This is a genomic window from Methylobacterium sp. CM6246, from assembly GCF_054818005.1.
This window is the reverse complement of the sequence record NZ_JBTXKY010000001.1, coordinates 5,906,380-6,015,659: the sequence shown is the minus strand read 5'-3', so window position 1 is coordinate 6,015,659 and position 109,280 is coordinate 5,906,380. Positions and strand designations below refer to the sequence as shown.

Below are 109,280 nucleotides of genomic sequence, written 5' to 3'. Positions count from 1 at the left end.
TCACCTCGCACTGGTAGACGAGCACGCCGGCCTCGCGCGCGGCGAGCCGGGACAGGGTCGTCATCGCGACTGTCTTCCCCATGCCGGGGCGGCCCGCGAGCAGCCAGAGCTGGCCGCGCTGAAAGCCGCCGTTCGTGACCCGGTCGAGCTCGTGCAGTCCCGTAGAGATCGCGGTGGATTCCATCATGCCGGTCCTCAGCTGGTTGATGCGGTCGAGCATCCAGCGGCTTGCCTCGGGCGCGGACTGGCCGGCGAGGTGCGCCTGCGGGACGATGGCGCGGACATTGAGAAGCGCCTGCTCGGTCTCATCGATGATCGACTGGGCGGCCGTGCCGGGCAGCGATGTGCGGACCATCTCGGTCAGCTTCTCGGCCACCGCGAGCAGCGAGCGCTTCGAGGCCAGGTCCCGCACGATCGCCGCGTAGCCCGTGGCGTCCAGACCCATCGTGTCGCCGGCACAGGCGGCGAGGTAGGCCAGCGCCGGGCGGTCGCCGATTTGCGGCCGCTGCAGGTAGCCCTTCACCGCGATGGGGCTGGGCGGGCAGCCGGCGGCCACCAGCGACTCGATGCAGGCGAACACCTCCTGGTGGTCGGCGAAGTAGAAGTGCTCCGGGCGCACGATCTGCGCGATCGCCGGCACCACCTCGGGCCGCATCATCGCCAGGCCGAGCAGCGCCTGCTCGACCTCGATGTTGTGCGGTGGCGCGACCTGGTCGGTCGGCTGGCGGAACACCACGACGTTGTCGGGATCTCGGCTCATGCTGCGCGTCTCCGGAGCCGGGCCGGCAGCATCTCCTCCGGCAAGATCACGGCGTTCTGCATCAGTCGCGGCGGGATCGCGGCGCTGTCGTCGTAGAAGCCGCGGCCGGGCACCGGGCCCCGCACTTCCGGCACGACGTGGCACACGAGTCGGTAGCGCTCGGCGACGGTCAGTACGTCTTCGCGGCTGCCGCGGTAGATGACCGTTCCGGATCGGGCGAGAACCCAGCGCATGAGCGTCACTCCGCTGCCATGGGGACGGACGCGGGCTGGTCGAACTTGCCGATCTCGTGGCCCCACGCATCCCAGCCGGGGCGGGCCTCGCGCGAGAACAGGTCGGCCCGGCGCAGCGCACCCGGCAGCAGTGCCTCGGCCGCGGCGTAGGCCTCGTCGGGTTTCCGGCTGTGCTCGCGAGCTGGCGCCATGATCACGCTGCGCACGGACCGGCCGGCGCGCGGCCGGCCGAACTTGCCGATCAGGAAGGGCTCCGAGGCACAGCGCAGCACGTAGCCGGTGCCGAACGCGAGCTTGCCGCCTGACGTGGTCTTCACCCAGGTGCCGGCGGTGGTGAACGTGAAGCCCCATGCGGCCATCACCTCGAGCGCCTGGGGCAGCATCGGGTTGGTGGCCCAGAGCCATAGGAAAGCGTCGCCCCGGGCGAGCTGCGCGACCGGCAGGGCCTTGATCGCGTTGAGTGGCATGCAGGCGTACTGCGCCTGCGGGCTCTTCGCTTCGCCCTTCTCGGAGCGGAGCGCGAAGGCCCACGGCGGATCGACCATCAGCATGTCGAAGCCGAACGGGGGCAGGTTGCCGAAGGGCCAGGTCATGCCGGCCGCCGCTTCAGCAGCAGTGGGTGGACCGGCGGGGTCTCGTTCGGAGCCCAGAGATTGCAGCCGTACCACCACAGCGCACCGGCATCAGCCGCATCGAGGCTCGTCGGGTCCCAGCCGAGGGCGCGGCAAACCTTGCGGGCTTCTCGCTTGGCGGCCTCGCCCGGCATGTCACCGCGGCCAAGGAAAGCCTTGCGGACGCGGGAGACGGCGACGCGATGGACCATCACGCCACGCGCTCGAGCAAACCCCGTGACGGAAGCCCAAAGGCCCTTGGTGATCAGCAGAGAGTCGGCGTTCGTCTTGCCGCACATCCCGGTCATGATCGGGGCCTCGACGATGATGCGGAGATCACCGGCTGCCACGGCATCGCGCTCGGCGTAGAGCCGATCCGCGATCCAGCCGCAGGCGCGGCCCCACGTGTCCTCGTAGTCGTCGCCCTCCTTGCGGAGCGGGACGTCATAAAGGCGCGGGGTCTGCCCAGGGTGGCCCTCACCGACGCCAGAATTGCTGGCGAGGTCGAGGCCAATGACGATGCCGGTGTAGGCCACGATCAATCCGATCAGTTCAGCTTGCTGAGGCCGGCGGCCAGCTTCTCAGCGCCGTTCCCAGTCGCGACGGCATCGAGCGCTGCGTCGCGTTCCTTTCGCGTCTGGCGGGTGCCCTTGCCGCCCTTGTCGGCATCAGAGTCCGAGATCGCGGCGGCGCCGAGTGGGGTATCGGCCAGATCGCCGAGTGCGTGACGGATCTGATCGAAGCTCTCGCGGTCGACCAGGTCGAGGTCGTCGCGCATCTCTTCGAGCTTTCGCTCGGTCGAACGCGCCTTGATAACCGTCCTCAGCGCCTTCTTCGGGATGTGCCAAGCAGTCTTGGCCTCCTCGTACACATCGCCGATGTCTTCGTTGATAACCGCACACTCGGACATGTACGTCATGTGCAGGGACTGCTTCTTCGAGACGAGCGCCTCGATGCGATCGACGCATTCCTTGGTACGCTTGGGATCGAAGCCGTTGCCTTGCTGTGCTGCTGCCATCACGCTCTCCATTTGCCCGGTCACGCCCCGGATCGGCGCCCGGCCCAGTCGCGGGCCGGGATCAGGTCAGGATTGAATCAGACGACCGCGGCGAGCGGCCCGCGGGCGGCCTGGCCGCTGACGACACCGAGGCCGAGGCTCTTGGCGAGCTCGGAGCGCTGAGCGCTGTAGTTCGGGCAGGTCATCGGGTAGTCGGCCGGCAGGCCGAAGCGCTGGCGGTAGGCATGCGGGTCGAGCCCGTGCCGGGTGAGGTGCCGCTTCAGGGTCTTGTAGGACCGGCCGTCGATGAAGCTGATTAGGCCGTCGGGCCGGATCGATTTGCGGATCTCGGACGAGCCGGGCTTGGCGACGTCGACCTCTATCGGGCTGGCGGCTCTGCCGAGGCCGGCGATCGCGGCGTGCACGGATGCGATCAGGGCCGGCAGCTCGGACGCTGCGAGGTGGTTGCCGCGGACGTAGCTGGCGACGATCTGCACCGTGAAGTCGACGGCGATACCGGTTTTGGGCTGCTGTTCGGACATCGTGTGCTCCAGTCGCGCGGGAGCGCCCCGCGTGGGCGGGCTGTTCAGCCGGGGAAGCGAAGGGCGAGGAGCGTCACGGCCGGCGCTCCCGGTTGTCGGACCCCGGATCCTGGTCGCGATCCCAGAGGCGCGGATCCCATTCGCGGGCGCGGTGCATGCACGAACGTGAGACGCGGAGAACGGCGGCCGCGCCATCGACCACATTGCTGCCGAGCCAGAACAGTCCGTCGGCGATGTGCTGCAGTAGATGCGCGAGCGCACGAAGGATGGCGGCTTCGGCCTTCATCGGCCGGCCCTCAGCGCGGCGATCTCGCGCTGCTTTTCCTCGACTTGGCGCTCGAGGCGCGCCTGCCGGCACATCAGTGCGGCCTCGCGCAGAGAGGCGGGCGAGGCATCCGGGTTTACGAATACGAACAGCTCGGGCCCGTAGACCTCGATCAGGCGGTGGTAGGCGTTGCCTGCCGGCGAGGACGCACCCTCAAGCCACTTCGCCACCGTGCGCGACGAGATCTGGGTCTCGGCCTCGACGCAAATGGCGGTCTTCACGGGGTGGGTCGACCGTAGGAACCCGGCGATGCGGGCTCCGAACACCTTGGGTTCGAGCACCCCAATCTTTCGCACGACCGCCTCAGACGTTCGCGTGCCTTTCCTCGATGCTGTGAACATCGGGGAAGAGGAGGACTGGCCGGGGATGCATGGGGCGGCCGACATCAGCGGATCCACCAGAGCAGCAGAAGTGCACCCCGGCCGACGTCTCGGCTGGCGGACAGTAGGGATGCGGAAGAAAAGGCCGAGGCCCCAAGGCTCCGGCAAGTCAGGGAGGAAACGCCCAGGAGGGCATGCCCCTGACGGGGCGGGAAATCGCGAACGGGGCGCGAAGCAGTTGCGGCGTTCATACGACGAGCGCCCAGACGAGGCCGACGCCGAGCGTCGTGACGAGCAGGGAGAACACATCGCGGCACCAGAGCAGCGCGGCGAGGCCAACAGCCGCGGAGACGACGAACGGGGCAGTGAGGAGCGCGATCATCAGGCCGCCTCTTCGTCAGAACGCAGCAGAGGTCGACGATCGCGCGGCAGATGCACGCGCACGAGGACGTCGTTGTCGATCGGCAGGCATCTCGCTCGAGCCGCTTCGACGATTAGCGGCCAGTAGATGACTGGTATGGACCCGCGCTGGCGCATGTCGCTGCCGCGAGCACCTGGGTTCCTGGAGAACCCGCAAATCACGCCGAAGACCGTAGGCCCCCCGAGTGCAGCAATGATTTCGGCGACGGATTCCATGGCAGCGACGAAGCTACGCTTGATGCGTAGCAATTGTCAACGCACAATGCGTAACGCTTTGTGCGATGCGATCGGCATGGATTCGATCGCTGAGCGCCTGCAGTATCTCCGTAAGAAGGCGGGCTTCGCCACGGCGACCGAAGCTGCCCGCGCGTTCGGCTGGACGGTGCCGACCTATCTCGGTCACGAGAACGGCGACCGAAACCCAAGCCGCGAGACCGCCAAACGCTACGGAACAGCCTTCAAAGAGCGGTGGGAGTGGATCCTCGAGGGCGGTCCACGGCTAGAGGCGCCTAAGGACGATACCGTGCCCATCGTGGGCGACGTAGGCGCTGGTGCCCGCATCATCTTCAACGGCGAGCCACAAGGCGGCTATGACCGGGCGCCGAGGCCCCCAGGCTCATCGCCCGACACTGTCGCGGCTCGCGTCCGGGGCGATTCCATGCCCGGCCTCGCCGAGGACGATTGGCTGATCTACTACGACGATCGTGTCCGCGGCCTGCCCGACGATTGGATCGGACAGCTCTGCGTTGTGTGGGTCTCTGAGGATGAGGTCTACGTGAAGAAGGTCTTCCGGGGGCGTGATGGCGGACCGTATCTCCTGGTCTCAACCGGCGGCCTGCCGCCGATCGAGGTCGATGTGATCGAGTGGTCTGCCAAGGTCGCCTGGATTAAGCCGCGCTAATACTCGTCGGTCTCCGGCACCTCACCGATCCGCGCTAGGAACGTAGGCTCGGCAAATTCGTCGGCGCTGCTAGGGCCGGGACGAGAATAGGCGAGCGCTCCAATAGCCTTCTTCTCGCCTACGAGGCGCTCAGCTAAGCGCTTTGCTGCATCAGCACTAGGACACTGCCTGATCGGAGCAGAATATATCACACCACGTCCACCACGGACGAACGGTTGTACGGCGTGATACTGCGCATGAGCCATTGCTAGACCTTGTTCGAGTTCTGTGAGTCAGAACGCGATGCCAAATTAGAACATAACAAGAACAAATCTACGGGTGTCCGGCACAATTCGAAAACGCACGCCTCCACCGTGGGTTGGGCTGTGCGTGGCTGTGGACAACGCATTTTGCGAAGTCCGGTCTGTCATCTAGCAAGCGCTACGCAATATGCGTTGACATGCGTTACGCACGACGCGTAGTGTCAGTCCATCGCCGCTCACCGAGCCGATGGAGCTCCCAATGCTAATCGCCCTCGACCTCTACATCTCCACCTCATCCGCCTCGGCGACGCAGATGGTCGTTCGCGCGATCGTCTGCGTCGCCTGCCTCGGTCCGTTCATCTGGGGCGGTGGCAACCTCGTTGACCACGCGCTGGTCGCTCGCGTCGCCTCGCGGGGCGACCGCTAATGCGCACTCTCTTCGACATCGCACCCTACGCCGTCACCGAGCATCGCCAGGGCTACGCGGTCTGGCTCGACGGCGATCTGATCGACGGCGGTTTCACGAGCGAGACCGACGCCTACGGGTTCGCCCGCGATCGGCTCGACGCGGACGCCGCTGAGGCCGCCGCGCAGGTCGAGTTCGAGGCCGAGCAACTGTGCGAGGCCGCGTGATGGCCGTCGGTCAGACGCTTCCCCGCGAGGAGCGGCTCCGCACCACTGCCGGCCTGCGCGGCACGCCCGCCCTCGGGCTCTCCGCGTGGCGGGGCAAGTCCGGTCGTCGCTACGTCGTCGGCATCCATCAGATCGGGGGGATCGACCCGGACGACATCGGCGAAGCGGTCGTGATTGCTGTCCGCCGGGACGCGCCTGGCTACTCGGCTGGCATTGCCCAGGCCGTACGGGTCGAGGCGTGCGCCGAGGCAAGCGCCGTCCGGGCTCTGCTGGCTGGTCTGCCGAAGGCCTGCACTGAGCTGCACATCCACCGTCTCTGTGAAGGCGACGCTGAGCGCGCCGCTGCTGTCTCCGATCTGACATGGGCCTGACGTGACCTTCCCGCCCTTCTCAGAAGTCGAGGCCACCATCACCCGCGCCGTCATGCCAGCGGACCACCTGCCCCGCCCGGAGCAGATCACGCCCGAGCGCGCTGCGCAGGCGCTCTACGCGAAGGACTATTGGGCGATGATGTTGGGCGGCTCGGACAAGCAGCTCGGTGTCGCCATCGTGCGCTCGTTCGGGCGGGGCGTTCGGTTCGGCAACGCGCTGAACAGCGGCGCCGCCATGCAGGCGGTCCGGTATCACCAGCAGCGCCTCTGCACTGCCGCACAAGCTGCGCACCTCGATTCCGAGCACCTCGTTGCGGTCCGCGCGGAATCCGAGCGGTGCGCCCGACAGATGGGGCGCGGCCTGAACACCGGGATCGCGGAGTGATGGCCATGGCCCTGCTCGCTCCCGACACCGTCGAGCGCCCGTCCACGGTCCGCATCCATGCCGACCTGCTTCAGGGCACCGACGAATGGATTTCCGCTCGCTGCGGGCTGCTAACCGCGAGCGAGATGAAGCTGATCGTCACGCCGACCCTCAAGGCCGCGCGCAACGAGAAAGAGCGTTCGCACCTGTACGAGCTCCTCGCCCAGCGGATCAGCCGCTACGTCGAGCCCCACTACGTCAGCGACGACATGCTGCGCGGGCAGGACGACGAGGTCGAGGCCCTCGCCCTGTACGACGAGCATTTCGCGCCCACCGAGCGCGTCGGGTTCATCACCAACAACCGGTGGGGCTTCACGCTTGGGTACTCGCCGGACGGGCTCGTCGGCGAGGACGGCCTGGTCGAGGTGAAGTCGCGCCGGCAGAAGTTCCAGATCGAGACGTTCGTCGTCCACGTGCCCGACGGCACGATCCCGGCCGACTTCGCGCTCCAGACCCAGACCGGCCTCCTTGTCGCCGAGCGGTCGTGGCTCGACTTCGTCTCCTACTCCGGCGGGCTGCCCCTGGCCGTGATCCGCACCTTCCCCGACCCGGTGATTCAGGGCGCGATCCTGGCCGCCGCCGGGGACTTCGAGGCGAGGCTGGGCGAGGCCCTGACCCGCTACCGCAACGCTGCTGCCAAGACCGGCTCGATCCAGACCCAGCGGCGCGCTCTGGAGATCCAGCTGTGACCGACCTGTCCCAGACCATCGCCCCGAAAAGTGACCAGCTCAACGCTGACGACCTGATCGGTCGCACGATGACGATCAGGGTCTCTAAGGTCTCGAAGGCCGACGGCGATCAGCCTGTGTCGATCAACTTCGAGGGCGATGGCGGCAAGCCGTACAAGCCCTGCAAGTCTATGCGTCGCGTGCTGGTGAACGTGTGGGGCCCGGACGGGCACGCCTACGCCGGCCGCCGCATGACGCTCTACCGCGATGACACGGTAGCGTTCGGCGGGATGGCCGTGGGCGGCATCCGCATCAGCCACGTGTCGCACATCACCAAGGCCGTCACCATGGCGCTCACTGCGACCCGGGCGCAGCGCAAGCCGTACACAGTCAAGCCGTTGCCGGCCGAACAAGCTCCGAAGCGCGAGGCGGATCAGCAGCAGGCTCCGAAGCGGACCTTGGCGGACGTGGCGCGCGAGAAGGCCCGAGCCGGGCAGGAGACCTACGATGAGTGGGTCGCCCGGCTGAAGCCCGCCCAAGTCGAGCAGCTGGCCGACATCCAGGACGACATCAACCGGCTCCTCGACGAGGCCGACGAGCGCCGTCGCGAGGAGGCTGGAGCCGACGACGCCTTCCCCTTCCCGGGCGACACGCCGGCCAGCGACGGCATCCCGGCAGGTGAGGCGGTAACGTGATGGCGTTCTGGCTCGGGTTAATCGCCGGCATCGGTGCCGTGTCGCTCCTCGCTTTGATTGCCCTGGCGGTGCTGCTGCGCGGCGACGTGCGGGCGGAGGATGCGGCCCAGGCCGAGTTGATCGGGGAGGCGGTCCAATGACCCGCCGCCTCGGCCAGAAGCAGATCGACTCGCTGATGTCGGTCGCGTCGCCGACCATGATCATGCTCACGCCTGGTAAGGTCGAGCGCACCCTGGTTGCGGCCGGCCTGCTGGTTAGGAGCCCGAAGTTCGGCCCGACGCTTCCAGGGAAGGCGCTTTGTGGCGCCGTCGGCATCTCGGCCGCGGGCCTGCGCCAGCTGGCCGACGAGATGGATGCCGCGCGGGTGCCTGCCGCGCCGCAGTGGTTCGCGCGGCAGGCCCGGGAGAGACGTGCGGGGATCGATCAATGATCCGGATCGCCCTACGGGTTCAGCCCCGCATCGAGCCTCCTGACGGTGCGCGCCGGGCTTGCAGCGTCGGCCTGCGATCGGGCCTCGATCCGGTGGGACATCCGGTCCACGCCCATGCTGGCGCGCAGTTCTGCAATCACGCCGATCAGGGCCAGCAGTCCGAACGCCAGCACGAACACCGACAGGGTGTGGCGGATCGCGTCGGCATGCTGCTCACCCGCGTGCACGATCAGCCAGCCAACGCCAACGAACACGACAGCCGAGGTCAGGGGAACCGTCAAATCGGGCATCGGCTCAACAACGGCGCGAGCGGCTTCGCGGTTCGACGGGGGTGGCAGCGCGTGCGCCCCGGCGAACAGCGAAGGAGCGAATCGAGGACCAATCCTCACCCAGCGCTCAATCCGACCACGAGCTGCTGCGCGATGAGCATCAAACCGGTCAGTGCCCCGCCAACTACGAGCACATCGGCGAGGCCCCGTTCTGGCTCGTGCCTGCTACGAGCGACAGCTCGACTGCCCGTGCTCGGCGGGTGCAGCTGCACGACGTTATTCGACCGATCCATGACCGCCTCCAGCATCATTGCTGGACCGTATCTGGCGGCGGCCGACGCTGTTCGGCATGCGCCAGCGCACATCCTGGTCGACACCGATGGAGCGGCGGCATGAGCGCGCCTCACAGCGACAAGAGCCTGTGGCCGATCCCGCGCCGCTTGCAGGGGAGGAGGTTGGTGCCTCGTCGGTTACACCTCAGGCACAGCCTCATCCTCCCCGCCTGTCGCACCGACTACCGATCCGGGCCGGTAGGCGTCCAGCGCCACGTAAGCTTCCGTATTGGTCAGCCCGACCTGCTCCATGTCGGTCAAGAGCGCCAGGATGTCCGCATCGACCGCCTCACCGGCCTCTTTGCGTGCAATGAGCCCGTTGATCATCGCCATGTCGTCGTTCGGCTCGTCGGCAACTTCGGTCGTGGTGGGAATGTCCATGACGGGTCTCTCGGGGGGTGGCTCCGGGACCTAGGGCGCTTTCGGGCGCCTGGCCACAAGCAGACGCTAACCCAAGCCGCGGGGTAGCAGGATGGCCGAGTCCAGCACCATCACGCGCGAGATGATCGAGGCGGTCTACCGAGCGCTCGCCGGAGAACGGCACGCGGACCGGCCGGGCGGCTCGCACGAGATGATGAGCGAACTGAACCCGGCGCGCGACGCCGGGCTGAGGGGAAGGGGAGGGGGCAATGGCTGATCTACGTTGGGTCAAAGGACCAGTCCACTGCACCGACCTCGTCGACGAGAACTGCAAGGTGTTTGGCTATGTCGGGCCGCTGTCCACTGGCGTCCGCGGCTACGTCATCCAGTCCGGTTCGGAATGGCCGCCTCGGTTTGCGGCGTTTGCCGACCACGAGAGTGAAGACGCGGCGCGCGCCTGGGTTGAGGCCGAGGTGTCCGCCCGCTCGATTCGGCCCGTGCGTATCATCCGGGATCCGGCTAATGCCGCGTAGCGCTCGCATCCCGGCCGCGAACGAGGTCACCGACGAGACCATGATGCCGCTCAGCGTGGCGGCCGAGGTCGCAGTCGCACACGGCGTCGTCTCCAGCGCATCTGCGAAGGCCTTGCGGCGCGAGGCCGAGCATGATCGGCTAGCGACCTATGAGGTTTTTGGGCGCCTGCACACGACGCTGGGCGACATCAAGCGGATGGTAAAGCGATGCCGCGTCCAGCCAAGGGTGCCCGTCTCTATTACAAGGAGGCCGACGACCGCTGGGTTATCCGAGACAGCGGCGGATTCGAACGCGGGACGGGCTGCTGCTTTGGAGAGCGTGAGGCGGCTGAAAGAGCGCTGCAAGCGTACCTCGCCGAGAAGCACACCCCCGATTTCGGCCGCGGTGATCCCGCTACAGTCGAGATCACGGACGTCCTGAAGCTCTACGCTGACGAGCACGCGGCCTCGACGAAGCGCCCCGACGTCGCCTGGAGCGCGCTGCCGCACCTGATCGAGTTCTTCGCCGACAAGAAGGTCGCCCACGCGACCCCGAACCTGTGCCGGGCCTACGCGAAGTGGCGCACGTCGAAGCCGCAGGCGCGGTTCAAGTTCGGCCCAGGCTACCGCTACGCCACCGAAGGCGAGGTGCCACGGGTCGGCGACCAGACGGCGCGCCGCGAGCTGACGGTGCTGTCGGCCGCGCTCGGCTACGCGCACAAGGAGCACAAGCTGCTCTACCCAGTCCCGATCACCATGCCCGACAAGGCACCTGCCCGGGATCGCTGGCTGTCCCGCTCGCAGGCGGCGCAACTGATGCTCGCCGCGTTGGGCTTCCGACCGACGGGCAAAATGACATCGAAGGGGAGGGAGGTCTGGCGCCGGCCCCGGGACAAGGACGGGCGCGCGCTGCTGATCCAGCGCCACGTCGCCCGGTTCATTCTGGCCGGCCTCTACACCGGCACCCGGCACGAGGCGATCCTGCGCCTGAAGTGGATCGAGAGCACCGACGGCGGCTTCATCGATCTGCGCTCCGGTATCATTTATCGCCGCGGCACGGCGGAAGGGGAATCCTCGAAGCGGCGTACCCCGATCCCGATGTCGAAGCGCCTGGCTGCGCACATGCGACGCTGGCGACGGACTGGTGCCTACGTGATCGAGTTCGAGGGGCGGCCGATCCTGCGCCTGCGCCGCGCGTGGACTACGGCTCGGAAAGGCGCCGGCCTCGGCGAGGAGATCACGCCGCACGTCCTGCGCCACACCTTCGCGACTTGGGCCGTCATGGACGGGATGCCGTTCGGTAAGGTGGCCAAGGCGCTTGGCACCACTGAGCGGGTAGTCGAGGACGTCTATGGTCACCACTCGCCGGAGCACCTGCGCGGCGTGGTCGAGAGCGTGTCGGGCCGCCGCCGGTGAGCGGGGAGGGCGGGACGCCGCCCCGCTGCGTCCACTACGTCGGCTTCAAGGACGATCGCTACTGGAACGCCTACCGCATCTTCGGCGGCCCGCGGGTGATTCACCGCCGCTGGGACTTCTACGCCAGCCGCGATGTGGGACCCGACGACATCGTCATCTTCGCCCACGGTGACGAGACGCAGCCACTCGCCGATCGCAACGCGACCGACCTCGACGAGCGCTGGCTGCTAGTGGTCGAAATCTGACGCTTGGTACCCGCCTGCGAAGTCCGCAACGGGTGCAGGCTGTGTGAAAACGGAAGCGCACGTCGGATTTGTAGAACAATATTCCATGCGGCAGACCTGCAGCCCCGCTGGAGGACGGCCCTGCCGCGGTTTGGAGATCCATTCCGGCGCTGCCCAGGGTGTCTTCGGGAAGATCCTTCTACCGCTTCTGCGTTTTCACACACCCTCGGTGGGTAGTGGTCTTCGGCCTTTCGCCCGGTAGCGGAAGCCCGCCTCGCTGCGGCAGGGGCGGCTTGATAGATCGTGGACGCCGAAACATCGGATAGGACCACCATGACCTTCCAAGACGAAATTGCAGCGTTCTTCGCCAGCTACGTCAATGCGTTCACTCGCCACGACGCCGACGCATTGAGCGATCTTTGGGAGCCGGTCGGGCTGTTCCCGTCTCCGACTGGCAACTTCGCGATGCCGCGTGAAGACTTCCGCGACCATTGCGTGACGCTGATGGATTTCTATCGCAAGCAAGGGGTCGTTCAGCCCCTGGGCGAACTGGTTTCGGCGGTCGAACTCTTCCCGAACGTCGCTCAGGCGCGCATGGCCTACCGGATGTTGGGCGACGGCGAGGCGCTCATCGCGGAGTGGGAGCACGTCTACATTCTGCGCCGCAGCGACCGGTGGCGGGTGTCGTTGACGATTGCCGATGGTGAAATGGCTGCATGGGCAGCGCGCGGAGCGCAACTCTAGTCTGAAGGGCGGGCGCCCGGTGTCGAGCGGGACGCATATTGATCCGAAGCGTCGCCAGTAAGCAGCCGCTCCCAGCGTCTCAGAAGGGTCGTAAGCGGCCGGGGACGGTGGTCTGGGAAAAGTGCACCCATAGCGAACGGCCGCCGGTTACTCCGATGGCCATACCCAAACCCAACCAGCCCGAGCGGCTGCAATGGGTGCGTTTACGAATGACCGGTTTCGAAATGCATACTGGCCGAAGCGGACGTCGTGGTTCGGCCAGTGTTGATCGCTTGTGCATCTTCGGAGCTCGGAGCGCTCGCGCTCGTCGCAGATTTTAAGCATTCCATTTCGCCGGGGCGGCCGATATCCCGTGTTGCGTCAATCCTGGAGAGGAATGGATGTTGGTCTCACGATATGGACGTGGCTTGGTCGCAGGCGCCGCACTAGCTCTCGTCACCGGCCTTCCGGCCATGGCGCAGGACAGCTCGACAGCCGAGCAGACCATCGATGTCATGAACACCCTATTCGGTAAGCATCCTGGCAAGCGCGCCAACCATGCCAAGGGCATAGTGGCCGAGGGCGGCTTCACCCCGTCGGCCGAGGCCGCGAAAATCAGCAAGGCCTCCTTGTTCCAGGGGCCAATCGTGCCTGTGACGATCCGTTTCTCGGACGCGACCGGCGTCCCGACCATCCCGGACGGCTCCGCCAACGCTAATCCGCACGGCCTGTCGCTCAAGTTTAAACTCAGCGATGGCTCGGACATGGACGTCGTCACAAACTCGCTGGCCTACTTCCCAGTCGCAACCGGTGAGGAGTTCCGCGACCTGCTGAAGGCGGTGTCCGAGAGTGGGCCAGATGCGAAAAAGCCGACCGCGCTGGAACGGTTCGTCGCCACCCACCCCGCCGCTGCCACAGCGGGCGCGACCGCCAAGACCCCGTCAAGCCTCGCGCGACAGACCTACAACGGCGTGGACGCCTTTATCTTCGTCGACAAGGACGGCAAGCGACAGCCGTTCCGCTTCCGCTTCGAGCCGGTGCAGGGCGAAGACATCCTGTCCCCCGAGGACGCGGCCAAGCGTGATCCGAACTACCTGATGGCAGAGATAGGCCCCCGCATCGCCAAAGATCCGGCGAAGTTCCGCATGCTGGCGCAGCTCGCCGAGGCGGGCGACCCAACGAATGACGCGACGAAGCCTTGGCCAGCTGACCGCAAGACGGTCGATCTCGGCACACTGACGGTGACGAAGATCGTGCCGGACAGCGCCGAGGCCGAGAAGGCGCTCCTGTTCATGCCGAACAACCTGACCGACGGCATCGAGGTGTCGGACGATCCCTTGATCGATGCGCGCGTACAGGCTTACGCGGTGTCGTTCAGCCGGCGCTCGCAATAGGCGCTCGACACTGAAAGGATGGCTCCGCCTAGCGGGTCGTCCCTGCGGCTGGGGCGGAGGATCCGGCTGGACGGGTCGTGTCCGCGGCACCGGTGCGAGCGCCGTCCTTCGTGGCGCCCGAGCCGGTCAGGCCACCAGCGCCCACGCTACCCGTAGATTTGCCAGCCTCACTTTGGCCGTGCACTTGCGACTTGACGGTCCCCCGTTTGTCCTCCGCTGCACTAGCGCTCCCTGCAAGACAGGTGAGAAACGCCGCACCGACGAGGATTGCGCGTCCAAAGGGTGTCGTCATGCGGCCAGTTCCGAAGGCGGCGATCTGCGATCGTCGTTATGCGTGACCAACGGAAGAGGTTCGGCAGCGTTCCAGAGCAAAATGATGCTGACGGGTACCCCCTTCCGAGAACGAATTTGATCGGCGTTTATTTCGTGGTTGGGTCGCAAGCGGCCTCAATCGCCGGGCTGAGAAAGGCGCACCCATACCGAACCAACTGTGGCGGCTTTCATCCGCATACCCAAACCGCACCGGCTCGACCGACTGCTTTGGATGGCAAGCGGACCTTTGCCTTCCGGCTCGAAGCGGACGTTCCGTATCCGACCGTCAGCGGACATGTTCGAAAATCTCGATTTTCGCTGGTCTGGTGAGGTGCTGGCTTCGCCCTGCAACCCAGGATAAGTTCCGGCCAGAAAATTCGGTCCCAACCTATGCCCATCAAGGGTCACGCCAACGAGAAATACGTCACTGGTCACTGCCTCGGCAACTCACGTGACCGGGGCTGGACTAACGTATTGGCCGAACGTTGGAGCCATGCGCGGGGCGAACTGCCATCGGTACTACCGCGCGACACAGAGCTTGCCGTTCTATTGAGTGACGCCACCCTCGTTGATCGGGAAGGGGCGGGCCTGAAACAGCGCACCCACGGACGACGCGGCACGGCATGGCTATGCCCGGCAGGCATCCGAGAGGAATACATCGACTTCAAGCAGCCGCTCCAAGATTGCCTGCATATCTTCCTGCCCGCCAAACCCTTCGCCCATATGGTCGAACAGGATTTTGAGATCGACCCAGCCACGGTTGCGCTGCGCTACGATGTGATTGCGCACGACCCGTTCGTTGAGCAGGTCGCCTTTCAGATCGCTCGCGAGCTTGATCGCCAGACGGCAGCGGGGGCGTTACTGGTTGAAGGGCTTGGTCAGGCGCTGTCGGCCTACCTCGTCAACCACTGCGCCGAAACCAGCGTGCGGGCCCAGCCCTCGCTCAGCCGGGAGAAGCCGCTGGACGAGCGGCGAAAGCGGCGGGTGCTGGCATTCATCGAAGCGCATGTGGCGCAGCCCTTCACAGTCGCCGAGCTGGCAGCTGTGGCCTGCATGAGCCCTGCGCATTTCGCCCGCAGCTTCAGACAGACGTTCGGCCAAGCACCTCATGCCTATGTCAGTGCGCAACGGCTCGAACTCGCACGCCACTTGCTCGAAGGTTGCACACACGACCTCACTGCGGTCGCGGCCGCAGCGGGGTTCTCGAATGCCTCGAACTTTGCCCGCGCGTTCAAGCAGGCTACTGGCTGGACGCCGGCTGAGTACCGGCAGCGCAATCTGGGGCGGGCATAGTGGACTGGCGTTAGTTGTCGCCCTTCGACACCTTCGCCTCGTAGGTTGGAAGGTCCAACACGCCCTCCTGCTCGGCACGAACGCGGTCCTCGTCCGTGATCACGTCCTGGACGATGTCGAGCCGCTTCCAAAGTGCTAGCGGCGTCTTCTTACCGGGCCGAGGGACGTACTTACTCTCATCGACCCGGTTGAACTTGTGGATGTAACGCGGGCAGTTCACCCAGGCCTTTGTGACCTCGACCTTCACAGCATACTGCGCCTCGGTCCAACTTTCCAGAACCGGATCATCGCGCAGCATCGTTGCCTTGCCCTGCACGCGGACGCGATGAGGCGTCTCGAAATCGATGAACAGCAGACCGACCTTGGATTGCCCCTCGATGTTGCCCACCGAGTAGAACATGCCGTTGCCGTCGAACCCGGGGAAAACGAGCGTGTTGGCGTCAAGCACGCGTACCAAGCCGACCGGGCCGCCTTTGTAGGAGACCGTTGGCATGCCATCCGGGTCTACGGTGGAGAGAAAGAAGAAGTCCCGGCCCTCGATGAAGGCACGCTCGTCCTGGCCGATGCCATCGTGGACCCAGCCATTATCGAGCCGCTCGGCAAGCCCGACCGTGCCGAACTCCTGCTGCAAGCTGCGGTGTTCATCGTAGTACAAAGACGCCATGGCGATGCTCCCAACCGGATTTTTTAGTTGGGTTCAGGCTGCCGTGCCCACGGCGGACTGTCTGTAGCCGATCCTGCGAACTGCCATTCCAATCCTGCGAAACGGCGCGGGCCGGTTCGTCATGCCGGGCTGGACGTGGCAACTAGCGCAGGAGTGCTGCCGGGAGGTTTTGCCAGCAATCACCATGCTCGGTTCCACGAGGTGCGTGATTGCCGAGGCATGGGTCAACCGAGCCGCCACCAGATGGGAGGATACCGGTGTCTAACAACTCGAAAGCCGTTGCGACCCAAGACTTCGATGCAGTGGTTGCTGCGGTGCAACGCTACGTCGATGGCATGCAGACCGGTGACCCGAAGACGACGGCGAAGGCGTTTCATGACGATGCGGTCATGTATGGCTTTGCCGGTGGCACCTTGCTCGGTGGTCCAATCAGCAACCTCTATGACTACGTCGAGAAGAGCGGCAAGGCCCCCAACATGCGCACGCGTATCGATGTGCTTGCGATCACGCCAACAACCGCAGTTGCTCGCGTTGACATGGAGAATGATGCCAACGGTGCCGACTACACAGATTTTCACACGCTGATAAAGCAGGACGGGCAGTGGAAGGTAATCGCTAAACTGTTTCACCAGCACACTTGACGACCGTACAACCCTATTCATGACTGCATGGTCGGCTTCGCGTATTCTGCGGAGCCGTCTTTCTGCGGCCCGCCAGTATTGGGTTACCCGATTTACGAGCGGTCCGGCGTCCGCTGCCCCCGTCTCAGTCTTAGATCACCGCCTCGTTGCGCAGCCTGCAAGCAGACGTTTCCAGTTTCCGCAAAGGGTCGCAAGCAGCCGTAAGTCCCGGTCTGCTAAAGGTGCACCTTTAGCAGACCGGGACTTACGGCTGCTTCCAGCCCAACCCGGTCGGCTGGATCGCCATACGCACTTCCCGTAAGCAGCCATTCGTCAACCGTCCGGCAACTTCGGCTCGGGGTGGGGAGCAGACTCTGGCTTGTCGTCCCGAAGCGGACGTTCCGCTGGCGACCCATGGCAGCCGTCCCGACAGCCATCGGCGCTGCCCGAAAGCGGACATCCGCTGGCCACCTTGCAACTTCGGCACCGGGTGGATGGCGGTATTAGGCTCCAGGAGGATGGTCTGAATTGAGGGCGGATCAGACCTTGTAGTGGATCAGCCCTGCGAAGCCCTCGTCCATGTGGTCTTGGTGGTGGCAGTGCAAGAAGGTCGCGCCGGGGTCGTCGGCGACGAGGTCGATCTCCGCCTTCGAGAAGCGCGGCATGCTGATCGTGTCCTTCATCAGCCCCGACATGGACTGGTCGCCAACCTTGGTCACCTCGAACGTGTGCCGATGAATGTGAACCGGGTGCTCGTCACCGCTGTGGTTGTCCATGACGAGGCGATAGCGCTTGCCCCGCTGGACCGTGAACAGCGGGTTGGTGTCGGGCCAGGACTTGCCGTTGATCGTCCAGCGGTTGTAGCCGCCCCGCCCGCCAGGGATCTTCTCGAACTTGAGGGCGATGGTCTCGTCCGGTGTCTGTGCCGCTTCGGTCCGAGCGAAGGCGGCGTAGCGCCAGTCGTCCCGCTGCGGCTTCACCCATTGCGGTTCGCCGCTGCGGTTGGCGTACTCGACGACCACGCCCATGCCCATGCTGCGCTCATCGTCCTTCGTCGAGCCGAGCACCCAGACGCCAGGGTTGTTCATCTCCACGATGACGTCGGCCCGTTCCGCGGCGTCGAGCTTCAATACCTCGACGAAGGCCTGGACCGGCACCGGGTTGCCGTCGAGTGCGACGACCTGAAAGCGGTGGCCCGGCAGCGACAGCGAGATGCCCATGCTGGCGTTGGCGTTGAGGAGGCGGAAGAGCACGCGCTCGCCCTCGCGGACCCGCACCGGCTCGCCGTGTCCCAGCATCCGGTCGCCCAGGGTGGCCGAGCGGTACATCGCCTCTAGGCCGTTGTCTGGCGGCGGTCCCTTCTTCATGTCCTGCATGCTGACCCAGTGGCCCTCCCAGGTGTGGGACGCGAGCAGCACCTCGCGGTCGTAGCGCCCAGGATCGCCCGCGGCCGGCTCGACGATCAGGAACCCGAACTCGCCCGAATAGGTGCTCTTGGTCAGGTCCTCCATCGCCATGGCATGGCTGTGGTACCAGCGCGTGCCCGCGGGCTTCGGGGTGAACGCGTAGACCAGCGACTGGCCCGATTCGATGATGGGCGACCCTTCCTCGGTCGCGCCATCCTGGTCCGGCGGCAGGTACAACCCGTGCCAGTGGACCAAGTTGTCGTAGCCGCTGTCGTTGATGACGTTGATGCGGACCGGCTTGCCTTCCTTCAGGCGCAGGGCCGGCCCTGGCACCCTGCCGTTGTAGGCCGTCGTCCTGATGACCTTGCCGGGCGCGATCTCGTGCGACACCGGGGCGATCCGGATCGTATGGTCCGCCTGTGCCTCGGAGGCCCGTACGAGGCCCGGCGGCATCGCGAGACCGATTGCTGCGCTGCCGCCAGCGCGTAGGAACTGACGGCGGTCTGGGTGGGGCAGACGGAAGGGCATCGTGGCGTCCTGGTCGCGACAGGGGCGGGACAGGCCTGCGAGAGTAGCTTGTCCGGCCCCCTCGTTCCCGATATCGAAAGCCGATACCGTAGGATGCCGCCCCAATCCAGAGCGGACCGACAGCGTGTCGAGGCGGGATGTCTTGGCTCCCCCGAGCCGGCCGCCCTCCTCACAAGGAAGTGACGGAATGAGCCTTTGGCACGCCCTCCTGCGAACCAAGGAGACCGGGTGGGTCATCCTGGTGCGCCTGCTGGTCGGCCTCGTGGTGTTCTTTCCGGAGGGCCTGCAGAAGCTGCTCTTTCCCGCGGTCCTGGGGGCCGGGCGCTTCGCCAAGATCGGCATCCCGTATCCGGACGCCATGGGACCCTTCGTCGGCGTTGTCGAGACCGTCTGCGGGCTTCTGATCATTGTCGGTCTGGCCACGCGCGCGGCAACGGTCCCGCTGCTGGTCGTGATGGCGGTGGCGCTCGTCTCCACCAAGGTTCCGATCCTGCTCGGGCATGACCTCGGGCCCTTCCATCTCTCGGCGGACATCAAGCGGGTCGGGTTCTGGAGCGCCCAGCACGAGGCGCGCGCCGACCTGACGATGACATTGGGGTTGCTGTTCCTGCTCATCGTGGGTGCCGGACGCTGGTCCTTGGATGCCGTCGTTGCCCGCTCCCTCTCGGCCCCCCCGGACCGAGGCCGCCCATGACCTACTCCCCGTCGTCCACGGAGGCCGGGCGGACTGAAACGGCTTCCGCAAACTCCCCCGGCTCCGTCGGCGAGGTGTTCTTCGCCTTCCTCAAGCTAGGCTTGACCTCGTTCGGCGGCCCGATTGCGCATCTCGGCTACTTCCGCGACGAGTTGGTCACCCGGCGGCGCTGGTTAGACGAACGCGCCTATGCCGACCTGGTGGCGCTCTGCCAGTTCCTGCCCGGGCCGGCCTCCAGCCAGGTAGGCTTCTCGCTCGGCGTGCTGCGGGGCGGCGGGCTTCTCGGCGGCCTCGCCGCCTGGTCGGGCTTTACCCTGCCGTCGGCCCTGCTGCTTTTGGCTTTCGCCTACGGCGCCAACGCGCTTTCGGGCCCAGTGGCCGAGGGCGTTATCCACGGCCTCAAGCTCGTCGCCGTCGCGGTGGTCGCACAGGCGGTCTGGGGCATGGCCCGCTCGTTGGCGCCGGACAGGCCGCGCGCCGGCATCGCGGTGGCGGCGCTGTTCCTCACCGTGTTCGTCGCAGGTTCGGTCGGGCAGCTTGGGGCCATCGTCGTCGGCGCCCTTGCCGGTCTCGTGCTCTGCCGGGCGGCGGCGCAGGGGCAGGACGGGCATCTCGCCTTCCCGGTCTCCCGGCGGGCCGGCGCGGCGGCCCTGGTCGCCTTCGTCCTGCTCCTTGTCGCCCCCCAACTGCTGGCCGCCGGCCTGCAGTCCCAGGCCTTGGCGCTGTTCGATGCCTGCTACCGTTCCGGTGCCCTGGTGTTCGGCGGCGGCCACGTGGTGCTGCCGCTGCTGCAGTCGGCGGTGGTCGCGACGGGCTGGGTCAGTCCCGGCACCTTCCTGGCCGGCTACGGGGCAGCACAGGCAGTGCCGGGCCCGCTTTTTACATTCGCGGCCTATCTTGGCGCCGTCGCGGGGCCAGCGCCCCACGGCGTGATCGGTTCGGCAATCGCGCTGGTCGCGATCTTTTTGCCGGGTGTGTTGCTGGTCTATGGCATGCTGCCCTACTGGGACGCGTTCCGGACGCGTCCGCTGGCCCAGGCAGCGATGCGCGGGACCAACGCGGCGGTGGTCGGAATCCTCGGTACCGCGCTCTATGATCCCGTCTGGACAAGCGCGGTTGGCAACCCGCGCGATTTCGCCGTGGCCGTGCTGGCCTTCGTGTTGCTCACGGTCGGCCGGGTGCCGCCGTGGATCGTCGTTGCACTCACGGCCGTGGGCGGCGTCGCCCTGGCCCTGCTCTGACCGGACCTGCCGCCATGCCTCAGTCAGCCTTGCTCGACCCGGCCGCCCTCGACCCCTCCTGGCTGGTGCTCGATGCCCGCACCGAGGACGATTACGGGCAAGGCCACTGGCAGGGTGCGGTGCGCGTGCCGGTCTCCGACTGGGAGGCGGCCGCCAAGCGGATGGACACCGACCTGTCCGAGGACGGGCACTGGCGCGCTCTGATCGGCAGCCTCGGGGTCGACGGTCGGCGGCCCGTGGCGGTCTACGACGACGGTCGGATGACCGAGGCCGCACGCGTGTGGTTCATCCTACAGCACTTCAGGGTGCCGGCCGCGGTGCTCGACGGCGGCTGGCCGGCCCTGGCCGCCCGGCCCGGCGCCCGTATGGACAGTACGCCGATGCTGCCGACACCGGCGACCCTTGATCCAGCGCCGACCAGCCACGGGCCTGTCGGCTTGGTCACCCGCCACGAGCTCCGGGACCGGCTCGACGGTGGCACACAGATCTTCGACGCCCGCACGGCCGCCGAGTTCACCGGCGACGACTTGCGCAAGAACGCGCGCGGGGGCCATCTACCCGGGGCGCGGCGCGTTGGCCATACCGACCTGCTGACGGCAGAAGGCCGCCTGAGGCCTGCCGCGGAACTGCGCGCCATGCTGGAGCGCGCCGGCTTCCGGCCGGGTGAGCGGATCGTCACCCACTGCGACGGCGGCGGGCGCGCGGCGCTCGCCGCCCTGGCCGCCGTGCAGGCCGGCTTCACCCAGGTGGACTCCTACTACCTCAGCTTCTCCGACTGGGCGGAGGACGAGAGCTGTCCCATCGTGAGGGATGGCGACGGTCACTGATGCGAGGTGCTGCCACTGTCGTGCTCCTCGCGCGGCAGCACCTCGTGGAACAACTCGCGCATGCGCTCGCGCGCCAGGGCGAGGGCATCGCAGCCCAACGGCGTCGCGCGGTAGATCCGCCGCTGGCTGCGGCCAGCCCGTTCTGTCCTTGAGGTCAAGTACCCCCGGCGCTCCATGGCGTGCAGCATCGGGTAGAGGGTCCCGGCGCTGAGTTTGTAGCCATGCCGGCCCAGCTCCTGGATCATCCACTGGCCGTAGAGGTCACCCTCGGCCGCGTGATGCAGGATGTGCAGCCGGACGAAGCCGGCCAAAAGGTCCTGGTGTTCCATACTCCTTTGTTGTGGAGCATGGGCGGGCCCTGCAAAAGGGAAAAACCGATGCCGAGATCCGGTGTTCGTAAGTGCATGGCAATAGGCCCGCTTATCGTAACTCCGGTCATTGCAAGGTGCAGGCCTGACGACCCGAGCAGGCGCGCGACCTAGCTGGTACCGTCCGCTTCTATGCTTTGGCGCTCAGAAGCAGACCGTCACGAACCCACCCACGGCGGCCGTAGGTCGTCCATCACGCTGCCAAGAAGCGGACTTCCCGAGGGTCTGTGAAGGGTCGGACGCAGCCCCTCGCGGCGGGTACCAAGCGTCAGATTTCGAACACTAGGCGGAGAGGAGGCCGGAACGTGAGTCGAACAGGTCTCCGGTTATTCTCCGGAAACTACGGCGTTCGGGGGCTCGAAAAGGCCTGCTACGGCAGGTTCGCGTAGGGGCAGCGCTGTACGGAGCGGGAACACCAATCCTTTACACGGAGAGGGTCGGCGGTTCGAGCCCGTCACCGCCCACCAGCGTCACCGGGCTCCTGAGTGATCGCGGCCCCGGCTGAGGCCCCCACCCCCGATTGACCGAGCCGCCCGGACGACCGCGGCAGCGTCGATGTGCGGGAACATATGACCCAGACCGGGCAGCAACTCGAAGGTCGCCCCCGGGATCATCCGGGCGGCGGTGGCCCCGTGCAGGTATGGGTTCACCACGATGTCGGCGCCGCCGCAGAGGATGCGGGTGGGAACCCGCAGGCTCGGGTAGCGCATCACACTGCGTGTCAGGGCCGGCCAGAGCCAGCCGGCATCCTCGCCCTCGGCGGTGATCTGCGCGGCCCGACTGGCCAGCGCGAACGGAAAGTCGGTGCGGAACCGCTGTGGCATCGCCTGGGGCAGGAACATCGCGTGCCACAGCAGCGGCAGCAGGGCCGGATCGCTCGAGGCGCTCAGGGCCCGGGTGACGAAATCCCCGCCGAACGGCAGCGCCCGCGGTCCGAACAGAATCTGTTCGAGGCGCACCTCCGGGAAGCAGATTGGGGCCAGGGAGACGATGCCGGCGATCTCGTCCGGGTAGAGCATCCCGTAGGAGAGGGCGATTGCGCCACCGAACGAGTGGCCTAGGATCACCGGCCGCTTCAGGCCCAGCCGCTGCATCGCGTCCCGGATCTGCCTGGCCTGATCCCAGATGTCGGCGCCGGATCCGCGCGGGCGCAGGCTGAACCCATGGCCGGGGCGGTCGACGGCGACCACGCGGAAATGCTGGGCGAGTGCCGGCACCGGGCCGAGCCACTGGTCTTCCAGGCACATCAGCGTGCCGTGGATCGCCACGAGGTCGGGGCCGCTGCCGATTTCGGCATACGCGATGGTTCGGTCGTCCGGGAGGCGCACGAACCGGCGTGGAACGATCCGGGGATCAGCCCGCTCGTCCGGCGACGGTAGGGCCGGGCCGGGGAGGGGGACCGCAGCCGGAGCCAATTACAGGCGCTTCCTGCGGCTGGGGGCCGATCCGAGCAGGGCCAGCGCCGCTACCGTGCCGACCCCGAGCAGACCGGCCGCCGTGGCCAGCGGGTGCAGGCTCGCCCGCGTGTAGGCGCTCGTGCGCATCACGTAGACCGGTGGGTCGCCGCGCGTGAGGCCGGCCGAGACCGGCGCGTGCAGGGCGCCGGACGGGTCACGGGGCGGGATGCCGCGCTTCTGCATCGCGACGATCGTCGGGGCCATGTAATCGTAGGCGCCCGGGGCGAATTCCTTGCCGGCCACGAACGCCTTGCCGGCACCGCCGACGAAGATGTCGCGCTGCGGGTGCACGGCCGCGTGCAGGATCGCGTTCGCGACCTCCTCGGGCGGGTAGATCGGCGGCGGCAGGCTCGGCTCCCGGTCCATGTAGTTGCGCGCGCGCTGGGGCAGGGGGGTGTCGATCGAGGCCGGCTTGATCAGCGTCACCGAGATCGGCGCGTCCTCGACCATGAGCTCCATGCGCAGGGCGTCGGTGAAGCCCTTCACGGCATGCTTGGAGGCCGCGTACATGCCCTGGAACGGGAAGGCGAGATCGGACGCGATGCTGCCGACGTTGATCAGTGCGCCGCCCTGCTTGTTCAGGTGCTCCACGGCGACCAGGGACCCGTAGACGGTGCCCCAGAGATTGGTCTGGATCAGGCGTTGATGGTCTTCGTCGCTGATCTCGCGAAGGCGGCCGTAGATCGACCCGCCCGCGACGTTCACCCAGGTGTCGAAGCCGCCGAACGTCGCGATCGCCTGATCGGCGATCGCCTGGACTTCGGCCCGGTTGCCGACATCGGCGACGACGTGGAGCGCCTTGCCGCCGACGCCCTCGATCTCCGCCTGGATCCGGGCCAAGGCCTCGCCGCTGCGGGCGGCCAGCACGACCCGGGCACCGCCCTCGGCCGCCATCCGGGCGGTCGCGAGGCCGATGCCGGACGATGCGCCGGTGATCACCACGACCTGCTCGCTGAGCGGCTTGTGCTTCATCGCTCTTCCCCACATCTGCGATCCGCGCGACCGGCCATGTAGCGCCGGCGCGGTCACGCGCATGAGGTTAGTCGCCCGGCGGTGCGTACGGTTCCGGCTTGGCCGGAGGTGATCGCGTCGCAGGCCTCGCCGTCGCCCGGTCGATTTGGTGCCGATCCTGCAGGGATCGCGTGCGGCGCTCCGGGGTAGTCCTCGGCGCGGGCATCCTTATCTCTCTCCGGACCATGACATCCTCAGCGACAGCCTGCCCGACCCCCGACGACGCGCAGCCGACTCCGCGCCGGATCCCCTCGGTGGAACGTCTGGTCGGCGCCGCCTCGGAGGAGCTGCTCGCCGCCTACGGGCGCACGGCCGTCACGGCGGGCGTGCGGGTCGTCCTCGCCGGGATCCGCGCGGAGGGAGGCGCCGTGCCGGACGAGGCGGCGATCCGTGAGGCGGTCGCGCGAAATCTTGCGGCCGAGCGGCGCGCGTCCCTGCGGCCGGTCTTCAACCTCACCGGCACGGTTCTGCACACCAATCTCGGCCGGGCGCTCCTGCCGCGCTCCGCCGCCGAGGCCGTGGCCGCCGTGATGGTGCAGGCGAGCAACCTCGAATTCGATCTCGCCACCGGGACCCGGGGCGAGCGCGACGACCACGTCGAGGATTTGATCTGCCGCCTGACCGGGGCCGAGGCCGCTGTGGTCGTCAACAACAACGCCGCCGCGGTCCTGCTGGTGCTGAACGCCTTGGCGATGCGCAAGGAGGTGGTGGTCTCGCGCGGCGAGCTGGTGGAGATCGGCGGCTCGTTCCGGGTGCCCGACGTGATGGTCCGTGCCGGGTGCCGCCTGCGCGAGGTCGGCACCACCAACCGGACCCATCTGAGCGACTTCGCCGAAGCCCTGGGCCCGCGCACCGGCCTGGTCATGAAGGTGCATCCGAGCAACTACGCGATCACCGGCTTCACCGCCGAGGCGGATCCGGTCGCGCTCCACGCCCTCTGCCGGGAACAGGGCGTGCCGCTGGCGGAGGATCTCGGCAGCGGCAGCCTCGTCGACCTCGCGGCCTACGGCCTGCCCCCCGAGCCCACCGTCCGGGCCGCGTTGGCGCGCGCCGACGTCGTGACCTTCAGCGGCGACAAGCTGCTCGGCGCCGTCCAATGCGGGATCGTGGCCGGACGGAAGGACCTGATCGCCCGGGTGCGCAAGAACCCGCTGAAGCGGGCGCTGCGGGTGGACAAGATGACCTACGCGGCCCTGGAGGCGGTCCTGCGGCTCTACCTGCATCCCGAGCGGCTGGCCGAGGAACTGCCGACCCTGCGGCTGCTCACCCGACCGCGCGCGGCGATCGACGCGCAGGCCCGGGCCCTCGCGCCGGCGGTTGCCGAGCGGCTGTCCGGCTGGGCCACGGTCTCGGTCGATGCGTGCATCAGCCAGATCGGGTCCGGAGCGCTGCCGGTGGAGACCTTGCCCAGCGCCGCCCTGGTGCTGGTGCCGGATGGTGCGGGCGGGCGCCGCGGCGCCGGAGGGCGCTGCAAGCGCCTCGCCGAGCGCCTGCGCGCCTTGCCGGTGCCGGTGATCGGCCGCATCAGCGGCGATGCCGTCGTGCTCGACCTGCGGACCCTCGAGGACGAGGCCGGGCTGCTGAACAGCCTATCGAACATGTCATCGTCAGGTGACGGAGCGTCGGGCGTCCGGAGTTGTTGAGAAACCGGGCGTGGAGCGGGAGCTTGCACGCACGCTGAGCGTGTTATGCTAGAAGGGCCAACCCGCGGTCGCGGTGCGAGACAAGCGGCACCCGGACCGCGATGGGCGAGCAACATGTCGTATTCTGTGGACACGATCGAGGCGGAGCAGGCAACAGATCCGCTCCTGCTCGATAACCAGCTTTGCTACGCGCTCTACGCGGCCGCGCACCGGATGACGAAGTCTTACCGGCCGCTTCTGGAGCGGCTCGGCCTGACCTATCCGCAATATCTCGTGCTGCTGGTGCTGTGGGAGCAGGACGGCGTGACGGTCTCGGAGATCGGCCGGCGGCTGCGGCTCGATTCCGGCACGCTGACTCCGGTTCTGAAACGCCTGGAGAGCGCGGGCTTCCTGGCTCGGACGCGGCGTCAATCCGACGAGCGCGAGGTCGAGATCGCCCTGACGCCCCGGGGCGCTGCGCTCCGTTCGGAGGCGGTCACGGTGCGCGAGAGCGTGATGTGTCAGCTGGACCTCAGCGAGCCCGAGATCCGCGCCTTGCGCAGGGATCTCGGCGCCCTGATCGAGCGTCTGAGCGTCAACGACTGACGCGCTCACCGGCGGAGGCGGTTGCCCAGCACGAAGCCGTAGAGACCCATCAGGATGATCCCGGCCGCGCCTTCGAGGCCGACGAGCAGGTTGGTCACCCGTCCGGTCGGCTTCAGGCCGATCTCCGGTGGGTTGGCCGTCATCATGTTGAGCGCGCTGTAGCTCATCAGATCGATCGGGTTGTAGGTCGGTCCCGCCTCGGGACCCTCCAGCACGATCAGGCCGCCGGTCAGGCCATAGAGGCCCGCAAATACGACGATCAGGAGCGCGAAGGCCCGGGCGATGCGCGACAGGCTCTCGCCGTAATCGCACAGCCACTCGACGAAGCGGTCTGCGGTCCAGCGGTAGCCGTGGCGCAGGATGCCAGCCCCGTCCCGCTCGGCCCAGGCGGCGCGTGCCTGTTGCCCGGCATGGACACGGCCCATGCGGCGACCGCGCTTGTAGGCCCAGCTGGCCGCATCGTGGCTGCCGATGCTCTTCCAGTTCTGCTCCAGGGCGAGGTAGCTCGCCTGCGCCAGCTCGTAGGCGCCCGCCACCTCCTCGCCGACTGCACCGCCGAGCTGCTCGACGCTCATCCGGGTGCCGTTGAGCCAAGCGCCCGCGAAGCGTGCGTGCCGCAGCCGGCAGGTGGCGAGGTTGAGCCGGACGAGATCGGTGTCCGAAAGGTCGGCGCCGGATAGGTCTGCGCCGTCCAGCTTCGCCCCGGTGAACTTGGCGCCGCGCAGGCGCGATCCCGCCAGCGTCGCCTTGGCCAGGCTGGCGCCCTCGAAATCCGCGTGGGTGAGGTTGGCGTCGGCGAGCTTGGCCTCGTCGAGCCGCGCGTTGCGGAACACCGTGTCGTCCGCGTCGGCACCGGAAAAGTCGGCGCCCCAGAGGTCGGCATCCGTGAAGTTGGCCCCGTCGAGGAGTGCCCCCGACAGGTCCGCGAAGCGCATCGCCGCCTGCCCGAAGCGGGCATCCTCCAGCATGGCGGCGGACAGCTTGACCTGGCCCGCCACGATGCCGGCGAAATCCGCGCCCGAGAGGTCGGCCTCGGACAGGTCGGCCTCCTCCAGGATCGCCCCGACGAAGCGGGTCGACCGCCCGACCGCCCCGGTGAGGCTCGCCCGGCGCAGGTTCGCGCCGGACAGGTCGGCCTCCTCCATCCGGGCGCGGGACAAATCCGACCCCGCCAAGGACAGGCCGCCGGATTCAGGGTCGGCCCTTGCCGCATCCAGTTCGGTCAGCGCCCGCGCGCCGGCGTCGACATGCGCGAGATCGAGGCCCGGCTCGCACACGGGCGTGCCGGAGGCGATCAGGTCCAGGAGACCGCGCAGGCGCGGCTCCACGTTTCGGGGCGTGACCTGATCCATCCCGGCTCTTTGCCGGAGAGAACGGCGGCGCGCCAGATCCCCGCGGGCTCAGGTCGTCGGCATCGCAGCGCTGACCCGCACCGTGATGGCCTTGGCGGCCGGCGTCTTGGACTGCTCGTCGTGATGCCACAGGGGCAACAGCACGTTCAGTTCCGGATAATAGCCGCCGCAATTCCCCTGGGGGATATCGTAGGCGATAACCCGCAGGCCGCCGACGCGGCGCTCGACCTGGTCGCCGGCCACCGCTTCGACATCGACGGAGCCGCCATCCTTCAGCCCGAGCCGGGCGATGTCGGCCCGGTTCATGAACAGGATGTCGCGGGTGCCCTTCACGCCGCGGAAGCGGTCGTCGTACCCGTAGACCGTGGTGTTGAACTGGTCGTTCGAGCGCAACGTGATCAGGTCGAGCACGTCGGGCCCATGCTTCGGCAGGTCGGGATCGGCCTCCAGCCCCGCGGGGACGGCGAAATTCGCCTTGCCGGTCTCGGTCTCCCACTTCCGGTCGCGGGCGCCCAGCGGCTTGGTGATCCCGCCGGGCCGGAACATCTGCCCGTTCAAGTCGTGGAACACCTTGGGGTAGGTCGCCTCGATGGCGTCGCGCACCCGGCCGTAATCGGCGACCCACGCATCCCAGTCGATCCGCGGGTTCGGCGGCACCGTCGCCTTGGCGATCTCGGCGACGATCCAGGGCTCGGAGCGCACCTCCGGGCCGACCGGGTCAGACACGCCCCGGGAGCCGTGGAAGCGCGCGGTCGAATCCTCCATCGAGACCGCCTGTGGGCCGGTCGCCTGCTGGTCGATCTCGATGCGGCCGAGGCACGGGAGGATGTAGGCCACGTCCCCGTTCACCAGGTGCGAGCGGTTCAGCTTGGTCGAGATCTGAACGGTGAGGCGCTGTCGGCGCCAAGCAGGCTCCATCCGCCCGGTATCGGGGATCGCCCGCAGGAAGTTGCCGCCGAGGCTGACGAAGGCTCGGACGCTGCCGTCCAGGATGCCCTCGCAGGTCTCGACGGTGTTCAGGCCCTTCTCCCGCGGGGGCTCGAAGTCGTACAGCTCTTTGAGCCTGTCGAGCGGCGCCAGCTCCGGCTTCTCGGTAATCCCGACCGTGCGCTGGCCCTGCACGTTCGAGTGGCCGCGCACCGGGCAGATCCCGGCCCCGGGCTTGCCGATATTGCCGCGCAGGAGCAGCAGGTTCACCAGCATCCGCACCGTCTCGGTGCCCTTGCGGTGCTGGGTCAGCCCCATCCCGTAGATGCCGATCACCGCCTTGGCGCGGGCGTAGGCCCCGGCCGCGGCTTCGAGGGCCGGGCGCGTGAGACCGGAGCGACGCTCGATCGCGGCCCAATCCTCCCGATCGCAGAACGCCACGAACTCCGCGAAGCCGTGGGTGTGCTCGGCGATGAAGGCGTGGTCGAGAATGGCGGGTCGGCCCGATGCGGTGGCCTCCCGGTCCATCGCGAGCAGGGACTTGCACAGGCCGGTCAGCGCCGCGAGGTCGCCCCCGGCCTTCACCTGGTGATACTGCGTCGAGATCTTGGTCGCCGAGCGCGTCAGCATCTCCACCGGCGATTGCGGGTTGGTGAAGCGCTCGAGCCCGCGCTCGCGCAGCGGGTTGAAGGTGATGATCTGCGCGCCCCGACGCCGGGCTTCCTGGAGCGGGTGGAGCATCCGGGGCGCGTTCGAGCCGACATTCTGGCCGAAGAAGAAGATCAGGTCGGTGGTCTCGAAATCCTCCAGCAGCACCGTGCCGACTGGCGCGCCGATCGATTGCGGTAGCGCCACCGAGGTCGGCTCGTGGCACATGTTGGACGAGTCGGGCAGGTTGTTGTTGCCGTAGAGCCGGGCGAACAGCGCCCACATGTAGCTCGTTTCGAGCGAGGCCCGCCCGGAGGCGTAGAACACCGCCGATGTCGGATCCTCGTCGCGCAGCGCCTTCAGCTCCCGTCCGATCTCCGCGAAGGCCTCCGTCCACGGGACGGGCCGGTACCGGTCGGTCTCGGGATCGTAGCGCATCGGATGGGTGAGGCGGCCCTGCTCCTCCAGGGCATAGTCGCTCCAGCCGAGCAGCTCGGTGACGGTGTGGGCGGCGAAAAAGTCCGGGGTCGCCCGGCGACGGGTCTGTTCCCAAGCCGTCGCCTTGGCGCCGTTCTCGCAATACTCGAAGGCCAGGGGCTTGGCCGGCTTCGCCCAGGCGCAGGACGTGCACATGTAGCCGTCCGGCTTGTTGTGCTTGAGCAGCATCGCCGAGCCGGTGACCGGTACGCCCTCGCGGGTCAGGATCTCCACGAGGGAGCGGGCGGAGCCCCAGCCGCCTGCCGGGCCGTCGTAGGGTTCGATCCGTACGTCGCCGGTGTTCTGGTCGGTCATGCCGTCCTCCTCCCGGCACGCCAGCGTCCGGACCGAGGGGAACGCGCGAGGATGCGGGTCGGATCACGGGCGCGTCACCGCGGCGTCGATCGGCTTCCGTCCCGGGTCCCGCGGCGCTACCCTGGGCCGGCGAAAGACTCGTCCCAGGAGAATTTGATGGCCAGCGTCGACGTTGAGATGGTGAAATGCGCCTGTCAGGACTGCGTGTGCGTGGTCCAATTGACCAAGGCGGTGTCGCGGGACGGCAAGGCCTATTGCTGTGACGAGTGCGCCGACGGCCACAAGGATCACGCCGGCTGCGAGCATGCCGGCTGCGCCTGCCACGGCTGAGCCGCTCGCCTCCGCGCGGACGGGACCACCGCCGCGCAACGCTTCGGGGCGCGGTCCCTAATCCGATGCGCCCGCTGTCCGCCGAACCGGTATCCGCTCCGGCGGACAGAGATCCACCCCGTCAGGAAACGGCCGCGAGCTTGTCGGCCATGGACTGCTCCTTGTCCCGGCGGGTCGAGAAGATCAGCGTGAAGAAGGTCCGCTCGACGCCGAGTTCGGCGAGCCTGGCCTCGCAGCGTTCCGCCAGCGCGCAGACCTCCGATAGCTCGGCTTCGATATTGGTGCCGTTGGGGTGCATCGTGGCGGTCAGGCCGCTCGCCTCGATGATCGCCTTGATCTCACGCACGTAAGGCGAGACCGACGGACCGACGCCCATCGGCACGATGCACAGGTCGGCGGATACCTTCATGGCGATGCTTTCCAAAGGTCGGAGCGCTCCGGATCGCGGGACGCGGCCGGGTGGCGGGCGCGTACGATATCACGAAGACGGCGCCCGACCGGGCGGACGGTGCGGCCAGGCCGCCACGCCGTATCCCGGGGCGGCGTAAGCGGGCGCGTTGCATGAAGGACTGAGAGCCGTCCCCGATTGCACCGCGATCGGGAGCAGCTCTAAGGGCGGCCGTCGCGTTCGTGAGACATCTGCTTGGGGTGTGACGTCGACCAAGCCAGGGGTGGCGACGGCGGGTTGGTCTCGAAGATCGTGCGTCCTGCCAAGGCGTTGACGATGACACCGCTGCGCCAGGCCATGAGGCTGAGCTGCGGCTCCGCGATGCCGTGGCTCACGAGGCCGCCGTTGAGGACGAAGAGCCGGTGGCCCGCCGGACCGTCCCAGATCGCGGCGAAGTCGGAACCGATCTCGGGCCGGCCGTCCGCGTCGAGGACGAGGCGGTCCCGCAGCGGATCGAGGCAGGCTGGCAGCGCGTATCGGTAGCCGGTGGCCAGGATGACGAAATCGGCATGCGCAACCTCGATGCCTCCGTCGAAGCCGTTGCGCATGATGAGACGGTAGCCGCCGACCCGGTCGACATCGAGCACGGTGCGGTGCGGCAGCAGGCTCGTGGCGAGGGGGGTCTCGGCGAGGTGCCGCAGGTTGTAGAGGCGCCGATAGATCGCCTGCAGGGTCGCGCCCGAGATGCCGTCGCCGGCGAGCTTCTGGCGTGCCACCGTGGAGCGGCGGCGGGCATCCGGCAGGGTGTGGAAGCTCTCGACGTAGCCGGGCGTGAACAGCTCGTTCGTGAACGGGGTTGCGTCGATCGGCTGGAAATTCGGGCGGCGGCTGATCCAGGTAACGGCGGCCGGCGCGTCCGATCCCCGGTTCAACAGGTTCAGCACGATCTCGGCGCCGCTCTGCCCGCCGCCGATCACCGCCACCCGCCGGCCTGCGAACCGATCGAGGGCGAAGGCGACCTGAGAGCTGTGGACGTGGTCGCGCGGGTCGAGCTTCTCCGCAAAGGCGGGCAGGCTCGGCTGCAGTCCGACGCCGAGGGCCAGGTTGCGCGCCCGCACGGTCCCCCGGTCGCCGTCGAGGCGAAAGTCGCGTCCTTCGAAGCGGACCTCACGGATCGCGGTGCCGAAGCTCAGGCTCGGCAGCCGGGCCGCGACCCAGGCGAGGTACTGCGCGAATTCCCGGCGCGGCACCGCCTCGAACTCGGCGTTGAGGAACTCGTAGAAGCGTTTCTGGGCCACGAGGTAGGCCAGGAAGCTCCAGGGACTCGTCGGGTTCACCGCCGTGACGAGGTCCTTGAGGAAGGAGGTCTGCAGCGCGACGTCCGGAAGCATCATGCCCGGGTGCCAGTCGAAGGCCGGTGCGCGGTCGAAGAACTGCGCGTCGAGGTCGCCGACCGCGTCGAGCTGCGCCGCGAGGCTCAGATTGAACGGGCCGATTCCGATGCCGGCGAGGTCGAGGGGGTGGTCGCTCATGATGCGCGGGCTCCTGCCTGTATGCCTGCCCTGTCGTCGTGCCCGGTACCGGCCTCCCGGGGGATGGAGGCCTCCGCGCGATGGAGCGGGTTGATCAGCGGACTGCCGAGCCGCGGCACCGGTCGCAGATTGGAATCGCCGTAGCCGAGGCTGAGCCGGACGCGGTTGATGCAGATCCGCGGCACGGTCGGCGCGAACAGCTCGAACTGGCGGAACCGGTCGGCGAGGTCGGGGTGCCGTGCATGGTAGCGGCGCAAAACCCGCGCGAGCGCTCCGTAGAAGGCGGCCTCGGGAAGGCCGTCGCTGCGCAGAAGCGCATCCGAGACGAAGCGCAGCAGACTGGCGAAATGGCCGGTCTGCAGGTGCTGCAGCAGGTGCGCGGCCGGCCGCCGCAGAAGGGTCTCGCGCACGCCTTCCGGCAGGTCTGCGGCCTCGGGGAAGTCTTGGTCCACGAGATCGGCGTCCCCCTGGAAGTCCTTCAGGGCGACGCCACAGGGCACGCCGCCCTCCAGGATCAGCGTCACGTTCTGGCCGTGGGCGATGAAGCCGACGCCGTAGCGGCAGAGGAAGTGGTAGAGCGGGACGGCCACGTGATCGAACAGCCGCTCCAGCCACGCCTCCGGGGCGAGGCCGGAGCGGGCGATCAGGCTGGACACGAGCGGGCGGCCCGCGGCATCCGCCTTCAGCAGCGCGCCCATCATGAGGGCGGATCGGCCGGGTCCGAGGCGGCCGGCAATGCCCTCCCGCCAGATCACGCCCAGCATCTCACGGTACTGGTAGGGCGCATCCGCGATCCGCTCGTAGACGGGGTGCGGATAGAAGGCGCCTGCGCGTTCCCGCAGGATCACGGTGCCGGCGAGCGCCGGATCGCGCGCGGCCTTGTCCGCCAGCCAGGTTGAGAAGGCCGGCCCGATATCCATGTACTTGCCCGGCACGCCCCGCCAGGCGGAGGTGTTGAGGATCGTGAGCGCCAGTTTCACGTCCAGGCGGCCGTCTGCATCCGCGCAGGCGAGCGTCCGCAGCGATTGCTGGGGCCGGTAGCCGCGGCCGAAGGTCCCCAGGGGAACGAGGCGCCCGGCCGCGATCTCGCCTGCGAAATGCAGGGCGATCTTGTTGTCCCACTGCCAGGGATGGACCGGCACGAGCAGATGGGTCGCGGGATCGGCCCCGCGTGCGGCGCAGGCCTGCGCCAGGCGCGCCCGTTCCGGCCCGTCGAGGGCGTCGGCCAGGAGGTCCGCCTCGGCGAGGCCGGGCTCCAGGCTGAGGCGGCAGGCGGTCCGGTCCGCCGCGACCCAAAACAACTGGATCTCGGGTTGGAATTCCGGCGCGTAGGCCTCGTAGTCGGCCAGACCCCAGCCGATCCGCCCCTTGCTGGCGGGGGCCTTCGGGTGGCCGTCGAGATAGGCCTGCAGGACCCGGTCGCTCAGAGCGAGGAGATCCGGCCCGGTCATGTCCCGGCCGATCGCCGCGATGCGGGTATCGGCCGTGAGGGTGCTCAGCACTTCCGCCGCATAGGCGCAGAGGGTGGCGGGCTCGATCTCCAGCGTCCGGCTCGCATCCACCAGGAACCCGGCCGCGTCGTCGGCCGGGGTCACCCGGGTGCCCGCGATGCGGAACAGGCTGGCCGGATCGATCGCGAGGTTGCCCCAGATCCGGCGCTCGGCCGCGAAGCGGTAGGCGATCCCGCCGTCGAGGCGCAGCAGCCACTGCGTTCCGGCCCGGTCCGTCGGCTCGGGTGTGAACGCCTCCTCGAACGCCAGTTCGGAGATCGTCTTCGCGATGAGCGCACGATTGAGATCGAGCCAGAACGGCGCCGTCACGGCCGCGCCGCTCGGCAACGGTCCGACGCTCACAGGGGAACCTCGCGGAAGAAGCGCTCGCGCTCGCAGCAGACCAGGGCCGCGCGCTTGTGGGGGAAGTCGAACTCCTTCAGCGTCTCGTAGGCCGCATCCCCGCAATAGCTCAGCATCTTGCGATGCGTGGCCCGCGGCTCGCCCATGATCCGCCCGGTACGGGGCTCGTCGAGGAAGAGGTAGTGCGTGATGGCCCTGAACCAGGCGAGGGTCTTCGGCCTTCCCAGGTGCGCGACATTGCCGATCAGCCCGTGCCAGCCGCGGTCGAAATCCTCGGCGTCGTAATAGGGCCCGAGCCGATCCTCCTTGGCCCAATAGAACTCGAAATAGCCGACCGGCACGTCGTCGAAGCTGCCGATCACCCCGAACAGGTGCGGGTCGTCCTCCTGGTCGGCGAGGTAGCGGTCCAGGTCCGCCTCGCTCTGCGCGAGTTCCCAGTAATAGGCGACGCGCTTCTGGTTCATCCAGCCATGGAACAGGCCGAGATCGTGCCGCCGGTCGATGGCGCGAAGCGACAGGGTCGTGCCGAGATGCGGCAGCCAGCGCCGGTAGAACGAGCCGTTCGGCTGCGGCGGTCGCAGGGGTGGCAGCCGATCCTGCGGCCCGATCTGAGAGCGGATCAGCGGGTAGGCGGCCCGCGTTCCGGCCGTCAGCCAGAGCAGGGGGAGCTGGTAGAAGGACGCTCGCTCCACGACCGCGTCGGGCGCGGCCGGATCACCCTCAGTCGTCGCCGCCAGGGCGCGCAGGGACGCCGCGTTGCCGAGGCCGGCGACACGCAGAAGCCCGGCCTCCGGGCACCGCTGGAACGCGGCCTCGACCAGGGCCGCCACCACCGGAGCGTCGGCGGGATGACGGCCGACCGAGCCGTTGAGCGCCAGGAAGGCTTCGTCCGCATCGTCGCGCAGTTCAGCCTCCGCGATCCGGTTGTCGCTGCGCGATACGAGCAGCCGGGCCGTGCCGGCATCGGACGGCAGGCTTTCGATCACGAGATCGTCGCCGGTGGCGGCCCAGTGGCGGCTCGTCCCGGTCCAGCCGTTCAGCGCCGTCCCGGTTGCGGCTTCGATGCGGGCACGCACCGTCATGGCTTGGCGCCTGCCCGGGCGGACGGAGCCGCGAGCGGGTTCGGAAGGTCCACGTAGCTCGCCAGAGGGTCGGTCACGTCGGTGTTCTCATTGAGGTTGCGGAAGCAGATCTGGAAGTTGCCCTTGCTGCCCAGGGCCGGGGCATCGAGCAGCAGGCGCAGGCAGGTCTTGTCCCGGAGATCCTTCCCCGCGAGCGCTTCGATGAAGCGGCGCATGGCCCCGGTGAGGGCGTCCTCCGGCGCTAGTCCGGCAATGCCGATGGCTCCGATGACGGCGAAGACGCTGTTGACCACGAGGTAGTAGGCCATGATCCGCGCAGCCTCCGCGGAGGTCAGGAGGTGCCCGGCCTCGAGGTCGAGCCCAGGGGCGGCCTCGCGGAGGGCCGGAAGGAATTCACGCACGAAACCCGTACCTTGGCAGTCGCGGAAGTAGGTTCTGACCGGCCAGCCATCCGCGAGTTCGAGGACCAGGTTCTGCTGGTGCGCGCCGAACAGCAGGCCGAGCGCGCACTGGATCTCGAGGATCGGCCCAACCGTGACGGCGAGGAAGCGCTCGAACCAGCGTAGGGCGACGGTCTCGACCGCGCCGGCTCCCTCTGCGCTCTCGCGGCCGGCGATGCGCAGGATCGTGTCGGCTAGCCCGCTGCCCCGCCCGTCGGGATAGATCTCGCAGAGAGCGGCCAGCACTGCGGCCGGCCGCTCGTCCGCCCCGCGGAACGGGTTATCGCGCAGCGCCACGAGCGTCTGCGGCAGCACGCCTCCATCGGCGCCACGCAGCGCGAGATAGGCCGGCTCGCCGAGGACGTGGAAGCACGGCCAGCGCGCGGCGATCTCGTCGCCGACCGGGCCGTTCAGCACCCCATCTACGACGAGGCCGCGCGCGCACTCGACGCTCTTGATGAGGCGCAGCGAGTTGGTGAGCCTGAGGCTCAGCGAATGCTTGAGCATGAAGCGCGCACCGGGTGCGTAGAGGCTGCGCAGCGATGTGGTCGCGTACCAGGGCCCGCCGGCATGGCCGTGGTCGCGCAGGCGGCCTGCGCGGAACAGGACGTCGATCTCGGGATCGAGCGCGAGCCGGGCGGCCTGCCAGGGATGGACCGGCAGGAGCACGCGGCCCTCGCACGCGGCAAGGATCGTCGGATCGAAGCCGGGATCCTCCGCGGCGAGGCCCGCGCAGAGGTCCGCCGCGCTCATAGCCCGCGAGGAACCCTGGACGACCGCCTCCGGCGCGGCCGACCACCAGCGCAAGGGAAAGCCCCGACCGTATTCCGGCGCGAAGGCGCGGGAATCGGCCAGCGTGAACTCGTCCCGGCTGCGCGGGGTCGGGTGCACGGAATGGCCGAACCGGAGCGCGCGCTCGGCTTCGCGGAAGCTCGGGTCGCGGCTCAGGAAGATGCCCGGTGCCGGGGCGCGGACGAGGATGTCCTCGATGGTGGCGAGGCTCTGAAAAAGGCGTCGCAGGAAGGTCGGCGCGGCCTGCGGGGCGGCCGGTCCGACGATGGCCGGTTCGTTCGCGACCGCTGCCGCGAACGCTGCGAAGGCCATGATGCGGGGCGGCTCGCCCGTGCGCAGCTCGCGAAACGGCAGCCTGAACATGTGCTGGCCGACGGACGAGACATGGGTGACCGCGATCTCGATCACTGAAGCCCGGCTCGGCAGCGGAATGCGCACCGTGCGACGCGTCGGATCGTCCTCGCGCGGCTCGGCGATCGCCAGAGTCCAGCCGGCCCATTCTCGCATCAGGCAGTTCAGGAAGCTGCGCGCCGATACCTGAGAAGCAACGTCGGCACATGAGATGTCGGCTTCAACCATACGACCCTCTTCATCTCGCGGAATTGGCAATATGCAAAAGCAAAACGAGATGCAATGGTCAATCAATACTATAGAATTGTTTTAAAAATACGATTTGGCGATTGCCACGCCGGTTATCGAGTCAATAAGATCCGTGCGCGGACGGAGGTGTCATGGTTCGGATCGATGCGCGCGCTCCCGGGGCTGGAGCAACCGGGCGGCTATCCCTCGCCGCGGCCTCGGTGGGGTTCGGACAATCGGCCGTGCTCGCCCTTGTCCCCGTGGTGGCCGAGCGCACCGGGCTCGACGCGGTCGCGATGGGGGGCGTCGCCTTCGCCGGGGCGGTCGCATTCTTGGTCTGCGCGCCGGCCTGGGGGAATGCGGGGATCGGTTGGCGTCTGCGCCGGCTGTTCGCGGCCCTCGCCGCCCTGATGGCGCTCGGCCACGGCCTGTTCGCTCTGGCCCTGACGGTGCCGGCTCTGCCCGTCGCTGGAGCCCTGGTGCTGCTCGTCGCCTCGCGGATCGCCTATGGGGCGGGGGCCGCCGGGGTGATGCCGCATGCCCAGGCCGCCGTGCTGGGGTCGGTGGCGGAAACGGCGCGCCCGGCGGCGCTCGGTCGGCTCGGTGCCGGTCTGTCGGCAGGGCGCATCCTCGGCTCGCTGGCGATGGGCGTCGGGGTGTTCGGGACGGCCGTGCCCCTGGTGGCTCTGGCGGCGAGCCCGCTGCTCCTGCTGGCGGCGCCCGACCTCCCGGGCGTCAGCCCTGGCGCCAGGCCGGCGGGAGCGCATCGCGGCCGCGTTCTGCGCGCGGCCGCGCCGCTCATGGGGATCGGCTTCGCCCTGACCCTTGGCCTCGGCCAGATCCAGATCGTGCTCGGCTTGTTCCTGCAGCAGCGCTACGGCCTCGACGCGGCGGGCGCTGCGGGTCTTGCGGGCGCGACCTTCGCGCTCGTCGCGGTGACGATGATCCTGACGCAACTCGTCCTGGTGCCGCGCCTCGGCCCGAACCTGCGGAGCAATCTCGGCGTCGGGCTTGCGGGCTTCGCCGCGGGTGCAGGCGTGATCGCCTGTGCTCCCGCCGCCTGGGTCGCCGTGCTCGGGACGGTCGTGGTGGGCGCCGGCATTGCCCTGGCGACCCCGCATTACACCGCCGCCCTGGTCGCCCAGGTGCCCGGGCACGCCCAGGCCGCGGCTGCCGGCTGGCTCGCGAGCGTCCATGTGCTCGGCCAGGGGATTGGAGCCCTGTGCGGCGGAGCGGCGTTCCGGATCGCGCCCGCGCTGCCGTTCTGGACCTGCGCGGCCTTGGGCCTTGCCCTGATCGTTGCCGCCGCGCGGCTGCGCCCGGGCGATCCCCGTCATCCGGTGGCCTGACTGGCGCGGCCCGTCCCGAGCAGCCGGACGGTCGCCACCGTGGCGAGGCCGGACAGGAGCGTCGCGAGCCCAAACAGGGCGCCGTAGCCGAGGAGGTCGGCGAGCTTGCCCGAGATCAGCGAGCCGACGAGGTAGACCACGAGCTGCGCGCAGGCGAGGATCGTGAAGTCCGTGCCCGGCTGTTCCGCCGAGGACACCGCCATGAACAGGCTGTAGAGCGCCACGATCTCCATGTAGCGGATCAGGGTCTGGAACCCCGCCGCGCCGAACAGCGGCCACAGGCCGACCACGGCCCCGAAGGCGTGCGCCGTGAACAGGGCGAAGCAGAGGGTCCGCAGCCCGCCCAGCAGCCCGAGGGTCGCGGCCGTGCCGTAGCGGCGGACCAGCAGCGCCGCGATGCCGGAGCCGGCGAGCCCCGCGGTCATCGCCGAGACGCCGGACAGGTAGCCGATCTTGTCGAGGGGAACGCCCGCATCGACCAGGTAGGCGCCCTCCATGGCCTTCACGAGCCCCTCGCTCACCCGGTAGGTGAGCGCGACCCACAGGATGGTGTGCACCTCCGGCCGCCGCAGGAAGGCCCGGATCGAGGGCCGTGGCGCGGTGGCGCCGGTCTCGGGCGCACCCTCGCGCATGGCGAAGGCGGCCAGCAGCGGCGGCACGGAGAAGGCCGCCGCGCTCAGCAGCATCCCGGTCCAGCCGACATGATGGTAGAGGACGAGGCTCAGCGTCCCGCCGACCACAACCCCGAGGGCGACCGAGCCGCCCTGTATGGCGTTGCCGATGGCGCGATCCTCCGGCCGCAGCCGCTTCACGGCGTAGCCGTCCGTGGCGATGTCCTGCGTCGCGATCAGCAGCGCGGCGAGGAAGCCGACGCCGATGATCCCGGGCACGTTGGTGGGCCCGAGCGGCAGCATCGCGAGGATGCAGCCGATCACGCCGACCTGGGTCATCACCACCCACCCCGCCCGGTGCGCCCGCGCGAAGGGCCGCACCCGGTCGATCAGCGGCGCCCAGAGGAACTTCAGCACGAGGGGCAGGAACAGGAGGCTCAGATAGCCGATCGCCGCCCGGGACACGCCGGCCTCGCGCATGATCGGCGGGAGTGCGGCGGCGATCAGGTAGGAGGGGATCGCCTGCGCCATGTAGAGGGCGGCGAGCACCGCGAAGAGCGAGAACCGCTCGTGCCGCCCGTCGGGCGGAACGGTCACGGCGGCGGGGGCCGAGGAGGCTGCGCTCATGTCAGGTAGGCCCGCGCGGAGGCTCGGGCGGCGGGCTCGTCCGGGGCGATCGCGATCGGGAAGTTCCAGAGCCGGCGGAACACATCGGCGCCCGCCTCCTCGAAGCCCGGCCGCACGATCACGAGGCCGCGGCAGTGCCGCTCGAGGTCGGCGCGCGTCCGCTTGAACCAGAGGGCCTGCGCCTTCTCGGAGGCCGCCGAAAGCTTGCCGACGCCGCCGAGCAGCAGGATCAGGGCGAACGGTTCGGTCCGTGCGCCCACCTGCTCCAGGGCCTCGAGGTAGGCGGTCTCGTCGCCCGGCTCGGTCGGGCCGAGATAGCGCAGGACCAGGAGGTCGTCGGTCTCTTCGAGGGCGACCATCCCTCAGAAGGTCCTGCGGTAGCCGACGGTGACGGTGCGCCCGAGCCCGAAGACGGTTAGGTTGCGCACCGAGGTCGCGGTCGGATTCCAGTAGGCGCGGTCGAACAGGTTGTCGACGGAGGCGTAGAGCTCGCCTCCGGCCAGGGGCGCGCCGACGGCGGCGTTCACCGTGAAGGCGTCCTTCAAGCGGAAGCGGGTGCCGATGAGGTCGATGCGGGCGTCGCGGCCGCTGAAGCCCTCACCCTCGACCCGGAGCGAGACGCCGTTCGCGAACAGGTAGGTCCCCGAGAGCGTGCCGTGGAAGGGGGCGCCGATGCGGTTGTTCGGCAGGTAGCTGTCGAGGCGCCCGTCCTTGTTGGTGTCGTAGCGGCCCTCGCGGTAGCCGAGCACGGTGCCGAGATTCAGTTGCTCCGTGACCTGCGCGTTCCCGGTGAACTCGACCCCGTAGATCATCTCCTTCTGCTGGCTCAGCTTGTTGGTGAGCGGGTCGAACGTCGTGCCGTCGTCGGAGGTCGACACGAACCCGCCCAGGCTCCCGGAGAAGATCCCGCTCCGGCCGCGGACGCCGAAATCGTAGGAGTTCACGATCTGCGCCTGCGGGGCGATGCTGGAATACGCGATGGTGGTGCCCGCCGGCAGGCAGAACGGACGGGTGATCGGGCAGGCATAGGCGAGGGACAGCCCGGCCCGGCGCGTGAACGCACCGATATCGGCGAGCGCGTAGCCCTGGCTGAAGCCGCCGTAGAGGTCGATGCCCGGCAGCAGGTTGAAGGTCGCGCCGGCGTTGAAGGTCGGGGCCGAGTAGGAGAACGTGCCGCCGGTGACGTTGAGGGCCGGCAGCACGAAGGTCGAGTAGCCCAGCGCGTTGCGCGCCGCGCTGGCCGCGAAGGTCGTCGGCCGGGTGAAGCCTGCAACGTCGAGGTCGAAGTGCTCGTAGCGCATGCCGGCACGCACGGTCAGCCGCTCGCCGATGGGCAGCTGGAGCAGGGCGAAGCCGGCGTAGCTGTTCTGCTGCAGGGGCGTGAACACGTCGCTGCCGTCCCGCGCCCGCTGTCGGGTCGATTCCGAGATTATGTCGGAGCCCCAGGTCACCTTCAGCCCGGGCAAGAGGGCGCTCAGGTCTGTATCGAGGGTGAGGTTGATGCCGCCGCGCTCGGTCGCGAGCGCAGTCTGGTTGGCCAGGCTGGTGGGCGCGGTGGGGATGAACGAGTAGGTGACGAACGGGTTTGCTGGATAGGCGAATTGCGAATAATTGAAGCGCTTGTTGATGTCGTTATAGAAACCGAGGATCGAGAAACTGCCAAGAGGCGTATCCCGATCCGTATAGCGCAAATAGAGTGAGCGCGTATCCTCGGCGACCGGCAGGCCGATATAGCTTCGCGCGTAGTCGGGCCGGGCGAAGGAACCGCTGTAATCCGTCAGGTAGCGCGGATCCTGGTTGAGCAGGATCTGAGTGAGGCCGAACTCGACGCGCTTGGTGAGATCGAGGTCGTATCCGAGCCGCAGGTTGATGTTGCCGAGCTGGAAGCGGTCGGCACCGCCCTGGCCGAGCTGACCGTCGGAGGGCAATTCCCGGCCCTTCCCGTCGAAGGTGCGGGTGGCGAACCGACCGGAGCCGGTGAACGCGTAATCGACGCCGTCCGGCACCTTGCCGGTCACACTGATCGAGGTCTCGGGCGCGACGCCGTGAACCGGGTCGGCCGTGAAGGTCCGGATCGCCGTGTTGACGGTGACGACCGGAGCCCCGTCCGTCGGGCGCCGGGTGATGAAGTTGACGGTGCCGCCGGTCGCGCCCGCGCTGTAGAGGCTGGAGGCGCCGGCCACCACCTCGATCCGCTCCACCGAATTAAGGTCGATCAGGTTGAGGATGCGCGAGACGTCGCGCAGCGGCGTGTTCACGGGCACGCCGTCGATCAGCACCAGGAGGTTGCGGCCCCGGAAGCTCTCGGAGGCGCTGGAGATCGTGCCGTTCGGCACAGAGAAGCCCGGCACCAGCTTCGAAAGCACCGCCGAGGGGCTCGAGGTCAGAGCGAGCTGCTGGCGGATCTGGTCGCGATCGACGACCTGGACGCTCTGCGGCACGTCCTCGATCCGGCGCGGCGCGCGGGTGGCCGTCACGGAGATTTCGTCGAGGGCGACCACGGGTGCGGCGGTCTCGGCCCGGGCCGGCCCGGCCAGGGCGGTCCCCGCACCGAGGATCGCGACGAGACGAATGGTACGCATGATTGTCAGACCCACCCCTGCGATTCCGCGTCGGAACGCCTTCCACGACCGCCGGGCCGGGTCCGACGTGTAAAGAACGCCAGAAATCGACGGCCAGCCAGTTTAAAACTTGTCTAATTTAAGATCATCGCGACTTTGGGCGCCGACACGTTCGGTTGAAGATGCCTAAAGTCTCGACATGTCTAGGCGGCTCTAGCATGGTGATTTCGAACCCGCTTGGACTCGGGCGCGCAAGAGTATGGACTGCTGCGCAGCTGCAGGGTGAGGGAGGGCGCGATGACGAAACGACTTTGCTTGGCCGCCACGTCGCCGGGAAACCCGGTTTGGCCACCGCGATGAGCGCCACGGTGCAGGCCGTGACCCGCGGGGCGGCGGCCGGCGTCGTCCCGGAGTCGCGCGCGGACCCCGATTCCCTTCCGTTCCGGGGCCGGACGGCGATTCGCATCGTTCCGGACCTCGGCATCGCCTCGGTGTTCGAGCCGTCCCGTTCCTGGCGCGACGAGGGCCCGGGCGAGCGCCTGCTGCTGGTGCGGCCTGCGATCGGGCGCCTCCAGGTGACCCAGGGCGGGAGCACGGTCGCCTGCTGCTCCAGGGACGCGCTGCTGGTCGCCACGAGCCGGGACGCCGTCTTCGACGCACTGGGGGTCGACCGGATCGACCTCCTGGCGATCGACCGGCAGCGTCTGACCGGTCCGCTCGCCGCGCTGGAGACCGGTCACATCCGGCGGATCGGGCGGGACCATCCGGGGCTGCAGACGCTGACCGTCTACGGCGCGAGCCTTCTGCGGGGCCTGATCCCCGTGGGGGCCGCGGGCATCGCGGACCTCGTCCGCGAGCACCTCGCCCAGTTGCTGGCCTACATCGTGCGCGAGCCCGGCGTCGCGATCTCCGCGCCCGGCCCGAGCCGGCGCGACCTGCGGATCCAGGCGCTCAAGGCCGAAGTGGAGCAGCGCCTCGGCCGGCCGGACCTGAGCCTGGAGGCCGTCGCGCAGGCCCAGCAGATCTCCAGCCGGCAGGTCCAGGCGATGTTCCAGGCGGAGGGCGAGACCTTCTCGGGCTTCGTCCTCGCCCGCCGCCTCGACCGGGCGATGCAGCGCCTGACGGATGCCGAGGATGCCCGTCCGGTCAGCGCGATCGCCTTCGATGTCGGGTTCGGCGACCTGTCCTACTTCAACCGCACGTTCCGCAAGCGCTTCGGTCTCACACCGTCACAGGTCCGACGATCGGGCGGGACCATCGACCACGGTCACGTTCGCGGGCGTGATCGCGCGATGGATCTTTGAGGGCGTTCGCGGCCGGGAGGCGCGCAGACCAATCCGATATGCTGCCGCTGCCATCGGCTTCCGACGGTGAGACGGCGTGGAGCGGGTACCGGGAATCGAACCCGGGTATTCAGCTTGGAAGGCTGCTGCTCTACCATTGAGCTACACCCGCGCGGGCGGATCGTTAGCACGCCGTCCGGCCCGTGAGAAGACGGTCTCAGGCCAGGCCGAGCGCGGTCCGCGCCTCGGCGGGGCTGGCGACGTTGCGGCCGTGGCGGCGGACCGCTTCCGCAGCGAGGCCGACCAACTCGGCGTTGCTCGCCGCCAGCCGGTCCTTCGTCACCCGGATGTTGTCCTCCAGGCCGGTGCGGACCGCGTCGGCGCCGCGCGCGAGCGCCCAGTCCATCACGACCGCCTGGTTGCGGCCGATCCCGGCGGCGGTCCAGGTGGCTTCGGGCAGGATCCGCCGCGTCTCGGCGAGCAGGATGTCGAGCAGGTGCTCCTCGGCCGGCATCGCGTTCTGGATGCCCATCACGAACTGCACGTGCGGGCGCGCGTCGATCAGGCCCGCCTCGACCAGCCTCCTGGCGCCGTGAAGGTGCGACAGGTCGAAGATCTCGATCTCCGGCCGCACCCCGTGCTGCTTCATCTGACTCGCGAGATCGGTCACGAGGCCGGCGCCGTTCTCGTACACGATGGTCGGGAAGTTCACCGAGCCGGTGGAGAGCGAGGCCATGTCGGGACGGTGCTTCAGCGAGAGTCCCCGGGCGGCCGGATCGCGCCCGCGCCCGCCGGTGGAGAACTGTACGATCATCCCGGGACAGTGCTTGCGCAGCCCCTCCTGCACGACGGCGAACTTGTCGGGGTCGGAAGAGGGCGATTCGTCGTCGTTGCGCACGTGGATATGGGCCAGCGTCGCGCCGGCCTCGAAGGCCTGTTGCGTCGATTCCACCTGCTCGGCCACGGTGACCGGCACGGCCGGGTTGTCCTTCTTGCGCGGCACCGAGCCGGTGATCGCCACCGCGATCACCACGGGCGCCTCGCTCGGGGATCCTGCCATCGCGTCTTCTCCCTGATCGTCCGTCTGGTTCCGGTCCGGGATAACGTCGCGCACCGGGAAACTGAACCGCCCGGGCGGGACATCTCGGCGCCGGTGACAGGGTGAACCCGGCGGCTCGTTTGACCCTCGCACCACGCGCGGCCACAACGGGGCGAGCCGGCCCACGCCCTCGCCCTGAGGCTCGCTGCGCCCACACATCGCGGATGCGGGCGTGGATCGGAGAAGGGGTGTCACAGGGCCTGGGCGCAGTCGAGGCGAGCCGCCATTCGAGCGGCGAGGAACACGATGAACGACACCATCCTGGTCCTGAACGGGCCGAACCTGAACCTGCTCGGCAAGCGGCAGCCGGAGATCTACGGGCGCGAGACGCTGGCCGATGTCGAGGCCCTGTGCCGCGAGACCGCCGGCGGCTTCGGGCTCAAGGTGGATTTCCGTCAGAGCAACGCAGAGCACGCGCTGATCGACGCGATCCAGGCCTTCCGGGTCGGTTCGGCCGGCATCGTGATCAATGCCGGCGCCTACACCCACACCTCGGTGGCGATCCTCGACGCGCTCAACACCTGCGAGGTGCCGGTGATCGAGTGCCACATCTCGAACGTCCACCGGCGCGAGTCGTTTCGCCATCATTCCTACGTCTCGCTCGCCGCGACAGCCGTGCTGGCCGGTTTCGGGACGCACGGCTACGCCCTAGCGATCCGGCATCTGGCGCAGCTGCGGGCCCAGGCCGGCACGGCCTGAGCGGCGGATAGCGGCCGGTTCAGGGTTGACGCTGGCGGAGACAGGGCGGAGGAGACCGGTCAGGCCTTCCCCATCCTCGCACTCGAGACCGGTCGCCGGCGGAGAGTGCCCCCAGCGGAGCGCGCACGCCGCATGACCACGTCGTTCCTGCCCATCGACCGGACGCTGATCGCCCGCGAGGCGGCCAAGATGTTCCTCGAGATCCAGGCGGTCCATTTCTACAAGGACGAGCCGTTCAAGTTCACCTCCGGCTGGGCCAGCCCGGTCTATATCGATTGCCGCAAGATCATCTCGTTCCCGCGCCTGCGCTCGACACTGATCGACTTCGCCGCCTCGACGATCGTGCGCGAGATCGGCTACGAGACGCTGACCCACATCGCGGGTGGCGAGACCGCCGGCATCCCGTTCGCCGCCTGGATCGCCGACCGGCTGATGCTGCCGATGCAGTACGTGCGCAAGAAGCCCAAGGGCTTCGGCCGCAACGCCCAGATCGAGGGCGAGGTTGTGGAGGGCGCCCGGACCCTGCTGGTGGAGGATCTCGCCACCGACGGGCGCAGCAAGGTGAACTTCTGCCAGGCGCTGCGGGACGCCGGGGCCCAGGTCGATCACTGCTTCGTGCTGTTCTACTACGACATCTTCCCCGGCAGCGCCGCGCTGATGCAGGAGATCGGGATCAAACTGCACTACCTCACCACGTGGTGGGACGTGCTGGCGGTGGCCAAGGAGATGGGCACCTTCGACCCGAAGACGCTGGCCGAGGTCGAGAGCTTCCTGAACGCGCCGGCCGACTGGTCCGCCGCCCACGGCGGCATTTCCGCGTTCGGGCAGGCCTGAGGAGGCCGCCGCGATGAGCGTCGCCGACCTGTTCCCCGCCGCGCAGCCGCCCGCTTCCACGGCGGCCGACCGGATCACCATCCGCCGGCCGGACGACTGGCACATCCACCTGCGCGACGGCGCGATGCTGAAGGCGGTGCTGCCCTACACGGCGGCCCAGTTCGCCCGGGGCATCATCATGCCGAACTTGGTCCCGCCGGTGACCACGGTGGCGGCGGCGCGCGCCTATCGCGAGCGGATCCTGGCCGCGCTGCCCGCCGGCCTCGATTTCACCCCGTTGATGACCTGCTACCTGCGGGACGACACCGACCCGGACGAGATCGAGCGCGGCTTTGCCGAGAAGGTCTGGATCGCCGCCAAGCTCTACCCGGCCGGCGCGACGACGAACTCCCATGCCGGCGTCACCGACCTGATCGGGCTCGCGCCCGTGCTGGAGCGGATGGAGCGGATCGGCATGCCGCTGCTGATCCACGGCGAGGCCACCGATCCGGAGATCGACATCTTCGACCGCGAGGCGGCGTTCATGGAGGGCAGCCTGATCCCGCTGCTCGCCCGCCACCAGGGGCTGAAGGTCACCGTCGAGCACGCGACTACGGCCGAGATCCTCGACGTGGTCCGGGCCAACCGCACTCGCGTGGCGGCGACGATCACGCCGCACCACCTCGTCATCAACCGCACCCACATCTTCCAGGGCGGTCTGCGCCCGCACCTCTATTGCCTGCCGGTGGCCAAGCGTGAGCGGCACCGCCTGGCGCTGCGGGCGGCCGCCACCTCCGGCGAGGCGTGCTTCTTCCTCGGCACCGACACCGCCCCGCATGTCCGCGGCGCCAAGGAGGCGTCCTGTGGCTGCGCCGGTGTGTTCTGCGGCCCGACCGCCTTGCAGACATACGTGCAGGTGTTCGACGAGGAGGGGGCGCTGGACCGGTTCGAGGCCTTCGCGTCACTGAACGGCGCGCGCTTCCACGGACTCGCGCCCAACGCGGCCACCGTCACCTTGGAGCGCCGGGAGAGCCGCGCCATCGAGGCGGTCGCGGTGGAGGCCACCACCGTGGTGGTGTTCCGCGGGGATGAGACGCTGCCTTGGGCGGTGGTGGCGTAGAGGCGGGAACGGGCTTGGTGCTCGGCATCGCCTGCGGTGTCGGCCACTGCGAGCGACTGGCGATGCGCCTCAGCTTCGAACGCCGATGTCCGGACGTCGGGAGCCGAGATCTGAACGGGTCTCAGCCCCTCAGCACGGAAGCGCGCACGGTCCTTGCGACCCTTCAGGCGCAGAGACGCGGAATCTAACAGATTCGGCACAAATCGCGTGCGCCTCGAGGGTGACAGGTCATGTCGGCGAAGACAGACGGTTTTCCCTCGCGCCGACATTCTGTAAGCCGCCTACCGATCCGGAGACCCGACCATGCAGGATGAGCGACAGGACGGCATCACGGCGCTCGGTGCCGTGGATCTCGCGGCTGCCATCCGCGGCCGGGTCGTCTCCTGCGTCGAGGTCATGCGCGCGTACCTGGAGCGGATCCACCGGCTCAATCCGCAGGTCAACGCCATCGTCGGGCTTCAGGACGACGCAGTGCTTGTTCGAGAGGCCGAGGCGCGGGATGCCGCCCTCGGGCGCGGCGAGGACGTCGGGCCGCTGCACGGCTTCCCGCTCGCCGTGAAGGATCTCGATGCGGTGCGCGGGCTGCCGTTCACTCAAGGTTCGCCGATCTTCGCCGGCCGGATTGCCGAGGTGGACACGATCATGGTCGCCCGGCTGCGCGCGGCCGGGGCGATCTTCATCGGCAAGACCAACATCCCTGAGTTCGGCCTCGGGTCGCACAGCTTCAACCCGGTCTACGGCGTGACCGGGAATGCCTACGACCCGGAGAAGAGCGCCGGCGGGTCGAGCGGCGGGGCCGCTGTGGCGGTTGCGCTCAAGCTGCAACCGGTGGCCGACGGCAGCGACTTCGGCGGGTCGCTGCGCAACCCTCCGGCCTTCAACAACTGCTTCGGGCTGCGCCCGAGCTGGGGCCGGATCCCGGTCGAGACCAAGGACGTGTTCAGCCCGGGCCTGTCCGTGCTCGGTGCGATCGGACGCAGCCCCGCCGATATCGGCCTGATGCTGTCGGTCCAGGCCGGCTACGATCCTCGCTGCCCGAACACGATCCGTCAGGACCCCTCCGCCTTCGCGAGCCCGCTGGCCCGGGATTTCCGCGGAACGCGGATCGCCTGGCTCGGGGATTTCGACGGCCAGATCCCGTTCGATCCCGGGGTGCTCGAACTCGGCCGCGCCGCTCTTGCCACCTTCACGGAGATCGGATGCGTGGTCGAGGAGGTCGCGCCCCGGTTCGACATGGAGGCGCAGTGGCGCGACTGGCTGACCCTGCGGGCGCTGGCGGTCTCGGCCTCGCTCCGGCCGTTCTACGACGAGCCCGCCCACCGGGCGCAACTCAAGCCGGAGGCCGTCTGGGAAGTCGAACGCGGCTTGGCGCTCACCGCCGACCAGGTGGTCGCCGCCCTGGAGGCGCGCACCCGCTGGTACGAGACCCTGCGTCGCTTCATGGAGCGCTACGATTACCTGGTCATGCCGAGCGCACAGGTCTTCCCGTTCGACAAGAACCTGCGCTGGCCCCGGGAGGTCGGCGGCCGCACGATGGACACCTACCACCGGTGGATGCAGACCGTGATCCCGGTGACCCTCTCGGGCCTCCCGGCCCTCGACGTCCCGGCAGGCTTCGGCGAGACCGGTTTGCCGACCGGTATCCAGATCGTCGCCCGGAACCACGGCGAGCTCGCCTGCCTCCAGCTCGGCGCGGCCTACGACGCGGCGAGCAACTGGGTGCGCCGCCGGCCGCCGCCCCTGCACTGAGCGCGGTCGATCCTCAGCTTACGCGTTGACCGGTTGTCAGGTCTCCGGTATGAGGCCCAACACTTCACGCGCGACTGACCTGAATCCGATCCTGGATTCATCGATCGCCGCGAGGCAGGCTCGGATATCCGATGAACGCGGTTCTTATTGTAGCGGAAGCGTCACCGACGGGGCGGCCCTAAACCAGGGCTGCAATCCGAGCGGTGGCGCATGCAGGGTCCCTAGGGGCCCTTTTTTATTGCCCGCTGCCCGGTGACGCATCACGACCAACGAGATCCACGCGTTCGAGATACCGACGGAGACAGGACTTTCGAGCGAGGCGGATGCCGCCTCGCGTGACGAAGGTGCAGGACGAGAAGAACCGGCCCGTCCGGCGGCGCACGACCGCCGTTGACGATCCGGGGAGCGGAGGAGGAGAGCATGGGCGGCGAGGTCATGACCGGGGCCGAGATGGTCATCCGGGCATTCCGGGATCAGGGCGTGGACACGCTGTTCGGCTATCCGGGCGGTGCCGTACTTCCGATCTACGACGCTCTGTTCCACCAGGACGCGGTGAAGCACGTGCTCGTCCGGCACGAGCAGGGCGCGGTGCACGCGGCCGAGGGCTATGCGCGCTCGTCCGGCAAGGTCGGCTGCGTGCTGGTCACGTCGGGGCCCGGTGCCACCAACATCGTCACCGGCCTCACCGACGCGCTGCTCGATTCGATCCCGCTCGTCTGCATCACCGGGCAGGTTCCGACGCACCTCATCGGCACCGACGCCTTCCAGGAGTGCGACACGGTCGGCATCACGCGCCACTGCACGAAGCACAATTACCTGGTCAAATCGATCGAGGACCTGCCGCGGATCCTGCACGAGGCGTTCTACGTCGCGGCGAACGGCCGGCCCGGTCCGGTCGTGGTCGATCTGCCCAAGGACATCCAGTTCGCCTCCGGCCTCTACGAGCGCCCGGAGATCTCGAGCCACAAGACCTACCGCCCCGCCGTCAAGGGCGACGGCGACCGGATCCGCGCGGCGGTCGAGATGATGGCGACCGCACGCCGCCCGGTCTTCTACACCGGCGGCGGCGTGATCAATTCCGGCCCGGAGGCCTCGCGGCTCTTGCGCGAGCTGGTTGCCGAGACCGGTTTCCCGGTCACCTCGACCCTGATGGGGCTCGGCGCCTATCCGGGCACGGACCCGAAGTTCCTGGGCATGCTCGGCATGCACGGGACCTACGAGGCCAACCTCGCGATGCACGAGTGCGACGTGATGATCTGCGTCGGCGCCCGGTTCGATGACCGGATCACCGGCCGGCTCGACGCGTTCTCGCCGTTCTCCAAGAAGATCCACATCGACGTCGACGCCTCCTCGATCAACAAGGTGGTCAAGGTCGATGTCGGGATCGTGGGCGACTGCGCCTCGGTGCTGGCCGACATGCTTGAGGCCTGGCGCGCCCTGCCGTCGCGGCCGGAGAAATCCAACCTCGACCCGTGGTTCCAGAAGATCGGCGCTTGGAAGGCGCGGGACTGCCTCGCCTACTGGCCGTCGGGGACGATCATCAAGCCGCAATACGCCGTGCAGCGCCTCTACGAAGCCTGCAAGGATCGCGAGACCTACATCACCACCGAGGTCGGCCAGCATCAGATGTGGGCGGCGCAGTACTTCAAGTACGACGAGCCGAACCGCTGGATGACGAGCGGCGGCCTCGGCACCATGGGGTACGGCCTGCCGGCGGCCATCGGCACGCAGCTCGCCCACCCGAAGGGGCTGGTGATCGACATCGCCGGCGAGGCCTCGATCCTGATGAACATGCAGGAACTCTCGACCGCGGTTCAGTACCGGCTGCCGGTCAAGGTGTTCATCCTGAACAACGAGTACATGGGCATGGTTCGGCAGTGGCAGGAGCTGCTGCACGGTTCGCGCTACTCGCAGAGCTACTCCGAGAGCCTTCCGGACTTCGTCAAGCTGGCGGAGGCCTACGGCGCCAAGGGCATGCGCTGCGAGAAGCCGGGCGACCTCGACGGCGCGATCGCGGAGATGCTGGCCTATGACGGGCCGGTGCTGTTCGATTGCATCGTCGACAAGACCGAGAACTGCTTCCCGATGATCCCGTCGGGCAAGGCGCATAACGAGATGCTCCTGTCCGATTACCTCGGTGAGACCGGCGTCGAACTCGGCGACGTGATCTCCGAGGAAGGCAAGATGCTGGTGTGAGGTTTTCAGGGTGGCGGCCCTTCGGGGCCGCTGCCCGCCGCATGGGCGGCGGTGCGCGGTCGCGCTTGCCTTGCGCGAGACGCGCTCGGATCGCCGCCATGAGCAGGACTGGACGAGGACGAAGCCGGCGATGAACGCGATGAACACCCACTATCCCGACGCCGTCCGCGTCGAGCCGGTGAACCGGCACACGCTCGCCGTGATCGTGGACAACGAGCCCGGCGTGCTCGCCCGCATCTCCGGCATGTTCTCCGGCCGCGGCTATAACATCGAGAGCCTGACCGTCTCCGAGACCGAGGAGGCGCGCCACATCTCGCGCATCACCATCGTGACCGCCGGCACCAACGCCGTGATCGAGCAGATCAAGGCGCAGCTCGACCGGCTGGTGCCGGTCCACCGGGTCGTGGACCTGACGCTCCAGGGCAACGCGCTGGAGCGCGAGATCTGCCTCGTGAAGGTCAAGGGCGAAGGCGAGCACCGCAGCGAGGCCCTGCGCCTGGCCGCCGCCTTCGGCGCCAAGACGCTCGACGCCACGCTCAACTCCTTCGTGTTCGAGCTGACAGGCGCCACCGAGGAGATCGACCGGTTCGTGCGCCTGATGAGCGTGATCGGCCTGGTCGAGATCTGCCGCACCGGCATCAGCGCCATGGGGCGCGGGTCGGAGCCGCTGTAGGGGCCAAAGGCTCGGATCTGCTATGCTCCGCCGTCCTCGTGGGATGCGGAGCCATGGAAGCCGAGGTCACATGCTGGGGCGATGATCTCGCCGCGCGGCTGAGCCGTGCGCACCTGGCGCAACAGCGAGCCCTGGCCGCGGAAGTCATGCTGCCGCCCGGCTCCGTCGGTGCGGGCGCGGCTTCGACGGATCAGGTCCGCGTGATCGATCAGCGTACCCGCATCTTGAGACGCCTTGGCACGGCACCCGCTGTGGTTCTCGCCGAGGCTCGCCCCCGGGTCGCGACACTGATCGGCCTGCAGGCATCCCGGTTCGCGGATCCGAGGCGGTAATCCCGGGTTGCCTGCTATTGATTCCAAGACCGCAAAGGGCCCGCATGACAACCCGCACCCTCTACTACGCCCCCGGCGCCTGCTCACTGGCCGCCCACATCATCCTCGAAGAATCAGGGCTGCCGTTCGAGGGCGTGAAGCTCAACCTCGCGGCGGGGGACCAGAGGGCACCGGAATACCTCGCGATCAACGAGCGCGGCCGTGTGCCAGCTCTGGTCGAGGACGGCTGGGTGCTGACCGAGTGCGCCGCGATCCTGCGCCACGTCGCCCGCTCCGTGCCCGAGAAGGGCTTTTGGCCGACCGACCTGCGCGCGCAGGCCGTGGCCGACGAGTGGTTGGGCTGGCTCGCCGCCAACCACCACGTCGCCTACGCGCATGTCCGTCGCCCCGAGCGCTACACCGCCGACGAGGACGCCTTCGCCGGCATCCGTGCCAAGGCTGCGGACACCTACGGCGACCTCTGCACCATGACCGAGGTCCGGCTCTCGAACGGCGGCTGGGCGGTGGGCGATCGCTACGGCGTGGTCGATGCCTACCTGATGGTGTTCTGGGTCTGGGCGTCCGGGTCGTCGATCAAGTTCGATATGGCAGAGCGCTTTCCGGCCTGGCACGCACACGCTCGACGGGTCGCCGAGCGGCCGGCGGTGCAGGCGGTATTCGGGCGCGAGGGGCTGTCCCTGCCAGCGTAGATCCAGCGTCGTCCGGCCCCTTGCGGCGTCGGACGAATCGCTCTATCGAGCGTACCGTACGGTACGGTACTGGGAACGATGCGGTCGAGCCTCGCTGAGCGGCAGGAGACGATGGAGGCGGGCGCCCAGGCGCACGAGCCGCCATCCGTGCGCCAGCAGGCGGTGCTCGATGCCGTGCTCGCCCTCATGGTCGAGGACGGGGACCAACTCACCATGGACGCCGTCGCGCGCCGGGCCAGCTGCTCCAAGGAGACGCTGTACAAATGGTTCGGCGACCGCGACGGCCTGCTCACCGCCACCGTGCGGTGGCAGGCGTCCCGGGTCCATGCCGGCCGCGAGGCCGTGCAAACCCTCGACGGGACGACCCTGCGGGAGCATCTTCAGGACTTCGCGGTCTCCTGGTTGACGGTGATCGCGAGCCGCACCTCGGTGGCGCTGAACCGGATCGCCGTCGCCCATGCCGGCTCGCGCAAGAGCAACCTCGGCGGCATCGTACTGGCGAACGGTCGCTTCGCCATCGGTGAGCGGGTGAAGCCGGTGCTGGAGGCCGGGCGCACCGCCGGGCTCCTCGCTTTCGCCGACAGCGAGGCGGCGTTCCGGACCTTCTTCGGCCTCGTCGGCCGCGATATTCAGATCCGACTTCTGCTCGGCGAGGCGCTCGACCTCGATGCAGATGAGATCCGGCGCGATGCGGAGCGCGCCGTGGAGCAGTTCCTGGCCCTGTACGGCCAGGCCAAAGCCTAACCTCACCCGAAACCAGCACCTGAAGAGGAAACCGACATGCGGGTTTATTACGATCGCGACGCCGACCTGAACCTGATCAAGGGCAAGAAGGTCGCCATCGTCGGCTACGGCAGCCAGGGCCACGCCCACGCGCTCAACCTGCGCGATTCCGGCGTGAAGGACATCGTCATCGCGTTGCGCGAGGGCTCCGCCACGGCCAAGAAGGCCGAGCACGAGGGCTTCAAGGTCCTGTCGGTCGCCGAGGCCGCCAAGTGGGCCGACGTCGTGATGATGCTCACCCCCGACGAGTTGCAGGGCGACATCTACCGCGAGTCCCTCGAAGGCAACATGAAGCAGGGCGCCGCCCTCCTGTTCGCCCACGGCCTCAACGTCCACTTCAACCTGATCGAGCCGCGCAAGGACCTCGACGTCCTGATGGTCGCCCCGAAGGGCCCCGGCCACACCGTCCGCTCCGAGTACCTGCGCGGCGGCGGCGTGCCGACCTTGATCGCCATCGCCCAGGACGCTTCCGGCAACGCCCACGATCTCGGCCTGTCCTACGCCTCGGCCAACGGCGGCGGCCGCGCCGGCATCATCGAGACCACCTTCAAGGAAGAGTGCGAGACCGACCTGTTCGGCGAGCAGGCCGTGCTCTGCGGTGGCCTTGTCGAGTTGATCAAGGCCGGCTTCGAGACCCTGGTCGAGGCGGGCTACGCCCCCGAGATGGCCTATTTCGAGTGCCTGCACGAGGTGAAGCTGATCGTCGACCTCATCTACGAGGGCGGCATCGCCAACATGAACTACTCGATCTCCAACACGGCCGAGTACGGCGAGTACGTCACCGGCCCGCGCATCGTCACCCCTGAGACCAAGGCCGAGATGAAGCGCGTGCTCAACGACATCCAATCGGGCACCTTCACCCGGAACTGGATGCTGGAAAACAAGGTCAACCAGACCTCGTTCAAGGCGACCCGCGCCAAGCTCGCCACCCACCCGATCGAGGAGGTCGGCACCAAGCTCCGCGCCATGATGCCGTGGATCTCCGAGAAGGCGCTGGTCGACAAGACCCGCAATTGATTTGGGATTTGGCGGCCGGGCTTTGCCCGGCCGCATCTCGGGGGCCGGTCACGCGAAAGCGAGGCCGGCCTTTTCTATTGGCGGTTGCCGAACGCGACCCTTCCCGACAATAACCGCCCCAGCGGTCCCGGCTGCATGAGGACCGGACAGGGTTGGAGAGGACACGCCATGGCATCGCTCTATTCGGACGCCCACCGGGCGCTGCAGACCGAGTTCGGCACCACCAAGCTCGCCGTGCGCCTCGACGAGGATTGGGTCCACGAGAGCATCCAGCCGGACGAGGGCGCCTTCATCGCCTCCCGGGATATGTTCTTCCTGTCCACGGTCGATCCCGACGGGATGCCGACCGTCTCGTACAAGGGCGGACCCCCGGGTGTGGTGAAGGTGCTCGATGAGAACACGCTCGCCTTCCCGGGCTTCGACGGCAACGGCATGTTCTACTCGATGGGCAACATCGAGGGTCAGGCTAAGGTCGGCCTGCTGTTCATCGACTTCGAGACGCCGCACCGGATCCGCGTCCAGGGCCACGCCACGCTGCTGCGCGACGACGCCCTGATGGCCGAGTACACCGAGGCCAAGTACCTGGTGAAGGTCGCGGTGAAGAAGATCTGGGTCAACTGCCCGCGCTACATCCACAAGTACCAGAAGCTCGAGCAGAACAAGTACGTCCCGACCCCCGGCCGCGAGACCCCGCTGGCCTCCTGGAAGCGCCTTGACCTCGCCGGTGACGTGATCAGCGATGCGGACAAGGCCCGGGTCGCTCAAGAGGGCAAACTTGAAGTCGCCGAGTACGAGGCGCTCGTCGCCCGCGGCGAGGCCTGAACGAACACCCCACGCACGGCTCACCGTCATTGCGAGCGTGAGCGAAGCGACCCAGGGCAACGCACGATCGCCGGAAGGGGTGTATCGCTGGGCAAGGCGCGCAATGACGGTGCGGGACGATCCGATGGCGCGCGCGATGTCAGCCGTGCCCGCCGAAGCCGGAGCCGCTACCCGCCTTTGCGGGCCACGATGAACACCCGCGGAAAGGCCAGCAGGCGTCGCCCGTCGCTGCGGCGCGGGTAGCCGGTGTCGATGGCGGTCTCGTAGGCGGCCAGGAACCCGGCTGCCTGGTCCGGATCCAGCGGATCGAGGAACGGCCGCAGCCCTGTGGCGAGGACCCAATCCACGATGGCGGCGGCATCCGCCATCGGGTGGTGATAGGCGGTGCGCCAGACATCCACGTCGGCCGCCTGCGGCGCCAGCAGGTCGTAATAGCCGGCCGGGTCCAGCATCCGGCCGAGGCGCCCGGCCACAGCCGGATCTCCGATCGCCGCAGCCCAGGGGCCGGCGGAGGCGGTCTCGCGCATCAGGCGGTGCGACGGCTCGGCGAGGTTGTCGGGCATCTGCACCGCCAGCACGCCGCCGGGCCCTAGAAGGCCGAACAGCCGGGGCAGCAGCGCCGGATGGTCGGGCAGCCATTGCAGCACCGCGTTGGCGTAGATCAGGTCCGGCGCCCGCTCCGGTGTCCAGGTGGCGGCGTCGGCGAGCGCGAAGCCGAGGCCGGGCAGGCGGGCCCGGGCGCTCTCCAGCATCGCCGGAGATGTATCGAGCCCGATGACCTCCGCATCGGGAAAGCGCGCCGCGATCAACGCGGTGGAATTACCCGGGCCGCAGCCGAGATCGTAGGCGAGGCGCGGCCGGTCGAGGGGCACCTGGGCCAGCAACTCGGCCGCCGGCCGGGTGCGCTCGTCCTCGAAGCGGGTGTAGAGGGCGGGGTTCCAATCGGCCATCCTGCTCCCCCTCGTGTTCCGCCGTCAGCAGCCGAGTTGATTGGCCAAGTCCGCGAGGTCCCGGGCCGCGTACGTGACCGGGACAGTCGGCGCGGTCTCGCCGCTGGCCGGCCCGTGCTCGTGGGGCCGGGCGATGTGGGCGGTGGATAGGCCGTAGCTGGCCGCCGCCGCGAGGTCGTTCGAATGGGCCGCGACCATCAGGGTCTCGCCCGGCGCGAAGCCGAACGCCGCCACCGCGTCGCGGTAGAGCGCGGGCTTGGGCTTGTAGTCGCGGGAATAGCCGGCGCCCAGGATCGCGTCGAAGATCAGGCCGTTGCGCCGGGCGAGGTCGGCCATGAGCCGGACATGGCCGTTGGAGTTGGGCGCCAGGAGGTAACGCTCCCGCAGCCGGCGCATCGCGTCCGGCACCTCGGGCCAAGCGTCGAGCCGGTGCCAGGCCTGGACCAGCTCCCGCTGCACGTCGTCCGGCACACCCGCGATGCCGAACTGCGCCAGCACGCCGGGGAGCGATTCCGCCTGCAGGGTATCGAGATCGACGTAAGCACGCGCGCCGGAGCGCACGGTCTCCATCGACGGGCCGTAACATCCGCGCCAAGCATCGGCGAAGGCGCCGGCATCGAGCGCCGGCGCTTGAGCGTTGAGCAGGCGCCCGGCCTCCCGGGCGACCCCGGAGCGCCATTCGACGAGCGTCCCGAAGACGTCGAAGACGAGCGCCCGGACCGTCATCGCACCGCCTGAAGGTTCGGGCTCCGGCGTACGAAGCCGACGATGTCCTTGACCGCGTCCAGCGTTTGCGCCGCGATCGTTTCGGCCCGCCCGGCGCCGTCGGCCAGCACGGCGTCGATATGGCCCGGATCGGCGGTCAGCCGGCGCATCTCGCCGGCGATCGGCGCGAGGTTCGTCACCGCGAGGTCGGCCAGAGCCGGCTTGAAGGTCGAGAACTGCGCCCCGCCGAAATCGCGCAGCACCTCCTCGCGGGTGATGCCGGCGAGTGCGGCGTAGATCCCCACGAGGTTGTCCGCCTCCGGCCGCTCCTTGAGCCCCGCGATCTCGGAGGGCAGCGGATCGGAATCCGTTTTTGCCCGCCGGATCTTCTGGGCGATGGTGTCGGCTTCGTCGGTGAGGTTGATCCGCGCGTTGTCGGACGGGTCCGACTTGGACATTTTTTTGGACCCATCCCGCAGCGACATCACTCGCGCGGCTGGCCCGCCGATCAACGGCTCGGTCAGCGGGAAGAACGCCTCACCGTGGCCATGCGCTGCGATCGAGCCCGAAAAATCGGTGTTGAACTTCTGGGCGATGTCCCGGGTCAGCTCCAAGTGCTGCTTCTGGTCCTCGCCCACGGGCACGTGGGTGGCACGGTAGGCCAGGATGTCGGCCGCCATCAGCACCGGGTAATCGTAGAGCCCGATCGAGGCGTTCTCCCGGTCCTTGCCGGCCTTCTCCTTGAACTGGGTCATGCGGTTCAGCCAACCCAGCCGCGCGACGCAGTTGAACACCCAGGCGAGTTCGGCGTGCTGAGGCACTTGGCTTTGGTTGAACACGATCGCGCGCTTGGGATCAATGCCGGCGGCCAGGAACGCGGCCGTGACTTCGCGGATCTGGCCGCGCAGGGCCTCGGGGTCCTGCCAGACGGTGATCGCGTGCATATCCACAACGCAGTACAGGCACTGCGCGTCGCGCGCCTGCATCTCCACGAAGCGTTTCACCGCCCCGAGGTAGTTCCCGAGATGCAGGTTGCCGGTGGGCTGGACGCCCGAGAAGACCAATTCGGTGAACGCGGCCATCGGCGCCGATCCTGAGCAGTACATAGCCGGGGCTGCGCGCCTGCCGGGCGCGGGGTTACTCGCACCCGCGGCCGGGACCGGTCAAGGATGCGCTCACGGCTCCCGGGCCGCCAGCGCCGCACTCGGGCATAGATCGACCAGGACGCAGCGCCCGCAGGCCGGACGGCGATGATGGCAGACCTGCTGGCCGTGCAGCATCAGGATCTCGTGATTGTCGTAGAGGTCCTGCGCGCTCCAGTCCGCGGGCAGTTGCGCCCGAAGGATGGCATGCGAGGGTCCGACATCGATCCGCGGACCGATCAGCCCGAGGCGCTGGGCGACGCGGTGGTGGTGGCTGTCCACCGGCAGGGCCGGCATCCGCAGGGTCGAGAACGACAGTACCGCCGCGCTGGTCTTCGGGCCGATTCCCGGGATCGCCTCCAGCCAGGCCCGGGCCGCCGCGACGTCCATACCCGCCAGGAACGCCAGATCGAGGCTGCCGCAGCGATCGCGCACCGCCACCAGCACGTCGCGGATCCGGGGCGCCTTCAGCTCCGGCCAGGTCACGCCGGCGATAGCAGCCTGGATCTCCGCCACATCGGCGTCGATCACCGCCTCCCAGTCCGGGAACCGGGCGCGCAAGGCCTTGAAGGCCCGCCCGGATTCGGCGTTGCGGGTCCGGTGCGAGAGCAGCGACGAGATCAGCTCGCTCGCTGGATCGAGGCTGTGGAAGTACGGGATCGGGCAGCCGTAGACCGGGCAAAGTCTGGCATGGACCGCGCGCGCCTTGTCGGTGACCGCCGGGTCGGCCGGCGCGGCGACGGACTTACGACGCGGCGCGGACGCAGTGGCGGTCGGGAAGAGGGAGGTCGGCATGCACGGGGAATCCCCAAGCCGCCGCCACTGTTCCGGGGTGCCAAATACAGCGGCGATCTGTCCATCGACCAAGGCTGCGAGATATTCGTAGGCGGTTACTGGGTCATCGTGCCGAGGAAGCGATTTCTGACAGATCGCGGCATCGCCGAAGCTCATTCGTCCTTCGGCGATTTTTCGATGACCGGATAAGGCGCATTGTCATTCCGGGACGCCGCAGGCGAGCCCGGAACCCCGAGCCGCCGACGGCGCGAGATCTTGAACGGTCAGCGGTCATCGATCCCGGGTTCCGCTTCGCGGCCCCGGGATGACAGGGCTGCTGAGAGAGTCCCGGCCAGATCGCGCTCGCCGAAAGAAACAAGAATTCTTGTTGTGACCGCCTCTCGAAACCTACTTCACCAATGCAAAAATATTCACATCGAGGTTGTCGTCGGTGCCGTCCTTGAGGTCGGTGGCGTATTCCTCGATGAAGCGGTCTTGGACGACGATGTCCTTGGCGTCGAGATAGGCCGTCAGGGTCTCGTAGGTGCCGTCGATCGACTCGTAGGAGCCCTTGTGCGGGAAGCGCAGGGCCTTGCCGGAGGGGGTCGTGCCGAAACGCAGGCCGTCGGCCTCCGCGGGTGCCGGGCTCGGGGGCGCGGCCACCGGGATCATCGCCTCGTACTCGAAGCCGTCGTCGTCGGTGCGGGTGAACACCGCCAGCGGCCGGCCCGCGGGGGCGATGCCGGCCTTGGCGAGATCCGCCTCGATCCGCGCGAAGGCCTGCCTCAGGTTGACGATGGCCTCCTCCCACTTGGTCTTGCCCGAGAGGATCGCGGCGGGCTTGGCCGGCAGGGTCACCTCATCGACGTCGCCCGGCTCGCCGGGCTTCTCGATGAGGGTCGGGCGCCCCGGCGTGCCCACGGCGGCCTGGCCGGCGGGGGGCGGAGCGATCGCCTGCTGCGGCGCCGGGGCGGCGCTCTTGGTCGGGTCGGCGACCGGGTTGGGTGCCGTGGTGGTCGGCAGCGGATTGGTCTGGGCCGGGGACGGGGCTGTGGAGGGTGGCGGCGCGGGTTGCTGCTGCGCTGCGACCGGTCCGGTGGCGAAGACCAGGGCGGTCGAGACGGCGACGAGGGAACGAAGGCGGATCACGGGGGCGCTCCGGTCGGGTCCCGGCGGATCGTCGCGTGGGCTCCCGCCGGCTAACCTAATGGCGATCCGGCCCGCCCGCGAGGGCATGGGTCACGAGAGTCGCGGGTGCGGCGCATCTGCCACGCCGCGCGCGCCCCTCGCGTCGGGCAGAGCGTTTTGCCATATTGCTGGCCGATCCCCTCAAACCCTCTGGCCGCATGAGCGCACTCGCCCATAGACGCTTCCTGAAGATGCACGGCGCCGGCAACGCGATCGTGGTGCTGGACCTGCGCGGCTCGGCGACCCAGGTCCGCCCGGAGGAGGCCCGGGCGATCGCGCAGGATCCCGGCTCGCGCTTCGACCAGCTGATGGTCCTGCACGATCCCGTGAGCGCCGGCACCGACGCGTTCATGCGGATCTACAACACCGACGGCTCGGAATCCGGCGCCTGCGGCAACGGCACCCGCTGCGTCGCCTACGCGATGCTCGACGACCCGGCCATGGCCCGCCCCGCCGAGGGCGGCCGCCTGGTCCTGGAGACCGCGGCCGGGCGCGTCGGCGTGCGCCGGATCTCGGAGCGCGCCTTCACGGTGGACATGGGCAGGCCCAAGCTCGCCTGGGACGAGATCCCGCTCTCCGAGCCGTTCCCCGACACGCGGCGGATCGAATTGCAGATCGGCCCGATCGACGATCCGATCCTGCATTCGCCGGGGGTCGTGAACATGGGCAACCCGCACGCGGTGTTCTTCGTCGACCGGGATCCCGCGTCTTACGATCTGGCCCGGATCGGGCCGATGCTGGAGAACCACCCGCTGTTTCCTGAGCGGGCCAACATCTCCGTGGCGCAGGTGACCGAGCGTGAGGCGATCACCCTGCGGGTCTGGGAGCGCGGCGCCGGGCTGACGCTGGCCTGCGGCACGGCCGCCTGCGCCACCGTGGTGGCGGCCTCCCGCCTGCGCATGATCGGCCGGCAGGCCAATGTCCGTCTCCCCGGGGGCGAGCTGTTCGTGGAATGGCGCGCCGACGACCATGTCCTGATGACCGGCCCGGTCGCGCTCGTCGCCGAGGGCAATCTGGCGCCGGAGCTGTTCTCCGGCATCGCCTGATGGCCGTCGAGACCCTCACCTTCGGCTGCCGGCTCAACACGGTGGAGTCGGAGGCCCTGCGCGTCCACGCGGCGGCGGACGGGCGCGACCGGGTGGTGGTCAACACCTGCGCGGTCACCCAGGAGGCCGGCCGGCAGGCCCGCAAGGCGATCCGCCGGATCGCCCGCGAGCGGCCCGGGACCGAGATCGTGGTCACCGGCTGCGGCGCCGAGGTCGAGACCGAAGCCTATGCGGGAATGCCCGAGGTGTCGCGCCTCGTCGGCAACGCCGAGAAGCTGAGTCCCGCCGGCTGGTCGCCCACCGGCACCGGCCCCGGTGCCGTGATGGCAGCCCGCACGATCGCGCCGACGCGGATCGACTCCGTCACCGGCCACACGCGGGCGTTCGTGCCGGTGCAGAACGGCTGCGACCACCGCTGCACCTTCTGCATCATCCCGTTCGGCCGGGGCGCCTCGCGCTCGGTGCCGGTGCCCGACGTGGTCGCGCAGGTCCAGACGATCGTGGCCCATGGCGGCCGCGAAGTCGTGCTCACCGGCGTCGACCTCACCGCCTATGGCCGCGACCTGCCCGGACCGTCGGTCTCCCTCGGGACGCTGGCGCGGGCGATCCTGCGGGCGGTGCCGGACTTGGCGCGCCTGCGTATCTCCTCGATCGACTCCGTGGAGGTGGACGACGCGCTGCTGGCGGTGCTCGCCGAGGAGGAGCGGCTGATGCCGCACCTGCACCTCTCGCTACAGGCCGGCGACGACCTGATCCTCAAGCGGATGAAGCGCCGGCACAGCCGCGCCGACGCCATCCGCTTCTGCGAGACCGTCCGCGACCTGCGTCCCGACGTGGTGTTCGGCGCCGACCTGATCGCCGGCTTCCCCACCGAGACAGAGGATCAATTCACCCGCTCGCTGGACCTCGTGATGGAATGCGGGCTGACGCACCTGCACGTCTTCCCGTACTCGCCGCGCCCGGGCACGCCCGCCGCCCGCATGCCCCCGGTGGCGGCCGACGTGATCCGCGACCGAGCCGCCCGCCTGCGCGAAACCGGCGCCCACGCGCTGCGCCGGCATCTCGACGGGCAGGTCGGACGCGCGCTGACGGTGCTGGCCGAGCGCGGCGGGACGGGCCGCAGCGCGGATTTCACGGTCGTGCGGTTGGGCGGGGAGGTCGAGGCGGGGACGTTTCACACGGTCTCAATCGCGGGACATGACGGAGCGCGGCTGATCGCTGCCTGAAGCGTAAAAACCGCTCTTCCCACCCGCAATGATGGATCGCGCTTGGCCGAAACCGATCGGCTGCCTTACGGGCCCATTCCCGCCACGGCGTCCGCGATATGCCTCGGCGGCGGCGCCTCGACGGTGATCGCCTCCCGCTTCGGATAGAGCGGGATCGTGAGCGTCCGCGCGTGCAGGTACAGGCTGCCGCCGCGCGGGCCGATGCCGTAGATCGAGTCGCCCAAAATCGGCCAGCCTGAGGCGGCGCAATGGACCCGGAGCTGATGCGTGCGGCCGGTGACCGGCTTCAGCTCCAGCCAGGTCCGGCCGCCGGCCCGGCCGAGCACCCGCCAGTGGGTGAGGGCCGGGTCGCCCGCCGGGTCGGCCTTCATCCACCAGGAGCGCGGATCGTCGGAGCGGCGCGCCAGCGGCAGGTCGATCCGGCCGGAATCCGTGTCAGGGCCGCCCTCCACCACCGCCCAGTAGGTCTTGTCCACGGCGCTGCCGGAGAACAGCTTTCCGAGCCGGGCCAGCGCCTTGGCGTGTCGGCCGAGCGCCAGGCAGCCGGAGGTGTCGCGGTCCAGCCGGTGGGCCGCCTCGGGGCGGCGCGGCAGGCCGAAGCGGAGGCCGTCGAGATGGTCGGTCAGGGTCTCGCCGCCGCGCGGACCGGGATGGACCGGAAGGCCCGGCGGCTTGTCGATGACGAGCAGCAGGGCATCCCGGTAGAGGAGGCGGGCACCTATATCGACGGTCAGGGACATCCGTTCGGGCCAGGGCGCGCGCCGCCGGAGCGGCGGCCGATCCGGTGCAGGCGGGCGCAGCGAACCGAAGACTTGAAACGAAGGGCTTGGAGTCGTTGCCGTTTGCAACGCGGTCGACATCGGCTCTAGGGGTTCGGCATCGGGTCGGCAAGCTGGGGCGAGGACGAGGTTTCATGGCGAGCGAGGATAAGCCCGGCTGGTTCGGGCGCCTGTTCGGGCGCAAGGGCCAGGGCTCTGGCGACGGCACGGCCGAGGACATTGCGGAGACGGAGCTGCCCGCGGATGCCCCGGCCTCGCCCGCCGAGGGCCAGCCCGACTACGCGAGCGGGGCCGAGGACGTCGCCCACATCCCGCTGCCGCCCGAGGAGACGGACGCGCCCGTCGCCGACGTGGTCGAAGGGGCGGATCTGCTGCCGATCGAGGGGGAGCCCGAGCGGCCGCCCGCCGGCACGGCCGGCGACGATCCCGCGCACGGCGCCGCCCCGGTCGATACCGGAGACGTGAACCGGGACCCGGTGGTCGAGCCGGCGCCCGACATCCAGCCGGTCGATGCTGCCGCCGCGCTCGCCCACGATGCCGGCGCGGGACCCGACCGGGAGCCCGAGGCCAAGGGCTGGTGGACCCGGCTCACCTCCGGAATGAAGCGGACCTCGTCGGCCCTGACCGACCGGGTCACCGGCCTGTTCACCAAGCGCAAGCTCGACGCCAACACCTTGGAGGATCTGGAGGACGCCCTGATCCAGGCCGATTTCGGCCTGGAGACCGCGACGCGGATCTCGGACGCGGTCGGCAAGGGCCGCTACGAGAAGGGCATCTCGCCCGACGAGGTCCGGGCGATCCTGGCCACCGAGGTCGAACGGGCGCTGGAGCCCGTGGCGGTGCCGCTGTCCATCGACGCGACGAAGAAGCCGTTCGTGATCCTCACCGTCGGCGTCAACGGCGCCGGCAAGACGACAACGCTGGGTAAGCTCGCCTCGAAGCTGCGCGCGGAGGGCCGGACCGTGATGCTGGCGGCCGGCGACACGTTCCGGGCGGCGGCGGTGGAGCAGCTCAAGGTCTGGGGGGCGCGCACCGGCACCCCGGTGGTGAGCGGCGGCGAGGGTGCCGACGCGGCCGGCCTCGCCTTCGATGCGCTGAAGCAGGCAACCGCCGCCGGGACCGACGTGCTGCTGATCGACACCGCCGGCCGGCTCCAGAACAAGGCCGGGCTGATGGCCGAGCTGGAGAAGATCGTGCGCGTGCTGCGCAAGCAGGACCCGGAGGCGCCGCACGCCACGATCCTCGTCCTGGACGCTACCGTCGGCCAGAACGCGATCTCGCAGGTGGAGTTGTTCTCCCAGGCGGCGCCGGTTTCGGGCCTGGTCATGACCAAGCTCGACGGCACGGCGCGCGGCGGCATCCTGGTCGCGCTGGCGGCCAAGTTCGGCATGCCCGTGCACTTCATCGGCGTCGGCGAGGGCGTGGAGGATCTGGAGCCGTTCGCGGCCCGGGATTTCGCCCGTGCGATCGCCGGATTGGAGAAGGATTAGAGCGCGCGCCGCCGAAGGGGATACCGGCTCGGCGTCAGCGAGCGCGTTGTATCAAGGATTGAGAGCCGTTCGAGATTGCAACGTGATCGGGAACGGCTCCAGGCGGCGATACGTAGGACATCAGTCCTGGCTACGTCGTCGCCCTTGAACAGGACCGGCGCATTCAGGGTCCGGGCCTGGGCGTAGGCGAAGCAATCGCCGAAGTTGAGCCCGGCCGGATGCCGGCCCTTGACATAGGGTGCGAAGGCGTCGGCCGCGACCTGCGAGGGCGTGGTCGACGGGAATGACTTTGCTCGGCTCGCGCAACAGCCAGTCGTCGAGTTCGACCCGACCGACCACCCAGCCCGACATCACGATCGCACGTTCGAGATAAGACGCTGCCGCCAGGGAGCGGTAGCGGTAGTTGCGAATCGCTACGCTGAAGCGGCTCGCATCCGGCTCCTGGTCGAGGATCGCGATGAAGTACGGAGCTGTCGACGACAACGGCGGTTAAACCGGCAAACCGTTCTCGTCGTACGCCAGGATCTCGTCGATCGGCCGGGAAGCAATGAGCGGGCTCGCGTAGGTTCGCTCGTGCAGCAACCGTCCAGACGCAATGGCGTCGGCGCAGTAGGTCTCCCGATCCTCGGCCACCCGCGCGCGCTCCCGCCGGAGCAGCTCCAAGAGCAAATCCGGCGCTGCGCGATGGGTCGTTGCCGCGAGGTCGGCGAGGAGCGCCGCGACTTCGGCGTTGTCGATCGTGATGGACATCGCAAGCCCCCCGTTCCACACAGCCCCGAATCCGCCAGCCCGGCTTCCAGCCTAGTGCGGGTGCCGCATCCGAGCCAACTGACGCGCATGCAGATCGAATCCGTTCCTCCCCGTCGCCACCTGCCGCCGCTCGTGAAGCTGGCGCTGGAGCTTGGACCGCTCGTCATTTTCTTCCTGGGCAATGCTTATTCGGAAAGACTCGGCGTCGCGCCGGACCAGAAGCTGTTCGTGGCCACCGGGGTGTTCATCGCGGCGACCGTGGTGGCGCTGGCGGTTCATTTCGCGCTGGTGCGGCGGCTGCCGATCATGCCGCTCGTGTCCGGCGTGGTCGTGGTGGTGTTCGGCGGTCTGACGCTGGCGCTGCAGGACAAGACCTTCATCATGGTCAAGCCGACCATCGTGAACGCGCTGTTCGGCACCGTGCTGCTCGGCGGGCTCGCCTTTGGGCGCTCGCTGCTTTCGGTGGTGCTCGATTCGATGTTCAGCCTCACCGAGGAGGGCTGGCGCAAGCTCACCTTCCGCTGGGGTCTCTTCTTCTTCGTCCTGGCCGCGCTCAACGAGATCGTGTGGCGCACCCAGACCGAGGATTTCTGGGTCAACTTCAAGGTGTTCGGCATCATGCCGATCACCGTGCTGTTCGCCCTGGCACAGACGCCGCTGCTCACCCGCTACGAGCGCAAGGAGCCGAAGCCGGGCGCGCAGGGTTCTTGAGGGCATCTCATCGTGTTCCGAGAGGCGGCGGCTACCTTCCGGGATGGAGACGTCAGCGCGCCTCCGCGACCTTCCCGGCCGCCCGGATCCGCGCCAGCACGCTGGCGTAATTCTCCGGCGTGAGGATGCCGACGAGCTTGTCGCGGATCACCCCGTCGGGCCCGACCACGAAGGTCTCGGGTACGCCGTAGACGCCGAAATCGATCGCCGCGCGCCCGTCGGCATCGGCCCCGACCGCCCGGAACGGCACGCCGTGCCGGGCCAGGAAGCGCTGGCCGGCGGCGGGAGTCGGCTCCTTGTAGTCGATGCCGACCAGCTGGATCCCGGGCTCCCGGGCGAGCCGCATCAGCATCGGGTGCTCGACCTGGCAGGGTGCGCACCACGAGGCGAACACGTTGATCACCGTGACCTGGCCCTTCAGGTCGGCGCTGGAGAGGCCCGGCACCGGGGCGTCGCCGGCCTTGAGGCCCGGCACCGCCGGCAGGCTGAAGCTCGGCACCGGCTTGCCGATCATCGCGGAGGGGAGGGCGGCCGGGTCGGCGCCCGAGCGCAGGCGCAGGAACAGCACCGCCGCCAGCGCGGCAAACGCCAGGACCGGCAGGACCAGCAGCAGAGAGCGGCGGACCGGGGGCGGCCGATCCAGGGGTTCGTCGACGCTCACCGCCGCTCCTCCCCGAAGCCCTTCAGGGCGCGCAGCTGCGCCCGCCGGTCGCGCAGGGCGTTGCCGATCAGCCCGGCCATGACCAGGGCCGTGAAGGCGTAGGCGGCGACGATGAAGCCGCCGTGAGACCCGAGATCCATCGATAAGGTCCTAGACCGGCTGCCCGACCGGCATCCCGGCGGGCTTCGGCGTGATGCGCGGCTGCGCACGGTCCAGGCGCTCGGCCTCGCGGATCGTCAGCGTCCGCACCCGGCGGCGCATGATCTCGGTGCGCATCGCGTAGAGGTGGAGGGTGATCCCGCCCAAAGTCGCGGCGCCGATCATGATCAGCAGCGGGTAGAGCATCGACGGGTCGATGGATGAGCCGCCCATGCGCAGGATCGAGGCCGGCTGGTGCAGGGTCGACCACCAGTTCACCGAGAACTTGATGATCGGCAGGTTCACCGCGCCGACGAGGGTCATGATCGCCACCGCGCGGGCGGCCCGGTTCGGCTCCTCGAGGGTGCGCCACAGGGCGATGATGCCGCAATAGATGAGCAGCAAAACCAGCATCGAGGTCAGCCGCGCGTCCCACACCCAGTAGGTCCCCCACATCGGCTTGCCCCAGAGCGAGCCGGTGACCAGGCAGATCAGCGTGAACGCCGCCCCGATCGGCGCGGCGGCGCGCTGCGCCACGTCGGCCAGCGGATGGCGCCAGACCAGGGTCCCGATCGCCGACACGCTCATGGCGCCGTAGAAGAACACCCCGAGCCAGGCCGCCGGGACGTGGATGTACATGATCCGCACGGTCTCGCCCTGTTGATAGTCCGGCGGCACGGCGAAGAAGGTCAGGTACAGGCCGACCGCCAGCACGCCGAGCGACAGGGCGGTGAGCCACGGCACCAGCGCGCCCGACCACCGCATGAAGTGGCTCGGGTTCGACAGGCGGGTCCAGAGGGAGGGCGTCATGGCGTCTGTCTCGGACATCGTTCCGGCGGTCTAGCCCAGGGTGCGGTGCAGCAACAATGCGGCCTTTGTCCGTCGATACTGCATCGGCGTGCAGGCCATGTGCCGCCGGAAGGCGGTGCGGAACGCCGTCTCCGACTCGTAGCCGACGGAATACGCGATCGCGGCGACGGGATCGCCGGAGCGTCGCAGCCGGTCGGCGGCGCACTGCATCCGCCAGCCGGCGAGGTAAGCAAGCGGCGGCCGGCCGACCACTGCGCGGAACGTGTCCGCGAAGGTCGTGCGCGACATGCCTGCGCACGCCGCGAGGTCCGCCAGGGTCCAGCGCCGCGCCGGCTCCGCGTGCAGGGCCGTCAGCGCCCGCGCCAGCCGCGGATCGGCCAGCGCCCCGAGCCAGCCAGTCTGCCGCCCCGACGCGAGCCAGAGCCGCAGCACCTGGAGAAGCATGATCTGCGCGAGGTGGTCGGCCATCAGGGCGCCGCCAGGCGCGCCCTGGCGCAGTTCCGCGGCCAGCTGGTCCAGCGCCCAGCGCAGGATCGCGGCTTGGTTCGAGGCATCCCGGACCGGCACGATCGCCGGCAGCGCGTCGAGCAGCAGCCCGGCCGCGTCGCCTGCGAAGAAGAACCGCCCGCCGACCAGGAAGAAGTCGCCGCCTCCGTTGCAGGTCGCGACCGCGTCGGCCGCGTGGTCGTAGATCGCGGCGGACTCGATCGCCGGGAGGGCCAGGTCGGTCGCGAGGTGGAACGGGCGGCCCCGGGTCAGCAGGAAGCAGTCGCCGGCTGCCATCCGGATGGGCTCGGGCTCGCCTTCGACCGCAACCCAGCAGGCGCCTCGCATCACGGCGTTGAACTTGATCCCGTCATGGGCGGGAAAGCGGATCGCCCAGGCGCCGCCGGCATCAAGGCCCGCACTGAGGGCGCTTCGGGGCCTGAGCAACGCGAGAACGTCGGAGAGCGGATCCATGGCGCGAACCGGACGCCCGCGCCGGATTCGCGGACGCTGCAGCATGGAGCGTCCGGCATCCCGGGGCCGTCGCCCTGACCGAGACCGCGGTCATCTGAGTGGTACGGTCGTCCCGCCGTCCGCTCGCGCGTCATCGCGGGTTCCGGGGTGACCACGCCACGGTTTGGAAAGCGTTCACCGCACGACCACCGGCATGCGATCCGCTTGACCGTGCCGAGGTCCGAAACGGCGCTCGCCTCTCGGTCTCCGAACTCACAAACGCTGACGGACGGTGGCGGCGAGGAAGACAGCTGGCGAGCCGACGATGGCCATCCACCGGACTCCCAAACGGGTTCAAGCTTGCACGAAGCCGCAGTATAAATTACGGGCAGCATGAATAGGCGGTCGCGTTGATCGGCTTTGGCGCTGGCACGGCACGTGTCCGCATGCCGGGCGGTCGGCCACTCCAAGAGGTCCATCGATGGCCGAAGAAACGCCTGGGCCGCTGACCGCCTTCGGCCTGGTCTTCCATGCCGGAGGTCGGCACTCCGGGTCCGAGGACCGCACCCGCGACGCGGCAGGCTGCCTCGTCGCGACCGCGCGCACGACCGGCCTTCCGTTCGATCGGTCGGGTGCCGGGACGCCACCCTCCGCCGGTCAAGCGACCGCGCCGTTCTCGACGGCGATCCGCCGGCCGGTGGCGGATCGGCCATCGTGACCGCGCTGAAATCCGTGAGGCCGTGAGGGTTCTGCCATGGACATCCGAACGCGTCGCCTGCTCGAAGCGCCGCTCGTGCCGACCCTGGCTCGGATGGCCGGGCCGAACGTCGTGGTGATGGTCGTCCAGACCTCCATCGGCCTGATCGAGACCTACTTCGTCGCGAAGCTCGGCACCGACGCCCTGGCCGGCATGGCCCTCGTCTTCCCGGTCGTCATGCTCGTCCAGATGCTGTCGGCCGGCGGCATGGGCGGCGGCATCCAGTCGGCGATCTCGCGTACCCTGGGCGCCGGCCGGAAGGCGGAGGCCAGCCTCGTCGCTTGGCACGCTGTCGCCATCGGCCTCGGACTTGGTCTCGTGACCAGTCTGCTCGCGCTGCCGCTGGGACCGCGCCTCTACGCCGCGATGGGCGGCACGGGGGAATCGCTCCGGGCTGCGACGGCCTACGCGAACGTCGTGCTCGGCGGAGCGGTCCTGATCTGGCTGTTCAACGCGCTCGCGGCCGTGATCCGCGGTACCGGCAACATGGCCCTCCCGGCCGGCGTCACCTGCGCCGGCGCCATCGTGCTGATCCCTCTCTCGCCGGCGCTGATCTTCGGCTGGGGGCCGTTCCCGAAGCTCGGGGTCGTGGGCGGCGGAGTCGCTTTCGCGGCCTACTACGCCGCCGGCACCGCCGTCTTCGCCGCCTCGATTTGGTCTGGCCGCGGCGTCCTGCACCCGAGCCGGCGCCTCCCGAGGCTTACCTGGGCGCCGTCCCGCGAGATCCTGCGCGTCGGCCTGCTCTCCGGCATCGCCAGTATCACGTCGAACGTCACGGTCATCGCCGCGACGGGCTTCGTGGGGACGGCGGGGCCGGCCGCGGTTGCCGGGTATGGAACCGGCGCCCGGCTGGAATACCTGCTGGTCCCCCTCGTGTTCGGGCTCGGTTCGCCCATTGCCGCCATCGTCGGCACCGCCCTCGGCGCCGGACTGCAGGCCCGCGCCCGTCAGGCTGCGCTCACCGGCGCCATCGTGGCCGGTCTTCTGACGGAGGCCATCGGCGTTGCGGCCGCCCTGTATCCTGAAGCTTGGCTCGGTCTGTTCGGGGGTGATCCGGCCATGTTGGCTACGGGCTCCTCCTATCTCCGCATCGTCGGACCGTTCTACGGGTTCTTCGGGGCCGGCCTTGCTCTCTACTTCGCGGCCCAAGGTGCAGGCCGTGTCGGCTGGCCGCTCACGGCCAGCGTCTTCCGAATGGGGGTGGCGCTGGGGGGCGCCTGGATCGCGGCTATCCTCGGGCTCGGCCCCGCGTGGATGTTTGTTGCCCTCGCGGCTGGGCTCTTCACCATGGGCATCGTCAACGCGGCTGCTTTTGCCACGGGCAAGATGTTCGTGGCCCAGCCCGCGCCGGAACCGGCTGTCCCGCCCCAAGTCCTCACGACTGCCGTTGAGTGACCTCGAAAGGCGTAGAGCCGCCGAACCTGCCGCTCGATGGATGGCCATCAGGGGCCGGCATCGACCCGCCAATACGGCGTGGCTGAGCGGATTTCCGCCTGTCTGCTTTTGGACCAAAGAGGCGTCGAAGTGGATATCACCGAGGCGCTCCCTCCTCGCCCCTTGCAAGCGGCCGTGAGAGTCAAGCGATGCGACCCGATCGCTACACTTACCGTCTTGGATCGATGACTACCCTGTAGTTGCTGGCCGATCCCCATACGTCTACCGGTAGGTTGCCGTCCCGAGCCCGGCCACGCGCGACTGGTGCGCCATCGAAGCCCTGTGCAACGTTTGTCGAATGACCGGTCAGGTCGACCCGCCTGACCGACGATGCGCCGTTGTCGATGACGAAGGCGGCGTCAGGCCCCTGGGGCACAAGGCTCGGCTGTCGAACGCGCCGCGAACACTTCTTTGGCTGAGAATAATCCGTTTAATGCTGCTGGAAAGCCTGCATAAACGGCCATCTGCATGATGACTTCAGTGATCTCTTCACACGAGAGGCCGACGTTCAGGCCCGCCTCTATGTGGACCTTAAGTTGTGGTGCTGCATTGCCCATCGCCGTTAGTGCCGCGATAGTGGCTATCTCGCGGGAACGCCGTTCTAGGCCGGGGCGGCTGTAAATATCGCCGAAAGGGAACTCGATAAGGTAGGTCGCAAAGTCAGGGGCGATCTCCGCGAGCGAGGCGACGACCTTCTCTCCTGCTTGGCCGTCGATCTCAGCGAGTGCTCGCTGCCCGCGCTCTAGCCGGCTTTCGTCGCCGTTGCGGTGTTGTCGTGTCATACGCCTGCGTCCTCCCGTCAGAGCCGGCGTAGCCGGCGATCTTGGTGTCGAGGACGAGAAGGCAGGCTTGCAGATCGGCCACATGCGCGCGGACGCACTCGCGGTGCTCCCACAGCAAATCACAGCGCTCAGCCTCAGTGATGACGCCACGCTCGCGCAATGCTGCGTATCGCAGCATGTCCCGGATCGGCATACCGGTCGTCTTGAGACGATCTAAGAATGCGATCCACGCTAGGATAGACGCGTCGTAATCACGCTGGTTTGACTGATCTCGGTCAGCATAGGGGAGTAGCCCGATCCGCTCATAGTAACGAATCGTATGGGCAGACAATCCCGAACGCCTCGCGAGTTCTCCGATCTTCACGAATATCTTCTCATCACGACGCTAAGAATGCTGCGGGTTTGAGCGCACTCTAAGTCAAGAAAAAAATCTGGTCGGGCTACGACAGTCTGGTCCTCACCCCGAACTCGAGTTGCCGGGCGGCCAGAAGATGGCCGCTGACCAGAAGGGCCGGCAGCCATCCAAAAGCCGGCACGGGTCGAAAGCATTGGTCCCATGCATGATCGGATCAGATCCGGGCCCGTACTTGCTAGGCTGGTCTTGCGATGATGGCGAGGATCATCGCGAACCCGAACGTTCTCCCGCCTAACCCCGCATCCTGACGCGGGCGCTCCGAGATGAGGCGGTTGGATTGGCACAGGGTGATGGAGCCCGGACCCGTCGCCATCCTGAGCCGCGAAACGAAATCCGAAACGCCCGCGCCATCACCGCCTCCGCGGCAAACCGAGCCCCTGGATGCGTCCTGCGACGCCCCCGCACGCACTGACGCAGCCCCGTCTGATTTCCACGGACAGCAGACCCCGACCCTTGCGCACGCCGCCGCGATCCCGCATATACGATGAAACAAAACAGGAACAAAAGAGCGTCGCCGTAGAAAGCTGTGGATGACGTGGTTGCCTCTCACCGGAACGAGCCCCGCATGCGAACCGCCGACAAGCAGATCGCCGACATCCTGGTGCGTTACGGGGAGCCCTTCGGGGGCAACGTCTGGCGCGTGCAGGGCACGGCGGTCATCTACCACAAGACGTTGGAGCGGATCGCCGCCCAGGCCGGGATCGTGTTCGAGCCGCCGACGATCATCCGCGCCGAGCGCGACGAGGCCGTGCTGCTGGTCACCGGGCGCCTGCCCGGTGCCAAATCCGGTGCGAAGCCAGCCGCCGACCGGGTCGAGTGGTCGATGGGCGAGGCGCTGGTCAACGTGAACTACCGCGTCTCGGGCAAGCAGGCGGCCTACGTCTACGCCATGGCGGAGAAGCGCGGGAAGGACCGCGTCATCCTCAAGCTGATCGAACTGCACGGCCTGGTCTACTCCGAGGAGGAGGCCGACGAGTTCCGCGCCCACCTGCCCACGGTCCGGGCCGTGGACGAGGATTTCGAGGAGGCCCAGCCCTTCGACGAGGTCACCGAGGCCGAGGGCGACCTCAAGCGCCGCATCGACGGTGCCGAGACGATCAACGACGTGACCGACCTGATGCTCGACGGGGCCACCCAAGCGATCCTGGCGGCGATGCCGCCCGGCACCCGCGACGAGGTCCGCGACTACGCCAAGGCGCGCCTCGTGGCGCTCGGCTGGCCCAAGCGCACCGGCCGCCGCAGCGCCGCCTGAAGTTTCGAACGCTCAAACCCGCAGGAGACCGCCATGCATCGCACGACGCGCCGCCGTACCCTGAAGGCCCGCCGGGACCATCATCGGGGCTGGAGCATCGAGACCCTGTCGTACAGCCCGACCCGGATCGTGCGCCTGGGCGACGAGAAAGTCGCGATCCTGTTCCCGCCGGTCGAGCCCGGGGCCGAGTGGCAGCTCTACCCGCATCCCGACACGTTCCCGGGGCTCAACTTCGACGGGCTGCCCGAGCCGCTGCGCCCGGAGTTTCTGGGATTCTCGGATCTGCCGGCCGTCGAGCGGTTTCTCGGCATCGACGACGCGGTGCCGACGGCCCTTGCGGCCTGACCGGACGGCCCTTCACGCCCGAGGCCAGGGCGCGCCCCGGTGGAGCGCCTCGGCCTCGGGCGTGAAGCCTTGGGGGCCGTGCAGCACCAGCGGCGGCAGCAGGCTCGGAGCCGCGCGGCTGCCCCGGATGCCGGCGATCAGCACCCGGATCGCCGGCGCCTCGGCCCGGGCGTGGACCGGGCGGATCGCGATCCCGCCGTAGCGGCCCTTCATGGCGTCGAGGCAGGCCGGCAGGGCGTCTGCCCGGTGGATCAGCCCGAGCCGGCCCCCCGGTCGCAGGACCGCCGTGCAGGCGCGGATCCAGAGGTCCAGACCGCTCTCGGGAAACGTGTGTGCCGTCGCCTTGCCGGGATGCGGGGAGGGGCGGTGGCGGCCCGCGGTGAAGAACGGCGGGTTGGTCAGGACGAGGTCGACGCTGTCGGGCTCCAGCCCTGCGGCGCGGCGCTCGGCCGCCGGCGCTAGAACGTCGGCCTCGATCACCGAAGCCGCGATGCCGTTGAGGACGGCGTTGGCCCGGGCCAGCCCGGCCAGTTCGGGGTCGCGCTCCACCAGGGTCGGGCAAGTTCCGGGATGAAGCGCCGCGCAGGCCAGACCCACCGCGCCGGTGCCGGCGCCGACATCGCACAACCGCTCCCCCGGCGCCGGGACCAGCAGCCGGGCGAGCAGCACCGCATCGGTCCCGGTCCGGTGCGCTCCGCGGGGCGGCTGGTGCAGGCGCAAAATCCCGCCCAGGAAGGCATCGGGCTCCGGGCTCACGGGTCACGCAATTCGTGCGCGAGCCCGGCATCCTTGAGCAACCGGCGGGCCTGGGGCGCCCAATCGCCCGGAACCATCAGGCGCTGACCGAACGCCCCGATCGAGCCTTCCATCACGCTCATATGGGTGTCGGCCACTAGCACCGGGATCTCGGCCGCCTCGAGCACCGTGCGGGCAAAGCCGATCAGCACGGGATCATTCGCGGAAATCAGCACGATCATCGCAATTCTTCGAAGGATGCCGGTCGTCCGGCGCATTCGTCGCGTTCGCTGCGCATTCCCTTCGCACCATATCCTCTCTGCGCCGATGTTGCGGCGCCGCGAGGCGCGTGCGAAGGGATCGCCCGCCCCCTGCGGGGGAACCGGACTGGAGGTCGCGGATCTTGGGTATGGCCCTCTCCATCGAGAATCCGAAGCCCGAGACCGAGGCGGGGTTGAACGACCTCGTCGCGCTGGTGGCGGACGGCATGGCGCGGGTCAACACCACGATCCTGTCGCGGACCGGATCCGACGTGGCGATGATCCCGGAGGTGGCCAACCACCTGATCGCCAGCGGCGGCAAGCGGCTGCGCCCGATCCTGACGCTCGCCTGCGCGCAGCTCTGCGGTTACGCCGACCCGTCGGACGGCGACGTGAAGCTCGCCGCCAGCGTCGAGTTCATGCACACCGCGACCCTGCTGCACGACGACGTGGTCGATGAGAGCGACATGCGTCGCGGCCGCGTCGCCGCCCGGATCAAGTGGGGCAACGAGGCCTCGGTGCTGGTCGGCGACTTCCTGCTCGGCCAGGCCTTCCGGATGATGGTCGAGGTCGGCTCCCTGCGGGCGCTCGACATCCTGTCCGCCGCCGCCACGGTGATCGCCGAGGGCGAGGTGATGCAGCTCACCAACGCCAAGAACCTCGAAACCGACGAAGCCGCCTACTTGGCGGTGATCCGCGGCAAGACCGCCGAGCTGTTCGCCGCCGCCTGCGAGGTCGGGCCGGTGCTCGCCGGCCGGCCGGAGGCCGAGCAGGTCGCGGCCCGCGCCTACGGGATGAACCTCGGCATCGCCTTCCAGCTGATCGACGACGTGCTCGATTACGGCGGCACCTCGGCTGCCCTCGGCAAGAATGTCGGCGACGATTTTCGCGAGGGCAAGATCACCCTGCCGATCGTGCTGGCCCACCGCCGGGCCAGCGAGGGCGAGCGCGGCTTCTGGCGGCGGACCCTGCAGCAGGGTGAGATCGGCGAGGACGACCTCGGCACCGCCCTCGACCTGCTGCAGCGGCACGGCGCCCTGGAGGAGACGGTGGCCCGCGCCCACGAGTATGGCGCCCAGGCCCGCGCCGCCCTCGACGTCTTCCCGGACGGTCCGGTCAAGGCCGCGCTCAACGGGGCCGTGGATTTCTGCGTGGCCCGGGCGCGCTGAAGGGCGCCCCTTTCGATCCGCGTGCCCCGGGGCTTTCGCCTACTATCGAGCAGGACGCCGACCATGACGCTGGCGCGCGTCTTTACTGGGCTCTGCACGAACTGAGCTTGGACGTCGTTCCGGTGAGCGAGAGGCGCCAAGCGGTCTGCATCCGTGTCGGAGATCTGCGCGCTGAGAGCCATTCGCGCCACGCGGAGGCAAAGATCGGGACCGGCCGCGTTGCCGGCCAGTTAGCCGTGCTCGCCTAATGAGAGCGTCATCCTAAAAGCCTGCACGTTGTGCCAGTTCCGATATGGAGCACGAGGCACCAGCCGCGGGACGCGTCATGGGTCGAGAGGCACCAATCGCCGCCATCGTGCCAGCAGCTTGCATCGGGCGGCGCGTCGAAGTGGATTGAACGAACCGCCGCGAGGGGACCCTGGGCGAAAGCATTGGACAAGCCTACTTCGCCCGCCTCCGGCATGCCCTTGAGGGGAATGAAGCTCGCCATGGAGACGAAACGGGCCGGCCAAGCTGCCTCACCCGTGGCCCGGCGCAGCAAAAGCATGCCGCCCCGGCGGTTTGCGGCCTGGAGCGGGAACAGAAGTCGGCCCGCCGGCCGCAGCGCGTCGAGCCAGGCACGGGCCGGGCGCGGCGCCCCGGCATTGAGGCCGTCCGGCCCCACGAGATGGGCGAGGAGCGCCGTATAATACCCACTGCCGGTCCCGACCCGGACCACGGTCTCCCCGGGCCGGGGCGCGAGCGCATCGAGGCAGAGGGCGTGCAGGCTAGGCTGGCCGATATTGATGCCGCGTGCTGCGTCGAGGGCGACCAGCACGTCCTGATACAGAAAGGCGGGGTCGTCGACCGGGGTGGTCACGTAGAGTGGGCCGCGATCCTGAGATTGCCAGACATGCGCGGTGAGGATCGACCAGGGCCCCGGGCCGGCGAACGGCTCCCGGGGAACTGCCGCGAAGGCCGCCGTGACGCGCGGGTCGGCCGCATTCGGATTGGCTACCAGCGACGCGTAGAACCCGCGAAGCTTGGCGCTGAGCACCGCCGAACTGTAAGGATCCGGCATCTCCGTTCCCCCCGCGGAAACAGACCATCCAGTCCCCTATGCGTCAGGTCGCCGCGGGGGCGAGTGCGCCCGAGAGCGCCGGCGCTAGGCCGCGTAGCTCATCGAGATGCGCAGCGGTCAGATCGCGCAGCAGGTTTTCGGCCCGGGGCGTGAGCGCCAGCTCGCTCCGGCGTCGATCCTCGGCGGCGCGTCCCTTCGTGAGCAGGCCGCCATCGACCATCCGGGCGACGAGTTCGGCCGCCGTATGCGGAGCGATCAGGAGCTGCTCGGCCAGCAATCCGACGGTCGGTGGCGCGCGCCCGACATGCCCAGCCAGGGCCAGAAGCGCCTGATGCTGCTGGGGCGGGATGCCGGCCCGGCCTGCCGCCGCCTCGCTGAAGGCCAGGAAGCGCCGCAGCCGGTACCGGAACTCCGCCAGCGCGGCGTACTGTTCCTGAGACAGCGGCGCGGTCTGAGGATCCTCGGACGCCACGATGATCTCCCTGGTGCCGGGCTCAGGTCTTCGGCAGCACACCGTCCGGATCCATACGGGTTCCGCCGGCTCGCTGCACCCCGCTCCGAACGCGACGCGGTTGAATATATCGTATCACGATGTAATTAGGCATCGTAGGACGGAGGGCTGTATGGACGGCGGACAGGATATCGCGCGCGGCGCCGAAAGGCCGCTGCGTCGGACGCTTGGCGATTTCAGCACGGATCGGCGCGTGCTGGCACTGGCCGGGCTCGCGGTGATCACTGGGACGGCCGCCACCGCAACCGCCTGGATCCTGCTCACGCTGATCGGTCTGGTGACCAATCTCGCCTGGTACGGCCGGTTCGACACCGCCCTGACGTCACTCGCCAGCGCGACGCCTAGCCCTTGGATGATCGCGATTCCCGTAATCGGTGCCCTGATCGTGGGCGCGATGGCACGTTACGGCTCTGAGAAGATCCGCGGCCATGGCATCCCGGAGGCCATGGAGGCGATCCTGATCGGCGGCAGCCGGATGTCGCCCAAGGTAGCCGTGCTGAAGCCGCTCTCCTCGGCGGTGGCGATCGGCACCGGCGGGCCGTTCGGTGCGGAAGGGCCGATCATCGTCACGGGCGGTGCGGTGGGCTCGCTGTTCGCGCAGTTCTTCCATCTGAGCGCGGCCGAGCGGAAGACCCTGCTGGTGGCCGGCGCCGCGGCCGGCATGACCGCGATCTTCGGCACGCCCGTGGCGGCCGTGCTGCTCGCCGTCGAGGTGCTGCTGTTCGAGTGGCGCCCGCGCAGCCTCGTTCCGGTCACGGTCGGTGCGGTGACGGCGGCATGCTGGCGGCCCGCCCTGTTCGAGGCCGGCCCGCTCTTCCCCTTCACCGACAATCCGGCGCTGCCGTGGTGGGGATTGCCGGCCTGTGCGGCACTCGGGCTAGCCTGCGGGCTGATCTCCGGTGTGCTTACGCGCGCGCTCTACGCCCTCGAGGACGGGTCCGGCCGGCTGCCGATCCACTGGATGTGGTGGCCCGCTTTGGGTGCCCTCGTGGTCGGCCTCGGCGGCCTGGTGGAGCCCCGGGCGCTCGGTGTCGGCTACGACGTGATCCGCGATCTGCTGTCCGGGCACATGTTGGCCGCAGCCGTGCTGACGATCCTCGTCGTGAAAGCGGTGATCTGGCTCGTGGCGCTGTCGTCGGGCACGTCCGGGGGCGTGCTCGCGCCGCTGCTGATCCTGGGTGGCGCGATCGGCTGGCTGATCGGCCTCGTCCTCCCCGGCGCGCATGGGTTCTGGGCGTTGCTCGGCATGGCGGCGATGCTCGGTGGGACCCTGCCGGCGCCGCTGACCGGAGTGGTGTTCGCCGTCGAGGTGACCGGCGACGTCGCCGCCCTGGCGCCCCTGCTGGCCGCCACAATGGCGGCCTACGCGGTGACCGTGCTGCTGCTCAAGCGGTCGATCCTCACCGAGAAGATCGCCCGGCGCGGACAGCACGTGACCCGGGAATACGGCATCGATCCCTACGACCTGGCCCGGGTCGAGGCCGTGATGACCCGTGAGGTCGCCACCCTCGCGGGGGATCTCCCGGTGGCCGAGGCCGTGGCGGCGATCACCGCCGGTCCCCACCACGCCTATCCGGTGCTCGACGCCACCCGCCGGCCCGTGGGCTTGGTCACGCGCGACGACGCGCTCCGCTGGACGATCGAGACGCGGGCGGACGACGCGGCCGACGAGACCCTCGCCGAACGCGTCTCGGATGCCGGCTTAGCATTGGTCCATCCGGGCGATGTGGTCTCGCACGCCCTCGACGTGATGCTGTCGGCCGGCCAAGGCCGCCTGCCGGTCACCGATCCGCAGAGCGGTGCGCTGGTCGGGCTCCTCACCCGCAAGGACCTGTTGCAGGTGCGCGCCTCGACGGTCCGCGCTGAGGCCGAGCGCCGAGCGTATTTCCGCCGGAACCGCATCCGCGCGGGGGCAAGCGGGGGCTGAGGGCAGGGGGCAGGGGCCTGAGGGCAGGTGCGACGCGCCGTTCAGCGCAGGAAGGTCGGCGCCACCCACCAATCCGGATGTGCGGCCCTCAGGCCGGCGGCGGCCCGCACCGCCGCGCGGCGGTCGGTGAACAGCGCGAACACCGTCGCACCGGAACCGGACATCCGTGCCAGGCGGCATCCCTCCCGTTCACGCAGGGCCGCCAGAGCCTCGCCGATCACCGGGGCAACGGTGAGCGCCGGCGCCTCCAGGTCGTTCCGGGCCGGGGTGAGCGCTGCCAGGAGGGCGTCCGCGCCGAGCCCCCCGGCGATGCCGGGATGGGCCGCGCCGTCGAGCGTCTGCCCGACAGCGAGGCCCAAGGCCTTGAACACCGGAGCGGTCGGAACCGGCACGCCGGGATTGAGCAGCACGGCCGGCAGCGGCGCGAGCCCCAGCACCGGGCCGATCTCCTCCCCGGCGCCACGCATCATGCGGGCTCGCGGGTCGAGGCAGACCGGCACGTCGGCCCCGGTCCCGCGTGCGGCGGCGATCACGGTCGCGTGATCGAGCGGTAGGTGGTTGAGGCGCGCCAGCAACCGCAGGGCCGCGGCGGCATCCGACGAACCGCCGCCGATGCCGGCCGCGACCGGCAGGCGCTTGACCAGATGGAACGACCCCATTCGCAGGTTCGGCACCCGTGCCGCCAGCCCGCGAGCGGCGCGCAGGACGAGGTTGTCGTCCGTCGGACCGGCCGGACCGGCGGTCGGACCGCTGACGGTGAGGCCGAGCGCGGTGTCGGGGTCGAGGGTGAGGCGGTCGGCGGTTCCCGCGAAGGCCACCAGGCTCTCCAACTCGTGGTAGCCGTCTCCGGCCCGGCGCCCGAGTACGTGGAGCGTCAGATTGACTTTGGCGGGGGCGCGGTCGGCGAGCACGGGCACGGGATCTCGAACGGGTCGGGCAAGAACGGGGTTGACGCTCTACAGCCTCGTGGGCGCGAACAACAGCTCACCCAAAGTCCCCGTGCGGCCGGTATGGCAAGGGATCGCCCACACGGATCGCGCTCAGATCCTCGGCGAGTTCCACCAGCCCGTCGCTGGCCGACAGGCCGGACAGGGCGCCCCCCGCACACGGAACCGCCTCCGCGACGCCGTCCGCTCCGATGCGGACGTGGACGCGCAGGTATTCGCGCCGGCCCGGGCGTTTCTCCTGGGCGAAGCCGCTGCGCACCGTCAGCGTCGGCGCTTCGTCGCGTGCGCCCGACAGGTGCAGGACGAGCGGGCGGAGGACGACCAGGGCGGTCACGTAGGCCGCGGCCGGGTTGCCGGGGAGCCCCGCGAAGGGCGTGCCCGCGACGGTGCCCAGGGCCACGGGCCGACCGGGCTTGATGGCTAGCCGCCAGAAGGTCAGCGCACCGGACGCCTCAACGGCGGCTCGGACGTGATCCTCCTCGCCGACCGAGACGCCCCCGGTGGTGAGGATCAGGTCGTGGTCGGCGGCCGCGGCTTCGAGGCGCTGCCGCAACGGGCCGGGCGCGTCGCGCAGGATGCCGAGATCGGCGGGCTCGGCACCGAGCCTGCGCAGCAGGGCGGCGAGCATAGGGCGGTTGGCATCGTGGATGCCGGCGGCCGGGAGGGGCCGGCCGGGCGGTGTCAGTTCGTCACCGGTCGAGAACAACGCCACCCGGAGCGGCACGCGCAGGCGCAGGGCAGGCAGGCCGAGCGCGGCGGCCAGCGCGAGGTGGCGCGGTCCCAGTCGGGTGCCGGCCGGAATCGCGAGGCTGCCGTGCGCGATATCCTCTCCCGCCCGGCGACGATTGGACCCCGAGGCGAGGCCCGCCGGCAGGATCACGGCGTCGCCGTCGATCCGCACATTCTCCTGCATCGCCACCGCGTCGGTCCCCGGCGGCATCGGCGCTCCGGTGAAGATCCGCACCGCGAAGCCCGGCCCGGGATCCACCGGCGCGTGCCCGGCCGGGACACGGCCGCCCAGGGGCAAGGGTGTCTCGCCCGTAGTCGCGACGTCCCCGGCACGCACGGCGTAGCCGTCGACGGCCGCGTTATCGAACGGCGGCAGATCGATCGGAGCGATCAAATCCTCGGCGAGGACGCGCCCGTCGGACCGGTCGACGGGGAGCGATTCGACGCCCGACAGGATCGGCAGGCGCGCGCGCAGCAGCGTCACCGCGTCGGCGACCCGCATGGGCGCGGGGGCAGCATCGAAGCAGTCGCGACTCAGGCGTCCCATCGTGACGCGATGTCGGTCGTTGGCAGGAAGCGGGTCGGCACGGGTGCCTCGCGGGGCTGTGGTCCGCCGGCTTGCGGCATCGGGGCTGAGCGATCAAGCCCGGACGATGGCGGCTGCCCGTCCGATCCTCTACGCTCGCTTGCATCATGCCGCGTATCGAAGCGATTGCCAGTCTGCGCCACTTGTTCGAGGTGCCGGCGGACGTCAGCTACCTGGATGCCGCAGCCTGGTCGCCGCTGCCGCGGGTTGTCCGGGCCGCCGGCGAGGCGGGCATCCTGACCAAGAGCCGGCCTTGGGATCATCCCAGGACGGCGTTTCCGGCCCTCGCCGAGCGGGCCCGCGAAGCCGCGGCGCACCTGATCGGTGCGGGGGCGGACGATGTGGCGATCGTCGGCTCGGTGAGCCACGCCATGGCGACCGCCGCGTGCAACCTCGCTCCCGCGCGGGGCGGGCGCCTGCTGCGGGTCGCCGACGAGTTCCCGTCCCTGCGCTACGCCTTCGACCGGCTGGCGGCCGCGCATGATCTGGCCGTCGAGGAAGTCCCCCGGCCGCCGGACGGCGACTGGACCGCCGCCCTGCTGGCGGCGATCCACAAGCCGTCAGCCAAGCCGCTTGCCATCGCCACCCTGACACCCCTGCACTGGACCGACGGCAGCCTGATCGACCTCGATCGGCTCGCACCGGCGGTGCATGCGGCGGGGGCGGCCCTGGTGATCGATGCGACGCAGGCGGTGGCCGCAACGCCCGTCGACGTGGGCCGCTGGCGGCCGGATTTCCTCGCCTTCCCGACCTACAAATGGGCGCTCGGTCCCTACGGCGTCGCGTTTCTGTACGCGGCCCCCCATCGGCAGGAGGGCCGGCCGATCGAGGACAACATCGGAAATCGCACGTCGGCGACCGGAGCCCGGCGCTACGACCGCGGCGAGTTGAACGATCCCGTAGCCCTCTCCATGGCCGCGACCGGTCTCGAGCTCACCGCCGGGTGGGGCGTCCCGGCCATCGCGGCGCGGCTTCGGGACCTGACCGGTCGACTCGCCGAGGGCGTGACGGCGCTCGGCCTCACCGTTGCGCCCCCGCATCTGCGCGTAGATCACATCCTCGGCGTTCGCGCCCCCGGCGGCCTGCCCGATGGGCTTCTGGATCGCCTGCAGACGGCACGGATCTACGCGAGCGAGCGCTCGGGCGCATTGCGCCTCAGCCCGCATGTCTGGACCGACCCGGACGATATCGCGCGCTGTCTCGCCGCACTTCCGGATGCGCTCGGGCACGGGACCCGGAACAATACGGACTGGACCGGCCGATAGAATCCGTGCCTCCGTCGGGCGCGCGGATGCCGTGCGGACCGCTGCCCCGTGTTCCCGGAGCCGAGACGTGGCCATCGCCCCCCCGGGACGACGGCGCCCCCACCATCAGTCGAGACCCATGCCGCGCTCCGGTGACATCCTTCCCATGCCGGCCCGCGGACGACGCCTGACTGCCTCTGTGCGCGCAGCCCTGTCGGGACGGTTCGCCGTGATCCTGTCCGGCGAGCTGATCCAGAGCCTGTTCCACTTTGCGCTGAACATCCTGCTGGTGCGCGAACTCGGCGCCCACGATTACGGGCTGTTCGCGATCGTGTTCACGGTCGGCGCAGTCGGCATTACCTATATCCGCGCCTTGGTCACGGTGCCGGCCACGCTCCACCTCACCCGAAGTCTCGGCCGGCCGGCGGTGCTGGGCTACGATGTGATGTTCGGCTCCGGCGCAGCCCTGGTCTCCGTGCTGATGGCGTTCGCCACCGGCGTGGCGCTGCTCCCCGCGATCGGTCTCGGCGCGCTGGCCGCGGGGGCGTTCGTGGGTCTCTATGGCTTCCGCAGCTATCTACGGATCGTGCTGCTTGCCCGTGGAAAGCCGCGGATCGCAGGCTTGAGCGACCTCGTCTACGCTGTTTGCGGCGCCGCGTTCATCTGGCAAGGGCTCAGCGGCGAGGAGGGTACGGCGCTGCTGGACCGGGCCTTCCTGGCTATCGCGCTGGCCCATGCCATCGCGATCGCGGTGGCGTACGGAGCGCTGCGCGAGCGTCTGAGACTCTCGCTCCATGCACGGGCCCGGGCGCGTTACCGGGCGATCTGGCGGACCCTGGCGTGGTCGCTGGCCGGGGTGACCAGCCTCACCGTCCAGGGACAGGGCCTGACGCTCCTGTTCGCCCTGCTGGCCGGCCCGGCCGCCTATGCGCCGATAGCCGCGACGCTGGTGCTCTACGCGCCGCTGCGCATCCCCACGGCCGCTCTGATGAACATGGTCCTGCCGGAGATCAGCGGCCTTCTAGCCGCCGGGCAGGTTCAGGCCGCCCGCCGGCTCGTCACGCGCTACGTCCTGCTGATCGCCGGCGCCTGCCTGGTCTACGGGCTGGTGATGGCCGCGACCCTGCCGCTGATCGAGCAGGTGCTCTTCAAGGGCCGCTTCACCGGTGAGCCCATGGGTTGGATCGGCCTCGGCATCTGGAGCGTGGTGGCCGTGTCGCTGCTCTACGCGATCCCCCGTGCCTACCTAGAGGCCTCCGCGGCCTTCCGGACGATCACGGCGGGAGCCGTGGCGAGCGCCACCCTCGGCTTCGCCCTCATGGTGCCGCTTCTCCTGCTGCTGCCCCCCGCCACGGCGCTCCTTGGACTCCTCGCCTCCGAGATCGCGACTTTGGCCTGGTCGATGGGTGCGTTCCGAAGCTTGTCGCGGGGGCAGCGGGTGGCGGCGGCGATGCCCTGACGGGTCTCGGACGTCGTGTCTTCCAGTCCGCCCGGAAAGCGTCAGTCCGTTACGCCGCGGCCTCGGTCGGCGCCCCTTCCGCGGCGCCGTCCTTGCCGAAGCGCCGCTGCCACGCGTGCCGTGTGCGGTCGACAAGATGTGCGGCCGCGCCCTGGGGGGTGCGCCCGCCCATCATTGAGGTCAGGGTCAGGGACTGCGTGCCGAAGCGGCCCTTGAAGCCCTCGTCGCCGCACAGGAAGTCGACCGTGTGCAGCCCGCGGTCGATCGACCACATGATGTAATCCATCATCAGGACCATGCCGGGCGAGCCTCGCTCGAAGGCCGGATCGTAGGTGGTAACGAACGCCATCATCGTGCCGGCCTGGACGAAGTTGATCGAGACGGCGACGACGGCGCCGCCGCATTCGAGCACGAAAGCGTGCAGCAGCCCGGTCGCGGCCAGCACCTGGACCATCGCGGGCAAGGCCTGCGAGCCCTCGTCGTAGAACGCCGTGGAGGGCAGGTCGTGGGTTGCCAGCCAGGCCCGCTTGAACTGGGTCAGCCTGTCGAGAACCGGCCCGAGCGGTTCCTCGGGGCCGAGCAGCCGGAACGTGAGTGGCCCGTGCTCGCCCATGGACTTCTGGCCGCGGCGGTAGTTCTGGCGGGTCTTCTTCGACTGTGCGTCGAACCAGGCTTGCCCGGTCGGCCAGGGGCCGCGCACCCGCCAGTTCGCCTCGTCGCGGTGGTTCAGGCGCAGCCGGACGCCCCCGGTGGCGGGGGCGAGCAGCACCCGCGCGGCAGCGTCGGGCAGAAGGCGGTTGAGATAGGCCAGATCGAATCCGCCGTCCCGGCTGGACTGCTGCCACATCCGGCGCACCAGCCCGGCATTCGTGCGGTCGGCCAGCACGGCGTCGCCGAAATCGGAGCAATCCTTGGCGGCCCATTCGAGCACGCGAAAACCCTTCCGCCGCACCGTTGCGAGCGGCAGCACGCCAACCAAGGTCTCGCCCCGCCACGCCAGCACGATCGCCAGCGCCCGGCGATCGCGGTCGGGGGCGCTCGCCCACCAGGCCGAGATCCAGGCATGGCTCTGGAACACCAGGGCATTGCTGCGGGTCCACAGGTCGGTCCAGGCCGATCCGACGGCCGCGAGTCGGTCGGTGGAGCGGACGATCTCGAAGCGTTCAGGAGACATGGTCAAGCGCCCGAGCGAGGCTGGGTCGGAATACCGCGCAGGCGCCTGACCTGCCGCACGATCCGCCGGCCCATCTTTTTCAACGGAAGCACGTAGAGCCCCGACAGCGATTGATAGTCGGCGACGTCGCGGTCGACGAGGCCGAAGGTGAAATCCTCGTTCGGATCCGGGACGTGAAGGGTCCCGAACAGACGGTCCCAGAACGAGAACAGCAGCCCGAAATTCTTGTCGTAATGCTGGGGCGCGGTCGAGTGGTGAAGCTGGTGCCAGTGCGGGCAGAGGATGACTGCGTTGAGCCGGCCGAACGAGATCTTGAAGTGCGTGTGCCGCACGAAGTCCATCATCAGGATGTTGCGCATGATGTAGACGTTGATCCCGAACACCGTCAGCTCGACGGGGTCGAGCGCGAGCAGGCTCCAGATCCCGAAGCAGATCCCGGGGATCACCCCGTCCCAGGCGCGGTTCATCAGCTCGTCGAGCGGGTGGACCCGGTCCTTGGTGATGCCGACCATCACCTCGGCGGAGTGGTGAACCTTATGAAGCTCCCACAGGAACGGGTAGCGGTGCTGGGCCGTGTGATAGAGGTAGTAGGACAGGTCGTAGGCCAGCAGCATCGTCAGGGTGAACAGCACCACGGTCACCGGTCCGGGATCACCGAAGACCGGCTGGTCGATCCCGAAGACGGTGCCGAGTACCCGGTTGGTCGCGTAGCCGACCGCCACCACGAAGGTCACGCCGGCCGGGATCAGCAGGAACGGCATGATCGCCTTGCGGGTGACGTAGAACAGCAGGTCGGCCCGCGCGGAGGGGTGCGTCATCACTTCGTGCGGCAGCACGAATTCGAAGAACTCGGTGAACGAATAGCGTTCGGCCGTCCGCAAGTAGGCGATCAGCGCGCAGCCGAACGCAGTCGCGAACAGCAGGCCGGCGGCGACGAGGTTCTCTGCCGAGACCCTGTCGATGATCCGGGTGACGAAGCCGACGACATCCATGACGAGGCGTTCCTCCGCCGGTCCGGTCCGCTCGCCGGCGGGGACCGCCGACCCTACCGTGTAATGTCCGACGCTTGAACGGTGCGGATGACCGCTCCCGATCCGACGCTTCGAGATTCGCCAAAACGCGTACGTTCAGGCCGTCGAGCTTTATCGACGACTGGTACTTACCGAATCTGACTGTGGCGTCGATTGTCCACCGGAGATCGGTCGCGACGGATGATCGCTGGCCCGGCTCGGGTGTCCGCCGACGAGCGCTTGAGCCCGCGGGCTCCGCTCACGCCGTCGGGCGCGGGGCCTGTTCCGCCGTCACCGCCTTGTCGGCACTGAACGCGCCCCGCAGGGTCGCGCGAACCATGCCGTTGATCCCTTCGGCCGCCGAGGCTTCCGAGAACAGGGTCTCGTAGCGCGCCCGCGCCGCGGCGCCGAAGCCGCGCCAGCTGGCTGGATCGGTGGCGATGCGGGCCAGCAGATCGGCGATCGGCTGCGGACCGCCCGGCGGCACGATCCAGCCGGTCTTGCCGTCGGCGACCACCTCGGGAAGTCCGCCGATGTCGGTCACCAGCGGCGGCACCCCGTAGGACATCGCCTCGATCGCGACCCGTCCCAGGGATTCGGGCCGCTGCGACGGCATCGTCACCACGTCGGCCCAGCGGTAGAGCGCGGACGGATCGTCCACGAACGGCTGGAGCGTGACCTGCTTCGACAGACCCGTCTCGGCGATCCGTGCGGCGAGGGCTTCCTCGCGCGCAGCATCCTCGAAGGCGCTTCCGACGATCCGCAAGTCGATCCGGTTGCGAACGGCTTCCGGCAGGGAGGCGAGCGCCTCGACCAGGACGTCCTGGCCCTTGATCCGGCTGATCCGGCCGAGCATCAGCACGCGCAGCGGACGCGTGCCGTCGTAATCCCGGTCGTTCGGCTCGGCCGGGCCCGCGATGCCGTTATAGACGACCCGGGCCGTGGCCTCCGGGGGCAGCGTGTAGGCGCGCTCGGTGGCGCGCGAATTGAACACCACGTTGGCCCCGCTCCAGCGGATCAGCCCGCGCAGGACCTTCAGCACGGCGCCTTCCGGGATCTCGTGCACATGCACGATGCTGCGCCCCGGCAGCAGGCGGGCGGCCAGCAGGTAATCGGCCACCACGGTCGTGTTGACGTAGACGAGGTCGCTGTCGCGGATGCGCCGAAGCGCCCGGGCCACCGCGAAGGGCAGCGCCATCATCCCGAGCGTCGCGAGCCGGGCGAGGTTCTTGCGCCGCAGAATCCACAGGGGCTCGATCACGATGGCGCTGGCATAGGGCTCGAGCGCCGCCACAATCGGGCCGCTACGGGGCAGAACCACGTCGATCCGCGCGCTCGGATGGGCGGCCCGGATTGTCCGTACTGTCTCGATGAAGCAGCGATCCGACCCGTAGAGCTCGAAACCCTGATGCACGCAGGTGATTTGGGTGACCGGTGCATCGCCGCGGGCGCGGCTGAATATGAACCGGCGCGTCGTCCCGGCGGAGCCCGGCTCGGCGAATGCGTCACGCTGAAGAGTCTGTGCCGTCTCCGGCCCAAACGCGAACGGATGCGATGCCCCGTGAGCACCGACTGGGCTAGAAGATGTCGTGAGTATCGAGAAATCTACCATAAGATGAATACTTATCAGTCTATAACAACCGTGAGTTGTATCGCCTGTTTAGGCGACCGTTATTCCTGTCTCCGTACAATATGAATCGCTGACAAGAAAGGAAGAGCCGTGCCCGTTGATGTGCCCACACTACTTATTCTTGGGACACGCGGGATTCCGGCCGCCCATGGCGGCTTCGAGACTTTCGCGGAACGACTCGCGCTCTATCTGGCGGGTCGCGGCTGGCGCGTGGGCGTGTATTGCCAGGCAGAGGTCGACCGGGTGGGGGACCGAATCTCGACCCGAACCTGGAACGGCATCGAACTGATCACCGTGGAGGTCGCCCTGCGCGGCCCGGCCGCGACGCTGGCCTTCGATGCGTTCTGCGTGAAGGACGCGGCGTCGCGGGGCGGCGTCTGCCTCGTTCTCGGCTACAACGGCGCGGCGTTCCTACCCTATCTGCGGGTGCGCGGCGGCCGGATCCTGACCAACATGGACGGGATCGAGTGGCGTCGGCCGAAATGGTCGCTGCCGGTCCGGACGTTCTTCTACCTGAGCGAGTGGATCGCCGCCTGGGCGTCGCAGCGCCTCGTGGCCGACCATCCGGCGATTGCGGACCATCTCGCCCATCGCCGCCCACGGCGCGCCATCGCGACGATTCCCTACGGGGGCGACCCGCCGCCGGCGGATCTCGGGCCGCCTCCGCTCGGTCTCACGGCGGGTCGCTACCTCGTGTCGATCGCCCGCATCGAGCCCGACAACAACATCCTGACGCTCGTCGAGGCGTTCTCACGCAAGCCGCGGGGCATGCGGCTCGTGGTGCTCGGAACGTTGAAGGTCGGCAATGCCTATCACCGTGCGGTCGAGGACGCCGCGGGACTGGAGGTGCTGATGCCGGGAGCGATCTACGAGCCGGAACTGGTCCAGAGCCTCCGGGTCCACGCCCGCGCCTATCTTCACGGCCACACGGTCGGCGGCACCAACCCGTCGCTGGTCGAGGCGCTGTGGGCCGGCAACGCGGTGATCGCCCACGACAATCCCTTCAACCGCCACACCGCGGGCGATGGTCAGTTCTACTTCACGGACGGGGACAGCTGCGCCGCCGCCATCGAGCGCGTGATCGCCGACGACGATGCGGTCGCGGCGGCCGGTGCGGCGGCGCGGGCGCGTGCCGAAAGCTTCCGCTGGGACGACGTGTTGGCAGCCTACGAAGGCGAGCTGCGCCGGGTCGGCGGCTACCCGGCGCTCGCCGCATCGCCGATCCGGATCGACGCCAGCCCGGCTCGCGCGACGGTCGGGACCGACATGTGAGCGCGAACCGGCGCTCGGTGCTGGCCGGCGGCCTCGCGCTCGCCGGCGCCGGTCCGCTCCCGGCTGCGGCCGTGGCCGAACCGCTTCCGCTGCGCCGCGGCATCGCCCTGTGGCCCTGGTTCTCGCTGACCACGGAGTTTCCGGCGCCGCGCATCGATTACGCCTGGCCGCCGTTCCAGGCTGACCGTCCGACCCCGACCCGCGACGACCTGCGCCGGCTGGCCGTGCTGGGCTTCGATTTCGCGCGGCTTCCCCTGGATCCCGGACCGTTCGTGGCGTTCACGGGCGGGCGCCGGGCCGACCTCATGGCCATGCTCTCGGCCGCGATCGACGACGTGCTGGCCGCCGGGATGCGCGTCCTCGTCAACGTGCAGGCGAATGCCGCCACGCATCATTACACGCCCGACGCGTTCTACGGATCGGACCGGGCGCCGCTGTTCCCCGCCTATCGCGATCTCATCGCGGACCTCGCCCGGCTCTGCGTCCGGAAGGGTATCGGGCGGGTGGCGCTGGAGCCGGTCAATGAGCCGCCGCAGGGCTGTGGGGCCGAGGCCTGGAACCGGGTCCAGGCCGGGCTCCTCACCGCAGCGCGGGGCGCCGCGCCGGGCCTGACCCTGGTGGCGACCGGCGCCTGCGGCAGCCTCGTCTCCGGGCTGACGGTCCTCGACCCGGAAGCCCTCGCCCGGTTCACGCCGCTGCTCTACACCTTCCACTTCTACGAGCCATACCTGTTCTCCCACCAGGGCGCGACATGGCTCACCGAAGAGCCGTTCTATCGCTGGCTGAACGCCGTGCCCTGGCCCGGCACCCCGGGGCGCCAGCCCGAAACCCTGGCGGCGGTCCGGGCGCGCATGGCTGCCGACCGCGCGGTCCCGGAGGCCGAGAAGGCCCGGGACCGCGCGGTGATCGAGGCGAAGCTGCGCGACTACTTCGCGGCCGAACCGGGACCGGCCTACCTGGCGAAGGAGCTGGCCCCGGTCGCGGCCTGGGCCGACCTCTACGGGATCCCGGCGCGGCAGATCCTGATGGGCGAGTTCGGGGCTTTGCGCACCGATGCCCGATACACCGCATCCCGGGCGCCCGACCGCGCGGCCTATCTCGGCGACGTGCGGAGGGCGGCGGAGCAGGCGGGCTTCGGCTGGTCGTTCTGGAACCTGTTCGACGGGCTCGGCCTGATGGACGACGCGCATAGGATCGATCCCGCCCTTGTGGCCGCGCTGGGTCTCACGCCGCGGCCGTGAGCGGCCGTCAGGCCCGCGCGCGCAGGGAATTGGGCGGAAACAGCACGATCAGCATCAGGGCGAACTTCGCCAGCATGGTGGTCTTGCCGGCCAGACCCTCGAAGGTGTTGACCAGGATCACGAAGGTAAGGATCGGCAGCCAGACGCCGCGTCGGCAGTTGCGCGCGATCTCCGTGAGATAAAGACTCACTGCCACGACCAGCAGCGTCGTCACCAGGATGCCGTGGTACAGCACGTCGGAAACGATCGAGTTCTCGATGCCCCATTCCAGGCCGTAGATCCGCCGCAGGGTGCTGACCTGCAGGAGGTCGGGCGCCAGCAGCAGCTGCCGGAACGGGACGGCATCGAAGATCGCCAGCATGTCGACCCGGGCCTGGGCGCTGCCGCCGTCCGAGACGAAACGGCTGAGCAGCGTGTCGAAGAACCCCACCGCTGCCAGCACCGCGACCATCACCGGCAGCGCCGTCAGCACGAAACACGCGCAGGCCGCCCCGATCATGGGGATGCGGTTGCTCCGCAGCGTCCGGTTCAGGGCGAAGAGGCCGACCGCCCCGCCGAGCGCGAGGGTCGTCACCGTGGCCGACCGGCCGCCGAAGGTCACCAGCGCGACGAGCTGCAGGGCGATCACTCCGGCCCGGAGCGCCGGGTTCAGGCGGCCACCGCCGTTGGCGAGCGCCAGGATGTAGCAGGCGGTGAGCGTCGCGTTGACCAGCGGGTGGCCCTGGAGCGCGGCCGAGCGCGTGTCCGTCTCGAACGCCATGCCGTCGAACCGGAACGGGAAGAACCGCTGGCCGCTGGCGAACTCGAACAGGCCGAGCAGCGCGTTGGCGAGCATCATCAGGTGGAAGACGGCCTCGATCCGCCGCAGCGTCGCGGCATCCCGGTCCATCAGCAGGATCGGGACGAGCCCGGCCAGCACGAAGGTGTCGATCGAGCCGGCCAAGCCCGTGCCGCCGCGGGCCGCGATCAGTATGAGCAGCAGCACGCCGCAGAAGGCCAGCAGCACGCAGGCCGGCCGGCGGTTGAGGGCCTGCGCGACCGGGATCACCGGGTTGCCTGCGCGCAGCATCGTCCAGCCGACCAGGGCGACGACCATGTAGGTCGCCGGATGGATCTTCGCGGGTGCCGAACCGCTGATGCCGTCGTAGTTGAGGCCGAGCGCCCAGAGCAGGCCGCCGGATACGCCGACCAGAACCACGGTCAGCAGGACGAAGGCCATCGATTCGAGCCGGGCCAGGCCGCGCAGGCGCGTGTCCGGCCTTGAACGCGCCGCCTGCCGGTGCGCGAAGCCCGCGGGCCGCGCCGTGCTCACGCGCTACGCCGGTCGAGCAGTAGGGAGCCGGAGACGGGCCGGCCCAGGGCTTCCGAGGTGTCGACCAGGTCGATCAGGTCGCGCTGGCGGGTGGCGCCGTTGCAGACGACCAGGAGCAGCCGGTCCGCCGCCGCCGCGATCGGGCCGAGACGCAGGTTTTCGGAGAGAACGCCGCCGTCGACGAGCACCAGTTCGAAGCGTCCCTTCACGCCGGCCAGAAAGCGTTCGATGTTGGTCGGGACCAGCGCATCGCGGATCGGCTTCTGGGTATCGCCGAGCCCGATCCGCCGGGCGCCGGTCTTCGCGTCGACCTGCGTGACAGCGTTGAGGCTCTGCTCACCGCGCAGCACGTCGAGGAGCCCGGCTGTGCCGGCGCTGTCGGTTCGGAGATCGGCATCGATCAGCAGCACGCGGTCGCCGCGTGCCACGGCCACAGAAGCGAGCAGCGCGATCACCGCCCGGCGCTCGGTCGCCTCGGCCTGGCCCGACGTCACCAGCAGCGCCAGCGAGCGGCCCCGCGTACCCGCCGTGGTGGCGAGGTGGTCCAGGGTGAAGCTCGCGGCTGCCGTGCTGGCGCCGCCCGGCTGGACGCCCGGGATCACCGCGACGACGGGGGCGTTCGACAGCCGCTCCAGTTGACGCGACGACAGGACCGTCGGCTCCAGGTATTCCCGGGTCAGCGCGAGGCCGGCGCCGAGGCCGAGGCCGCCTGCCAGCGCGGCGGCGACCAGGATCAGCCGCGGCGGCCAGCTCGCATCCTGCGGCGGCCGGGCCGATGTGATGATGCGGGCATTCGAGCTGTCGATCCCAGACTGCTCCTTGATCTCGCGGGTACGCACCAGGAAGGTGTTGTACACGGTGCGGGCCGCCTCGACCTCCCGCTCCATCTCGCGCAGCTGAACCGAGGATTGCGCGGTCACCGCCGATTGCCGCTGCAGCCGCTCCAGGTCGGCTGCGAGCGACTTCTCGTTGGCCTGGGCGCGCTGGTACTCGGTCTCGGCGGCGCCGGCGATGCGGTTCAGTTCTGCGTCGATCAGGCGGCGGACATCCTGCATCTGCGTGCGTACGGCGGCGATGTAGGGATGGCGCTCGCCGAGGTTGGTGCGCAGGTCCGCTTCCTTGGCGGCGAGCTCGGCATACTGGCCGCGCAGCCGGTCGACCGCCGAGGATTGGACGGCCTCCGGCATCGCCCCGGAGCCGATTGCCTGGCCGCGCGCATCCTTGATACCCTGAAGGCGCGCCTTCGCCTCGGCGGTCCGGGCCCGCGCCGCCACCAGACGGGCGTTGGAATCGGTGAGCTGCTGCTCGTTCACGAGCCGACCGCTCGACGCGATCAGGCCGTTGCGCGCCTTGTAGTCCTCGAGCTTCTTGTCGGCGGCGTTGACCGCGTTGCGCAGCTCGTCGAGGCGTCCGCGCAGGTCGCCGGAGGCGCGCTTGGCGGCGTCGGAGCGCGCCTCGGTCTGGTCGGCCAGGTAGGCGCTCGCGATCGCGTTGACGATGCGGGCCGACAGGTCGGGATCCACCGTGGTGACGACCACGTCGATCACGAACACCTTGTCGGCGCGCTTGACCGCAAGCTTGCGCCGCAGCTGGTCGAGCGCCCGGCCGCGCGCATCGACCGGCCGCTCCGGCTTGGGACCGAGCACCAACTCCCGGAGCGAGGCGATGCTGCGCGCGACCAGGCCGTCCTGAGCCGCGCCGAACCCGGGCTCGCTCTCCAAGCGCGCCTGCGTCACGGCCCGGCCCAGGACCGCGTCGGATTCGATCACTTTCACCTGGCTCTCGACCTGGGCGATGCCGCCGTCCGGCGACAGCGCGGCGGGATTGACGTCGTTCAGGACGACCTGCCGGTCGCGCGGGTCGATCAGGATCTGCGCGGTCGCGGTGTAGAGGGACGGGGTGATCAGAGCATAGGCGAGGACCAGCAGCCCGAGCACCAGGGCGGTCCCCAGCACCGTGCGCTTGCGCCGCCACAGGATGCGCCACAGGTCGCCGAACTCGGCGGTGGTGTCGGGCCGGGTCGGGCCCGTCCGCTCCGGCTGTGCCGGATGGACCGGCGCGAGCCAGCTCGCCACGGCAATGTTACGGTCGATCTGTGCCACGATCGGTCACCATCGTCTCGAACTCGGTCGGTCCCTCGCGGGCTCCACCCCCACTGCAAGTGTCGCGCAGACTGCTGACAATCCCTCAAGACTGCCGAGGGTCGTGGCCGCACGCACCGATTACTCAGCGTCTGGTAAACGCCCTCTACCGAAGTTTGCTGCCGCCAGGATTATCCGTCCCGTTAGGGTTTGGGAATTAGGTCGTAGCCGCAGCCGTGATCTGCCGGACTGCTACACTGCGCAGGGGCGCTCCATCATGCATGTGAGAGTTCGCCTGGACGGCGCCGAACCACGCCGCTGGCAGATCGCTCTGTTGGAGCGAATCGCCGCGACACCCGGCATCCGCGCCGTCAGCATCGACGCCGCGCAGGTCCCGAACGGGTGGCCCGACACGGTCGAGCTGCTGTTCCGGCTGGAGGCACTGATCCACCGTCTGCCGCGTATCGGCTCGGAGCGCCTGCCGCCGACCGCCCTCGACCCATGGCGGCGGCAAGACGCCTGGCCCGATCTGACGATCGACCTGTGCGGTGACCTACCTGCCGGGCCCCGCATCTGGCATCTGGCCTTCGACGGCCGGCGCGGCGACGACGCCCTGCTGGCGAGCTTGCTGGCCGGTGCCGTCCCGCGGGCTACGCTGATCGCGGATGGGCGCATTCAGGCCGAAGGCCGGCTCGGCACCGACCGGCCCGGCATCCTTCTCGCCGGCATCGACGACGCGCTGGCGCGGACGGTGACCCTGATCGCCGCAGCAACCGCTCGCCGCGCCGCCGGGCGCAGCGCTCCGCCCTCGGCCGTGCCCGAGCCGTCCCCGAGGCCCGAGCGGACGTTGCCGGGCAGCGAACTCGGTTCGCGCGCAGTGCGGATGCTGGCCGGCGCGGTCATCCGCCGCCTGTACCATCTCTGCTACCGCGCTCCGCACTGGCGCTGCGGCTGGCGGCACCTCGACGGACCGGACCTGATCGACCTCGGGCGTCACCCCCAGACCGGGTGGACCGATCTGCCGGATGACGGCCACCGCTTCTACGCCGACCCGTTCCCGCTCGCCTACGCCGGGAGCACGCACGTCTTCGTCGAGGAATTTCCGCACGCGACCGGCAAGGCGATCATCTCAGCCGTCCGGTTCGGCCCGGACGGCCCGGAGGGCACGCCCGTGCCGGTCCTGGAGGAGCCCCATCATCTCTCCTATCCGTTCGTGTTCGAGCGTGACGGGGCGGTCTGGATGGTCCCGGAGAGTTCCGCGGCCGGCCGGGTCGATCTCTACCGGGCGACCCGCTATCCCGGAGGTTGGGTCAAGGAGGCGACGCTGCTCTCCGACGTGGTCGCCAGCGATGCGACGCTCCTCGAACACGGCGGCCGATGGTGGCTGTTCGCGACCGTGCGCGATGCCGCCACCGAGGCGCCTCCCGGCTCCGGATCCTACCACGACGCGCTGTGCCTCTGGTCGGCTCCCGATTTCCGGGGTCCCTACACGCCGCATCCGGCCAACCCGGTCCTGATCGATCCTGCGACCGCCCGGCCGGCCGGGCGCATCGTCGAGCGCGGCGGCCAGCTGATCCGCCCGGTCCAGGACTGCGCCACGGGTTACGGCCGCGCCCTCGGGCTGGCGCGGATCGATCGCCTGGACCCGGACGGGTTCGCCCAGACCCTGATCGGCCTCATCGAACCAGGCCCGGCCTGGGCCGGGACACGGCTCCACACCGTCAATTCGGGTGGTGGCATCGAGTGCATCGACGGCTCGGCCCGAGCCCCTCGGATCCGGATGCCGGGCCGTTCCTGATCGCTTCGCAGCGTTGCCGGCGTCGGTAGCCCCCAAACCCATGGGTTCAGCCTGTTGCAACAGGGCTTCAGGGGTCAAAACGCTGTCCCAGCGCTTGTTGCCTACCTCGATGGTGGATAACGCAACTTGTGCGTGCCTTAAGCCGGATGGACTAATTGCATAGATTGTATTTTGGTTTGAGGATGTCTGATATCCCGTGCGTCCGATCAATCGGAGTGACTGTTTCATGAGTGCAAGCGCCACGATCGGAACCGACATGCCTGCGCGCAACGCCCTGAATGTCAGGCTCTCGCGGATCGCCGCCGTTGCCGGCATCCCGGTCGAGGCGTTCTTCACCGAATCGGTGTCTGCGACCCATGGCGGTCTGATCGAGCTGATCCGCCTCTGGGACGCGGCCGAGACGGAGACCGTGCGGGCCGAGATCCTGGCCGGCACCCGCGCGGTCGTCGCCGGGGCGAGCGACAACCTTCGCTGAGGAACGCTCGGCCGCCGCGATACGGAGCTGAGCCGACGCGTCGGATGCCGCATCGGATCGATCCCTGCCCATCGATATTTCCATGTCGTCGGCCCTGGCGGGAGCCCCACGAGATCGCTACATTGCGAACGCGGGGCTGCAGAGTCCGTCAGGAGCACTTTCCCCGGGGCCTTATCGACTCCCTCGGGAGCTGTCCCTGGCCTCGTCCCTGGACTTGGCCAACACGGCGCCCACCTACTCTGTAGGTTTCCCGGGATCGATCCTCCAACGGCTCACGTGGCTCCGCACTCATCGTCTTCAGATACCGGATCTCCCAGCCCGGACGCGGTCCTCAAGGCCGCACTGCGCAGTTCGGCACTGGCCGCCCGGGACGCGCTGGATCCGGCCGCCCGGCTGGACGCCTCCGCTCGGATCGCCCGCGCGCTGCTGGCTCTGCCGGAACTGGCCGAGGCCCGGCTGGTCGGCGCCTATTGGCCCATCCGCAGCGAGGTCGATCCGCGTCCCGCTGCCGAGGGGTTGCTCGCCCGTGGCCAAGCGGTCGCACTGCCGCACGTTACCCCCGAGGGACTGATCTTCCGGGAGTGGCGGGCCGGGGACGCGCTGGTCGCCGGCCGCTTCGGCCTGAGCGAGCCGGATCCGTCGCTTCCGCCCGTGGAGCCCGACGCCCTGATCGTGCCGCTCGCTGCCTTCGATCGCGACGGCCAGCGCATCGGATACGGTCGCGGGTACTATGACGGCGCGATCGCGCGCTTGTCCGCTCGGCGACCCGTCCTCACGGTCGGGGTCGGCTTCTCCGTCCAGGCGGTTGAACACGTGCCGGCTGAGCCGCACGACCGGCCGCTCCAGTTCGTGATCACCGAGATGGGCGTGATCCGGTTCGACAGGACATCCTGATCCATGCGGCTGCTCTTTCTCGGCGACGTGATCGGTCGCCCGGGCCGTACCGTCGTGTGCGAGCGCCTGCCCAAACTCCGGGAGCGCTGGCGGCTCGACTGCGTCGTGGTCAACGGTGAGAACGCCGCCGGCGGCTTCGGCATCTCCGAGACGATCTGCGACGAGCTGATCCAGGCGGGCACCGATGCGGTGACGCTCGGCAACCACAGCTTCGACCAGCGCGAGGCGCTGGTGTTCATCGCCCGTCAGCCCCGTCTGGTGCGGCCGGCGAACTATCCTCCGGGTACGCCGGGCCGCGGCGCCACCGTGGTGGAGACGCAGGGCGGAGCCCGGGTGCTCGTGGTCAACGTGATGGGCCGGGTCTTCATGGACGCCATGGACGACCCCTTCACCGCAGTCGAACGCGAGATCTCCGCTTGCCCGCTCGGGGCCGCCGCCGACGCCGTCGTGGTGGACGTGCACGCCGAGGCGACCAGCGAGAAGCAGGCGTTAGGCCATTACCTCGACGGCCGTGCCAGCCTCGTGGTCGGGACCCACACCCACACGCCGACGGCCGATCACCGGATCCTGCCCGGCGGCACGGCCTACCTGTCGGATGCCGGCATGTGCGGCGACTACGATTCGGTCATCGGCATGCAGAAGGATGAGCCGATTCGCCGGATGATCCAGAAGACGCCGGGTTCCCGCTGGGAGGTCGCCGGCGGCGAGGCGACGCTGTGCGGCTTCGCCGTCGAGACGCAGGCGGACGGCCTGGCGACCCGGGTCGCGGCGGTCCGCCTCGGTCCGCATCTCGAGGAGAGCTGGCCTCGGTTCTGGGACTAGCGCCCTCGCAGCCGAGGCGGGTGCCGGCACGCGCCGCCCCAGGAACTTCAGCGGCCCGCACCCGTAGATTGCAGAGATCCTCTGAACCAGGGAGCTCCGCATGCCTCAGATGTTCGACTGGATTTTCTTCGCCATCATGCTTCCGTTTCCGGCCTATCTGGTCTGGGACTGGTACCAGCACCGCTAAAGCCCGCGATCGAGCCGGTTCCGCCATCCCGCGTCCGACCACCCGAGATCGAACCCGCCTAAGTCGAATGGGCCGCTTGTGCAGGGCTGATGCCTACCTCATGCCACGGGTGGATCCGGTCTCGCCCGGTCTGGCGCCACACAAGCGTGTCCGCGGTGAGACTTGATCGCAGGTGGGGCTGCCCCCACAGTGGCCGTGACGGGCCCCGCTTCTTGGCGACCCCATGTTGAGATCAGGTTAGAGCGACCGATGGCCGCCCGCGACAACAGTGAGAATAGCAGTCCACCGCTGGCGCGACCCGGGATTTATCTCGGGCGTATGGTGATATTCCTGATCCTGGTGGGCTTCCTGGCCTTCATCCTGTTCAAGCAGATCACCCCAGCCTTCCTGGCCAATCCCGGGCTCAACGGGCTGATCCTCGGGGTTCTGCTGATCGCGGTGCTGATCGCCTTCGGGCAGGTCGTCCGGCTGTTCCGCGAGGTCGGCTACGTCAACGCGGTGGCGACCGGTGCTCAGGCCCGGAAGCCGCCGGCGCTGCTCGCCCCGATGGTGCCGATGATCGCGGCCCGGAAGACCGGGGCGCTGCTGCCGGGGACCTCCGGCTACCTCGATACGATCGCGGCGCGCCTCGACGAAGGCCGCGAGATGCTGCGCTACATCGCCGGCATCCTGATCCTGTTGGGCCTGCTCGGCACGTTCTGGGGCCTGATCGACACGCTTTCGGCGGTCGGCGGGGTGATCAAGGGCATGCGTGGCGGCGGCGATGCCGGGGTGATGTTCGACGAGCTCAAGTCCGGGCTCGCCGTGCCGCTCTCAGGCATCGGCCTCGCCTTCTCGGCCTCGCTGTTCGGTCTCGCCTCGTCGCTGATCACCGGTTTCCTGGAACTGCAGGCCGGCCAGGCCCATGCCCGTTTCCACAACGAATTGCAGGATTGGCTGCTGTCCGGAACGGCGTCCGAGCCGGCAGTGGCGGGAGCTGTCCGGCCTGTTGCCGCCGCCGCCGGTGCGCAGGATCTCAAGGAGGCGGTCGAGCGTCTGACCACGATCGTATCCGAGGGCGGGGGCGGCCGTGCCGCGACGCTGGCCATGACCAACCTGGCCGAGGGCATCCAGGGCCTCGTCCAGCACATGCGCGCCGAGCAGCAGATGATCCGCGACTGGGTCGAGGCCCAGGCGAGCCGCGAGCGTGAGCTGAAGCAGGTGCTCGACCGGCTCGGCCGGGAGCGGGTGTAGTGGCCTCGACCGCGGCCCGCGCCCGGCGCCCCCTCAACGTCTGGCCCGGCTACGTCGATGCCCTGGCGACGCTGCTGCTGGCGGTAGTGTTCCTGCTCACGGTGTTCGTGGTCGGCCAGTTCTTCCTGTCGCAGGAATTGACCGGGCGAGACGCCACGCTGGTCAAGCTCAACCGCCAGATCGCCGACCTCACCGATCTTTTGGCCTTGGAGCGCTCGAACCGCCGCGGCCAGGAGGACGAGGTCCGCAGCCTTCGCACCACGCTCGCCGGCGTCGAGGCCGAGCGTGATCAGGCCAAGTCGCAGGCCGAGGCCGCGACTGTCAGCCAGGGGGCCGCGGGTGCCCTTGACAAGCAGCTGGAGGCCGAGCGCGGCGCGACAAAGCGGGCGTTGTCCCAGGTCGATCTCCTGAACGAGCAGATCAGCGCCATGCGCCGCCAGCTCGCAGCCCTCGAGGATGCGCTGGCCGCCTCGGAGACCCGCGACCGGGAATCGCAGGTGCGGATCGCCGAACTCGGCAGCCGGCTGAACGTCGCCCTGGCCCAGAAAGTCCAGGAGCTGGCGCGCTACCGCTCGGACTTCTTCGGGCGCCTGCGACAGATTCTCGGCAACCGGCCGGACATCCGGGTGGTCGGCGACCGCTTCGTGCTGCAATCCGAGGTGCTGTTCCCCGGCGGCTCCGCGACGTTGAAGCCGGAGGCAGGCCCGGAGCTCGACCGGATCGCCGCGGCCATCGCCGACCTTGCCCGGCAGATCCCGGCGGACCTGCCGTGGGTCCTGCGGGTCGACGGCCACACCGATGCGCGGCCGATCATCACCGCGCAATTCCCGTCGAACTGGGCGCTCTCGGCTGCCCGGGCGATCGCGGTGGTGCAGTATCTCGCGAGCAAGGGCATCCCGCCGCAGCATCTCCTGGCCGGGGCCTTCGGCGAGTTCCAACCCCTCGACGCCGGCACCACCGAGGATGCCTATGCCAGGAACCGCCGGATCGAGATGAAGCTGACGGAGCGGTAGGCGCTCGCCCGTCCGATAGACCGGACCGAACGACGCGCTTCGAGAGCCCCGCCCGCAATGGCGCACACCGACGGCGATGTCCTCGGGGGCGGACTCATCGCTCGGCGCCGACCAGGTCCAGGGTGGCATGGGACGTCCCCAGCCCCTCGGCCCGAGCGTGGCCGTCTTCGGCGACCATCGTGTGGGAGATCTCGCCAGCATCGGATTGCTGCCCGTGGCGTCGGCCTGCGCGAGCATCTCGGAAGCGGCATTGGCGTAGCCGAGGCAGTCGATCGGGCTCTATCCACCGGACGGGAGACACGTAGGCACGGCGGGGCCTAGACCTTCAAGGCGGCCGCCCGTTGAAGTACGATCACGGTCCTGTTCCGGCTCTCGGCGACGGACACGAGCCTTCCGTCCCCGAACCCTACCCAGCCAAGTCCCAAAACTACTCGGCGGCGGGGATGCGCTCGCCGCGCGTACGAAGCCCCTTGCCGCGGGCGGTCTCGTCCAGGGCGTCGGTGAATTGCAGGCTCGCGAGCTGCGCGTAGAGCGCGCCCTGGGCCAGCAGGCTCTCGTGGGTGCCGGTCTCGACGATGCGACCGTCGTCGAGGACGAGGATCCGGTCCGCGGCGCGGATCGTGGCGAGACGGTGGGCGATCACCAGGGTGGTGCGCCCACGCATCAGCGTGTCGAGGGCGGCCTGGACGGCGCGCTCGGATTCCGCGTCGAGGGCCGAGGTCGCCTCGTCGAGTAGCAGGATCGGCGAATCCTTGAGGATCGCCCGGGCGATGGCGACGCGCTGACGCTGCCCGCCGGAGAGGGTCACGCCGCGCTCGCCGACCTGGGTGTCGTAGCCCTGCGGCAGGGCCGCGATGAAGCCGTGCGCGTTGGCAAGTTCGGCGGCATGCCGCACCTCGGCCTCACCGGCCTCGGGGCGCCCGTAGCGGATGTTCTCGGAGACCGTCCCGGAGAACACCACCGGATCCTGCGGGACCAGGGCGATGCGAGCGCGCAGCGCCTCCGGATCGACCCGCGCGATGTCGATGCCGTCGACCAGCACGCGGCCGCCCTGCGGATCGTAGAAGCGCAGGAGCAGCTGCAGCACCGTCGACTTTCCGGCACCGGACGGTCCCACGATGGCGATGCGCTCGCCGGGGGCCGCCGCGAAGGTCAGCCCGTCCAGGGCAGCGTGACCGGGCCGGGTCGGATAGGCGAAGCGCACGGCCTCGAAATTCACGGCGCCGCCGGCCGGCACGGGAAGGGGCAGGGCCGGGGAGGGCGCACGGATCGCGGGCTCGGACGCGAGGATCTCGGTCAGCCGCTCGGCCGCGCCGGCCGACATCGCGAGGTCGCCGTAGACCTCGGAGAGCTGGCCGAGCGCGCCTGCGCCGAACACAGCGTAGAGCACGAATTGCGACAGCTCACCGCCGGTCATCGTGTGGTTGAGTACGCCCTGGGCGCCGTACCACATCACCCCGACCACCGAGGCCGAGATGAGGAAGATCGCCACACCGGTGAGCAGCGCCCGCGCCCGGATCGAGTCCCGGGCGGCCGTGTAGGCGTCCTCTGAGGCGGCCGCGAACCGGGCCGCAGCCGTGCCGGAGCGCCCGAAGGCTTGCATGGTCCGCACCGCTCCGACCGCCTCGGCGGCGTAGGCCGAGGCGTCCGCCAGCCGGTCCTGCGCGGCCCGGGAGCGCCGCCGCACGCCGCGGCCCGAGACGATCAGCGGGAACACGATCACCGGGATGGCGGCCAGCACCATCACCGACAGGCGCGGGCTGGTGATCACCATCATGGCGGTCGCGCCCACGAACAGGAATAGGTTGCGCAGCAGGATCGAGACGGAAACGCCGAAGGCCGACTTGATCTGCGTCGCGTCCGCGGTGAGGCGGGAGACGATCTCGCCCGATTGCGAGCGGTCGAAAAAGGCGGGGTCGAGGATCGTCAGCCGGGCGAAGACGGCGCTGCGCAGATCCGCAACCACGCGCTCGCCCAGCGTGACCACGGTGTAGACCCGGGCCGCACTGGAGAGCGCGAAAGCCGCGACCACCCCGAGCAGCGCGAGGAAGTAGGCGTCGATCACGTTCGCGCCGTCGGCCGTGAAGCCGTGGTCGATGACGCGCCGCATGGCGATCGGCACCACCAGGGTCGAGGCCGAGGCGCAGACGAGAGCCAGGATGCCGGCAACGATCCGCCCGCGATACCGCAGGGCGAAGGGCAGGAGCGGCCGGAGCGCGCTCAATGGGGCCTTCGGCCGGCCGGAAGCCGCCGCTTTGGTCTTACGGGCCATCACGCCTCACGCGTCTCTTCCCACCCGGTCCACGGCGCTTGTTCCCGGAGAGAGCCTGCGATATACGCCGCCCCTCATCCGATTGCGCGTGTTCAATGGCCGCGGGCCGCCACCACGGTCGGCTTGGACGTGCCGTTGCCACGAACCTACGGTTCGGTGCAACCGCTGACACCTTCCGCATTCCGGGCCGGGCGGCGCCTCCTGCGCTCCCCGCCGGCATGCCAGAACAGGAACGACAGGTCATGGCGAAGGACGCGGCCGCAAAGGCCAAGGGGACCGAGCACCCCGACTACCACTTCATCAAGGTCGTGATGACGGACGGTACCGAGTACCGGACCCGTTCGACCTACGGCAAGGAGGGTGACACCCTCAACCTCGACATCGATCCGCTCACCCACCCGGCCTGGACCGGCGGCGAGCAGAAGATGCTCGATCGCGCTGGCCGTGTCTCGCGCTTCAACTCGCGGTTCGGCAACCTCGGCAAGCGCTGATCCCGGACGGATCGCGCCGAAACGAATCAGAACGGGCGGTCCCTCGCGGGGCCGCCCGTTTTTTCGTGCCTGTTCTGCGCCGTCGCAGAGCGGGGCGAGAATTTTCTGGCGGAATGGTCTGGCGAATTTTCCAGCTCGCCGACGCGTTCGATCTTGTCTGACGCCGCAGAGAGAAAATATTCTTCTGTCTCGGTGCGCACCGGTCGTACCACCCGGCCGGCCCGGTCGGCGCGGCCTCTTTTCCAGCCAAGCCGAGCCGTCGTAATGTCCGGTGCCGTCGACGATCCGCCCGGTCACGATCCTCGGTCGTCACGGTCTCGCACGGACCCGGTGGCGGCTGTTTGTCTCGAGGTCTTCGTCGCGCGGAGCCTGAGTAGTTTCAAATTTAAGTCGATAAATCTTCTTGCGCGCTTGAGCTTTGCAAGCGGCGACTGTGGGGTTTTTCATGAAGCGCTGGCTGTTTTCCGTCGTCGCCGTTCTGCTGACCTTCGCCGCACCGGCCTTGGCGGGTGAGAAAATCAAGGTCGGCATCATGAGCGATGCCGAGGACGTCTGGGCGAAGGTCAAGATGATCGCCGCCAAGGACGGGCTCGATCTCGATCTCGTCGTGTTCTCGGACTACCTCCTGCCGAACGCCGCCCTGGATGCCGGGGACCTTCAGGCCAACGCCTTCCAGCACAAGCCTTTCCTGGAGAACCAGATCGCCGCGAAGGGTTACAAGATCGCGCCGGTCGGGGCCACGATCGTCTCGCCGATCGGGCTCTATTCCCGGCGCATGAAGGCGGTCGGCGAACTCAGGAACGGCGCGTCGGTCGGCATCCCGAACGACCCGTCGAATGGCGGGCGCGCCCTGCTGCTGCTTCAGGCGCAGAAGCTGATCAAGCTGAAGGACGGCGTCGGCATCCTGCCCACGGTGCTCGACGTGACCGACAATCCGAAGAAGCTTCAGTTCCGTGAGATCGACGCGGCCCAGTTATCGCGCAGCCTCGACGATCTCGATGCTGCGGTGATCAACACCAATTACGCGGTCGAGGCAGGCCTGAAGCCGGGCAAGGACTCGATCGCGATCGAGTCGTCGGTCGACAATCCCTACAGCAACTTCATCGCGGTTCGGGAGACGGACAAGAACGCTCCGTGGGTACCCAAGCTCGTCCACGCCTATCAGAACGATACGATCCGGGCCTACATCACGGACAAGCGGCCGGGGGAAGTGCCGGCCTTCTGAGGTCTGCGCGCGGTCGGAGCCTTCGGGACCGACCGCGCCGCCCTCCTCAGCCCTCGCCGAGGCGGAACGCCATGCGCAGCAGACCCTGCTGGGCCGCCACCGGACTCTCCACCGGCATCGGCGTCGGGCGGTCATCGGTGATCAGCGAATCCAGGTGCAGGATGCGGGCATGCAGCCGGCGCGCCCGCAGGATCAGCTGCTGGAGGCGCATCGGCAGCAGGGAGAAGTCCGACTGCTTCGGCGGCTCGGACTTGCCGAGCTTGACCCGATGCTTCTCCTGCAGCGCCTCCGCCGGGGTCATCTCGCCCTCCGACACCGCGCGCTGCACGAGCAGCCACGACGCGATCTGCATCAGCAGCGTCGTGAGGCGCATGCTCTCGGCCGCGTAGCTGAGCGTGGCATCCCGGGAAACCAGGCGCGACTCGTCCCGGCCCTGGCCGTCGAGATAGGCCGCCGTCTCTTCCACGAGCAGCATGCCGTCGCGGAACAGCGTCTTGAACGCCTCGGAATTGACGTAGGTCTTGCCGAAATCGACCCAGTCCCGATCGTCCCGGAACGTGACATCGAAGCCGTTCATGTGCCTCTCCTGTGCCGCCGACGGGCCAAGCCGTCCCGGACCGGGACATTCCGGCCATGGCTCTCGGGCGACGCCGCAATCCTAGCGCCGAACCGCGGCGGCATCAGGGTTAGATCTTCCTTAACCTTAATGAGCCGGCCGATGGTTAAGATATGGCGTACACGGCCAGCTGCAAGCATTCAAAAGGTGACCTGGACACCACCGAATACACGGTGCCTTGGACCGGTCTTGGAATCGGGCTCCCCTCGGGCGCGCAGGCCTTGAACAGGGGCGCGGCGGCGACGCCAGGATCAGTTGCATGACCCATTTCGAGACACCCGGAAGGTGTATCGCCGTCCGGGCTCGGCAGAGCCGGAGGCCCGAGCCGCTCGCAGCCGCGCAATCGTGAACGGGTCCAAGGGCTTGGTTCAGCACGTCGGCTCATGCCGAGCCGGTAGTCACCCCGGCGGTGGCCGTTTTAATGCTGATGCTGGTGACCGCCACCGGGCGCGCTCGCCCCGATCGGTGCAACCGAGAAGGTGACCGGCACGGTGCCGGCACGCTGGAACGTGAGCGTCCCGGACACGCTGTCGCCGGCCTTCGGGGCGCCCGAAAGGCCCTCGAACATCAGGTGATAGCCGCCGGGCTTCAGCTCCACGGTCTCGCCTGGCTTGACCGTCAGGCCTCCGGAGACCGGGGCCATCTTCATCACGCCGCCCTCCATCGACATGGAGTGGATCTCGCCCGAGCGCGCGAACGGCACCGCGGCGCCCGTCAGCGTGTCCGGGGCGGTGCCGGAGTTGCGGATCGTCACGTAGCCGCCAGCGACCTTGGCGCCGTTCGGCGTGGCGCGCAGCCAGGGCGTGTCGATCGTGAGGTCGCCGGCCTTGATCGGGTCGGCCTGGGCCGCCCCCGTGAACACGCTGAGGCCGAGGAGGGCCGCGCAAAAGATCTTCATCGGCATGCTTCCGTCCTGAGGATGATGATCGACCGAGACGACACGTCAGGCCCGCGCGGCCGGTCCTTATGAGGTAGGCGGAATCCTGCGCCGGCCGCGTTGCGGTGACATCTCTGCCACACTGGTCCACCCAGGACTGTTGTCGCCGTGCCGCATCCAGTCGCCACGTGCGCTGGCGCACGCCGACGCCACAATCCGGCCCCTTCGATAGGGAGTCTTAAGGCCATCCCGACACCGTGGCGACCGAGTACACCCGCTCTCGCCATGAACTGACGAACTCCGGACAAGAGCCAGCGACTGATGCGCATCAAGGCAACAAACCGGTTCACCGCCATGCTGGGCGTCGCCGCGCTCGGCACGCTCGGCCTCGGTGCCGCCGAGGCCCGCGACCAGGGCAACTATGCCCAGGCCGAATGGGCGCAGGACTACGCTTCGCCCGCCGCCATGCAGGTGCAGCGCGAGACCGTGCCGATCCTGTCGCCCCAGACCGTGTCGGCGACCGAGCAGATGGTCGAGCGCTACCGGGACATCGTCAACCGCGGCGGCTGGCGCCCGGTCTCCGGCGCCGACCGCCTGCGCGTCGGCGCCAAGGGCCCGGCCGTGGCCGCGGTGCGCCAGCGCCTGATCGTCACCGGCGACCTCGATCCGGCCGCCGGCGGCTCCGGCGTGTACGATTCGTACGTCTCGGCCGGCGTGAAGCGGTTCCAGGCCCGCCACGGCCTCAGCCAGACCGGCGCCATGAGCCTCGCCACCCAGCAGGCGATGAACGTGCCCGCCGACGTGCGGCTGCATCAGCTCGAGACCAACGTCGTCCGCCTGCGCTCCTATTCGGGCGATCTCGGCCGGCGCTTCGTGATCATGAACATCCCGGCCGCCCTGGTGGAGACCGTGGAGAACGGCCAGGTCGTCACGCTGCACGCCGCCGGCGTCGGCAAGATCGACCGCCAGTCGCCGATCATGAACACCAAGGCGACCCAGATCAACTTCAACCCGACCTGGACGGTCCCGGCTTCCATCGTGAAGAAGGACCTGATCCCGAAGATGCAGAAGGATCCGAACTACCTCACCGACAACAAGATCCACATCCTGTCGGGCAACGGTGAGGTCTCGCCGCGCTCCATCAACTGGAACTCGGACGAGGGCACGCGCTTCACCTACCGGCAGGAATCGGGCGCCGATTTCAACTCGATGGGAATCGTGCGCATCAACATCCCGAACCCCTACGGCGTGTTCATGCACGACACGAACACCAAGGGCGTGTTCGGCGACGATTTCCGCTTCATCTCGTCGGGCTGCGTGCGCGTGCAGAACGTGCGCGAGTACATCACGTGGCTCCTGAAGGACACGCCCGGCTGGGGCCGCGAGCAGGTCGAGCAGGCGATCGAGAGCGGCAAGCGCGTCGACGCCAACATCGCCCAGCCCGTGCCGGTCTACTGGACCTACATCACCGCCTGGGCGACCCCGGACGGCCTCGTGCAGTTCCGTGACGACATTTACAAGCGCGACGGCGTGAACGTGCCCTCGACCATCGGGGCGCCGACCCCGGTCGCCAGCGCCGAACCGCTGCCCCAGACTTTCGAGCCTGGCGACGAGGAGTAAGCGCTCCGCGCTTCGACCCTACGGGTTCATCCGAGGCCCGCACCCCGACCCGGGGTGCGGGCCTCGCGCGTTTGGGGCCGCTCTGTCATCCGGCAGTCAAATGCCTCTGCTTGGCCTTTGCCGCCGAGTAGGAGTCCCCGATGCCACGCGATTCGATCCCAGCGTCCGGACGTCTGACCCGCCGGGAGACCGTCGCCGGCGCCGCCGCCCTCTCGCTCCTGGCCGGCCGTGCCGGCGCGCAGGGATCCGCTGAGGCCACGGGCATCGTCTATGCCGTCGGGGCGGCCGGTTCCACGCGCGCGCCGCTGCCGGGCGTGCTGGTCTCCAACGGCCGGGAGGTGGTGCGGACGGACGGAGACGGCCGCTACCGCCTGCCGATGCCGGGAGACGGGGTGGTGTTCGTGATCAAGCCGCCGGGCTATGCCCTGCCGCGGGACGCCGACAACGTGCCCCGCCACTCCTACATCCACCAGCCCGGCGGGACGCCCGCGGGCCTCGGCCTGCGCTACAGGGGCCTCGCGCCTACCGGTCCGCTCCCGGCCTCGATCGACTTCACCCTGACGAAGGCCGACGAGCCGGCGGATTTCGACGTGATCCTGTTCACCGATCCGCAGCCCGAGAGCCGGTTCGAGCTCGACCACGTGCGCGACACCGCAGTCGCCCGGGCCATGGCGATCCCGGCGGCCTTCGGCCTCACCACCGGCGACGTGCTGTTCGACGACCTCTCGCTCTACGGCCGCTCCAACCGCATCGTCGGGCGGATCGGCCTGCCGTGGTACAGCCTGCCCGGCAACCACGACCTCAACATGCAGGCACCGGACGCCCGCCACAGCCGCGAGACCTGGAAGCGCGTGTTCGGGTCGCCGACCTACGCGTTCCGCCACGGGCGCGCGCTGTTCGTGATGATCGACAACGTCGAGTGGATGGGGCCGCCGGTGCCCGTGGGAGCCAACACCTACCGGGGCCATGTCGGTGAGCGCACGCTCACCTTCCTGAAGAACCTTCTGGCCGAGAGCCCGCCGGACGATTTGATCGTGCTGGCGACCCATATCCCGCTGGTGACCGATACCGGCGACGACCCGCGCAGCGCGACGATCGACCGGGCCGCGCTCCTCGACCTGTTGGCCGGCCGGACGGTGCTGAGCCTCGCCGGCCACACCCACACCACCGAGCACCATTACCTTGCGGAGCGGCACCACCACCACGTGATGACCGCCGTGTCCGGCTCGTGGTGGAGCGGGCCGGATACCCGCACCGGCATCCCGTCCGCCGACAGCCGCGACGGCACGCCGAACGGCTTCCACGTGCTCTCGATCCGCGGCACCGACTACACCACTCGCTTCGTCCCCGCCCAGGGCGAGCCGGACGCGGCGATGCGGATCGCCTTCGAGAGCGAATTGCGCCCGGCCGCCCCCGAGATCGTCCGGGCGAGCCACCCGATGCAGCGGCTGCGCCCGCCGGTCCCGCAGGACGCGCTGTCGGCGACCAACCTCGTGGTCAACGTGTTCGACGGCGGCCCGCGCACGA

General features: G+C 69.1%; 113 protein-coding genes, 1 tRNA gene, 1 other RNA gene and 2 pseudogenes (2 of these 117 only partly in view). 61 read left to right on the top strand and 56 right to left on the bottom strand.

Going from position 1 to position 109,280, the window contains the following annotated elements; translation table 11 throughout:
• From ACYQPG_RS29085 to ACYQPG_RS29045, 9 genes are all read right to left on the bottom strand, one after another.
• Positions 1-760 carry the 5' portion of a replicative DNA helicase gene (locus ACYQPG_RS29085; RefSeq protein ID WP_461232309.1) on the bottom strand. The gene continues 695 nt to the left of window position 1, outside the view, so the window shows 760 of its 1,455 coding nt (coding positions 1-760); the start codon lies at positions 758-760; the stop codon falls past the left edge of the window.
• The gene (locus ACYQPG_RS29080) at positions 757-993 is read right to left on the bottom strand and encodes a hypothetical protein (RefSeq protein WP_461232308.1); all 237 of its coding nucleotides are present in this window, start codon (positions 991-993) and stop codon (positions 757-759) included. Before ACYQPG_RS29080 ends, ACYQPG_RS29085 begins: the two co-directional genes overlap by 4 nt.
• 5 nt (positions 994-998) lie before the next feature.
• Positions 999-1,586, bottom strand: coding sequence for an MT-A70 family methyltransferase (locus tag ACYQPG_RS29075; RefSeq protein ID WP_461232307.1), 588 nt, complete (start codon positions 1,584-1,586; stop codon positions 999-1,001).
• On the bottom strand, positions 1,583-2,140 hold the full coding sequence (locus ACYQPG_RS29070) for a hypothetical protein (protein ID WP_461232306.1): 558 nt from the start codon (positions 2,138-2,140) through the stop codon (positions 1,583-1,585). Before ACYQPG_RS29070 ends, ACYQPG_RS29075 begins: the two co-directional genes overlap by 4 nt.
• Positions 2,141-2,151: 11 nt before the next feature.
• On the bottom strand, positions 2,152-2,622 hold the full coding sequence (locus ACYQPG_RS29065) for a hypothetical protein (RefSeq protein ID WP_461232305.1): 471 nt from the start codon (positions 2,620-2,622) through the stop codon (positions 2,152-2,154).
• A gap of 77 nt (positions 2,623-2,699) precedes the next feature.
• Positions 2,700-3,143 carry a Ros/MucR family transcriptional regulator gene (locus ACYQPG_RS29060; protein WP_461232304.1) on the bottom strand — a complete coding sequence of 148 codons (444 nt, stop codon included), beginning with the start codon at positions 3,141-3,143 and terminating at the stop codon, positions 2,700-2,702.
• 73 nt (positions 3,144-3,216) lie between these two features.
• A complete protein-coding gene (locus tag ACYQPG_RS29055; RefSeq protein ID WP_461232303.1) occupies positions 3,217-3,429 on the bottom strand; it encodes a hypothetical protein in 213 nt (70 codons plus the stop codon).
• Positions 3,426-3,764 (bottom strand): hypothetical protein, encoded by a 339-nt coding sequence (locus ACYQPG_RS29050; protein WP_461232302.1) that lies wholly within the window; start codon positions 3,762-3,764, stop codon positions 3,426-3,428. The genes ACYQPG_RS29055 and ACYQPG_RS29050 overlap by 4 nt, the downstream gene beginning before the upstream one ends.
• Positions 3,765-4,035: 271 nt before the next feature.
• On the bottom strand, positions 4,036-4,170 hold the full coding sequence (locus ACYQPG_RS29045; protein WP_461232301.1) for a hypothetical protein: 135 nt from the start codon (positions 4,168-4,170) through the stop codon (positions 4,036-4,038).
• Positions 4,171-4,422: 252 nt separating this feature from the next.
• Here ACYQPG_RS29045 and ACYQPG_RS29040 point away from each other — a divergent pair, with 252 nt between their 5' ends.
• From ACYQPG_RS29040 to ACYQPG_RS29000, 9 genes are all read left to right on the top strand, one after another.
• A complete protein-coding gene (locus tag ACYQPG_RS29040; RefSeq protein ID WP_461232300.1) occupies positions 4,423-5,109 on the top strand; it encodes a S24 family peptidase in 687 nt (228 codons plus the stop codon).
• Between the two features lie 501 nt (positions 5,110-5,610).
• Positions 5,611-5,778: a hypothetical protein gene (locus ACYQPG_RS29035; RefSeq protein ID WP_461232299.1), complete on the top strand. Its 168-nt coding sequence runs from the start codon at positions 5,611-5,613 to the stop codon at positions 5,776-5,778.
• The gene (locus tag ACYQPG_RS29030; RefSeq protein ID WP_461232298.1) at positions 5,778-5,984 is read left to right on the top strand and encodes a hypothetical protein; all 207 of its coding nucleotides are present in this window, start codon (positions 5,778-5,780) and stop codon (positions 5,982-5,984) included. Before ACYQPG_RS29035 ends, ACYQPG_RS29030 begins: the two co-directional genes overlap by 1 nt.
• Entirely contained in the window at positions 5,984-6,355 is a 372-nt protein-coding gene (locus ACYQPG_RS29025; RefSeq protein ID WP_461232297.1) for a hypothetical protein, read from the top strand. The genes ACYQPG_RS29030 and ACYQPG_RS29025 overlap by 1 nt, the downstream gene beginning before the upstream one ends.
• A gap of 1 nt (position 6,356) precedes the next feature.
• Complete coding sequence (locus ACYQPG_RS29020) at positions 6,357-6,740, top strand: hypothetical protein (protein ID WP_461232296.1); 384 nt, start codon at positions 6,357-6,359, stop codon at positions 6,738-6,740.
• Between the two features lie 5 nt (positions 6,741-6,745).
• A complete protein-coding gene (locus tag ACYQPG_RS29015; protein ID WP_461232295.1) occupies positions 6,746-7,468 on the top strand; it encodes a YqaJ viral recombinase family protein in 723 nt (240 codons plus the stop codon).
• Positions 7,465-8,142, top strand: coding sequence for a hypothetical protein (locus tag ACYQPG_RS29010; protein ID WP_461232294.1), 678 nt, complete (start codon positions 7,465-7,467; stop codon positions 8,140-8,142). The genes ACYQPG_RS29015 and ACYQPG_RS29010 overlap by 4 nt, the downstream gene beginning before the upstream one ends.
• Entirely contained in the window at positions 8,142-8,282 is a 141-nt protein-coding gene (locus ACYQPG_RS29005) for a hypothetical protein (RefSeq protein ID WP_461232293.1), read from the top strand. The genes ACYQPG_RS29010 and ACYQPG_RS29005 overlap by 1 nt, the downstream gene beginning before the upstream one ends.
• A complete protein-coding gene (locus ACYQPG_RS29000; protein ID WP_461232292.1) occupies positions 8,279-8,572 on the top strand; it encodes a hypothetical protein in 294 nt (97 codons plus the stop codon). The genes ACYQPG_RS29005 and ACYQPG_RS29000 overlap by 4 nt, the downstream gene beginning before the upstream one ends.
• Before the next feature lie 11 nt (positions 8,573-8,583).
• Here ACYQPG_RS29000 and ACYQPG_RS28995 read toward each other — a convergent pair whose 3' ends face one another.
• Complete coding sequence (locus ACYQPG_RS28995) at positions 8,584-8,862, bottom strand: hypothetical protein (protein WP_461232291.1); 279 nt, start codon at positions 8,860-8,862, stop codon at positions 8,584-8,586.
• A gap of 449 nt (positions 8,863-9,311) precedes the next feature.
• The gene (locus tag ACYQPG_RS28990; protein WP_461232290.1) at positions 9,312-9,554 is read right to left on the bottom strand and encodes a hypothetical protein; all 243 of its coding nucleotides are present in this window, start codon (positions 9,552-9,554) and stop codon (positions 9,312-9,314) included.
• Between the two features lie 91 nt (positions 9,555-9,645).
• Here ACYQPG_RS28990 and ACYQPG_RS28985 point away from each other — a divergent pair, with 91 nt between their 5' ends.
• The 7 genes from ACYQPG_RS28985 (at position 9,646) to ACYQPG_RS28955 (ending at position 15,407) form a co-directional block, all read left to right on the top strand.
• Complete coding sequence (locus ACYQPG_RS28985; protein WP_461232289.1) at positions 9,646-9,810, top strand: hypothetical protein; 165 nt, start codon at positions 9,646-9,648, stop codon at positions 9,808-9,810.
• On the top strand, positions 9,803-10,066 hold the full coding sequence (locus ACYQPG_RS28980; protein WP_461232288.1) for a hypothetical protein: 264 nt from the start codon (positions 9,803-9,805) through the stop codon (positions 10,064-10,066). The genes ACYQPG_RS28985 and ACYQPG_RS28980 overlap by 8 nt, the downstream gene beginning before the upstream one ends.
• Positions 10,067-10,273: 207 nt before the next feature.
• Complete coding sequence (locus ACYQPG_RS28975; protein WP_461232287.1) at positions 10,274-11,461, top strand: tyrosine-type recombinase/integrase; 1,188 nt, start codon at positions 10,274-10,276, stop codon at positions 11,459-11,461.
• The gene (locus tag ACYQPG_RS28970) at positions 11,458-11,706 is read left to right on the top strand and encodes a hypothetical protein (protein ID WP_461232286.1); all 249 of its coding nucleotides are present in this window, start codon (positions 11,458-11,460) and stop codon (positions 11,704-11,706) included. The genes ACYQPG_RS28975 and ACYQPG_RS28970 overlap by 4 nt, the downstream gene beginning before the upstream one ends.
• 312 nt (positions 11,707-12,018) lie before the next feature.
• Positions 12,019-12,429 (top strand): Cif family virulence factor, encoded by a 411-nt coding sequence (locus ACYQPG_RS28965; RefSeq protein ID WP_461232285.1) that lies wholly within the window; start codon positions 12,019-12,021, stop codon positions 12,427-12,429.
• 380 nt (positions 12,430-12,809) lie between these two features.
• Positions 12,810-13,802 (top strand): catalase family peroxidase, encoded by a 993-nt coding sequence (locus ACYQPG_RS28960; protein ID WP_461232284.1) that lies wholly within the window; start codon positions 12,810-12,812, stop codon positions 13,800-13,802.
• Positions 13,803-14,504: 702 nt separating this feature from the next.
• Entirely contained in the window at positions 14,505-15,407 is a 903-nt protein-coding gene (locus tag ACYQPG_RS28955) for a helix-turn-helix domain-containing protein (RefSeq protein WP_461232283.1), read from the top strand.
• Positions 15,408-15,417: 10 nt separating this feature from the next.
• Here ACYQPG_RS28955 and ACYQPG_RS28950 read toward each other — a convergent pair whose 3' ends face one another.
• A complete protein-coding gene (locus ACYQPG_RS28950) occupies positions 15,418-16,071 on the bottom strand; it encodes a pyridoxamine 5'-phosphate oxidase family protein (protein ID WP_461232282.1) in 654 nt (217 codons plus the stop codon).
• A 257-nt stretch (positions 16,072-16,328) separates the two neighbouring features.
• Here ACYQPG_RS28950 and ACYQPG_RS28945 point away from each other — a divergent pair, with 257 nt between their 5' ends.
• Positions 16,329-16,712: a nuclear transport factor 2 family protein gene (locus ACYQPG_RS28945; RefSeq protein WP_461232281.1), complete on the top strand. Its 384-nt coding sequence runs from the start codon at positions 16,329-16,331 to the stop codon at positions 16,710-16,712.
• Between the two features lie 518 nt (positions 16,713-17,230).
• Here ACYQPG_RS28945 and ACYQPG_RS28940 read toward each other — a convergent pair.
• Positions 17,231-18,625 (bottom strand): multicopper oxidase family protein, encoded by a 1,395-nt coding sequence (locus ACYQPG_RS28940; protein ID WP_461232280.1) that lies wholly within the window; start codon positions 18,623-18,625, stop codon positions 17,231-17,233.
• A 187-nt stretch (positions 18,626-18,812) separates the two neighbouring features.
• Between ACYQPG_RS28940 and ACYQPG_RS28935 the strand changes: the two genes are divergently transcribed.
• The 3 genes from ACYQPG_RS28935 to ACYQPG_RS28925 are packed head-to-tail and all read left to right on the top strand — an operon-like array spanning position 18,813 to position 21,387.
• On the top strand, positions 18,813-19,319 hold the full coding sequence (locus tag ACYQPG_RS28935; protein ID WP_461232279.1) for a DoxX family protein: 507 nt from the start codon (positions 18,813-18,815) through the stop codon (positions 19,317-19,319).
• Positions 19,316-20,560: a chromate efflux transporter gene (gene chrA, locus ACYQPG_RS28930; RefSeq protein WP_461232278.1), complete on the top strand. Its 1,245-nt coding sequence runs from the start codon at positions 19,316-19,318 to the stop codon at positions 20,558-20,560. The genes ACYQPG_RS28935 and chrA overlap by 4 nt, the downstream gene beginning before the upstream one ends.
• A gap of 14 nt (positions 20,561-20,574) precedes the next feature.
• The gene (locus ACYQPG_RS28925) at positions 20,575-21,387 is read left to right on the top strand and encodes a sulfurtransferase (RefSeq protein WP_461232277.1); all 813 of its coding nucleotides are present in this window, start codon (positions 20,575-20,577) and stop codon (positions 21,385-21,387) included.
• Here ACYQPG_RS28925 and ACYQPG_RS28920 read toward each other — a convergent pair.
• From ACYQPG_RS28920 to ACYQPG_RS28910, 3 genes are all read right to left on the bottom strand, one after another.
• Positions 21,381-21,716, bottom strand: coding sequence for a PadR family transcriptional regulator (locus ACYQPG_RS28920; protein ID WP_461232276.1), 336 nt, complete (start codon positions 21,714-21,716; stop codon positions 21,381-21,383). The genes ACYQPG_RS28925 and ACYQPG_RS28920 overlap by 7 nt on opposite strands.
• Before the next feature lie 509 nt (positions 21,717-22,225).
• A complete protein-coding gene (locus ACYQPG_RS28915) occupies positions 22,226-23,170 on the bottom strand; it encodes an alpha/beta fold hydrolase (RefSeq protein WP_461232275.1) in 945 nt (314 codons plus the stop codon).
• Positions 23,171-24,184, bottom strand: coding sequence for an SDR family oxidoreductase (locus ACYQPG_RS28910; RefSeq protein ID WP_461232274.1), 1,014 nt, complete (start codon positions 24,182-24,184; stop codon positions 23,171-23,173). It abuts the gene before it with no gap.
• Positions 24,185-24,408: 224 nt separating this feature from the next.
• Between ACYQPG_RS28910 and selA the strand changes: the two genes are divergently transcribed.
• Together selA and ACYQPG_RS28900 are read left to right on the top strand one after the other, a co-directional pair.
• A complete protein-coding gene (gene selA, locus ACYQPG_RS28905) occupies positions 24,409-25,866 on the top strand; it encodes an L-seryl-tRNA(Sec) selenium transferase (protein WP_461232273.1) in 1,458 nt (485 codons plus the stop codon).
• A 114-nt stretch (positions 25,867-25,980) separates the two neighbouring features.
• A complete protein-coding gene (locus ACYQPG_RS28900; protein ID WP_147907162.1) occupies positions 25,981-26,451 on the top strand; it encodes a MarR family winged helix-turn-helix transcriptional regulator in 471 nt (156 codons plus the stop codon).
• A gap of 5 nt (positions 26,452-26,456) precedes the next feature.
• Here ACYQPG_RS28900 and ACYQPG_RS28895 read toward each other — a convergent pair whose 3' ends face one another.
• Positions 26,457-27,803, bottom strand: a complete 1,347-nt coding sequence (locus tag ACYQPG_RS28895) for a pentapeptide repeat-containing protein (RefSeq protein ID WP_419830831.1) — start codon at positions 27,801-27,803, stop codon at positions 26,457-26,459.
• Positions 27,804-27,851: 48 nt separating this feature from the next.
• The gene (locus ACYQPG_RS28890) at positions 27,852-30,170 is read right to left on the bottom strand and encodes an FdhF/YdeP family oxidoreductase (RefSeq protein ID WP_461232272.1); all 2,319 of its coding nucleotides are present in this window, start codon (positions 30,168-30,170) and stop codon (positions 27,852-27,854) included.
• A gap of 156 nt (positions 30,171-30,326) precedes the next feature.
• Here ACYQPG_RS28890 and ACYQPG_RS28885 point away from each other — a divergent pair, with 156 nt between their 5' ends.
• Positions 30,327-30,500, top strand: a complete 174-nt coding sequence (locus tag ACYQPG_RS28885; protein WP_147907165.1) for a metallothionein — start codon at positions 30,327-30,329, stop codon at positions 30,498-30,500.
• A 121-nt stretch (positions 30,501-30,621) separates the two neighbouring features.
• On the opposite strand, the gene ACYQPG_RS28880 is transcribed toward ACYQPG_RS28885, so the two are convergent.
• From ACYQPG_RS28880 to ACYQPG_RS28860, 5 genes are all read right to left on the bottom strand, one after another.
• Positions 30,622-30,909 carry an MTH1187 family thiamine-binding protein gene (locus ACYQPG_RS28880; RefSeq protein ID WP_092043425.1) on the bottom strand — a complete coding sequence of 96 codons (288 nt, stop codon included), beginning with the start codon at positions 30,907-30,909 and terminating at the stop codon, positions 30,622-30,624.
• Between the two features lie 200 nt (positions 30,910-31,109).
• Entirely contained in the window at positions 31,110-32,420 is a 1,311-nt protein-coding gene (locus ACYQPG_RS28875; RefSeq protein WP_461232270.1) for a lysine N(6)-hydroxylase/L-ornithine N(5)-oxygenase family protein, read from the bottom strand.
• Entirely contained in the window at positions 32,417-34,273 is a 1,857-nt protein-coding gene (locus tag ACYQPG_RS28870; protein WP_461232269.1) for an IucA/IucC family protein, read from the bottom strand. Before ACYQPG_RS28870 ends, ACYQPG_RS28875 begins: the two co-directional genes overlap by 4 nt.
• Complete coding sequence (locus ACYQPG_RS28865; protein WP_461232268.1) at positions 34,270-35,355, bottom strand: GNAT family N-acetyltransferase; 1,086 nt, start codon at positions 35,353-35,355, stop codon at positions 34,270-34,272. Before ACYQPG_RS28865 ends, ACYQPG_RS28870 begins: the two co-directional genes overlap by 4 nt.
• A complete protein-coding gene (locus ACYQPG_RS28860; RefSeq protein ID WP_461232267.1) occupies positions 35,352-37,094 on the bottom strand; it encodes an IucA/IucC family protein in 1,743 nt (580 codons plus the stop codon). Before ACYQPG_RS28860 ends, ACYQPG_RS28865 begins: the two co-directional genes overlap by 4 nt.
• A gap of 224 nt (positions 37,095-37,318) precedes the next feature.
• Between ACYQPG_RS28860 and ACYQPG_RS28855 the strand changes: the two genes are divergently transcribed.
• Entirely contained in the window at positions 37,319-38,515 is a 1,197-nt protein-coding gene (locus ACYQPG_RS28855; RefSeq protein WP_461232266.1) for an MFS transporter, read from the top strand.
• On the opposite strand, the gene ACYQPG_RS28850 is transcribed toward ACYQPG_RS28855, so the two are convergent.
• The 3 genes from ACYQPG_RS28850 to ACYQPG_RS28840 are packed head-to-tail and all read right to left on the bottom strand — an operon-like array spanning position 38,500 to position 42,335.
• Positions 38,500-39,753 (bottom strand): MFS transporter, encoded by a 1,254-nt coding sequence (locus tag ACYQPG_RS28850; protein WP_461232265.1) that lies wholly within the window; start codon positions 39,751-39,753, stop codon positions 38,500-38,502. The genes ACYQPG_RS28855 and ACYQPG_RS28850 overlap by 16 nt on opposite strands.
• Positions 39,750-40,112: a hypothetical protein gene (locus tag ACYQPG_RS28845; RefSeq protein ID WP_147907171.1), complete on the bottom strand. Its 363-nt coding sequence runs from the start codon at positions 40,110-40,112 to the stop codon at positions 39,750-39,752. The genes ACYQPG_RS28850 and ACYQPG_RS28845 overlap by 4 nt, the downstream gene beginning before the upstream one ends.
• Before the next feature lie 3 nt (positions 40,113-40,115).
• Positions 40,116-42,335: a TonB-dependent receptor gene (locus ACYQPG_RS28840; protein WP_461232264.1), complete on the bottom strand. Its 2,220-nt coding sequence runs from the start codon at positions 42,333-42,335 to the stop codon at positions 40,116-40,118.
• Positions 42,336-42,658: 323 nt separating this feature from the next.
• Here ACYQPG_RS28840 and ACYQPG_RS28835 point away from each other — a divergent pair, with 323 nt between their 5' ends.
• Positions 42,659-43,618 (top strand): helix-turn-helix transcriptional regulator, encoded by a 960-nt coding sequence (locus tag ACYQPG_RS28835; protein ID WP_461232263.1) that lies wholly within the window; start codon positions 42,659-42,661, stop codon positions 43,616-43,618.
• 77 nt (positions 43,619-43,695) lie between these two features.
• Here ACYQPG_RS28835 and ACYQPG_RS28830 read toward each other — a convergent pair.
• Both ACYQPG_RS28830 and ACYQPG_RS28825 read right to left on the bottom strand, forming a co-directional pair.
• Positions 43,696-43,769, bottom strand: a tRNA-Gly gene (locus tag ACYQPG_RS28830).
• A 45-nt stretch (positions 43,770-43,814) separates the two neighbouring features.
• A complete protein-coding gene (locus ACYQPG_RS28825; RefSeq protein WP_419830822.1) occupies positions 43,815-44,657 on the bottom strand; it encodes a beta-keto acid cleavage family enzyme in 843 nt (280 codons plus the stop codon).
• A 285-nt stretch (positions 44,658-44,942) separates the two neighbouring features.
• On the opposite strand from ACYQPG_RS28825, the gene aroQ reads away from it, so the two are divergent.
• From aroQ to pyrC, 3 genes are all read left to right on the top strand, one after another.
• Positions 44,943-45,395 (top strand): type II 3-dehydroquinate dehydratase, encoded by a 453-nt coding sequence (aroQ, locus tag ACYQPG_RS28820; RefSeq protein ID WP_419830821.1) that lies wholly within the window; start codon positions 44,943-44,945, stop codon positions 45,393-45,395.
• Positions 45,396-45,527: 132 nt separating this feature from the next.
• Positions 45,528-46,229, top strand: a complete 702-nt coding sequence (locus ACYQPG_RS28815; RefSeq protein WP_147939770.1) for an orotate phosphoribosyltransferase — start codon at positions 45,528-45,530, stop codon at positions 46,227-46,229.
• A 13-nt stretch (positions 46,230-46,242) separates the two neighbouring features.
• On the top strand, positions 46,243-47,328 hold the full coding sequence (gene pyrC / locus ACYQPG_RS28810) for a dihydroorotase (protein ID WP_419830820.1): 1,086 nt from the start codon (positions 46,243-46,245) through the stop codon (positions 47,326-47,328).
• A 26-nt stretch (positions 47,329-47,354) separates the two neighbouring features.
• Here pyrC and ACYQPG_RS28805 read toward each other — a convergent pair.
• Positions 47,355-47,597, bottom strand: a pseudogene (locus ACYQPG_RS28805) (antitoxin MazE-like protein); the annotation flags it as partial.
• A 34-nt stretch (positions 47,598-47,631) separates the two neighbouring features.
• On the opposite strand from ACYQPG_RS28805, the gene ACYQPG_RS28800 reads away from it, so the two are divergent.
• The 8 genes from ACYQPG_RS28800 to ACYQPG_RS28765 all read left to right on the top strand — a co-directional run bounded on the left by ACYQPG_RS28800 (position 47,632) and on the right by ACYQPG_RS28765 (position 55,589).
• On the top strand, positions 47,632-49,077 hold the full coding sequence (locus tag ACYQPG_RS28800; protein WP_147939772.1) for an amidase: 1,446 nt from the start codon (positions 47,632-47,634) through the stop codon (positions 49,075-49,077).
• A 420-nt stretch (positions 49,078-49,497) separates the two neighbouring features.
• Positions 49,498-51,273, top strand: a complete 1,776-nt coding sequence (locus tag ACYQPG_RS28795) for an acetolactate synthase 3 large subunit (RefSeq protein ID WP_419830819.1) — start codon at positions 49,498-49,500, stop codon at positions 51,271-51,273.
• A gap of 130 nt (positions 51,274-51,403) precedes the next feature.
• A complete protein-coding gene (ilvN, locus tag ACYQPG_RS28790; RefSeq protein WP_007561879.1) occupies positions 51,404-51,946 on the top strand; it encodes an acetolactate synthase small subunit in 543 nt (180 codons plus the stop codon).
• Between the two features lie 53 nt (positions 51,947-51,999).
• Positions 52,000-52,278, top strand: coding sequence for a hypothetical protein (locus tag ACYQPG_RS28785; protein WP_147907180.1), 279 nt, complete (start codon positions 52,000-52,002; stop codon positions 52,276-52,278).
• 44 nt (positions 52,279-52,322) lie between these two features.
• Positions 52,323-52,967, top strand: coding sequence for a glutathione S-transferase family protein (locus ACYQPG_RS28780; RefSeq protein WP_147907181.1), 645 nt, complete (start codon positions 52,323-52,325; stop codon positions 52,965-52,967).
• 78 nt (positions 52,968-53,045) lie between these two features.
• Positions 53,046-53,711 (top strand): TetR/AcrR family transcriptional regulator, encoded by a 666-nt coding sequence (locus tag ACYQPG_RS28775; RefSeq protein ID WP_419830818.1) that lies wholly within the window; start codon positions 53,046-53,048, stop codon positions 53,709-53,711.
• A gap of 36 nt (positions 53,712-53,747) precedes the next feature.
• Complete coding sequence (gene ilvC, locus ACYQPG_RS28770) at positions 53,748-54,767, top strand: ketol-acid reductoisomerase (protein ID WP_147854888.1); 1,020 nt, start codon at positions 53,748-53,750, stop codon at positions 54,765-54,767.
• Between the two features lie 168 nt (positions 54,768-54,935).
• Positions 54,936-55,589, top strand: a complete 654-nt coding sequence (locus tag ACYQPG_RS28765) for a pyridoxamine 5'-phosphate oxidase family protein (RefSeq protein ID WP_147907182.1) — start codon at positions 54,936-54,938, stop codon at positions 55,587-55,589.
• A gap of 167 nt (positions 55,590-55,756) precedes the next feature.
• Here the strand turns inward: ACYQPG_RS28765 and tam are convergent, their stop codons facing one another.
• The 5 genes from tam to ACYQPG_RS28740 form a co-directional block, all read right to left on the bottom strand.
• Positions 55,757-56,539 (bottom strand): trans-aconitate 2-methyltransferase, encoded by a 783-nt coding sequence (gene tam, locus ACYQPG_RS28760; protein WP_461232262.1) that lies wholly within the window; start codon positions 56,537-56,539, stop codon positions 55,757-55,759.
• Positions 56,540-56,563: 24 nt separating this feature from the next.
• Positions 56,564-57,265 (bottom strand): haloacid dehalogenase type II, encoded by a 702-nt coding sequence (locus ACYQPG_RS28755; protein WP_461232261.1) that lies wholly within the window; start codon positions 57,263-57,265, stop codon positions 56,564-56,566.
• Positions 57,262-58,326 carry a tryptophan--tRNA ligase gene (gene trpS / locus ACYQPG_RS28750; protein WP_147907185.1) on the bottom strand — a complete coding sequence of 355 codons (1,065 nt, stop codon included), beginning with the start codon at positions 58,324-58,326 and terminating at the stop codon, positions 57,262-57,264. Before trpS ends, ACYQPG_RS28755 begins: the two co-directional genes overlap by 4 nt.
• A 93-nt stretch (positions 58,327-58,419) precedes the next feature.
• Positions 58,420-59,181, bottom strand: coding sequence for an endonuclease III domain-containing protein (locus ACYQPG_RS28745; protein ID WP_419830816.1), 762 nt, complete (start codon positions 59,179-59,181; stop codon positions 58,420-58,422).
• A 387-nt stretch (positions 59,182-59,568) separates the two neighbouring features.
• On the bottom strand, positions 59,569-60,309 hold the full coding sequence (locus ACYQPG_RS28740; protein ID WP_419830815.1) for a GyrI-like domain-containing protein: 741 nt from the start codon (positions 60,307-60,309) through the stop codon (positions 59,569-59,571).
• A 197-nt stretch (positions 60,310-60,506) separates the two neighbouring features.
• On the opposite strand from ACYQPG_RS28740, the gene dapF reads away from it, so the two are divergent.
• A complete protein-coding gene (gene dapF / locus ACYQPG_RS28735) occupies positions 60,507-61,394 on the top strand; it encodes a diaminopimelate epimerase (protein ID WP_147899233.1) in 888 nt (295 codons plus the stop codon).
• Positions 61,394-62,620 (top strand): tRNA (N(6)-L-threonylcarbamoyladenosine(37)-C(2))-methylthiotransferase MtaB, encoded by a 1,227-nt coding sequence (gene mtaB, locus ACYQPG_RS28730; RefSeq protein ID WP_461232260.1) that lies wholly within the window; start codon positions 61,394-61,396, stop codon positions 62,618-62,620. Before dapF ends, mtaB begins: the two co-directional genes overlap by 1 nt.
• A gap of 65 nt (positions 62,621-62,685) precedes the next feature.
• On the opposite strand, the gene ACYQPG_RS28725 is transcribed toward mtaB, so the two are convergent.
• Positions 62,686-63,360 (bottom strand): RluA family pseudouridine synthase, encoded by a 675-nt coding sequence (locus ACYQPG_RS28725; RefSeq protein ID WP_461232259.1) that lies wholly within the window; start codon positions 63,358-63,360, stop codon positions 62,686-62,688.
• A 173-nt stretch (positions 63,361-63,533) separates the two neighbouring features.
• Between ACYQPG_RS28725 and ftsY the strand changes: the two genes are divergently transcribed.
• Complete coding sequence (gene ftsY / locus ACYQPG_RS28720; RefSeq protein WP_147937921.1) at positions 63,534-64,889, top strand: signal recognition particle-docking protein FtsY; 1,356 nt, start codon at positions 63,534-63,536, stop codon at positions 64,887-64,889.
• A gap of 489 nt (positions 64,890-65,378) precedes the next feature.
• On the opposite strand, the gene ACYQPG_RS28715 is transcribed toward ftsY, so the two are convergent.
• Entirely contained in the window at positions 65,379-65,639 is a 261-nt protein-coding gene (locus tag ACYQPG_RS28715; RefSeq protein ID WP_461232258.1) for a type II toxin-antitoxin system VapB family antitoxin, read from the bottom strand.
• A gap of 87 nt (positions 65,640-65,726) precedes the next feature.
• Between ACYQPG_RS28715 and ACYQPG_RS28710 the strand changes: the two genes are divergently transcribed.
• A complete protein-coding gene (locus ACYQPG_RS28710; RefSeq protein ID WP_461232257.1) occupies positions 65,727-66,350 on the top strand; it encodes a septation protein A in 624 nt (207 codons plus the stop codon).
• Positions 66,351-66,402: 52 nt separating this feature from the next.
• Here the strand turns inward: ACYQPG_RS28710 and ACYQPG_RS28705 are convergent, their stop codons facing one another.
• From ACYQPG_RS28705 to ACYQPG_RS28690, 4 genes are read right to left on the bottom strand one after another with little or no spacing between them, the layout of a single operon-like run.
• Positions 66,403-67,011, bottom strand: coding sequence for a DsbE family thiol:disulfide interchange protein (locus ACYQPG_RS28705; RefSeq protein WP_147937922.1), 609 nt, complete (start codon positions 67,009-67,011; stop codon positions 66,403-66,405).
• Entirely contained in the window at positions 67,008-67,151 is a 144-nt protein-coding gene (gene ccmD / locus ACYQPG_RS28700; RefSeq protein ID WP_147907194.1) for a heme exporter protein CcmD, read from the bottom strand. The genes ACYQPG_RS28705 and ccmD overlap by 4 nt, the downstream gene beginning before the upstream one ends.
• Positions 67,152-67,161: 10 nt before the next feature.
• Positions 67,162-67,959: a heme ABC transporter permease gene (locus tag ACYQPG_RS28695; RefSeq protein ID WP_419831100.1), complete on the bottom strand. Its 798-nt coding sequence runs from the start codon at positions 67,957-67,959 to the stop codon at positions 67,162-67,164.
• Between the two features lie 30 nt (positions 67,960-67,989).
• Complete coding sequence (locus tag ACYQPG_RS28690; protein WP_461232520.1) at positions 67,990-68,919, bottom strand: AraC family transcriptional regulator; 930 nt, start codon at positions 68,917-68,919, stop codon at positions 67,990-67,992.
• Positions 68,920-69,379: 460 nt separating this feature from the next.
• Here ACYQPG_RS28690 and ACYQPG_RS28685 point away from each other — a divergent pair, with 460 nt between their 5' ends.
• Both ACYQPG_RS28685 and ACYQPG_RS28680 read left to right on the top strand, forming a co-directional pair.
• A complete protein-coding gene (locus ACYQPG_RS28685; RefSeq protein WP_419830811.1) occupies positions 69,380-69,616 on the top strand; it encodes a hypothetical protein in 237 nt (78 codons plus the stop codon).
• A gap of 36 nt (positions 69,617-69,652) precedes the next feature.
• Complete coding sequence (locus ACYQPG_RS28680; RefSeq protein ID WP_461232256.1) at positions 69,653-71,050, top strand: MATE family efflux transporter; 1,398 nt, start codon at positions 69,653-69,655, stop codon at positions 71,048-71,050.
• 398 nt (positions 71,051-71,448) lie between these two features.
• On the opposite strand, the gene ACYQPG_RS28675 is transcribed toward ACYQPG_RS28680, so the two are convergent.
• Positions 71,449-71,871 (bottom strand): carboxymuconolactone decarboxylase family protein, encoded by a 423-nt coding sequence (locus ACYQPG_RS28675; RefSeq protein ID WP_461232255.1) that lies wholly within the window; start codon positions 71,869-71,871, stop codon positions 71,449-71,451.
• Positions 71,807-72,235: a MerR family transcriptional regulator gene (locus ACYQPG_RS28670; RefSeq protein ID WP_147907200.1), complete on the bottom strand. Its 429-nt coding sequence runs from the start codon at positions 72,233-72,235 to the stop codon at positions 71,807-71,809. The genes ACYQPG_RS28675 and ACYQPG_RS28670 overlap by 65 nt, the downstream gene beginning before the upstream one ends.
• A gap of 616 nt (positions 72,236-72,851) precedes the next feature.
• Between ACYQPG_RS28670 and ACYQPG_RS28665 the strand changes: the two genes are divergently transcribed.
• Entirely contained in the window at positions 72,852-73,538 is a 687-nt protein-coding gene (locus tag ACYQPG_RS28665; RefSeq protein ID WP_147907201.1) for a trna delta -isopentenylpyrophosphate transferase, read from the top strand.
• 33 nt (positions 73,539-73,571) lie between these two features.
• Positions 73,572-73,883, top strand: a complete 312-nt coding sequence (locus ACYQPG_RS28660; protein WP_419830808.1) for a hypothetical protein — start codon at positions 73,572-73,574, stop codon at positions 73,881-73,883.
• Positions 73,884-73,895: 12 nt separating this feature from the next.
• Here the strand turns inward: ACYQPG_RS28660 and ACYQPG_RS28655 are convergent, their stop codons facing one another.
• A complete protein-coding gene (locus ACYQPG_RS28655; RefSeq protein WP_461232254.1) occupies positions 73,896-74,639 on the bottom strand; it encodes a tRNA1(Val) (adenine(37)-N6)-methyltransferase in 744 nt (247 codons plus the stop codon).
• Entirely contained in the window at positions 74,636-74,860 is a 225-nt protein-coding gene (locus ACYQPG_RS28650; RefSeq protein WP_147907204.1) for a putative signal transducing protein, read from the bottom strand. The genes ACYQPG_RS28655 and ACYQPG_RS28650 overlap by 4 nt, the downstream gene beginning before the upstream one ends.
• Before the next feature lie 167 nt (positions 74,861-75,027).
• Here ACYQPG_RS28650 and ACYQPG_RS28645 point away from each other — a divergent pair, with 167 nt between their 5' ends.
• A complete protein-coding gene (locus ACYQPG_RS28645) occupies positions 75,028-76,047 on the top strand; it encodes a polyprenyl synthetase family protein (protein ID WP_147907205.1) in 1,020 nt (339 codons plus the stop codon).
• Positions 76,048-76,303: 256 nt separating this feature from the next.
• On the opposite strand, the gene ACYQPG_RS28640 is transcribed toward ACYQPG_RS28645, so the two are convergent.
• Both ACYQPG_RS28640 and ACYQPG_RS28635 read right to left on the bottom strand, forming a co-directional pair.
• A complete protein-coding gene (locus ACYQPG_RS28640) occupies positions 76,304-77,107 on the bottom strand; it encodes a protein-L-isoaspartate O-methyltransferase family protein (protein ID WP_461232253.1) in 804 nt (267 codons plus the stop codon).
• 43 nt (positions 77,108-77,150) lie between these two features.
• On the bottom strand, positions 77,151-77,579 hold the full coding sequence (locus ACYQPG_RS28635) for a MarR family winged helix-turn-helix transcriptional regulator (protein WP_147907207.1): 429 nt from the start codon (positions 77,577-77,579) through the stop codon (positions 77,151-77,153).
• Positions 77,580-77,730: 151 nt separating this feature from the next.
• Between ACYQPG_RS28635 and ACYQPG_RS28630 the strand changes: the two genes are divergently transcribed.
• Positions 77,731-79,545 carry a chloride channel protein gene (locus tag ACYQPG_RS28630; RefSeq protein WP_461232252.1) on the top strand — a complete coding sequence of 605 codons (1,815 nt, stop codon included), beginning with the start codon at positions 77,731-77,733 and terminating at the stop codon, positions 79,543-79,545.
• Positions 79,546-79,586: 41 nt separating this feature from the next.
• Here ACYQPG_RS28630 and ACYQPG_RS28625 read toward each other — a convergent pair whose 3' ends face one another.
• A complete protein-coding gene (locus ACYQPG_RS28625; protein ID WP_147906292.1) occupies positions 79,587-80,462 on the bottom strand; it encodes a 4-(cytidine 5'-diphospho)-2-C-methyl-D-erythritol kinase in 876 nt (291 codons plus the stop codon).
• Between the two features lie 67 nt (positions 80,463-80,529).
• On the bottom strand, positions 80,530-81,768 hold the full coding sequence (locus ACYQPG_RS28620; RefSeq protein WP_461232251.1) for a molybdopterin molybdotransferase MoeA: 1,239 nt from the start codon (positions 81,766-81,768) through the stop codon (positions 80,530-80,532).
• Between the two features lie 146 nt (positions 81,769-81,914).
• Here ACYQPG_RS28620 and ACYQPG_RS28615 point away from each other — a divergent pair, with 146 nt between their 5' ends.
• Entirely contained in the window at positions 81,915-83,072 is a 1,158-nt protein-coding gene (locus tag ACYQPG_RS28615; protein WP_461232250.1) for an aminotransferase class V-fold PLP-dependent enzyme, read from the top strand.
• A gap of 118 nt (positions 83,073-83,190) precedes the next feature.
• Complete coding sequence (locus ACYQPG_RS28610) at positions 83,191-84,510, top strand: MATE family efflux transporter (protein WP_461232249.1); 1,320 nt, start codon at positions 83,191-83,193, stop codon at positions 84,508-84,510.
• Between the two features lie 49 nt (positions 84,511-84,559).
• On the opposite strand, the gene ACYQPG_RS28605 is transcribed toward ACYQPG_RS28610, so the two are convergent.
• From ACYQPG_RS28605 to ACYQPG_RS28595, 3 genes are all read right to left on the bottom strand, one after another.
• The gene (locus tag ACYQPG_RS28605; RefSeq protein ID WP_461232248.1) at positions 84,560-85,684 is read right to left on the bottom strand and encodes a GNAT family N-acetyltransferase; all 1,125 of its coding nucleotides are present in this window, start codon (positions 85,682-85,684) and stop codon (positions 84,560-84,562) included.
• Positions 85,685-85,686: 2 nt separating this feature from the next.
• Positions 85,687-86,676: a sterol desaturase family protein gene (locus tag ACYQPG_RS28600; protein ID WP_147937935.1), complete on the bottom strand. Its 990-nt coding sequence runs from the start codon at positions 86,674-86,676 to the stop codon at positions 85,687-85,689.
• A 277-nt stretch (positions 86,677-86,953) separates the two neighbouring features.
• The gene (locus tag ACYQPG_RS28595; protein ID WP_461232247.1) at positions 86,954-88,306 is read right to left on the bottom strand and encodes a glycosyltransferase family 4 protein; all 1,353 of its coding nucleotides are present in this window, start codon (positions 88,304-88,306) and stop codon (positions 86,954-86,956) included.
• Positions 88,307-88,414: 108 nt separating this feature from the next.
• Between ACYQPG_RS28595 and ACYQPG_RS28590 the strand changes: the two genes are divergently transcribed.
• Both ACYQPG_RS28590 and ACYQPG_RS28585 read left to right on the top strand, forming a co-directional pair.
• Positions 88,415-89,596 carry a DUF1972 domain-containing protein gene (locus tag ACYQPG_RS28590; protein ID WP_419830801.1) on the top strand — a complete coding sequence of 394 codons (1,182 nt, stop codon included), beginning with the start codon at positions 88,415-88,417 and terminating at the stop codon, positions 89,594-89,596.
• On the top strand, positions 89,593-90,837 hold the full coding sequence (locus ACYQPG_RS28585) for a glycoside hydrolase family 5 protein (RefSeq protein ID WP_461232246.1): 1,245 nt from the start codon (positions 89,593-89,595) through the stop codon (positions 90,835-90,837). The genes ACYQPG_RS28590 and ACYQPG_RS28585 overlap by 4 nt, the downstream gene beginning before the upstream one ends.
• Positions 90,838-90,844: 7 nt before the next feature.
• Here ACYQPG_RS28585 and ACYQPG_RS28580 read toward each other — a convergent pair whose 3' ends face one another.
• Positions 90,845-92,149, bottom strand: a complete 1,305-nt coding sequence (locus ACYQPG_RS28580; RefSeq protein ID WP_461232245.1) for a VpsF family polysaccharide biosynthesis protein — start codon at positions 92,147-92,149, stop codon at positions 90,845-90,847.
• The gene (locus tag ACYQPG_RS28575; RefSeq protein ID WP_147906284.1) at positions 92,146-94,251 is read right to left on the bottom strand and encodes a GumC family protein; all 2,106 of its coding nucleotides are present in this window, start codon (positions 94,249-94,251) and stop codon (positions 92,146-92,148) included. The genes ACYQPG_RS28580 and ACYQPG_RS28575 overlap by 4 nt, the downstream gene beginning before the upstream one ends.
• Positions 94,252-94,507: 256 nt before the next feature.
• On the opposite strand from ACYQPG_RS28575, the gene ACYQPG_RS28570 reads away from it, so the two are divergent.
• The 7 genes from ACYQPG_RS28570 to ACYQPG_RS28540 all read left to right on the top strand — a co-directional run bounded on the left by ACYQPG_RS28570 (position 94,508) and on the right by ACYQPG_RS28540 (position 100,652).
• Positions 94,508-96,028 (top strand): glucosamine inositolphosphorylceramide transferase family protein, encoded by a 1,521-nt coding sequence (locus ACYQPG_RS28570; RefSeq protein WP_461232244.1) that lies wholly within the window; start codon positions 94,508-94,510, stop codon positions 96,026-96,028.
• Between the two features lie 256 nt (positions 96,029-96,284).
• Positions 96,285-96,503, top strand: a complete 219-nt coding sequence (locus tag ACYQPG_RS28565; protein ID WP_461232243.1) for a hypothetical protein — start codon at positions 96,285-96,287, stop codon at positions 96,501-96,503.
• Positions 96,504-96,633: 130 nt separating this feature from the next.
• A non-coding RNA gene (gene ssrS, locus ACYQPG_RS28560) (6S RNA) lies at positions 96,634-96,790 on the top strand.
• Positions 96,780-97,397, top strand: coding sequence for a 5-formyltetrahydrofolate cyclo-ligase (locus ACYQPG_RS28555; RefSeq protein WP_461232242.1), 618 nt, complete (start codon positions 96,780-96,782; stop codon positions 97,395-97,397). The genes ssrS and ACYQPG_RS28555 overlap by 11 nt, the downstream gene beginning before the upstream one ends.
• A gap of 3 nt (positions 97,398-97,400) precedes the next feature.
• Positions 97,401-98,219: a TIGR00282 family metallophosphoesterase gene (locus tag ACYQPG_RS28550; RefSeq protein ID WP_461232241.1), complete on the top strand. Its 819-nt coding sequence runs from the start codon at positions 97,401-97,403 to the stop codon at positions 98,217-98,219.
• A 436-nt stretch (positions 98,220-98,655) separates the two neighbouring features.
• The gene (locus tag ACYQPG_RS28545) at positions 98,656-99,639 is read left to right on the top strand and encodes a MotA/TolQ/ExbB proton channel family protein (RefSeq protein ID WP_147906279.1); all 984 of its coding nucleotides are present in this window, start codon (positions 98,656-98,658) and stop codon (positions 99,637-99,639) included.
• Entirely contained in the window at positions 99,639-100,652 is a 1,014-nt protein-coding gene (locus ACYQPG_RS28540) for a peptidoglycan -binding protein (RefSeq protein ID WP_147906278.1), read from the top strand. Before ACYQPG_RS28545 ends, ACYQPG_RS28540 begins: the two co-directional genes overlap by 1 nt.
• A 427-nt stretch (positions 100,653-101,079) precedes the next feature.
• Here the strand turns inward: ACYQPG_RS28540 and ACYQPG_RS28535 are convergent, their stop codons facing one another.
• A complete protein-coding gene (locus ACYQPG_RS28535; RefSeq protein ID WP_419830795.1) occupies positions 101,080-102,924 on the bottom strand; it encodes an ABC transporter transmembrane domain-containing protein in 1,845 nt (614 codons plus the stop codon).
• 242 nt (positions 102,925-103,166) lie between these two features.
• Here ACYQPG_RS28535 and rpmE point away from each other — a divergent pair, with 242 nt between their 5' ends.
• Together rpmE and ACYQPG_RS28525 are read left to right on the top strand one after the other, a co-directional pair.
• Positions 103,167-103,415: a 50S ribosomal protein L31 gene (gene rpmE, locus ACYQPG_RS28530; protein ID WP_007565880.1), complete on the top strand. Its 249-nt coding sequence runs from the start codon at positions 103,167-103,169 to the stop codon at positions 103,413-103,415.
• A gap of 445 nt (positions 103,416-103,860) precedes the next feature.
• Positions 103,861-104,640 carry a MetQ/NlpA family ABC transporter substrate-binding protein gene (locus ACYQPG_RS28525; protein WP_461232240.1) on the top strand — a complete coding sequence of 260 codons (780 nt, stop codon included), beginning with the start codon at positions 103,861-103,863 and terminating at the stop codon, positions 104,638-104,640.
• A 46-nt stretch (positions 104,641-104,686) separates the two neighbouring features.
• On the opposite strand, the gene rcdA is transcribed toward ACYQPG_RS28525, so the two are convergent.
• Together rcdA and ACYQPG_RS28515 are read right to left on the bottom strand one after the other, a co-directional pair.
• Complete coding sequence (gene rcdA / locus ACYQPG_RS28520; protein WP_147906275.1) at positions 104,687-105,217, bottom strand: protease adaptor protein RcdA; 531 nt, start codon at positions 105,215-105,217, stop codon at positions 104,687-104,689.
• A 457-nt stretch (positions 105,218-105,674) separates the two neighbouring features.
• Positions 105,675-106,106, bottom strand: a pseudogene (locus ACYQPG_RS28515) (copper chaperone PCu(A)C); the annotation flags it as partial.
• A 348-nt stretch (positions 106,107-106,454) separates the two neighbouring features.
• Between ACYQPG_RS28515 and ACYQPG_RS28510 the strand changes: the two are divergent.
• The gene (locus ACYQPG_RS28510) at positions 106,455-107,753 is read left to right on the top strand and encodes a L,D-transpeptidase family protein (protein WP_147906273.1); all 1,299 of its coding nucleotides are present in this window, start codon (positions 106,455-106,457) and stop codon (positions 107,751-107,753) included.
• 140 nt (positions 107,754-107,893) lie between these two features.
• A protein-coding gene (locus ACYQPG_RS28505; RefSeq protein ID WP_461232239.1) for a calcineurin-like phosphoesterase C-terminal domain-containing protein crosses the window boundary here: on the top strand, positions 107,894-109,280 show its 5' portion. Its footprint extends 272 nt past the window's final position; 1,387 of the gene's 1,659 nt are visible here — the first part of the coding sequence; the start codon lies at positions 107,894-107,896; its stop codon lies off the right edge, out of view.

What these genes read in the sequence shown, in the direction of transcription:
- ACYQPG_RS29080 (WP_461232308.1), bottom strand. Translation starts at nt 993, where the DNA reads ATGCGCTGGGTTCTCGCCCGATCCGGAACGGTCATCTACCGCGGCAGC.
- ACYQPG_RS29075 (WP_461232307.1), bottom strand. Translation starts at nt 1,586, where the DNA reads ATGACCTGGCCCTTCGGCAACCTGCCCCCGTTCGGCTTCGACATGCTG.
- ACYQPG_RS29065 (WP_461232305.1), bottom strand. Translation starts at nt 2,622, where the DNA reads ATGGCAGCAGCACAGCAAGGCAACGGCTTCGATCCCAAGCGTACCAAG.
- ACYQPG_RS29060 (WP_461232304.1), bottom strand. Translation starts at nt 3,143, where the DNA reads ATGTCCGAACAGCAGCCCAAAACCGGTATCGCCGTCGACTTCACGGTG.
- ACYQPG_RS29055 (WP_461232303.1), bottom strand. Translation starts at nt 3,429, where the DNA reads ATGAAGGCCGAAGCCGCCATCCTTCGTGCGCTCGCGCATCTACTGCAG.
- ACYQPG_RS29045 (WP_461232301.1), bottom strand. Translation starts at nt 4,170, where the DNA reads ATGATCGCGCTCCTCACTGCCCCGTTCGTCGTCTCCGCGGCTGTTGGC.
- ACYQPG_RS29040 (WP_461232300.1), top strand. Translation starts at nt 4,423, where the DNA reads ATGGCAGCGACGAAGCTACGCTTGATGCGTAGCAATTGTCAACGCACA.
- ACYQPG_RS29035 (WP_461232299.1), top strand. Translation starts at nt 5,611, where the DNA reads ATGCTAATCGCCCTCGACCTCTACATCTCCACCTCATCCGCCTCGGCG.
- ACYQPG_RS29030 (WP_461232298.1), top strand. Translation starts at nt 5,778, where the DNA reads ATGCGCACTCTCTTCGACATCGCACCCTACGCCGTCACCGAGCATCGC.
- ACYQPG_RS29025 (WP_461232297.1), top strand. Translation starts at nt 5,984, where the DNA reads ATGGCCGTCGGTCAGACGCTTCCCCGCGAGGAGCGGCTCCGCACCACT.
- ACYQPG_RS29015 (WP_461232295.1), top strand. Translation starts at nt 6,746, where the DNA reads ATGGCCCTGCTCGCTCCCGACACCGTCGAGCGCCCGTCCACGGTCCGC.
- ACYQPG_RS29005 (WP_461232293.1), top strand. Translation starts at nt 8,142, where the DNA reads ATGGCGTTCTGGCTCGGGTTAATCGCCGGCATCGGTGCCGTGTCGCTC.
- ACYQPG_RS29000 (WP_461232292.1), top strand. Translation starts at nt 8,279, where the DNA reads ATGACCCGCCGCCTCGGCCAGAAGCAGATCGACTCGCTGATGTCGGTC.
- ACYQPG_RS28995 (WP_461232291.1), bottom strand. Translation starts at nt 8,862, where the DNA reads ATGCCCGATTTGACGGTTCCCCTGACCTCGGCTGTCGTGTTCGTTGGC.
- ACYQPG_RS28990 (WP_461232290.1), bottom strand. Translation starts at nt 9,554, where the DNA reads ATGGACATTCCCACCACGACCGAAGTTGCCGACGAGCCGAACGACGAC.
- ACYQPG_RS28985 (WP_461232289.1), top strand. Translation starts at nt 9,646, where the DNA reads ATGGCCGAGTCCAGCACCATCACGCGCGAGATGATCGAGGCGGTCTAC.
- ACYQPG_RS28980 (WP_461232288.1), top strand. Translation starts at nt 9,803, where the DNA reads ATGGCTGATCTACGTTGGGTCAAAGGACCAGTCCACTGCACCGACCTC.
- ACYQPG_RS28975 (WP_461232287.1), top strand. Translation starts at nt 10,274, where the DNA reads ATGCCGCGTCCAGCCAAGGGTGCCCGTCTCTATTACAAGGAGGCCGAC.
- ACYQPG_RS28965 (WP_461232285.1), top strand. Translation starts at nt 12,019, where the DNA reads ATGACCTTCCAAGACGAAATTGCAGCGTTCTTCGCCAGCTACGTCAAT.
- ACYQPG_RS28960 (WP_461232284.1), top strand. Translation starts at nt 12,810, where the DNA reads ATGTTGGTCTCACGATATGGACGTGGCTTGGTCGCAGGCGCCGCACTA.
- ACYQPG_RS28955 (WP_461232283.1), top strand. Translation starts at nt 14,505, where the DNA reads ATGCCCATCAAGGGTCACGCCAACGAGAAATACGTCACTGGTCACTGC.
- ACYQPG_RS28950 (WP_461232282.1), bottom strand. Translation starts at nt 16,071, where the DNA reads ATGGCGTCTTTGTACTACGATGAACACCGCAGCTTGCAGCAGGAGTTC.
- ACYQPG_RS28940 (WP_461232280.1), bottom strand. Translation starts at nt 18,625, where the DNA reads ATGCCCTTCCGTCTGCCCCACCCAGACCGCCGTCAGTTCCTACGCGCT.
- ACYQPG_RS28935 (WP_461232279.1), top strand. Translation starts at nt 18,813, where the DNA reads ATGAGCCTTTGGCACGCCCTCCTGCGAACCAAGGAGACCGGGTGGGTC.
- chrA (WP_461232278.1), top strand. Translation starts at nt 19,316, where the DNA reads ATGACCTACTCCCCGTCGTCCACGGAGGCCGGGCGGACTGAAACGGCT.
- ACYQPG_RS28925 (WP_461232277.1), top strand. Translation starts at nt 20,575, where the DNA reads ATGCCTCAGTCAGCCTTGCTCGACCCGGCCGCCCTCGACCCCTCCTGG.
- ACYQPG_RS28920 (WP_461232276.1), bottom strand. Translation starts at nt 21,716, where the DNA reads ATGGAACACCAGGACCTTTTGGCCGGCTTCGTCCGGCTGCACATCCTG.
- ACYQPG_RS28910 (WP_461232274.1), bottom strand. Translation starts at nt 24,184, where the DNA reads ATGAAGCACAAGCCGCTCAGCGAGCAGGTCGTGGTGATCACCGGCGCA.
- selA (WP_461232273.1), top strand. Translation starts at nt 24,409, where the DNA reads ATGACATCCTCAGCGACAGCCTGCCCGACCCCCGACGACGCGCAGCCG.
- ACYQPG_RS28900 (WP_147907162.1), top strand. Translation starts at nt 25,981, where the DNA reads ATGTCGTATTCTGTGGACACGATCGAGGCGGAGCAGGCAACAGATCCG.
- ACYQPG_RS28895 (WP_419830831.1), bottom strand. Translation starts at nt 27,803, where the DNA reads ATGGATCAGGTCACGCCCCGAAACGTGGAGCCGCGCCTGCGCGGTCTC.
- ACYQPG_RS28890 (WP_461232272.1), bottom strand. Translation starts at nt 30,170, where the DNA reads ATGACCGACCAGAACACCGGCGACGTACGGATCGAACCCTACGACGGC.
- ACYQPG_RS28885 (WP_147907165.1), top strand. Translation starts at nt 30,327, where the DNA reads ATGGCCAGCGTCGACGTTGAGATGGTGAAATGCGCCTGTCAGGACTGC.
- ACYQPG_RS28880 (WP_092043425.1), bottom strand. Translation starts at nt 30,909, where the DNA reads ATGAAGGTATCCGCCGACCTGTGCATCGTGCCGATGGGCGTCGGTCCG.
- ACYQPG_RS28875 (WP_461232270.1), bottom strand. Translation starts at nt 32,420, where the DNA reads ATGAGCGACCACCCCCTCGACCTCGCCGGCATCGGAATCGGCCCGTTC.
- ACYQPG_RS28865 (WP_461232268.1), bottom strand. Translation starts at nt 35,355, where the DNA reads ATGACGGTGCGTGCCCGCATCGAAGCCGCAACCGGGACGGCGCTGAAC.
- ACYQPG_RS28860 (WP_461232267.1), bottom strand. Translation starts at nt 37,094, where the DNA reads ATGCGAGAATGGGCCGGCTGGACTCTGGCGATCGCCGAGCCGCGCGAG.
- ACYQPG_RS28855 (WP_461232266.1), top strand. Translation starts at nt 37,319, where the DNA reads ATGGTTCGGATCGATGCGCGCGCTCCCGGGGCTGGAGCAACCGGGCGG.
- ACYQPG_RS28850 (WP_461232265.1), bottom strand. Translation starts at nt 39,753, where the DNA reads ATGAGCGCAGCCTCCTCGGCCCCCGCCGCCGTGACCGTTCCGCCCGAC.
- ACYQPG_RS28845 (WP_147907171.1), bottom strand. Translation starts at nt 40,112, where the DNA reads ATGGTCGCCCTCGAAGAGACCGACGACCTCCTGGTCCTGCGCTATCTC.
- ACYQPG_RS28840 (WP_461232264.1), bottom strand. Translation starts at nt 42,335, where the DNA reads ATGCGTACCATTCGTCTCGTCGCGATCCTCGGTGCGGGGACCGCCCTG.
- ACYQPG_RS28825 (WP_419830822.1), bottom strand. Translation starts at nt 44,657, where the DNA reads ATGGCAGGATCCCCGAGCGAGGCGCCCGTGGTGATCGCGGTGGCGATC.
- aroQ (WP_419830821.1), top strand. Translation starts at nt 44,943, where the DNA reads ATGAACGACACCATCCTGGTCCTGAACGGGCCGAACCTGAACCTGCTC.
- ACYQPG_RS28815 (WP_147939770.1), top strand. Translation starts at nt 45,528, where the DNA reads ATGACCACGTCGTTCCTGCCCATCGACCGGACGCTGATCGCCCGCGAG.
- pyrC (WP_419830820.1), top strand. Translation starts at nt 46,243, where the DNA reads ATGAGCGTCGCCGACCTGTTCCCCGCCGCGCAGCCGCCCGCTTCCACG.
- ACYQPG_RS28800 (WP_147939772.1), top strand. Translation starts at nt 47,632, where the DNA reads ATGCAGGATGAGCGACAGGACGGCATCACGGCGCTCGGTGCCGTGGAT.
- ACYQPG_RS28795 (WP_419830819.1), top strand. Translation starts at nt 49,498, where the DNA reads ATGGGCGGCGAGGTCATGACCGGGGCCGAGATGGTCATCCGGGCATTC.
- ilvN (WP_007561879.1), top strand. Translation starts at nt 51,404, where the DNA reads ATGAACGCGATGAACACCCACTATCCCGACGCCGTCCGCGTCGAGCCG.
- ACYQPG_RS28785 (WP_147907180.1), top strand. Translation starts at nt 52,000, where the DNA reads ATGGAAGCCGAGGTCACATGCTGGGGCGATGATCTCGCCGCGCGGCTG.
- ACYQPG_RS28780 (WP_147907181.1), top strand. Translation starts at nt 52,323, where the DNA reads ATGACAACCCGCACCCTCTACTACGCCCCCGGCGCCTGCTCACTGGCC.
- ACYQPG_RS28775 (WP_419830818.1), top strand. Translation starts at nt 53,046, where the DNA reads ATGCGGTCGAGCCTCGCTGAGCGGCAGGAGACGATGGAGGCGGGCGCC.
- ilvC (WP_147854888.1), top strand. Translation starts at nt 53,748, where the DNA reads ATGCGGGTTTATTACGATCGCGACGCCGACCTGAACCTGATCAAGGGC.
- ACYQPG_RS28765 (WP_147907182.1), top strand. Translation starts at nt 54,936, where the DNA reads ATGGCATCGCTCTATTCGGACGCCCACCGGGCGCTGCAGACCGAGTTC.
- tam (WP_461232262.1), bottom strand. Translation starts at nt 56,539, where the DNA reads ATGGCCGATTGGAACCCCGCCCTCTACACCCGCTTCGAGGACGAGCGC.
- ACYQPG_RS28755 (WP_461232261.1), bottom strand. Translation starts at nt 57,265, where the DNA reads ATGACGGTCCGGGCGCTCGTCTTCGACGTCTTCGGGACGCTCGTCGAA.
- trpS (WP_147907185.1), bottom strand. Translation starts at nt 58,326, where the DNA reads ATGGCCGCGTTCACCGAATTGGTCTTCTCGGGCGTCCAGCCCACCGGC.
- ACYQPG_RS28745 (WP_419830816.1), bottom strand. Translation starts at nt 59,181, where the DNA reads ATGCCGACCTCCCTCTTCCCGACCGCCACTGCGTCCGCGCCGCGTCGT.
- dapF (WP_147899233.1), top strand. Translation starts at nt 60,507, where the DNA reads ATGAGCGCACTCGCCCATAGACGCTTCCTGAAGATGCACGGCGCCGGC.
- mtaB (WP_461232260.1), top strand. Translation starts at nt 61,394, where the DNA reads ATGGCCGTCGAGACCCTCACCTTCGGCTGCCGGCTCAACACGGTGGAG.
- ACYQPG_RS28725 (WP_461232259.1), bottom strand. Translation starts at nt 63,360, where the DNA reads ATGTCCCTGACCGTCGATATAGGTGCCCGCCTCCTCTACCGGGATGCC.
- ftsY (WP_147937921.1), top strand. Translation starts at nt 63,534, where the DNA reads ATGGCGAGCGAGGATAAGCCCGGCTGGTTCGGGCGCCTGTTCGGGCGC.
- ACYQPG_RS28715 (WP_461232258.1), bottom strand. Translation starts at nt 65,639, where the DNA reads ATGTCCATCACGATCGACAACGCCGAAGTCGCGGCGCTCCTCGCCGAC.
- ACYQPG_RS28710 (WP_461232257.1), top strand. Translation starts at nt 65,727, where the DNA reads ATGCAGATCGAATCCGTTCCTCCCCGTCGCCACCTGCCGCCGCTCGTG.
- ccmD (WP_147907194.1), bottom strand. Translation starts at nt 67,151, where the DNA reads ATGGATCTCGGGTCTCACGGCGGCTTCATCGTCGCCGCCTACGCCTTC.
- ACYQPG_RS28695 (WP_419831100.1), bottom strand. Translation starts at nt 67,959, where the DNA reads ATGACGCCCTCCCTCTGGACCCGCCTGTCGAACCCGAGCCACTTCATG.
- ACYQPG_RS28690 (WP_461232520.1), bottom strand. Translation starts at nt 68,919, where the DNA reads ATGGATCCGCTCTCCGACGTTCTCGCGTTGCTCAGGCCCCGAAGCGCC.
- ACYQPG_RS28685 (WP_419830811.1), top strand. Translation starts at nt 69,380, where the DNA reads ATGGCCGAAGAAACGCCTGGGCCGCTGACCGCCTTCGGCCTGGTCTTC.
- ACYQPG_RS28680 (WP_461232256.1), top strand. Translation starts at nt 69,653, where the DNA reads ATGGACATCCGAACGCGTCGCCTGCTCGAAGCGCCGCTCGTGCCGACC.
- ACYQPG_RS28675 (WP_461232255.1), bottom strand. Translation starts at nt 71,871, where the DNA reads ATGACACGACAACACCGCAACGGCGACGAAAGCCGGCTAGAGCGCGGG.
- ACYQPG_RS28665 (WP_147907201.1), top strand. Translation starts at nt 72,852, where the DNA reads ATGCGAACCGCCGACAAGCAGATCGCCGACATCCTGGTGCGTTACGGG.
- ACYQPG_RS28660 (WP_419830808.1), top strand. Translation starts at nt 73,572, where the DNA reads ATGCATCGCACGACGCGCCGCCGTACCCTGAAGGCCCGCCGGGACCAT.
- ACYQPG_RS28650 (WP_147907204.1), bottom strand. Translation starts at nt 74,860, where the DNA reads ATGATCGTGCTGATTTCCGCGAATGATCCCGTGCTGATCGGCTTTGCC.
- ACYQPG_RS28645 (WP_147907205.1), top strand. Translation starts at nt 75,028, where the DNA reads ATGGCCCTCTCCATCGAGAATCCGAAGCCCGAGACCGAGGCGGGGTTG.
- ACYQPG_RS28640 (WP_461232253.1), bottom strand. Translation starts at nt 77,107, where the DNA reads ATGCCGGATCCTTACAGTTCGGCGGTGCTCAGCGCCAAGCTTCGCGGG.
- ACYQPG_RS28630 (WP_461232252.1), top strand. Translation starts at nt 77,731, where the DNA reads ATGGACGGCGGACAGGATATCGCGCGCGGCGCCGAAAGGCCGCTGCGT.
- ACYQPG_RS28620 (WP_461232251.1), bottom strand. Translation starts at nt 81,768, where the DNA reads ATGGGACGCCTGAGTCGCGACTGCTTCGATGCTGCCCCCGCGCCCATG.
- ACYQPG_RS28615 (WP_461232250.1), top strand. Translation starts at nt 81,915, where the DNA reads ATGCCGCGTATCGAAGCGATTGCCAGTCTGCGCCACTTGTTCGAGGTG.
- ACYQPG_RS28610 (WP_461232249.1), top strand. Translation starts at nt 83,191, where the DNA reads ATGCCGCGCTCCGGTGACATCCTTCCCATGCCGGCCCGCGGACGACGC.
- ACYQPG_RS28605 (WP_461232248.1), bottom strand. Translation starts at nt 85,684, where the DNA reads ATGTCTCCTGAACGCTTCGAGATCGTCCGCTCCACCGACCGACTCGCG.
- ACYQPG_RS28600 (WP_147937935.1), bottom strand. Translation starts at nt 86,676, where the DNA reads ATGGATGTCGTCGGCTTCGTCACCCGGATCATCGACAGGGTCTCGGCA.
- ACYQPG_RS28595 (WP_461232247.1), bottom strand. Translation starts at nt 88,306, where the DNA reads ATGGTAGATTTCTCGATACTCACGACATCTTCTAGCCCAGTCGGTGCT.
- ACYQPG_RS28570 (WP_461232244.1), top strand. Translation starts at nt 94,508, where the DNA reads ATGCATGTGAGAGTTCGCCTGGACGGCGCCGAACCACGCCGCTGGCAG.
- ACYQPG_RS28565 (WP_461232243.1), top strand. Translation starts at nt 96,285, where the DNA reads ATGCCTGCGCGCAACGCCCTGAATGTCAGGCTCTCGCGGATCGCCGCC.
- ACYQPG_RS28550 (WP_461232241.1), top strand. Translation starts at nt 97,401, where the DNA reads ATGCGGCTGCTCTTTCTCGGCGACGTGATCGGTCGCCCGGGCCGTACC.
- ACYQPG_RS28545 (WP_147906279.1), top strand. Translation starts at nt 98,656, where the DNA reads ATGGCCGCCCGCGACAACAGTGAGAATAGCAGTCCACCGCTGGCGCGA.
- ACYQPG_RS28535 (WP_419830795.1), bottom strand. Translation starts at nt 102,924, where the DNA reads ATGGCCCGTAAGACCAAAGCGGCGGCTTCCGGCCGGCCGAAGGCCCCA.
- rpmE (WP_007565880.1), top strand. Translation starts at nt 103,167, where the DNA reads ATGGCGAAGGACGCGGCCGCAAAGGCCAAGGGGACCGAGCACCCCGAC.
- ACYQPG_RS28525 (WP_461232240.1), top strand. Translation starts at nt 103,861, where the DNA reads ATGAAGCGCTGGCTGTTTTCCGTCGTCGCCGTTCTGCTGACCTTCGCC.
- rcdA (WP_147906275.1), bottom strand. Translation starts at nt 105,217, where the DNA reads ATGAACGGCTTCGATGTCACGTTCCGGGACGATCGGGACTGGGTCGAT.
- ACYQPG_RS28510 (WP_147906273.1), top strand. Translation starts at nt 106,455, where the DNA reads ATGCGCATCAAGGCAACAAACCGGTTCACCGCCATGCTGGGCGTCGCC.